Source organism: Pseudoalteromonas sp. MM1, from assembly GCF_030296835.1.
GTDB lineage: Bacteria > Pseudomonadota > Gammaproteobacteria > Enterobacterales > Alteromonadaceae > Pseudoalteromonas.
Window position 1 is genome coordinate 3,287,277 of the sequence record NZ_AP027922.1, and the last position, 115,343, is coordinate 3,402,619.

The 115,343-nt window shown below is 41.5% G+C and carries 101 protein-coding genes, 3 tRNA genes, 8 rRNA genes and 2 pseudogenes (2 of these 114 cut by a window edge); 42 read left to right on the plus strand and 72 right to left on the minus strand.

Annotation, left to right across the window (positions count from 1 at the left end; all coding sequences use genetic code 11):
• The 6 genes and pseudogenes from QUE46_RS14800 to QUE46_RS20300 all read right to left on the minus strand — a co-directional run.
• On the minus strand, positions 1-105 hold the 5' end (the start) of the coding sequence (locus QUE46_RS14800; protein ID WP_286245428.1) for an efflux RND transporter permease subunit. 3,018 nt of this gene lie to the left of the window's left edge; 105 of the gene's 3,123 nt are visible here — the first part of the coding sequence; its start codon is at positions 103-105; its stop codon lies off the left edge, out of view.
• Entirely contained in the window at positions 102-1,637 is a 1,536-nt protein-coding gene (locus QUE46_RS14805; RefSeq protein WP_286245429.1) for an efflux RND transporter periplasmic adaptor subunit, read from the minus strand. Before QUE46_RS14805 ends, QUE46_RS14800 begins: the two co-directional genes overlap by 4 nt.
• Positions 1,638-1,641: 4 nt before the next feature.
• The gene (locus QUE46_RS14810; protein WP_286245430.1) at positions 1,642-2,964 is read right to left on the minus strand and encodes a TolC family protein; all 1,323 of its coding nucleotides are present in this window, start codon (positions 2,962-2,964) and stop codon (positions 1,642-1,644) included.
• 263 nt (positions 2,965-3,227) lie between these two features.
• A complete protein-coding gene (locus tag QUE46_RS14815; protein ID WP_286245431.1) occupies positions 3,228-3,593 on the minus strand; it encodes a hypothetical protein in 366 nt (121 codons plus the stop codon).
• 63 nt (positions 3,594-3,656) lie between these two features.
• On the minus strand, positions 3,657-4,265 hold the full coding sequence (locus tag QUE46_RS14820; RefSeq protein WP_286245432.1) for a paraquat-inducible protein A: 609 nt from the start codon (positions 4,263-4,265) through the stop codon (positions 3,657-3,659).
• 2 nt (positions 4,266-4,267) lie between these two features.
• Positions 4,268-5,533, minus strand: a pseudogene (locus QUE46_RS20300) (EAL and HDOD domain-containing protein).
• Between the two features lie 145 nt (positions 5,534-5,678).
• On the opposite strand from QUE46_RS20300, the gene QUE46_RS14835 reads away from it, so the two are divergent.
• The 3 genes from QUE46_RS14835 (at position 5,679) to QUE46_RS14845 (ending at position 8,005) form a co-directional block, all read left to right on the plus strand.
• Positions 5,679-6,437 carry an ABC transporter substrate-binding protein gene (locus tag QUE46_RS14835; RefSeq protein ID WP_286245435.1) on the plus strand — a complete coding sequence of 253 codons (759 nt, stop codon included), beginning with the start codon at positions 5,679-5,681 and terminating at the stop codon, positions 6,435-6,437.
• Positions 6,438-6,506: 69 nt separating this feature from the next.
• Positions 6,507-7,073: an alkylphosphonate utilization protein gene (locus tag QUE46_RS14840; protein WP_286245436.1), complete on the plus strand. Its 567-nt coding sequence runs from the start codon at positions 6,507-6,509 to the stop codon at positions 7,071-7,073.
• Between the two features lie 116 nt (positions 7,074-7,189).
• Positions 7,190-8,005, plus strand: coding sequence for an META domain-containing protein (locus QUE46_RS14845; protein WP_286245437.1), 816 nt, complete (start codon positions 7,190-7,192; stop codon positions 8,003-8,005).
• Between the two features lie 43 nt (positions 8,006-8,048).
• Here QUE46_RS14845 and QUE46_RS14850 read toward each other — a convergent pair whose 3' ends face one another.
• A complete protein-coding gene (locus tag QUE46_RS14850) occupies positions 8,049-8,888 on the minus strand; it encodes a 23S rRNA (adenine(2030)-N(6))-methyltransferase RlmJ (protein ID WP_286245438.1) in 840 nt (279 codons plus the stop codon).
• Positions 8,889-9,126: 238 nt separating this feature from the next.
• On the opposite strand from QUE46_RS14850, the gene zapB reads away from it, so the two are divergent.
• From zapB to QUE46_RS14890, 8 genes are all read left to right on the plus strand, one after another.
• Entirely contained in the window at positions 9,127-9,357 is a 231-nt protein-coding gene (gene zapB, locus QUE46_RS14855; protein ID WP_024031454.1) for a cell division protein ZapB, read from the plus strand.
• On the plus strand, positions 9,357-9,659 hold the full coding sequence (locus tag QUE46_RS14860) for a cell division protein ZapA (RefSeq protein ID WP_004587640.1): 303 nt from the start codon (positions 9,357-9,359) through the stop codon (positions 9,657-9,659). Before zapB ends, QUE46_RS14860 begins: the two co-directional genes overlap by 1 nt.
• A 62-nt stretch (positions 9,660-9,721) precedes the next feature.
• Positions 9,722-10,744, plus strand: coding sequence for an MBL fold metallo-hydrolase (locus QUE46_RS14865; protein ID WP_286245439.1), 1,023 nt, complete (start codon positions 9,722-9,724; stop codon positions 10,742-10,744).
• Between the two features lie 36 nt (positions 10,745-10,780).
• Entirely contained in the window at positions 10,781-12,259 is a 1,479-nt protein-coding gene (locus tag QUE46_RS14870; protein WP_286247784.1) for a LysM peptidoglycan-binding domain-containing protein, read from the plus strand.
• Positions 12,260-12,327: 68 nt separating this feature from the next.
• Complete coding sequence (locus tag QUE46_RS14875; RefSeq protein ID WP_024031457.1) at positions 12,328-12,816, plus strand: peptidylprolyl isomerase; 489 nt, start codon at positions 12,328-12,330, stop codon at positions 12,814-12,816.
• A 26-nt stretch (positions 12,817-12,842) separates the two neighbouring features.
• On the plus strand, positions 12,843-13,571 hold the full coding sequence (locus QUE46_RS14880) for an SDR family NAD(P)-dependent oxidoreductase (protein ID WP_286245440.1): 729 nt from the start codon (positions 12,843-12,845) through the stop codon (positions 13,569-13,571).
• A 10-nt stretch (positions 13,572-13,581) separates the two neighbouring features.
• Positions 13,582-14,421, plus strand: a complete 840-nt coding sequence (locus QUE46_RS14885; protein WP_286245441.1) for an amidohydrolase — start codon at positions 13,582-13,584, stop codon at positions 14,419-14,421.
• 52 nt (positions 14,422-14,473) lie between these two features.
• Positions 14,474-14,845, plus strand: coding sequence for a hypothetical protein (locus QUE46_RS14890; RefSeq protein WP_286245442.1), 372 nt, complete (start codon positions 14,474-14,476; stop codon positions 14,843-14,845).
• Positions 14,846-14,972: 127 nt separating this feature from the next.
• On the opposite strand, the gene QUE46_RS14895 is transcribed toward QUE46_RS14890, so the two are convergent.
• The 4 genes from QUE46_RS14895 to QUE46_RS14910 form a co-directional block, all read right to left on the minus strand.
• Positions 14,973-16,148 (minus strand): mandelate racemase/muconate lactonizing enzyme family protein, encoded by a 1,176-nt coding sequence (locus tag QUE46_RS14895; RefSeq protein ID WP_004587647.1) that lies wholly within the window; start codon positions 16,146-16,148, stop codon positions 14,973-14,975.
• 25 nt (positions 16,149-16,173) lie between these two features.
• Positions 16,174-16,941 (minus strand): class II aldolase/adducin family protein, encoded by a 768-nt coding sequence (locus tag QUE46_RS14900; RefSeq protein ID WP_055014674.1) that lies wholly within the window; start codon positions 16,939-16,941, stop codon positions 16,174-16,176.
• Between the two features lie 165 nt (positions 16,942-17,106).
• Positions 17,107-17,430: a c-type cytochrome gene (locus QUE46_RS14905; protein ID WP_286245443.1), complete on the minus strand. Its 324-nt coding sequence runs from the start codon at positions 17,428-17,430 to the stop codon at positions 17,107-17,109.
• Between the two features lie 160 nt (positions 17,431-17,590).
• Positions 17,591-18,130, minus strand: coding sequence for a DUF2058 domain-containing protein (locus QUE46_RS14910; RefSeq protein WP_004587650.1), 540 nt, complete (start codon positions 18,128-18,130; stop codon positions 17,591-17,593).
• 199 nt (positions 18,131-18,329) lie between these two features.
• Between QUE46_RS14910 and QUE46_RS14915 the strand changes: the two genes are divergently transcribed.
• Positions 18,330-19,475, plus strand: coding sequence for an MFS transporter (locus tag QUE46_RS14915; RefSeq protein ID WP_286245444.1), 1,146 nt, complete (start codon positions 18,330-18,332; stop codon positions 19,473-19,475).
• On the opposite strand, the gene QUE46_RS14920 is transcribed toward QUE46_RS14915, so the two are convergent.
• Positions 19,442-19,942: a prolyl-tRNA synthetase associated domain-containing protein gene (locus tag QUE46_RS14920; RefSeq protein ID WP_286245445.1), complete on the minus strand. Its 501-nt coding sequence runs from the start codon at positions 19,940-19,942 to the stop codon at positions 19,442-19,444. The genes QUE46_RS14915 and QUE46_RS14920 overlap by 34 nt on opposite strands.
• Before the next feature lies 1 nt (position 19,943).
• Positions 19,944-20,345, minus strand: a complete 402-nt coding sequence (locus tag QUE46_RS14925; protein ID WP_024031465.1) for a hypothetical protein — start codon at positions 20,343-20,345, stop codon at positions 19,944-19,946.
• Positions 20,346-20,509: 164 nt separating this feature from the next.
• On the opposite strand from QUE46_RS14925, the gene QUE46_RS14930 reads away from it, so the two are divergent.
• From QUE46_RS14930 to QUE46_RS14945, 4 genes are all read left to right on the plus strand, one after another.
• Positions 20,510-20,585: transfer RNA gene (locus QUE46_RS14930), tRNA-Ala, on the plus strand.
• Between the two features lie 154 nt (positions 20,586-20,739).
• Positions 20,740-22,002: a PotD/PotF family extracellular solute-binding protein gene (locus QUE46_RS14935; RefSeq protein ID WP_286245446.1), complete on the plus strand. Its 1,263-nt coding sequence runs from the start codon at positions 20,740-20,742 to the stop codon at positions 22,000-22,002.
• Positions 22,002-25,220, plus strand: coding sequence for an ATP-binding protein (locus QUE46_RS14940; RefSeq protein ID WP_286245447.1), 3,219 nt, complete (start codon positions 22,002-22,004; stop codon positions 25,218-25,220). The genes QUE46_RS14935 and QUE46_RS14940 overlap by 1 nt, the downstream gene beginning before the upstream one ends.
• Positions 25,221-25,277: 57 nt before the next feature.
• Complete coding sequence (locus QUE46_RS14945) at positions 25,278-27,503, plus strand: EAL domain-containing protein (RefSeq protein WP_286245448.1); 2,226 nt, start codon at positions 25,278-25,280, stop codon at positions 27,501-27,503.
• 46 nt (positions 27,504-27,549) lie between these two features.
• Here the strand turns inward: QUE46_RS14945 and QUE46_RS14950 are convergent, their stop codons facing one another.
• Entirely contained in the window at positions 27,550-28,797 is a 1,248-nt protein-coding gene (locus QUE46_RS14950; protein WP_286245449.1) for a glutamate-5-semialdehyde dehydrogenase, read from the minus strand.
• The gene (proB, locus tag QUE46_RS14955; RefSeq protein WP_286245450.1) at positions 28,794-29,900 is read right to left on the minus strand and encodes a glutamate 5-kinase; all 1,107 of its coding nucleotides are present in this window, start codon (positions 29,898-29,900) and stop codon (positions 28,794-28,796) included. The genes QUE46_RS14950 and proB overlap by 4 nt, the downstream gene beginning before the upstream one ends.
• A gap of 850 nt (positions 29,901-30,750) precedes the next feature.
• Between proB and QUE46_RS14960 the strand changes: the two genes are divergently transcribed.
• Complete coding sequence (locus QUE46_RS14960; protein ID WP_286245451.1) at positions 30,751-32,601, plus strand: sodium:proton antiporter; 1,851 nt, start codon at positions 30,751-30,753, stop codon at positions 32,599-32,601.
• Positions 32,602-32,683: 82 nt separating this feature from the next.
• On the opposite strand, the gene QUE46_RS14965 is transcribed toward QUE46_RS14960, so the two are convergent.
• The 15 genes from QUE46_RS14965 to cutA all read right to left on the minus strand — a co-directional run bounded on the left by QUE46_RS14965 (position 32,684) and on the right by cutA (position 48,276).
• Positions 32,684-33,322 (minus strand): tetratricopeptide repeat protein, encoded by a 639-nt coding sequence (locus tag QUE46_RS14965; RefSeq protein ID WP_286245452.1) that lies wholly within the window; start codon positions 33,320-33,322, stop codon positions 32,684-32,686.
• A 110-nt stretch (positions 33,323-33,432) separates the two neighbouring features.
• Complete coding sequence (locus QUE46_RS14970) at positions 33,433-34,746, minus strand: adenylosuccinate synthase (RefSeq protein ID WP_004587661.1); 1,314 nt, start codon at positions 34,744-34,746, stop codon at positions 33,433-33,435.
• Positions 34,747-34,962: 216 nt separating this feature from the next.
• Positions 34,963-35,841 (minus strand): protease modulator HflC, encoded by an 879-nt coding sequence (gene hflC / locus QUE46_RS14975; protein WP_286245453.1) that lies wholly within the window; start codon positions 35,839-35,841, stop codon positions 34,963-34,965.
• A 5-nt stretch (positions 35,842-35,846) separates the two neighbouring features.
• Complete coding sequence (hflK, locus tag QUE46_RS14980; RefSeq protein WP_286245454.1) at positions 35,847-37,019, minus strand: FtsH protease activity modulator HflK; 1,173 nt, start codon at positions 37,017-37,019, stop codon at positions 35,847-35,849.
• Positions 37,020-37,119: 100 nt separating this feature from the next.
• Complete coding sequence (gene hflX, locus QUE46_RS14985; protein ID WP_138612174.1) at positions 37,120-38,409, minus strand: ribosome rescue GTPase HflX; 1,290 nt, start codon at positions 38,407-38,409, stop codon at positions 37,120-37,122.
• Between the two features lie 15 nt (positions 38,410-38,424).
• On the minus strand, positions 38,425-38,688 hold the full coding sequence (gene hfq / locus QUE46_RS14990; RefSeq protein ID WP_004587665.1) for an RNA chaperone Hfq: 264 nt from the start codon (positions 38,686-38,688) through the stop codon (positions 38,425-38,427).
• Between the two features lie 82 nt (positions 38,689-38,770).
• A complete protein-coding gene (miaA, locus tag QUE46_RS14995) occupies positions 38,771-39,688 on the minus strand; it encodes a tRNA (adenosine(37)-N6)-dimethylallyltransferase MiaA (RefSeq protein ID WP_286245455.1) in 918 nt (305 codons plus the stop codon).
• Between the two features lie 10 nt (positions 39,689-39,698).
• Positions 39,699-41,555 carry a DNA mismatch repair endonuclease MutL gene (gene mutL, locus QUE46_RS15000; protein ID WP_286245456.1) on the minus strand — a complete coding sequence of 619 codons (1,857 nt, stop codon included), beginning with the start codon at positions 41,553-41,555 and terminating at the stop codon, positions 39,699-39,701.
• A 34-nt stretch (positions 41,556-41,589) separates the two neighbouring features.
• Complete coding sequence (locus tag QUE46_RS15005) at positions 41,590-42,933, minus strand: N-acetylmuramoyl-L-alanine amidase (protein WP_286245457.1); 1,344 nt, start codon at positions 42,931-42,933, stop codon at positions 41,590-41,592.
• A 66-nt stretch (positions 42,934-42,999) separates the two neighbouring features.
• Positions 43,000-43,476: a tRNA (adenosine(37)-N6)-threonylcarbamoyltransferase complex ATPase subunit type 1 TsaE gene (tsaE, locus tag QUE46_RS15010; RefSeq protein ID WP_286247787.1), complete on the minus strand. Its 477-nt coding sequence runs from the start codon at positions 43,474-43,476 to the stop codon at positions 43,000-43,002.
• A gap of 124 nt (positions 43,477-43,600) precedes the next feature.
• A complete protein-coding gene (accC, locus tag QUE46_RS15015) occupies positions 43,601-44,941 on the minus strand; it encodes an acetyl-CoA carboxylase biotin carboxylase subunit (protein WP_024031477.1) in 1,341 nt (446 codons plus the stop codon).
• Between the two features lie 25 nt (positions 44,942-44,966).
• Positions 44,967-45,428: an acetyl-CoA carboxylase biotin carboxyl carrier protein gene (gene accB, locus QUE46_RS15020; protein ID WP_286245458.1), complete on the minus strand. Its 462-nt coding sequence runs from the start codon at positions 45,426-45,428 to the stop codon at positions 44,967-44,969.
• A gap of 32 nt (positions 45,429-45,460) precedes the next feature.
• Positions 45,461-45,913 carry a type II 3-dehydroquinate dehydratase gene (gene aroQ, locus QUE46_RS15025; RefSeq protein WP_286245459.1) on the minus strand — a complete coding sequence of 151 codons (453 nt, stop codon included), beginning with the start codon at positions 45,911-45,913 and terminating at the stop codon, positions 45,461-45,463.
• A gap of 228 nt (positions 45,914-46,141) precedes the next feature.
• The gene (locus QUE46_RS15030) at positions 46,142-47,956 is read right to left on the minus strand and encodes a protein-disulfide reductase DsbD (protein ID WP_286245460.1); all 1,815 of its coding nucleotides are present in this window, start codon (positions 47,954-47,956) and stop codon (positions 46,142-46,144) included.
• Positions 47,956-48,276 (minus strand): divalent-cation tolerance protein CutA, encoded by a 321-nt coding sequence (gene cutA / locus QUE46_RS15035; protein ID WP_286245461.1) that lies wholly within the window; start codon positions 48,274-48,276, stop codon positions 47,956-47,958. Before cutA ends, QUE46_RS15030 begins: the two co-directional genes overlap by 1 nt.
• A 188-nt stretch (positions 48,277-48,464) precedes the next feature.
• Between cutA and QUE46_RS15040 the strand changes: the two genes are divergently transcribed.
• The 5 genes from QUE46_RS15040 (at position 48,465) to QUE46_RS15060 (ending at position 52,043) form a co-directional block, all read left to right on the plus strand.
• Entirely contained in the window at positions 48,465-48,941 is a 477-nt protein-coding gene (locus QUE46_RS15040; RefSeq protein ID WP_286245462.1) for an FxsA family protein, read from the plus strand.
• A gap of 109 nt (positions 48,942-49,050) precedes the next feature.
• Positions 49,051-49,338, plus strand: a complete 288-nt coding sequence (locus QUE46_RS15045; RefSeq protein WP_004587676.1) for a co-chaperone GroES — start codon at positions 49,051-49,053, stop codon at positions 49,336-49,338.
• A gap of 48 nt (positions 49,339-49,386) precedes the next feature.
• Entirely contained in the window at positions 49,387-51,036 is a 1,650-nt protein-coding gene (groL, locus tag QUE46_RS15050) for a chaperonin GroEL (protein WP_286245463.1), read from the plus strand.
• A gap of 137 nt (positions 51,037-51,173) precedes the next feature.
• Positions 51,174-51,440: a hypothetical protein gene (locus QUE46_RS15055; protein WP_374761384.1), complete on the plus strand. Its 267-nt coding sequence runs from the start codon at positions 51,174-51,176 to the stop codon at positions 51,438-51,440.
• Positions 51,441-51,650: 210 nt separating this feature from the next.
• Complete coding sequence (locus QUE46_RS15060; protein WP_286245464.1) at positions 51,651-52,043, plus strand: VOC family protein; 393 nt, start codon at positions 51,651-51,653, stop codon at positions 52,041-52,043.
• A gap of 4 nt (positions 52,044-52,047) precedes the next feature.
• On the opposite strand, the gene QUE46_RS15065 is transcribed toward QUE46_RS15060, so the two are convergent.
• Positions 52,048-53,520: an NAD(P)H-hydrate dehydratase gene (locus tag QUE46_RS15065; protein ID WP_286245465.1), complete on the minus strand. Its 1,473-nt coding sequence runs from the start codon at positions 53,518-53,520 to the stop codon at positions 52,048-52,050.
• Positions 53,521-53,678: 158 nt separating this feature from the next.
• Here QUE46_RS15065 and QUE46_RS15070 point away from each other — a divergent pair, with 158 nt between their 5' ends.
• Positions 53,679-53,969, plus strand: coding sequence for a hypothetical protein (locus QUE46_RS15070; RefSeq protein WP_286245466.1), 291 nt, complete (start codon positions 53,679-53,681; stop codon positions 53,967-53,969).
• 94 nt (positions 53,970-54,063) lie between these two features.
• Here QUE46_RS15070 and rrf (QUE46_RS15075) read toward each other — a convergent pair.
• The 5 genes from rrf (QUE46_RS15075) to QUE46_RS15095 all read right to left on the minus strand — a co-directional run bounded on the left by rrf (QUE46_RS15075) (position 54,064) and on the right by QUE46_RS15095 (position 59,566).
• Positions 54,064-54,178 (minus strand): 5S ribosomal RNA (gene rrf / locus QUE46_RS15075).
• 206 nt (positions 54,179-54,384) lie between these two features.
• Positions 54,385-57,269 (minus strand): 23S ribosomal RNA (locus tag QUE46_RS15080).
• A 423-nt stretch (positions 57,270-57,692) separates the two neighbouring features.
• Positions 57,693-57,768 (minus strand) — tRNA-Ala (locus QUE46_RS15085).
• A gap of 111 nt (positions 57,769-57,879) precedes the next feature.
• Positions 57,880-57,956, minus strand: a tRNA-Ile gene (locus tag QUE46_RS15090).
• A 76-nt stretch (positions 57,957-58,032) separates the two neighbouring features.
• Positions 58,033-59,566, minus strand: a 16S ribosomal RNA gene (locus tag QUE46_RS15095).
• The 16S, 23S and 5S rRNA genes sit together here with 2 tRNA genes alongside, the layout of an rRNA operon.
• Positions 59,567-60,193: 627 nt before the next feature.
• On the opposite strand from QUE46_RS15095, the gene QUE46_RS15100 reads away from it, so the two are divergent.
• The gene (locus QUE46_RS15100; RefSeq protein ID WP_286245467.1) at positions 60,194-60,673 is read left to right on the plus strand and encodes an RNA-binding protein; all 480 of its coding nucleotides are present in this window, start codon (positions 60,194-60,196) and stop codon (positions 60,671-60,673) included.
• Here the strand turns inward: QUE46_RS15100 and murI are convergent.
• Positions 60,636-61,433, minus strand: coding sequence for a glutamate racemase (gene murI, locus QUE46_RS15105; protein WP_286245468.1), 798 nt, complete (start codon positions 61,431-61,433; stop codon positions 60,636-60,638). The genes QUE46_RS15100 and murI overlap by 38 nt on opposite strands.
• Positions 61,434-61,498: 65 nt before the next feature.
• Positions 61,499-62,638, minus strand: a complete 1,140-nt coding sequence (locus tag QUE46_RS15110; protein ID WP_286245469.1) for a DUF5610 domain-containing protein — start codon at positions 62,636-62,638, stop codon at positions 61,499-61,501.
• A gap of 165 nt (positions 62,639-62,803) precedes the next feature.
• On the opposite strand from QUE46_RS15110, the gene trmA reads away from it, so the two are divergent.
• On the plus strand, positions 62,804-63,901 hold the full coding sequence (gene trmA, locus QUE46_RS15115; RefSeq protein WP_286245470.1) for a tRNA (uridine(54)-C5)-methyltransferase TrmA: 1,098 nt from the start codon (positions 62,804-62,806) through the stop codon (positions 63,899-63,901).
• Positions 63,902-63,967: 66 nt separating this feature from the next.
• On the opposite strand, the gene QUE46_RS15120 is transcribed toward trmA, so the two are convergent.
• From QUE46_RS15120 to ccoG, 4 genes are read right to left on the minus strand one after another with little or no spacing between them, the layout of a single operon-like run.
• Positions 63,968-64,606: a thiol:disulfide interchange protein DsbA/DsbL gene (locus QUE46_RS15120; protein ID WP_286245471.1), complete on the minus strand. Its 639-nt coding sequence runs from the start codon at positions 64,604-64,606 to the stop codon at positions 63,968-63,970.
• 18 nt (positions 64,607-64,624) lie between these two features.
• Entirely contained in the window at positions 64,625-65,248 is a 624-nt protein-coding gene (locus QUE46_RS15125; RefSeq protein ID WP_286245472.1) for a thiol:disulfide interchange protein DsbA/DsbL, read from the minus strand.
• A 30-nt stretch (positions 65,249-65,278) separates the two neighbouring features.
• Positions 65,279-66,253: a serine/threonine protein kinase gene (locus QUE46_RS15130; protein WP_286245473.1), complete on the minus strand. Its 975-nt coding sequence runs from the start codon at positions 66,251-66,253 to the stop codon at positions 65,279-65,281.
• 46 nt (positions 66,254-66,299) lie between these two features.
• Positions 66,300-67,730 carry a cytochrome c oxidase accessory protein CcoG gene (gene ccoG, locus QUE46_RS15135; protein ID WP_286245474.1) on the minus strand — a complete coding sequence of 477 codons (1,431 nt, stop codon included), beginning with the start codon at positions 67,728-67,730 and terminating at the stop codon, positions 66,300-66,302.
• Positions 67,731-68,018: 288 nt separating this feature from the next.
• Here ccoG and QUE46_RS15140 point away from each other — a divergent pair, with 288 nt between their 5' ends.
• On the plus strand, positions 68,019-68,378 hold the full coding sequence (locus QUE46_RS15140; protein ID WP_286245475.1) for a hypothetical protein: 360 nt from the start codon (positions 68,019-68,021) through the stop codon (positions 68,376-68,378).
• Positions 68,378-68,584 carry a hypothetical protein gene (locus QUE46_RS15145; RefSeq protein WP_286245476.1) on the plus strand — a complete coding sequence of 69 codons (207 nt, stop codon included), beginning with the start codon at positions 68,378-68,380 and terminating at the stop codon, positions 68,582-68,584. Before QUE46_RS15140 ends, QUE46_RS15145 begins: the two co-directional genes overlap by 1 nt.
• A gap of 32 nt (positions 68,585-68,616) precedes the next feature.
• Here the strand turns inward: QUE46_RS15145 and QUE46_RS15150 are convergent, their stop codons facing one another.
• From QUE46_RS15150 to gspC, 13 genes are all read right to left on the minus strand, one after another.
• The gene (locus QUE46_RS15150; protein WP_286245477.1) at positions 68,617-69,204 is read right to left on the minus strand and encodes a UPF0149 family protein; all 588 of its coding nucleotides are present in this window, start codon (positions 69,202-69,204) and stop codon (positions 68,617-68,619) included.
• Positions 69,205-69,222: 18 nt separating this feature from the next.
• Positions 69,223-69,981 (minus strand): type II secretion system protein N, encoded by a 759-nt coding sequence (locus QUE46_RS15155; protein WP_286245478.1) that lies wholly within the window; start codon positions 69,979-69,981, stop codon positions 69,223-69,225.
• A 3-nt stretch (positions 69,982-69,984) separates the two neighbouring features.
• Positions 69,985-70,458 (minus strand): type II secretion system protein GspM, encoded by a 474-nt coding sequence (gene gspM / locus QUE46_RS15160; protein WP_138542494.1) that lies wholly within the window; start codon positions 70,456-70,458, stop codon positions 69,985-69,987.
• Positions 70,455-71,663 carry a type II secretion system protein GspL gene (gene gspL / locus QUE46_RS15165; RefSeq protein ID WP_286245479.1) on the minus strand — a complete coding sequence of 403 codons (1,209 nt, stop codon included), beginning with the start codon at positions 71,661-71,663 and terminating at the stop codon, positions 70,455-70,457. Before gspL ends, gspM begins: the two co-directional genes overlap by 4 nt.
• Positions 71,660-72,646 carry a type II secretion system minor pseudopilin GspK gene (gene gspK / locus QUE46_RS15170; RefSeq protein WP_286245480.1) on the minus strand — a complete coding sequence of 329 codons (987 nt, stop codon included), beginning with the start codon at positions 72,644-72,646 and terminating at the stop codon, positions 71,660-71,662. Before gspK ends, gspL begins: the two co-directional genes overlap by 4 nt.
• Positions 72,646-73,266 (minus strand): type II secretion system minor pseudopilin GspJ, encoded by a 621-nt coding sequence (gene gspJ, locus QUE46_RS15175; protein WP_004588444.1) that lies wholly within the window; start codon positions 73,264-73,266, stop codon positions 72,646-72,648. Before gspJ ends, gspK begins: the two co-directional genes overlap by 1 nt.
• A gap of 3 nt (positions 73,267-73,269) precedes the next feature.
• On the minus strand, positions 73,270-73,641 hold the full coding sequence (gspI, locus tag QUE46_RS15180) for a type II secretion system minor pseudopilin GspI (protein WP_286245481.1): 372 nt from the start codon (positions 73,639-73,641) through the stop codon (positions 73,270-73,272).
• A 2-nt stretch (positions 73,642-73,643) separates the two neighbouring features.
• Positions 73,644-74,228, minus strand: coding sequence for a type II secretion system minor pseudopilin GspH (gene gspH, locus QUE46_RS15185; RefSeq protein ID WP_004588446.1), 585 nt, complete (start codon positions 74,226-74,228; stop codon positions 73,644-73,646).
• A gap of 50 nt (positions 74,229-74,278) precedes the next feature.
• The gene (gspG, locus tag QUE46_RS15190) at positions 74,279-74,701 is read right to left on the minus strand and encodes a type II secretion system major pseudopilin GspG (RefSeq protein ID WP_004588447.1); all 423 of its coding nucleotides are present in this window, start codon (positions 74,699-74,701) and stop codon (positions 74,279-74,281) included.
• A gap of 79 nt (positions 74,702-74,780) precedes the next feature.
• Complete coding sequence (gene gspF / locus QUE46_RS15195; RefSeq protein WP_004588448.1) at positions 74,781-76,016, minus strand: type II secretion system inner membrane protein GspF; 1,236 nt, start codon at positions 76,014-76,016, stop codon at positions 74,781-74,783.
• Between the two features lie 2 nt (positions 76,017-76,018).
• The gene (gspE, locus tag QUE46_RS15200) at positions 76,019-77,587 is read right to left on the minus strand and encodes a type II secretion system ATPase GspE (RefSeq protein ID WP_286245482.1); all 1,569 of its coding nucleotides are present in this window, start codon (positions 77,585-77,587) and stop codon (positions 76,019-76,021) included.
• Positions 77,580-79,649, minus strand: a complete 2,070-nt coding sequence (gene gspD / locus QUE46_RS15205) for a type II secretion system secretin GspD (protein WP_055016762.1) — start codon at positions 79,647-79,649, stop codon at positions 77,580-77,582. The genes gspE and gspD overlap by 8 nt, the downstream gene beginning before the upstream one ends.
• 23 nt (positions 79,650-79,672) lie before the next feature.
• Positions 79,673-80,614: a type II secretion system protein GspC gene (gspC, locus tag QUE46_RS15210; RefSeq protein WP_286245483.1), complete on the minus strand. Its 942-nt coding sequence runs from the start codon at positions 80,612-80,614 to the stop codon at positions 79,673-79,675.
• A 213-nt stretch (positions 80,615-80,827) separates the two neighbouring features.
• Between gspC and hslR the strand changes: the two genes are divergently transcribed.
• From hslR to QUE46_RS15230, 4 genes are all read left to right on the plus strand, one after another.
• On the plus strand, positions 80,828-81,250 hold the full coding sequence (hslR, locus tag QUE46_RS15215) for a ribosome-associated heat shock protein Hsp15 (protein ID WP_286245484.1): 423 nt from the start codon (positions 80,828-80,830) through the stop codon (positions 81,248-81,250).
• A 12-nt stretch (positions 81,251-81,262) separates the two neighbouring features.
• Positions 81,263-82,108 carry an Hsp33 family molecular chaperone HslO gene (gene hslO / locus QUE46_RS15220; RefSeq protein WP_286245485.1) on the plus strand — a complete coding sequence of 282 codons (846 nt, stop codon included), beginning with the start codon at positions 81,263-81,265 and terminating at the stop codon, positions 82,106-82,108.
• A 261-nt stretch (positions 82,109-82,369) separates the two neighbouring features.
• On the plus strand, positions 82,370-83,908 hold the full coding sequence (locus QUE46_RS15225) for a phosphoenolpyruvate carboxykinase (protein ID WP_004588454.1): 1,539 nt from the start codon (positions 82,370-82,372) through the stop codon (positions 83,906-83,908).
• Between the two features lie 158 nt (positions 83,909-84,066).
• A complete protein-coding gene (locus QUE46_RS15230; protein WP_286245486.1) occupies positions 84,067-85,179 on the plus strand; it encodes a PepSY domain-containing protein in 1,113 nt (370 codons plus the stop codon).
• Positions 85,180-85,253: 74 nt separating this feature from the next.
• Here the strand turns inward: QUE46_RS15230 and QUE46_RS15235 are convergent.
• The 7 genes and pseudogenes from QUE46_RS15235 to rph form a co-directional block, all read right to left on the minus strand.
• Positions 85,254-86,113: pseudogene (locus QUE46_RS15235) on the minus strand (IS982 family transposase).
• 699 nt (positions 86,114-86,812) lie between these two features.
• Positions 86,813-86,927: ribosomal RNA gene (gene rrf, locus QUE46_RS15240) — 5S ribosomal RNA — on the minus strand.
• A gap of 145 nt (positions 86,928-87,072) precedes the next feature.
• A 23S ribosomal RNA gene (locus QUE46_RS15245) occupies positions 87,073-89,957 on the minus strand.
• 269 nt (positions 89,958-90,226) lie between these two features.
• Positions 90,227-91,760: ribosomal RNA gene (locus QUE46_RS15250) — 16S ribosomal RNA — on the minus strand.
• A 560-nt stretch (positions 91,761-92,320) separates the two neighbouring features.
• Entirely contained in the window at positions 92,321-92,704 is a 384-nt protein-coding gene (locus QUE46_RS15255) for a diacylglycerol kinase (RefSeq protein ID WP_286245487.1), read from the minus strand.
• 56 nt (positions 92,705-92,760) lie between these two features.
• Positions 92,761-93,405, minus strand: a complete 645-nt coding sequence (gene pyrE / locus QUE46_RS15260; protein WP_286245488.1) for an orotate phosphoribosyltransferase — start codon at positions 93,403-93,405, stop codon at positions 92,761-92,763.
• Between the two features lie 12 nt (positions 93,406-93,417).
• On the minus strand, positions 93,418-94,131 hold the full coding sequence (gene rph / locus QUE46_RS15265; protein ID WP_004588248.1) for a ribonuclease PH: 714 nt from the start codon (positions 94,129-94,131) through the stop codon (positions 93,418-93,420).
• A 163-nt stretch (positions 94,132-94,294) separates the two neighbouring features.
• On the opposite strand from rph, the gene QUE46_RS15270 reads away from it, so the two are divergent.
• Entirely contained in the window at positions 94,295-95,155 is an 861-nt protein-coding gene (locus QUE46_RS15270; RefSeq protein WP_286245489.1) for a YicC/YloC family endoribonuclease, read from the plus strand.
• Positions 95,156-95,288: 133 nt separating this feature from the next.
• Here QUE46_RS15270 and QUE46_RS15275 read toward each other — a convergent pair.
• From QUE46_RS15275 to QUE46_RS15290, 4 genes are all read right to left on the minus strand, one after another.
• Positions 95,289-96,444 (minus strand): IS3 family transposase gene (locus QUE46_RS15275; RefSeq protein ID WP_286245490.1). Its coding sequence is split into 2 segments (ribosomal slippage): positions 95,289-96,189 and positions 96,188-96,444, totalling 1,158 coding nucleotides; the frame shifts between segments, so codons are not numbered across the junction.
• A gap of 360 nt (positions 96,445-96,804) precedes the next feature.
• Positions 96,805-97,392 carry a hypothetical protein gene (locus QUE46_RS15280; RefSeq protein WP_286245491.1) on the minus strand — a complete coding sequence of 196 codons (588 nt, stop codon included), beginning with the start codon at positions 97,390-97,392 and terminating at the stop codon, positions 96,805-96,807.
• Positions 97,392-98,096 (minus strand): AHH domain-containing protein, encoded by a 705-nt coding sequence (locus QUE46_RS15285; RefSeq protein ID WP_286245492.1) that lies wholly within the window; start codon positions 98,094-98,096, stop codon positions 97,392-97,394. Before QUE46_RS15285 ends, QUE46_RS15280 begins: the two co-directional genes overlap by 1 nt.
• A 965-nt stretch (positions 98,097-99,061) precedes the next feature.
• Positions 99,062-99,970: a haloalkane dehalogenase gene (locus QUE46_RS15290; RefSeq protein ID WP_286245493.1), complete on the minus strand. Its 909-nt coding sequence runs from the start codon at positions 99,968-99,970 to the stop codon at positions 99,062-99,064.
• Between the two features lie 198 nt (positions 99,971-100,168).
• Here QUE46_RS15290 and QUE46_RS15295 point away from each other — a divergent pair, with 198 nt between their 5' ends.
• Positions 100,169-100,771, plus strand: coding sequence for a TetR/AcrR family transcriptional regulator (locus QUE46_RS15295; RefSeq protein ID WP_286245494.1), 603 nt, complete (start codon positions 100,169-100,171; stop codon positions 100,769-100,771).
• Between the two features lie 113 nt (positions 100,772-100,884).
• Here QUE46_RS15295 and QUE46_RS15300 read toward each other — a convergent pair whose 3' ends face one another.
• Genes QUE46_RS15300 through QUE46_RS15310 form a run of 3 tightly spaced genes read right to left on the minus strand, consistent with a single transcriptional unit; the run spans position 100,885 to position 102,962 of the window.
• Positions 100,885-101,268, minus strand: a complete 384-nt coding sequence (locus tag QUE46_RS15300) for a hypothetical protein (protein ID WP_286245495.1) — start codon at positions 101,266-101,268, stop codon at positions 100,885-100,887.
• A 46-nt stretch (positions 101,269-101,314) separates the two neighbouring features.
• The gene (locus QUE46_RS15305) at positions 101,315-102,052 is read right to left on the minus strand and encodes an SDR family oxidoreductase (protein ID WP_286245496.1); all 738 of its coding nucleotides are present in this window, start codon (positions 102,050-102,052) and stop codon (positions 101,315-101,317) included.
• Between the two features lie 40 nt (positions 102,053-102,092).
• Complete coding sequence (locus QUE46_RS15310; protein ID WP_286245497.1) at positions 102,093-102,962, minus strand: SDR family oxidoreductase; 870 nt, start codon at positions 102,960-102,962, stop codon at positions 102,093-102,095.
• A gap of 510 nt (positions 102,963-103,472) precedes the next feature.
• Here QUE46_RS15310 and QUE46_RS15315 point away from each other — a divergent pair.
• From QUE46_RS15315 to QUE46_RS15340, 6 genes are all read left to right on the plus strand, one after another.
• Positions 103,473-103,742: a hypothetical protein gene (locus QUE46_RS15315; protein WP_286245498.1), complete on the plus strand. Its 270-nt coding sequence runs from the start codon at positions 103,473-103,475 to the stop codon at positions 103,740-103,742.
• Positions 103,743-103,925: 183 nt separating this feature from the next.
• On the plus strand, positions 103,926-104,546 hold the full coding sequence (gene gmk / locus QUE46_RS15320) for a guanylate kinase (protein ID WP_064384893.1): 621 nt from the start codon (positions 103,926-103,928) through the stop codon (positions 104,544-104,546).
• A 114-nt stretch (positions 104,547-104,660) separates the two neighbouring features.
• Entirely contained in the window at positions 104,661-104,936 is a 276-nt protein-coding gene (gene rpoZ / locus QUE46_RS15325; RefSeq protein ID WP_004588253.1) for a DNA-directed RNA polymerase subunit omega, read from the plus strand.
• A 127-nt stretch (positions 104,937-105,063) separates the two neighbouring features.
• Positions 105,064-107,169 (plus strand): bifunctional GTP diphosphokinase/guanosine-3',5'-bis pyrophosphate 3'-pyrophosphohydrolase, encoded by a 2,106-nt coding sequence (gene spoT / locus QUE46_RS15330; RefSeq protein ID WP_004588254.1) that lies wholly within the window; start codon positions 105,064-105,066, stop codon positions 107,167-107,169.
• Positions 107,170-107,181: 12 nt separating this feature from the next.
• A complete protein-coding gene (locus tag QUE46_RS15335; RefSeq protein WP_004588255.1) occupies positions 107,182-107,574 on the plus strand; it encodes a RidA family protein in 393 nt (130 codons plus the stop codon).
• Between the two features lie 151 nt (positions 107,575-107,725).
• The gene (locus QUE46_RS15340; protein WP_286245499.1) at positions 107,726-109,333 is read left to right on the plus strand and encodes a DUF342 domain-containing protein; all 1,608 of its coding nucleotides are present in this window, start codon (positions 107,726-107,728) and stop codon (positions 109,331-109,333) included.
• A 24-nt stretch (positions 109,334-109,357) separates the two neighbouring features.
• Here the strand turns inward: QUE46_RS15340 and asnA are convergent, their stop codons facing one another.
• Positions 109,358-110,353: an aspartate--ammonia ligase gene (gene asnA / locus QUE46_RS15345; protein ID WP_286245500.1), complete on the minus strand. Its 996-nt coding sequence runs from the start codon at positions 110,351-110,353 to the stop codon at positions 109,358-109,360.
• A 196-nt stretch (positions 110,354-110,549) separates the two neighbouring features.
• On the opposite strand from asnA, the gene asnC reads away from it, so the two are divergent.
• From asnC to recG, 3 genes are read left to right on the plus strand one after another with little or no spacing between them, the layout of a single operon-like run.
• Positions 110,550-111,008 (plus strand): transcriptional regulator AsnC, encoded by a 459-nt coding sequence (gene asnC / locus QUE46_RS15350; RefSeq protein WP_004588258.1) that lies wholly within the window; start codon positions 110,550-110,552, stop codon positions 111,006-111,008.
• 40 nt (positions 111,009-111,048) lie between these two features.
• Positions 111,049-111,735, plus strand: a complete 687-nt coding sequence (trmH, locus tag QUE46_RS15355; protein WP_286245501.1) for a tRNA (guanosine(18)-2'-O)-methyltransferase TrmH — start codon at positions 111,049-111,051, stop codon at positions 111,733-111,735.
• 60 nt (positions 111,736-111,795) lie between these two features.
• Positions 111,796-113,877, plus strand: a complete 2,082-nt coding sequence (gene recG, locus QUE46_RS15360; RefSeq protein WP_286245502.1) for an ATP-dependent DNA helicase RecG — start codon at positions 111,796-111,798, stop codon at positions 113,875-113,877.
• 457 nt (positions 113,878-114,334) lie between these two features.
• Here the strand turns inward: recG and rrf (QUE46_RS15365) are convergent.
• Both rrf (QUE46_RS15365) and QUE46_RS15370 read right to left on the minus strand, forming a co-directional pair.
• A 5S ribosomal RNA gene (gene rrf / locus QUE46_RS15365) occupies positions 114,335-114,449 on the minus strand.
• 145 nt (positions 114,450-114,594) lie between these two features.
• Positions 114,595-115,343, minus strand: a 23S ribosomal RNA gene (locus tag QUE46_RS15370) (it continues 2,138 nt past the right edge of the window).

The window sequence follows — 115,343 nt, forward strand, 5'->3', positions numbered from 1 at the left end:
GGGAGTCTGCTTAACACTGAAAATACCTGCGCCAAATACAATAATACTCAGCAACAATACAAGAAAGCGATTAACGACCGACCATCGAATAATAGCAGCTATCATAATGACTCCCCATGCATTGAATGATGAGGTGCGTCTTTATCAGTAAGGTGCTCAGCAATTTTGTTTATTACAAATTCACCGTCAAGAATGCTAAACGTAAAATGAACCTGCTGATGGGGGGAAAGCGCACTAATATCAAGCTCTTTAGCAAGTATAAAGTCCATAGTAGCAGGGCCTCTGTTCCATTTAGCAATAGCCTCTCTGCTAATATTAATAACTCGCTGCGCTGCGTTTATGTTATTTATGGTTCCCATTACTGTAGCTGTTTGAACCGCTTCAGCCTTGTCCATTTCCATGTCAGGCATGTCGCTCATGGCGTGAGTGCTTGGTGCGCTCATACGCTTAAAGTCTGAGTCTTTACTCGACTCAGAGTCTATTAAAAACTGCGCAGCGGTCACAACACGGTCTTCTTTGGTAATGCCCGATAGAATAGCCACCTCATGTTGGCTAATTTGCCCTACTTTTACCGCCACCGATTTAAAACGGCCATTGCCTAAGGCTAGTACTACTCGGTTTTGTGCGCCTGTACGAATGAGTGCTTGCTTAGGTATTACTAGTTGCGGTGAATCACTGTGTGTGTGAATACTTACCTGGGCAAACATATTAGGTTTAAGTAACTCCGCGGTATTTTCAAAACGCAGCCTTACACGTAGAGTACGGTTTTGAGCATTCAGCGCTGGATAAATGTAATCTACTACGCCCTGCCACTGCTTACCTTGAATGTAATCAAGTGTCATTGTAACGGGGAGCCCTTTGCTCACTAAAGCTGCTTGGCGCTCAAATACTTCTGTCTCTACCCATACTTGATCTAATTGAGCGATGCTCATCATTGAGGTGCCAGGCTTAACATAAAAACCCTCACGTATATTAAGCTCATCAAGCACACCGCTTTGGCGCGCGTAAAACGTAATGCTTTGCATCACTTTTTTATTTTTTTCTAAGCGTTCTATAAAGCCATCAGACACATTTAGCGATTCTAAACGCGCTTTGGCAGCCCGGATCAATACGCTGTTTTTTCTATTTACTGCGAGTAAGAATTCTTCTTGCGCGTTCACAAGTTGAGGAGAATAAAGCGTGTAAAGAGGCTCACCAGCACTCACGGGCTCCCCTTGCGCTTTTACAAATAAGGTTTCTATCCAGCCCTCTACGCGGGGGTGAATATGGGTTAACTGATCTTGGTTGTATTGCACATAACCTATTGTATTAATATCGCTTTGTAGTGTTTTAACTTGCACTTTACTGGTTTTAACGCCTAGGTTATTAACCACTTCAGGCGATATTTTTATAGTACCTGGGCTGTCGGTTTCAGCGTTTGCGTACACAGGTACCAGCTCCATCCCCATTGGCGATAACCCTGGTTCATCGCGCCTATAATTACTGTCCATTGGCGCAACCCAATACAGCGGCTTCGCTTTTTTATTATCAGCGGCCGTGGCTAAGTGCTCAGTGTCATCAATCAACCAGCGATTAGCAATAAACATTAATGCAGCGCCAATAAGCAGCGCTACAAGGTATTTTAGGTTAGTTTTCATTGTTTTATCCTTGTAACTCAGCCATTACTAGCGAGTCTAAGCTGGCTGCGTAATAATTTAAGCGAGCAATTGTAATGTGCTTATCTATTTGAATATTAAGGGCGTCTATTTTGGCGTTTAGCTCACTAATACGCGCGCGCATAACATCAGAAAAGTCGCCATCGTCACGGGTGTACGCGTTTAAAGTAGCTTGAGCTTGTTGCGACATTTGCGGTAATAACGTGTTTTGGTAAAGCGTATTGCGTTGCTCAATTCGCTCAAGCTGGCTAACCTCTTTAAAGTACTGTCCTTTTAGGTTTTGTAGCGCCACGCGTTTGTCGGTTTTAATGGCCTCAGCATTAGCAATAGCCGCATTAACTTGCTGATCTTGTCTGTTGTCGGTAAATAAAGGTAAATCAATACTCACCCCCACCGAAAGCAAATCAGCACGCGATTCACCGGCTTGGTTATCAGCACGGTAGCCATAACCCATATTTACGCCAAGTTGTGGTTTATAACTTTGTTTAGCAAGGCTCACTTGTGTGCGTTTAGCGGCTATACGTTGATCTATTGCCACCATAGAGGGATGCGCCATAAGTAACTTAATGAGCTCATCAAGGTCTAAGCTATTAAATTGTGCAAGCGGAGCTGGCGCTGCAAAAGCCTGGCTTAATGGTTGGCTTAATATGTTCTGTGGTAACCACTGGGCTAACCCTTGTTTAGCGGCGTCTAGCTGCTGCGCTAATATAATCAGTTTATCTTCAAGGCGCGTCAGCTCCAATTGTGCGCGAATAATATCTTGTTGGCGGGTTTTGCCTAAACTACTGGAGTAACTGGCTTCGGTAACTTCAATTAGCTGGGTAAACAATGCTTTATCTTGTTCAATTAACGCAATACTTTGCTGCGCTCTGTAGGCATTTAACCACAGTTCCATCACCCTCGCTTTTACTTGCGCCTTTCGCTGCGCCCTCAGCCACGGCTGCTCAAGTGCCTCTTCTTTTATTGCTTGTTGGCTAAGTGCCAGGCTATTACCACGGCTAAAGCTTTGGCTTATACCCAGTTTTAACTGCGTCATATTTTCTTGATCAAATGCAAAACCATCTACGGGTACGCTTTGCAAACCTATGCTTAATACGGGGTCTGGCAGAGTACCTGCAGCAATACTTTGCGCTGTGGCGGCGGCTTGCTTTTGCTCACTGGCGCTCAGCCACGGCTCGTTATTGAGCGCTAAGTTTATGGCATCCGTTAAATTAAGGGTGGGTACTTTTGCTATGGCATCACTATTAAGTACAGCACCAAATAAGGTGGCGCTCAGTAATACAGCTTTAAAAATTACAGTGCGAGTCATTGCCTGCTCCATCTAAAATTAAAAATAAAAATCTTAAATTAACAAGCAGAACAGGCGCTTTAAGCGAATATAGCTAAATTGCACTCATACCAATGGTGTTGAGTTATTAATTATTTATAGCGACAGTTAAATACAGCGATCACAAGGCATAAATATCGGCATGTAGGTATTCTACATGAGAGGTTTATAACGCTGTTAACGCTTTATTTGCCACGCTAAATGACTAAATAATCAAGTCGATTGGTATCACACCTATCCTGCGTTTAAGCAAACATAGGAGGGCGATATAAGGTATTACTAGGTGGGGAGGATATACCGCTATTGAGCTGGGTAACTTTTTCACTCAATAACGAAAAAGCATTAAATAAGCCCGGGGACGTTAAAATAGAGCTGCTTCCACAGCCATTTATTGGGCAATGACAATCATTTTGAATATCTGCTTCATCACTGCAGCAATCCATTTCCATCATACCTGTATGCAATTTACTCTCGCTCATTACATGTGTGGCATGCTTTGCTGATAGGCTCATATGTGGCATTTCGCACTGCTGATTTACAGACGCAACGGCTTGCCCCACAAACGTAAGTAGTATCACAACAACGAGTAAATTTGAGTAAAAACGCTGCAAAACAAAGCCTATTAAGTAAATTACCTAGTAATAATATTTGAGTTATTGAGCTAACTCAAATAATTAATTTTCTTTTTTAGGCGGGGTAATTAAGCTACTCGCTAAAATAGCAAAAATACAATAAGCACTAAAATACCAAAACCCCTCGCCAAACGTGCTATGCATAATTAGTAAATCGCTACTTTGGCCATGTGCATTGCCTGCCAAATAAGTCACTATTAACGCAATAACAAACACATCCACCATGCTCCACTTGCTCAGTGCGCAAATAACCACACCTAACTTATTTTTAAATCCGCTGGCCGACAAACAGCAATACAGTAGTTGCAGCAATAACTTTAAGCTTGGGATCACAATAGAGAATAACCCAACTAACGCCGCTACAAATAAATTATTATTATTAGCTAGCTCGTTTACGGTTCCCCAAATACTTTGTGTTTTGCTATACGCGTTTATTTCACCCTCTAATTTATCAAGCCCTAACATGCTAGAGAACATCATTAACATACTGCGGGTACGGCCATCGCCTTCCTCAGCCAGCATTTCGATACCTGCTTTGGCGAGTTGCGATTTATCAATGTTGCCCTCAATCGATAATACAGGTTTGGTAACACCAGGAAATAACAGCCCTAATGCAACCACAACACTTAAAATAGATATCCAATTACGCATATTTACTCTGCAATAGCCTCAATAATTTCATCACTATACAACAGTGCATCAAGAACATAATTAAAAATATGCCCTATATGCAAATCACTGTTTATTGCTGGCATTAGTATCGCTATTTTATCCATTTCATCTAGTTCAAACGCCCTAATAAGCGCAAGGCTTTGCCCTAAAATGCCATCATTGTTTAATAATGCCTGGGCAATACTTTTATCCAGCGAAAATTCTTTAACAATAGCTTCAAGGTCTGTATCTAAAATTGCATCCATTACCGAAAACAGCCCAACCAAATAGCCTTGACCAACCAGTGCCGCATGGTTTTGCCCTAACAATAGCGCAATAAACTGCGCTCTGGTTAAGGCAAGTTTTGTGAGTTCTGTGGGTTTATCGGCGCCTAATTCGCTCAGCGCTAAAACGCGAACTAGCTGCCTGATGCTATCCTCTCCTAAATACACAACCGCTTGCGATATAGAGGTAATGGTTAATTTAGTACTGCCCGAACGGGCGTTCGCTAATTTCAATACTCGCGCTGTAATAGCCACATCTTTGGCTACTTGCTTTTGTATTTCATCAAAGCATAAAGATTCTTTTGCCGTAAAGCGCAGTAAATCAAACACAATCACCTTACCCGGCTCCACATCTTTGTAAGTAATCATCTCTGGTCGAGCAAAAAAGTAACCCTGAAATAAATCGCAACCGGCTTGTTTTAACGAATGAAATTCGTGCATGAGTTTCTATGCGCTCAACAATAATTTTTGCATGCGGATTAGCGCGTTTAATTTTTTTATGCGCATATTGGTTTTAATGATTACATCGTCCATTTCAATTTTGATGTAATCAACATGTGCAAGTAATGGCGCCCACTTATCGTCCCCATCGTAATCATCTAAAGCAAACTTGTATCCCTGTTGCTTGAGCGCTTTCACGCGCTGAGTTACCTCAGCTATTTTGTTCGTACGCTCAACGATTTCTAACACGCAATTTTGCGGCACTAATAATTTAGGAAAGTTTTCTAAAATAGTGGCTGAGGAGAGGTTAATAAACGCTAAATGATGTGCTGTAAGTTTATCTGGCCCTAGCATCATCAGTGTATTAAAAAATAAACGACTGGTTGCTTGCTCATCAGATGTTCCCACTGGAAATGCGTTATGTGCTGAATCGCGATAAAGTAGCTCATAGGCAAACACATTCTGTTGTGCATCAAAAATAGGTTGCCTTGCAACAAACTGCGTTAGCTTTTGCCCGTTCTGAAAAATATTTGTGGGATTCACTTAATAAAAACCTATCTTATTTGATGTTGTTTATTACAATTAGGTTATACACTGTAATTCAACTGCTATGAAGATTCTAGAATCATTGCAAACGCGGCAACATTACATAACTCTCAAAATTAAAAGCTTAGTAAAGGTTAGCTATTTGTATTTATTAAAGTTGTTTTTACTTACATTCGCCTTGCTGCTGACAGGCTTTTCTGATGTCGCGCACAGCCAACCCGTATTGAAATATAATATTACTGCATCGGGCAGTCATTACCCCTATTCAACTAATAACCCTAAGCTGCCTGGCATCTTACCTGAAGTTATTGAGCAGGTTTTAAAAACAGCGCACATTAATGCTGAACATGTCGACTTACCCGCTAAGCGAATTACTAAATATTTAAGCGATGGGTTAATAGATTTTGATGTAATCTCTCTCAGCTGGCTCCCTGAAAGTGAGCGAAAAAACTCGCATTATGTTTTTTCCAACCCATTATTATCAGTATCCGAATCTATTATATCGTCAGCCCAAAATACTCAACAATGGCAAACTGTAGCAAGCCTTCAAAATAAAAATGTCGGCACCGTTTTGGGTTATTATTATCACAATGATAAAGAGTTTAACCGTGTAGACTTTCCCTCTGAAAAAGAGTTGATCACCGCTTTAAATCTCAACCGTGTAGATGTTGCGATTGCTGGAGACTTACCGGCCTTATATTGGGCAAATAAGCTAGGTATTGAAATTGCTTTTGGAGCTCAACATTCATACGGCTTAATGCGGATCAGGCTTATTAGTAAGCATGCTGATTTACTCCCAGCAATAAATATCGCAATTGACACTCTAAATAAAGAAGGCTTTATCAAGCAAGTAGAAGATAAATATATGCAAAGTATTCCCACACAAAATTTAAGGGATTAGTATCCTCCCTTGGCTTAGCTAGGGTATAATACGGCCAAATGTAAACCCCTTCCTATATAAGAACGCCTTATGAGTATTGAAAAAGCCTTAATCGAGCGCAGTAATAACCAGTGTGAATTATGCAGCGCAACCGAACACTTATCTGTTTACGAAGTGCCTCCTGTTACCGAAACCCACTCTGACAAATGCATTTACACCTGCCAAACCTGTAAAGATCAAATAGAAAACAATAGCGAGCTTATCCCAACACATTGGCATTGTTTAAACGACAGCATGTGGAGCCAAACACCTGCCGTACAAGTGGTGGCTTACAGAATGTTAACGCGTTTAGCTATTGATAATGGCTGGGCACAAGATGCGCTAGATATGATTTACCTAGAAGAAGATACCCTAGCGTGGGCCAAAAAAGCGCTTGCTGTAGAAGACGATATAAAACACGTAGACAGTAACGGCGTAGTGCTGCAAGCTGGCGATACCGTTACTTTAATTAAAGACTTAGACGTTAAAGGCAGTAGCTTAACCGCCAAACGCGGCACAGCAGTACGCAATATAGGTTTAACAAATAACCCTGAACACATTGAAGGGCGAGTAGACGGCCAACGTATTGTAATTTTAACAAAGTTTGTAAAAAAATAGCGTTAAAGCATTATATTAAGGCGCAATAGCGCCTTTTTTGTGCCTTAAAAAATTAAGCCATTATTAAGCTCCTCCCCCCTACACTTACCCACAATATAGGAATAAGGAGCACAAGTATGGCAAAGCAGCAATTTAAGTGTCAAAAAAGCACATTTACAGGCTTAAGTTTATTAGCTCTAAGCGCACTAGCATTAGCAGGCTGTGAAAAACCAACGAATGAATCACAACCCACAGCACAACAAAAAAGCGTTATGGGCTTAACCACCCAAGTGAGCTATAAAGATCGCAGTATGCCGCGCCCTGGCTCACAACTGATTGTAACGCTCTCAGATGTGTCAAAAGCAGATGTAAAAGCTGAAATAATTACTCAACAAGTGGTTGATATAAATAAAGCGCCACCCTATACCGTGGAGCTTGCTTATGATAACAACAACATTGTTGATAAACACCGCTATAACCTAACAGCGAGAATCATTAATAAAGACAAAGTTCTTTATACCAGCGCAAGACAATATAACCCTTTTAAAAATGCCGAATCAGGTTTTCTTCACGAAATTGAGCTTGAAAAAGTTACCGCCCCTAAGAATGATGTAACGCTTACCAACACATACTGGAAAGCCGTAACAATTAATGCGCAAACAGTCAGTGTAAGAACAAAAGAGCCATTTATACAATTTGATAAAGATAACCGCGTTAACGGCTTTTTAGGGTGTAATAACGTCAATGGCAGCTATAGCACAGAGCAACATTCAATTTCGTTTAGCCAATTGGCAAGTACAAAAAAAATGTGCTCACAAAGCATGGAGCTAGAAGCCGCTATGTTAAATATGCTCAATAACACGCAAAAGTGGGCTATAGAAGGCGAGTCTTTAGCGTTAAAAGATAGCAGTGGCAACACGCTTGCCACCTTTAATGCGGTTTATTTTAATTAAGTAAAAGCCCAACAGGGCTTTTACTTTACATAATGGCAAGCAGTTACTCGTCGACTAACTGCTCGCTTCTATAAAAGCCGCTAGAGTCACTTAAAAGCTCAACTAGCTCAGGTAATACGCTGTCCATGGTTTGTTTTAATTTCCATGGCGGGTTAATAACAATCATACCTGATGCCGTCATACCGTGTACGTCAGTATCCGCTTGTGTGGCTAACTCAAATAATTGAATATTACGCATACCTGAGTCAATGAGCCCTTGCTCCATATTATTGATGCGCGCTCTATCAACAACGGGATACCAAATCATATATGTGCCAGTAGCAAAACGCTGATGCGCCTTAACTAATGTGCTAATTACAGTATCGTAATCGTCTTTTATCTCATAAGGCGGGTCAATAAGCACACATGCACGGCGTGAAGCTGGCGGGAGTAATCCTATTAAACCGGCAAAACCGTTTTCGCCACGAACGCGAATCGAGCGCTTGCCTTGCATGTTTTGCTCAAGTAACTGCAAATCGCGCGGGTGTAATTCAAAAAACCAGCCTTTATCTTGGCGGCGTAAGTAATGCTCGGCAATTTTTGGCGAACCAGGGTAAAACGCCAGTTCGTCCCCACCATTAAACGATTTAATTAATGCAATATAATCGTTTAGCGCCTCGTGCTCACTGCTATGCTGCCAAAGCTTAGCTATGCCCTCTTTGTATTCTTGTGTTTTTTGGGCATCAGATGAACTTAACTCAAAAAACCCCGCACCTGAGTGAGTATCAATGTAATCGAGGGGTTTATCTTTAATGGTTTGGTATTGAAGTACCTGTGCAAGTACCAAATGTTTAAGCACATCGGCGGGATTACCTGCATGAAAAGAGTGTCTGTAACTAAGCATTGTTAATTTTCGCTATACGCAATTTAATATCGGCAGTGAACCACAAGCTCCGTATTTTGGCAACCTATACACCGCTTAACGAGTAGTTAAGTGAACCATTTATGAACAAAAAAGCCACTACCCTGAATTATCACTTAATAAACAATAAAATTGTGCTAAAACCACCGTAAATGCTGGCAAAACAACACACTTTGCTTTACATTTGCATGACATTAATTACAGTTATATGAGCGCCTTTATGAACAACACAACTCTTCAACAACTCGAACAACTGATCGACTCACTTATCGAACGCAACAACCAATTACAAACAGATGTTGCTAGCTTAAAAGAGCAAAATGCAAAATTAAGTGACGAAAACGAAATTTTACAACTAGAAGCCCTTGAAAACGAAGAAAAGCAAAAAGATGCTAGCTCTACGTTAACTGGCTTACTTGATAAACTACAAAGCGCACAACAGGCAAGCTAATGTCTGAGCTGCAAAACCAGCGGGTCACAGTTGAGTTGCTAGGTAAAGAGCAGCAGTTTGCATGCCCTGTTGGGCAAGAAGATGCATTAATAGCAGCAGCACAAAATTTAAATGACTTGGTTGAGCAAACAAAGCAACGCTCATCAGTTCGCAACGAACAACAAGCGATACTTTTAGCAGCACTTACACTCAGCCACGAGTTGCTAGAAGCTAAAACGCATGCCAGTGTAGAGCAACAGCAGCAAGATCAACTCATTGATAAACTCAGCCAATGCTTGGCGAGTGACCCAATAAAAAAATAAAAAGCGCCCCGTGCGCTTTTTGTTTATTATGAGGGTAAATAAATGCTGCGCAGAGACACACAATGATATTAAAGCCCCGTTTAGTAACTATAATCATCGCCCTTTTTATCCCCCTTAGCCTATTTTCTTACTCTAGTCAGGCAGCGGTTACTTGGCAGCAAATAAACGAGAATGTGCAATTTTTAAAACAACAAGATAAGCTACGTTTTTACGACTCTAACCAAGTGCTCATAGAGGGCGAACAATGTGCGCTAATGGTTGATGCAAGCGGAAACTTTGCAGCTGTTGAAGCACTGGCAAAACAATTAAAAAAGCACCTTAAAACCCCATTATGTTATTTGGTTGCGACCCATTTTCATGACGACCATTTACTCGGCATGGCCGTATTACAAAACGCCTTCCCAAAAGCGCAGCTAATAGTGCATAAACAAGTCGCAGATGACTTTGCAATTTACCAAAAAGCCTACCAAGACAAACTCGCTGGGTATGAAAAAAGCATTGAACTGAGCTATCAACGATTAGCCACACTGCCGGCGCAAGAGCAAACACAATGGCGAGAAAAGCTTAGCCTTGCAAAACAACGCTTTCTACGCTGGAAAACATTTAGCTTAAATAAACCACTCACAGCTATTAGCCAACAAAAAACCATAGATTTAGGCAACTTTAAGGTTCAAATAGACCCAGAGCTGGCGCACACTAATGGGGACTTAACCCTAACTACAAACAACGGAAGCGTACTGATTGGTGGCGATATTGTTGATTGGTTACCATACCCAGGCCATGGCGAACTGCAAAATTGGCAAGCCTTACTTGAGCGCTATATTAATCAGCCTAATTTGCGTACAATACTTCCCGGCCACGGCGGGGCGCTTGAAAAAGAGCAACTTGAGCAGCCTTTATTGTTTTTAACAAATTTAATAACGCACGTTAAAAACAATAAAAAACAAACGCTTGAGAAACTTACTGCGAGTTTTCCTGCGGATATTTTAGCGCCATATAAACAAGAGGCGCTCAATACAAAATCGAGCCAGTTATTTTTACAAGCAGGGCTTAAGCGCGCCCAATTAACTCAGCACACGGAATAGTGTTAACAAATAAAGGTATTTTTAAAAGAGATGATAATTCGCGGATTGTGTTTAATTTGTGTGTGTATTTTAATGTTTGGTTGTCGCTCTACAGAAAATGCAGAGCCTGTTGAAGCACCACAGATTTTCACGCACTTTGAGCCAAGCTACGAAAAACAAATTGAATTTGAGCCTGTAGAGCCAAAACAATTTCAGCAAGCCAACCCTGCGCCGCCACTAAAAGCAAAAAAAACAATCTTAAAAAAACGCCCCGCGAAAGCTGAAAACCTATGGATGCATATTGCCAACAACCTACACTTTACGGTGTATCAAAATCGCGCCTTAAAAAAGCGCATTAACTGGTATTTAAAACAACCCAACTATTTACCCACTGTAAATAAACGCGCCGCGCCTTATTTGTATCATATAGTAAAAAAAATTGAGCAAAAGCGCCTACCTATGGAGCTGGCTTTATTGCCTTTTGTAGAAAGTGATTTTAGACCCACCATTGCCTCATCGCAGCAAGCTGTAGGCGTTTGGCAGCTAGTGGCGGCCACAGCACACCATTTTGGGGTTAAATCCGATCAGTGGTATGACGGTCGACAAGATGTACTTGCCTCAACCGATGCCGCACTTGAATACCTCAGCTATTTACACAAACGCTTTGATGGCGATTGGCTACATGCGCTAGCGGCTTATAACAGTGGTGAAGGCCGAGTGAAACGAGCCATTGAGCGAAATAAAAAACGCGGTAAAAGTACCGATTACTTTTCTTTAAAGCTACCAAAAGAAACCGCCGACTACGTACCTAAACTATTAGCGCTAAGCTACTTAGTTAAACACCCACAAAAAGGCTTTAAGCGTCCTAAACTGGCTAATAAACCAATAACAACGCAAATGAATGTTGGCCAACAGTTTGATTTTTCGGTCATAGCGAAACTCTCTGGGGTTGGCTCAAAACAGTTGCACGCGCTTAACCAGGGTTATTTAAAAAATCAAAGCTCGCCTAATGGCCCCCACTCATTGCTTTTACCTATTGGCCAAGAGGCTCTGTTAAAAAGCCAATTTTTTAAGTCGAATTTTGCAGGTGAATACATCGTTAAAAAAAATGATACGCTGTACAGCATTGCACGGCGCTTTAGCATGTCGGTAAACGCGTTAAAGCAGCTCAATGGCAAACAAAATAATATGATAGGCATAGGTGAAAAGCTGCTGGTTGGACAGCCTAAAACGCTCCCAAAATCGCTTACTATAGATTATCAAATTAGTCCTTATTTAGAGCCACAAGAAGTTGTGATCCCCACTCTAGAAATAGACTATGAAGTAAAACAAGGCGATAGTTTGTGGAGCATTAGTCAGCTTTACGAAGTACCACACAGTGATTTAGCTAAATGGAACAATTTAAGTGCATCAAGCATTTTAAAGCCAGGCACGCAATTAACGCTATTTATTCCCCAAGCAGAAAAACCCAAACAGTCGCAGCCAAAACAAGATTTACTGCAAGATCTACAAAAATCACTTATTCAACCACGCTGAGTTTATAAAGCTCGGCAATTCGCGTAAAATCGCCCTTTAACATACTCAAAAACGTAAAAGAGACAAGCATGCAAATTAGCAAAAATTCAGCAGTTGAATTTCATTACACATTAAGCGAAGCGGGCGAGCAACTAGAAAGCAGTGTAAACCACGCACCGCTTAGCTATATTCATGGCAGCGAAGGCATGCTTCCTGGCTTAGAAAAAGCCCTTGAAGGCAAAGCTGCTGGCGATAAGTTTAGCGTAACACTTGAGCCTAGCGAGTCATACGGTGAGCGCGTTGACGATTTAATTCAGCGTATTCCGCTTAAGCACCTACAAGGCGATGTAAAAGTGTGGAAACCAGGTATGACTGCAATGGTGCACTCAAACCAAGGACAACACCAGGTAACATTAGTTAAAGTAGGCCGCTTTAATGCAGATTGCGATTTAAACCACCCATTTGCAGGCAAAACGCTAACGTTTGATTTAGAAGTGGTATCTGTTCGTGAAGCAACCAGTGAAGAGATTTCGCATGGCCATGTTCACGCTGAAGGCGGCTGCGGTCACTCTCACTAATCACACACCTTAAATTAGGAGCAAGTATGTCTAAGGTTGCTATTGTTACAGGCGGTACAAAAGGCATTGGATTAGCAGTTGTAAAACGCTTTATTGAAAATGGCTACACGGTGCACAATTTGGATATTGAGTACAGCGAGCTGGGGGTTTTTCACCAATGCGATGTGAGTAATGTTAGTGCTGTAAAAGCATGTATTACGGCCATTTGTAAACAAAGCCCACGCATAGATGTACTTGTATCTAATGCCGGTAAACATTTAAGTGCAAATATAGAGCACACCGATGAGGAAACTCTCGATGCACTTTTTGCACTTAACGTTAAAGGCGCATACGCGGCAGTACAAAGTGTACTGCCAAGTATGAAAGCACAAAACAGCGGTGCTATTATTTTAGTTGCCTCAGATCAAGCAATTATAGGTAAGCAAAATTCGTTTGCTTATAACCTTACTAAGCATGCTCTTGCTTCTATGGCAAAAACCACAGCGCTTGACTACGCCCAATTTAATATTCGTGCTAATGCGGTATGCCCAGGGACAATAGAAACCCCTCTATTTCATAACGCGATAGATGCTTATTGTAAAAAAAGCGGCGCTAATAAGGCCGATATAGTGGCAGAAGAAGCAAGCCTTCAACCACTAAACCGCTTAGGCCAAGCTGATGAAGTTGCCGCGTTAGTTAGCTTTTTAGCAAGTGACGATGCCAGTTTTATAACCGGTAGTCTACAAAGTATTGATGGCGGCTATACCACACAATGAGCATATGCCGATGAGCCTTAAAATTATTGACCCCCATGTTCATTTTTTTAACCTTGCCGAGGGGCAATATACGTGGCTGCAAGGCGAAAACCCACCAGCATGGCCAAATTTAGAGTTAATAAAACAACCTATTAGTGAAAAAAAGCTACTAGAGAGCAGTGACTTTACCCTCGCCGGCATAGTACATATAGAGGCAGGTTTTGATAACAACGCCCCCATTAACGAACTTAATTGGCTAACGGCGCATTTAAAAAAGCTCCCCTTTAAAGCCATTAGTTACGCACAGTTAGATTGCGCACCTGTGCAATTTGCAAAAGCAATAAACGCCCTTGCCCACCCCCATTTAATCGGCATACGGGATATAACCGAAGGCGCAGGTGCACAGCGATTATTAAACCCCGCTTGCTTTAATAATTTGCAATCCCTTTGCCAGCAAGGGCTGCATTATGAAGCCCAGTTTGAGCTTGAAAATACCGCAATAGCTGCTCAGCTTGCTAGTTACGCTAAGGCGCTGCCTCAGCTAAAAATAATAATAAACCATGGCGGCTTACCTAATAATATTAATAACTGGCAGCAAAGCATTCGTATGCTAAGTGCTCACAATAATATAGCGATTAAGTTTTCGGGTTTTGAGCTTTTAGCGTTAAATTTACAACAGCAACAATACTGCTTTGAAACTATGTTCTCGTACTTTGGCGAGCAGCGAATTATGTTTGCGAGTAACTTTCCGGTTTGCCAAATTAACGCAAGCTATAATGATGTTTGGCATAGCCATCAAGCTTTGTGTAAAACAAATACAATATGGCATAACCTTAGCTACGCAAATGCTAAGTATTTTTATAATATGTAGGGCGTGTTGAGCTATATTAAATTTAACCACTTACGTAAATGCGGCAATGACTATGACATTACATTCGCGATTATCAGCCCTTGGCATTTTAACTATTTTAAGTGGTTGCGCATCTAACACACAGCCGACCCCTAAGCTGCACCATGCCTTACTCAGCGAGCCAAATAGCCAAGCGGTAGAGCGTGTTATAGAGCGCCTAATGCATATAAAAAATGTCAGGCTTGCTGACAATGTGTTTATTCACACCAGTACCTTTACTCTTAAAAACACAAACCGTAGCGATATAAGAGCCAATCAACAGCTTAACTTTCCCGATCAATTCGAGTTAATGATAAACAATCGTCGCTGCTATATACGCCACCTTGATAGTAAAGCCACCGCTGAGATAAAAGGCGTTACGTGTACAAGTAATCTTGCCAATTAATCCCATAAAAATATTTAAATATTATTGCTCATATTGGTGATGGTAATACAGCTATAAAAAAGCCGGTAAGTGAGCTATCACTTACCGGCTTTTACTTTTAGACAATAGTATTTAAATAACGCTTAGGCTATTTAATTTCTACACGCTGCGAGCGCATTACAATCTCATCATTCAATTCAATGCCTAAGCCTGGCTCTTCTGATACTTCAAAAAAGCCATTTTTTGGCTGTGGATCTTGTAAACACAGCTCTCGGTTCCACTTTTTAATGGCATATGTATGATGCTCATGAATCAAAAAGTTAGGAATAGCGGTCTCTAAATGTAACGATGCGGCAGTAGCAACAGGCCCACCACATACATGCGCTTGAATACGCACATCAAAAATATCGGCGTAGTCACATACTTTTTTAGTTTCAGTAAAACCACCACATAAACCAATATCGGGTTGAAGTACATCAATGCTTTGATCTTCTAAATAGGGGCGCACACCCCAGCGATTGTATAAACGCTCACCACCAGCAATCGGCACTGCCACTTTATCGGCTACTTTTGCATGTAAAGAATGGTTTAAGTAGTTAACGGGTTCCTCGTAGTACATACAATCAAACTCTTCGGCTATTTCACCAATTTGTATAGCAGAGGTCGCGCCAGGTAAGCTGTGGCATTCAAAAATAATATCCACTTCATCACCCACCGCTTCACGTATAGCTTGCATACGGGCACGGTACAACTTCATTTCACCACGAGAAATAATTTTAGTACGGTCGTAATATGTATTGCCGTCTTTATCGTATTGGATAGGGTCAACTTTTACTGCATCATAACCTTCGCCAATCGCTTTTAAGGCTGCTTCTGCGTATTCTTGCGGCTGTACTAACGCTTTAAATTCGCTATCCCAGTCAAACTGTAGCTGCGATGCGTAAGTACGTAGCTTATCGTTTACTTTACCGCCCAGTAATTGATATACCGGTAAGCCAAGTGCTTTACCTTTTATATCCCAAAGTGCTGTATCTATGGCGCTCATTGCTGCATAAACAACAGGGCCGCCACCTAAACCCCAAAAGCTTTCGCGTAACATACGCGACCATAACTTTTCGGTTTGAAATGGGTCGTGCCCAATTAAAAAAGCATCAGCCATTTCTTTGATCATTGCCGCTGCTGCACTGTGGCCTAAATCGTAAGCTAACCCAGCCTCACCTACACCACTGATACCTTCATCGGTATGAATACGTACGAAAACCGGCGTCCAGGCTGGACGCTCTGGGCAATGAATATCAAAAACTTCTACGCGATTTACTTTCATTAAAATTCCTTATTAGCCACACAGGCTATTGTGCAAAACTGGGATCAAGTCGGTACGCTTTTCGCAGCATGGCAGGCCACGCTAGTTGCCCACCTGTGCTACCGCTATGTACCACATTAGCTTGGTTATAAATATTGTCGATAATCGGCTGCGGCACGGGAATAACCTCTTGTGAGCTGGCTTGTAATGCCAGCTGAATTTCGCAGGCGCGTTGCAAGTCATAAAAACGCATAAAGGCATCGCCTACGGTTGGACCTACGGTTAAGCCCCCATGATTTACCAATAGCATATGATTGGTACTGCCTAAATCATCTTGTAATACCTTACGCTCGTCATCATTTACAGCCAGCCCTTCATAGCCATGGTACGACAGTGAAGGGAGCGAAAACATAGAGTATTGGCTTAGTGGCAATAAACCATTTTTTTGTGTAGCAACGGCAATGGTTTCTTTGGTATGTAAGTGAATAACGCAATGAGCATCTTCACGTACTTCATGAATGGCGCTATGAATAGTAAAACCCGCTGGGTTAATACTAAATGGAGTATCGTCAATAATATTGCCGTGCAAATCAACCTTCACCAGATTTGATGCAGTTACTTCGTCAAATGTTAAGCCAAATGCATTTACAAGGTAGTGATCAGTGCCAGGTAAACGTGCCGATAAATGCGTGTATATTAAATCCCCCCAACGAAAATGCTCTACTAATCGGTAGCAAGCTGCTAAATCTACGCGCAATTGCCACTCTTGCTCCGACACTTTATTTTTTAAATCTAGTTGGGGTAAATCGATCATAATCAGCCTTTTAAAATACGTACAACAACACAAGTACGAATAGATGTTTAGAAGTCTAAAGCAGTATTAATTTTATAGCAAACACAAACAAAACAGCCACACAATTGTGTGGCTGTTTACGCTGCGCTTTAATTTAAAACGATAGTACGTTTTAAACGCGGTGCTTTATTTTACCTTTGAAAGGTAGTCTGCAATGGCTTCAAACTCTTCATCCGTTACCGTTGCAATCATTGCTTTCATTGCAGCAGTCATACCATTGCTACGCGCGCCCGATTTAATATCTTTCATTTGGGCAACTAAATAGTCTTTATTTTGACCATTAATTTTAGGGTATGCGCCCATAATAGGTGCTTTACCTTCTGCACCGTGGCATGTTTGACACATTTTTTGGGTGTAAAGGGCTTCGCCATCAGCAGCGGCGGCGTTAAACGAAAAACTTGCGGCTAAACTAATACCCGCGCCTACTATTAGTGCTTTCATCTTGCTCATTATATTCACTCTTCTTTTTGACGGTTAGAAAATAGTCTATTGATTGTAGTAAACAATCTAGTAAAAAGCATACGTATCAATTTACGTTAGGCGATCAAACAAACATGACTACGTTTTCAGCCATTGTTGTTAACTTTAGCAAACAATACTGAACAGACACTTACCATACTAAATCATCTGGTACTTCAAAGTCTGCATATGGGTCGTCTTCATCTTTTGGTTTGTTTTCAGGTTCCACATGAAAAACAATGTACTTTTCATCAACTTCTGCGACTTTACGCGCCGGCTCATCATCGAGTACGTAAAATTGCCCTTCCAGTACACAAATAGCTAAACGGCCACCCGATAACGCTTTTTGGGTTTTCTCGTTTACGTCTATCCCTTTTACTTTGTTATCGTAAGTAAAATTAAAGGTACGCTCACCGCGGATAGAGTCTTGGTTATGGTGCTCAAGTATTTGCTTAACACGAGCAACTTGCTCACGTTGCTTAAGCTCTTCTTGGCGCGACTGGTTAAGTTCCTCAGCCTTTTTTTGCTGCTCTAATTTAGTTTGCTGTATGTGCTTTTGCAGATCGCTTGGGTTACTGGTAGCCCCTTTTTTTTGCTTTTTTTGTTGCTTACGTTTTTCTGACTTAGCAACTTTAGCTTTGTGCGATGTTGTTAACCCTGCTTGCAGCAATTGGTCTTGTAATGAACCCATGGCTTTGTTCCACTAAAAACTTATATTAGGTTTATTTTAATCACCAACGAGTACAAATAACAGTGCTATTAGCATTAATCTAGCAAAGGGCTGAATATACATTTTGATTTAGCGCAATTGTTGATGATTTAAGCTATGAAATATAAGCCATTTTTCATATACTTTGGCTAACTTATCAGCTTATATTTTAAGCCTTAAAATGCGCTTTGCTCACTTACTTATTTGCTCGGTGTTTATATTTTTTGTACTGTACGCACCTCAACCTTTATTGAGCTTATTTGCTAGCGAATTTAACGTGTCTCCTGCGCTCGCCGGCAGTTTAATGAGTGTAACCATGTTGCCTTTAGCAATAGCTCCTTTTATTTATGGGCTATTTTTAGCCAAGCAAAACCCACTTATTATTTTACGTATCGCTATGTTTATTTTAGGTGTGAGCTGCATACTGTTTACAGTGGCACCAAGTTTTGAGCTATTACTTTTAGTACGCTTTATACAAGGCTTAACCTTACCCGCCGCACTTACCGCGATGACAAGCTACATTGGTATACGTTATAGCGCAGATACCTTACAAAAAAATATGACCTTATACATAGGCAGTACCATAGCTGGGGGTTACTTTGGCCGAGTATTAGCTGCTTTATTTAGTGATGTATGGTATTGGCAAAGTTTTTATTATGTTATATCCATTGTGCTTATTGGCCTAGCTATCAGTATAAAGCCCACGCGCTTTGTGGTATCTAATCAATCAGCACTTACACCGCTAACGTATATTAAACAGCTAAAAGATGCGGCAGTACTAAAATTGTATGGTGCCGTTTTTTGTATGTTTTTTTGCTTTGCGGCCTTATTAAATTACCTACCCTTTATTTTGCAAAACACCTTTTTAATTACAAATACCCGCGATATAGGTTTAGTGTACAGCGGTTATTTAATTGGTGCTTTAGCCTCTATTGCAACACCTTGGCTTGCTAAAAAAGCGCCTTCGCCTTGGTATTTACTTGCTGCGGTTTTTATCGTGTATAACTTAAGCATTGTGTTACTTATAAGCCAGCAACTGAGTGTGTTTTTAATCGCATTTACGATATTTTGTGCTGCTATGTTTGTTATTCACTCAAGTGCAGCTCCGCTCGTTAACAAGATTAGCAAAGCACCTGCAAGTGTAACGAATGGCGGGTATGTATCGTTTTATTATAGTGGCGGGGCGCTGGGCTCGTTATTACCAGGTATTGTTTATCAACACTCAGGGCAAACTGCATTTATGCTTTGCTTACTGAGTGTGTGTTTTATTGGTTTAGTCTTAGTCACCCTAGGCTATCGAGAAGGTAAAAACATGACCCGAGGCTGATGCCCTGTATGCTCAAAAAATGTGTTTAAATCATTTTTTGTAAGTAACCAAGTTTGGGTGTTTTCAAACGGGTGGCAATGAAACAGCTCATTAAACCAAATATCTTGATCAAGCCACAAAGTAACGTTACTTTGTTTATCGTTTGCTAGGGCAAGCATAGACACGCAGCCGGGCACTACTTTTAAATAACGTGCTAACCGCTCGCTAGAAGCAAACCCCAACCGAGAAAGCCCCTGTTGCTTAGATAGGGCTTTTAAATCAAGCTGTTTATCGTGTGCGGTAATTACTAAAAAGTGCTTTTTGCCTTCGTTATCACGCAAAAACAAATTTTTAAGTCGTGTACCTGGGCGCTCCACCATCAATGCATCGGCATCTAAACTGGTGTGTAACGCAGGGTGCTCTATGACATCGTAATTTATACCTAATTGCGCTAACAACTGTGCAAGCTTTGCTTTATCGGCCAACATACTACAAACAACGCCCTCTTAGCTGCACACTTAAGTCACGCCATAGCACTTGTGTAATTTCGTGTTTATTTTCACAATAGTTATTTTCACTGAGAGTTTCGTTTAAAAACCTGACAGCTTCATCCTCAAGCTTAAGTTTTAACACACTAGAGTCTTCGAAGTGTTCTTGTTCTATGTAACGCTTTACATCAGAGCGGCTCGGTCTTTTTTCGCCTCGCCCGCCGTTATTTAAGTTTATGTTACTGCGATGCTCAGCCTTCACCGATACAACATAAGCAAATATTTTGTTACCTTGCTCATCCACGTTCTCATAAAACTGCTTGTTATTTATTTCATAAGGAGGCGCTTCATTACTTGCACAGCCAGCAAGTAGCAAAGCAAGTATACAGATACTTTTTTTCATTGTTTTTGTCGTTTCGCGAGGTATTTTGCATGAGTCTATCAAAAATAAACGATAACAGTTAAATATTGCTAAAAAATACTTGACCAATTTTATAAAAATATTTAAAGTTCACCCCGCTTGGAACTCAGCAGCCAAGCAATTACAACTATGTAATTTAGGAATGTGGGGCTATAGCTCAGCTGGGAGAGCGCCTGCCTTGCACGCAGGAGGTCAGCAGTTCGATCCTGCTTAGCTCCACCACTTTCCTACTCTTCTATTACTTCCTACTTTTCATCGTTTTATTATTCTTTTATCTTCTACACAATAACTTTTATATTTGCTCATTCCTTGTTTGTTTAGTTTTTGTTGACTATAAATTACCTCATCTGTAGTAATCATACTTTTGGCTTAAACAATGGATTCCCCTAAACGCACCACGTTAAAAAAGCTCGCTATTATTGGTTTAACCACGGGCGTTGTTACCCATATTCCTTATGTGTTTGCCCGAAAAAAAGTAACCCTAAGAGTCTTAGGAACCCATGTCACGCTACAAGAAGCCATTCGTAAACAAGCAATGCTTGATTTAGGCATAAATATAGAATTCTCCCCTGCCGGTAGTGCTGCCGTATTGCAAAAAGCCTCCATGGAACCAGATTCATTCGACTTATACGAGCAATGGTCAAACAGTATTAATGTACTTTGGAGAGCAGGGTCTATTCAGCCCATAGAAAAAAAGCGACTCACCTATTTTAATGAAATAAATCCTCTTACTAAAACGGGTAAACTCACTCCTGATGCAAAGTTTGGTGCTGGCGACGCCCCTTATAAATTACTCAATGTACAGGAGGACGGTACACTAAGCGCAAACGAAAGCGATCACATTAGCTTTTTACCTTATGTGCATAATGTGGATTCTTTTGGTTATAACACAGCTAAGATCAAGCCCGGTATTGCCTACGAAACTGAAAGCTGGGGCTGGTTACTTGACGATGCCCACCAAGGTAAAGTGGGTATTGTAAATGCACCTACCATTGGCTTATTCGACCTTGCTTTGGCAGCACAAAGCAAAGGTTTAATCACATTTAAAGATATTGGTTCAATTACTCGCTCCGAGCTTGACCGTTTATTTAGCATTTTAATTGACTATAAACGCCAAGGACATTTTGCAGGTTATTGGAACTCCGTGCCTGAGTCAGTTGAATTTATGAAAAGCCAACGCGTACACATAGAAAGTATGTTTTCCCCTGCTGTGGCCGCTCTCAATAGTCAAAATGTTAACGTGAGGTTTGCTGCCCCAAAAGAGGGCTACCGAGGCTGGCATGGGGTAATGTGTTTATCATCGCAGGTTAATAATAACCAAAAAGATGCCGCCTACGATTATATGAACTGGTGGCTCTCGGGGTGGGCGGGTGCATTTATTGCTCGTCAAGGGTATTACATTAGTAACCCACAGCGCTCAAAAGCAATGCTTTCACCAAGCGAGTGGGATTACTGGTACTTAGGAAAGCCCACTAAGGTTGACTTACTAAATACCCAAAAACAGGTCGCAGTAAAAACCGGTGAACAGCGCAATGGCGGAAGCTATTTAAAACGTTTAAGCAATGTTGCAGTTTGGAATAGCGTAATGCCGACTTACGACTACAGTTTGCAAAAATGGTATGAGTTAATAAGTAGATAATGATAACCCATTCAATAAAATCAAAAATTATAATTGCCTTATGCGCATTAATTACCTTATTAATTTTGCAAAGCTACTTATTTAATTATTCGCAAAAAGTCCTTTTTGAGCTACAAAATGCGCAGCATAAAGCATTATTACAAAGCGAGTCTGTTATCCGTTTAGAAAATGATGTGATCTCCTTACAAAGCCAGGCCATTGCTTATCTAGATCATGCCAATAGCAATACCATTGATAAACTTAATATGCACTTATATGCTGCAAAAATGGATTTAGACACGCTAAGTACACATCTCAATGATCATGATGAAAGCTATCAAAACAAAATAAAGCGGCTTAATGATTACTTAAAAAATTATCACGATACATTTAATCGCGTAGTCATTAATAGAACCAAACGAGAGCAGCTGTATGTTTCGCAGTTCAAACAGCCTATTGAAGCGTTAAAAGCACAACTTAATGAACTTAAAAAAAACACGCTGACCAGCCAGCAAAATAAAATAGTGAATACCCTTTTAACTATTAGCAATATAGAACAAGCAGCAAGCAATTACTTACACAAGCCAAATTATGATGAAGCACAAAATGTGCAAGATAACCTAGCACACTTAAATACCCTACTTGCAAGTATTGAAGCCACTAATATTAACCTAGTTAATAATACTGACGAGCTTGAGCAAGCGTATAGCCAATTAGTTATTTTAACGCGCAGTTATACGTTTTCGATAAATGTAGTTTTAACGGGAATAGAAAACGAGCTACTTTATCTAGCCAAAAAAATCAGAGATATAGAGAAGCAAAAGCTCACTCAGACTGAGCAGCAACTACGAGAACACGTGCTAAAAAGCACAGAAATGGCAAACATTTTTGCAGCTTTAATTACTATAATTATCACGTTAATCACCTTTTTTATTTTTAACTCTGTTATTAAGCCTATAGCGCAATTAACCAAACTGCTCAAAGACATGAGCAATGAAAAACAAGTTACACTTACTAGTAATAAGCACCATCAAAATGAAATTAATTCAGTTATTACTGCAGCCAATGCACTGTATTTAAAAAATAAACAAACAAAAGCATTGTTAGCTGAAACTCAAGCACTTAATACTAAAATGGAATTAATGAACAAGGAACTGACTGTTGCCATGACTCAAGCGAAAAATGCTAACCAAGCAAAAGGCGACTTTGTTGCTAATATGAGCCATGAGCTACGCACGCCAATGAATGGTATTTTAGGAATGCTACAGTTATTGCAGAGCAGCGCCCTCCCAGCAAAGCAAAAACACTATGCAGATAAAGCCTTTTCAAGCGCTCAAAACTTACTGCAAATTCTTAATAACGTGCTCGATTTTTCAAAGCTTGAGTCTGACAAAGTAAAGCTTGAATCAATTCCTTTTACTTTGCATACCGTGGTTTCTAATGTTAAAAACTTATTCTCGGTCAACGCTAAACAAAAAGGGTTACATCTTAATTTTGTACTGCATGTTGATGCAGGGCTCGAATTGCTTGGCGATCCGCTTTATTTAAGCCAAATCATCAATAATTGTGTGGGTAATGCTATTAAATTCACAGAGCGCGGTGAAGTAACAATCACTATTGAGGCCATCACACAAGATAAGCAAAATATACAGTTACGTTTTGGTATAAAAGACACAGGCATAGGCATGACGCCAGAGCAAACCGAATCCATTTTTGACTCGTTTTACCAAGGCGACTCGAGCACAACCCGTAAATATGGCGGCACTGGATTAGGTTTAACTATTTGTAAACAGCTTACTAAGTTACTAGGCGGGGAAATACAAGTAAGAAGCACACCAAACCAAGGGAGCGAATTTTATTTTACACTCCCGTTTAAAATGACGAGTCAAGAAGCACTTAAAAAACATGCATTACTTATAAGTCCTGATAAAAATCAGATAAAGTCGCTAACTAAATTGTTAAGTAACGCCGATATTACTGCAGAAAGTACCCAAGAACCGCTTCGTGCAATTGCAAAAATGTCTCAACCTAGCAGTCCTTTTAATATTGTGCTTATTGCTTTGCCGCATGAAGAGTTAAAAGATAATTTTATTTTACAGCAGCTTTATTTACAAAAACAAAGAAACAAACACAAACTCCTACTTATTCTTTTAATTAGTGACCAAGAGCAGCCACCAGCACTGCCTGATAGCGAGTATATTGATATTATTACCATAGGTAATAGGCATACTGAATCACAATTAATGCGCTTGCTGCTAGCCAGCACTAGTAATTTACCTCCTGGTGATAGCTATCCGCAATATACTGGCTACACTGCCTTAGTAGCAGATGACAACCCTATTAACCTAGAAATTATAGAAGCCCTTCTTAGTAAAATGAATATGACCGTTATCTCTGCGAATGATGGCAAAGAAGCATTAGAGTGCGTAGGTAAGTATGATGTGGATATAATATTTATGGATATTCAAATGCCCGTAATGGATGGTTTAGAGGCAACACGAATACTTCGTCAGCGAGGTTATATAACGCCCATTATAGCTGTTACCGCTGCAGCATTTTCCAGTGATAAAAAAGCCGCTATTAGAGCTGGAATGGACGACTACTTAGTAAAGCCACTGTTATTTGACGCACTTCACCAGTCGATAGAAAAGCATATAAAGAAAATTCACACACTAAGCACTTTAAATTTAGCACTGGCAATGGATAACCTTGATAACAATAGCGAGTTAATTAATACCGTATTTTCCAAGTTTAATGATGACTATAGTAACTTTATAGATGTTGTAGACTCTTGCCTTACTAATAATGAATTTAAAAGCCTATCTAGGGCAATGCATAGCTTAAAAGGGCTGGCTGGTACATTAGGTTTAGAACTACTAGAGCAAAGTGCCCAAAAAGCCGAACTCGCGCTAGCAAATAAAACTGCTGTTGATTTAACTGAGTTTAACGATCAGCTTACACTCGCATTGTATGCTGCACGGCAGTTTCTTGTTACACACACCTTTTCACACCCCCTTGATAGTGCAACAAGCTGCGCCCCGCAAAGTACATTCATAGATGATATTTATACTTTAGCCTTATCTGCTCGCCCTATTTCTAGCGAATTAATTAGAGAAGTTGAACTTAAACAATTTCCCCACCAGCACCCATTATTTGAGCTCAAAGAAGCAATAGATAACTTTAATTACACCTTGGTGATTAAACTGATTGATAAATACAAAAATAGCTATAAAAACTAGACAATTATGGCAACTATAAACTAACTTTAAGAGGTAATTAAAGAATAAGGACTTAGTGTGCATTCAACCTTTCTCGCTAACAAAAATGAACCTGTAGTAAATCATCCGCGAAAGCCTTTGATTCTCATAGTTGACGACGAACCAAGTAACCTTCATGTATTAGTTGAAGGCCTGCTTGCAGACTACGATGTGCGCATCTCAACAAGTGGTGAACAAGCGCTTATATTTGTTGAATCCACTCGCCCTGATTTAATTTTGCTCGATATCATGATGCCCGGTATGGATGGCTACGAAGTTTGTAAAATTTTAAAAGCTAAACAAAATACTAAAGGGATCCCCATAGTTTTTGTTACCGCACTTACAGAAGAGGAGTCTGAAGAAAAGGGCTTTGCAATGGGTGCCATTGATTATATTCATAAACCTTATAAATTAGCTTTAGTTAGAGCCCGTGTGCGCACACACATTACTGCGCAAGGTATGCTAGACAGGCTTATTGAAAAAAACTTTGACTTACATGACAAATTATTAGAAATAGAGGCTCTTGCAAAAGAATTAAGCCAACGCGAGGAAGAGTTAAAGCAACTATCATCTAAGCAAAAGTTATTTTACCAAGCACTTACCAGCACAGCTGATGGTGTTGTTATTACTAATAGCGACGGAAAAATTATCGCTGTTAATCCATCATTTTGTAGAATTACAGGCTATTGTGAAGCCGAATCGCTGGAAATGGATTTAAAAGAAATTAAACAAAATAATCACCCTAGTATTAGCTTTGATGAAGTGTGGAAACACGCAAACGAAGCCGGTTACTGGAGCGGCGAGCTTATCACTAGACGAAAAAATGGCGAGCTATATCCAGAGCTTTTAACACTTAGCATGGTTAAAAGCGAACAAGATACCAACATTCACTATATTGGCGTGTTTAGTGATATTTCGAGCGTAAAAGTAACACAAGAACGAATAGATTACTTAACGTGGCATGATGAGTTAACTAAGTTACCTAACCGAAATGGCTTTTTAAAACAATTAGAACAACAACTACAAGATTGTAGTAGCGATAAAACCTACGCTTATATCTATATTATCGACATTGACAGCTTTCACTCAATTAATGATGGCCTAGGGCTATTAGCGGGGGATAATATTTTAAAGGAATTGGCTCAACGTATTCGTGCCAATGTAGATAAAAAAGATATTATTGCACGCTTAGGCAGTGATGAATTTGCGGCTTTGTGTAGCCTAGATAAAGGAGTTGGGCGTGCACGGGCGCAATCAATCGCTGAAAACAAAGCACAAGAACTTTTAAACGCAGTTAATCACCCTTTTGAAGTTGATGGGCAAGAAGTTAGCTTAACAATTAGCATTGGTACTTATATCTTCCCGCGTGAAGATGTATGGGAAAGTGCAATCGAAACTATTAGAAATTGTGAGGCGGCCTGTTATAAGGCTAAGGAAAAAGGCGGTAATAGAGTAACTTTTTTTGACACTTCTTTTGGCGAGCAGGCTAAGCGGCGCTTTGAAATAGAGCAAGACTTAAGAAAAGCCATTCCCCACAACGAGCTATCGATATTTTTGCAGTCGCAATTTGATAGTAATCAAACATTAAATGGCGCAGAAATGCTGCTGCGCTGGGAGCATCCTCAAAAAGGGTTTATAAGCCCCTGCGAGTTTATTTCAATAGCTGAAGAATCTGATGTTATTTTTGAGTTAGATTGCTGGGTTACTATTAATGCACTTAATTTACTTACAAAGCTTAAATACAGCCACCCTAATTTAAATATTTCGGTAAATATAAGCGGTCGGCATTTTCATGAGCCACGATTTTTAAACTTTATAAGCGAGCAAATTAAAAGTGCTGGTATTAATCCTCAGCAACTCACTATAGAAATAATAGAGGGTACACTACTTAATCACATGGAAGCCGCCATTGAAGCCGTACACTACCTAAAAAAATTGGGCGTGCGTGTATCTATTGATGACTTTGGCACGGGCTACTCAAGTTTAACCTACTTAAAACAGTTACCTATTCATGAGCTAAAAATAGATCGCTCATTTGTACTTGAAGCCCCCACTGATAACAACGATAAATTAATTATTGATATGATTGTGAGCCTTGGCAGGTTGTTTCAATTAGAAGTAGTAGCGGAGGGAGTGGAAAATCAATCGCACTTTGACTTATTACAAGAGTACCCTGAGGTTATCCTACAAGGGTACCATTTGCACCGGCCAGAGCCATTAGAAAGCTGGTTAGAAAAACTAGACCATACTTTGCAAAATGCATAAAAAAAACGCCGATTAAATAATCGGCGTTTTTTATATGTAAAGTGTATTACTTACGTACTTGGCCTTCGCCATTAACTAAATACTTTTCAGTTGTAAGAGACTCAAGACCCATAGGACCATAAGCATGTAGCTTAGTTGTAGCTATACCAATTTCGGCACCTAAACCTAATTGCGAGCCATCTGAAAAACGCGATGAAGCATTTACCATCACTACCGATGCATCCACACTGCGTTGAAAAAGCTCAGCCGCGGTATCGTTTTTAGTACAAATAACCTCAGTGTGGTTTGAACCAAATTGAGCAATATGATCCACAGCGGCACTAAAGCTTGGTACCACACGAATAGCAATTTCTAAATCTAAGTATTCTTCACCAAATTCGGTATCTGCAAGTACTGTTGCGTTATCGAAGTATTTTGCAGCCTGCTCATCTGCATTAATTTTCACACCTTCTTGACGCAATACAACGGCACATAAATTTAAAAATTCATCAGCAATGTCTTGGTGAACCACCAGCCCCTCAAGAGCATTACATACACCTGTACGCTGTGTTTTACCATTTAATAGTAAATTAAGTGCAACCTCTAAGTCGGCATCTTTATCTACATATAAATGACACACACCTTTAAAGTGCTGAATAACAGGAATAGTACTGTTTTCTGTAACAAAGTTAATTAACCCTTCGCCGCCACGTGGGATGATTAAATCTATACTTTCACGTTGCTGCATTAGCTCCATAAGCAAAGCACGGTCTGGATCAGGAATAACTGAGATCAGCGCTTTAGGTAAGTTATGTTTTTCAAGTACACCGTGCATGACACTCGCAATGGCTTGCGAGCTTTTAAGAGCTTCTTTACCGCCGCGTAAAATAACACCATTGCCCGATTTAAAACACAATGCCCCTGCATCCGCAGTTACGTTAGGACGCGCTTCATAAATCATACATACAACACCTAATGGCACACGCATTTTACGTATTTTAATGCCATTTGGGCGCTCTGTAATATCGCGTAGTTGACCGACTGGGTCATCTAAACTTACGATAACTTCAATACCCTCTGCCATTGCTTCAATGCGCTCTTCATTAAGCGTTAGGCGGTCGATCATCGAAGCGGCTAAGTTGTTATCGCGTGCTGCGCTTAAATCACTTTCGTTTTCTTTAATTATAAATGCTTTTTCTGCGCGTAATGCTGCCGCCATTTCGGTTAACACTTGGTTTTTGGTCTCGGTGTCGAGTAAAGCAAGTGTGTTTGCAGCTTTTGCTGCCTGGCGTGAAATATCCGTAATCAAACTCATGACTTCTCCAATAATGCGATATCTTTTTCTGAAATTACAGGACCAATAGAATCCTGCATTTTTTCACTAAATTCACTTTGCTCGTTATCTGCAATAAAGCTTAACAAGCAACTACTATAATTTGCGGTGGCTTTTGCTAAACGTGTGCCATCCTCGCTTCTAACTAAAATGGTATCACCGATGGCAAACTCACCATGAACTTCCATTATTTCGTCGCCACGTATGCAACCGTTTTCACCCTCAAGCGACTCATCAAACGAGCCATCGACCACTACTTCACCTTGCTCATTGGCTGTATGAGTCATCCAGTGCACAGCTTCTTGCATTGGTTTTTCGTAAGGAAGAAAAACACTACCAGGGTTTTCACCGGCTAGTAATCTATTAAAGGTTTCTTCTTTAAAGCCATTAATAATATAAGTGGCAATACCATGAGACGTTGCTTTTTCAGCCGCTTCAATTTTGGTTTTCATACCACCAGTACCAACAGCACTCGTAGCACATCCTGCCATAGCATAAATAGACTCATCAATTGATTTTATTTCAGGCAGTAAAACTGCATCATCATGAAGGTTTGGGTTTTTATCATATAGCCCATCTACATCAGAAAAAATCATCAATGCGTCGGCATCAGCGGCCGCCGCTACCATGGCTGATAAATTATCGTTGTCACCGACTTTTAAATCATCGGTTGTGACAGCATCATTTTCGTTAATGATAGGTAATACACCATGCTCTAACAAAGTAAAAATTGTTTCGCGAATACTTTCATAGCGCTCACGGTCACGTAAATCGCCATGGGTTAATAATAATTGCGCTGAAGGAAAATCGAAAAAGCGATCCCACATGGCCATCATTTCAGTTTGACCTGCTGCTGCCATCGCTTTTTTCATCACAACTGAACGTGGAATATCAGATGGGAATAAGTGTGAGCCTGCAGCTACTGAGCCAGAAGATACTAAAATAACTTCAATACCACGAGCACGACAGCGAACAATAAATTGCGCAATGGTTAATAAGTAGCGTGAACGGCACCCATCCTGATCAGGAGCAATTAAAGCACTACCTACTTTTAAAACAATACGACGCCAATTTAACTTTTGCATAAAATCTCAACTTTCCATTTTATCTGCATTCACATAGTGTGAACTAAAACTAGGTAATTGCGTAAAAACACGCAATTTCGAATAGGTTATTTGTTTATACACTTTTTAAACGCACGCAAGTACACGACCTAAAATTGCTTTTAGATTTGTAAAGACATGAAACAGCACCAACCAAATTAAATGGAGGTCTATTAAATATAAAAATAAAAAGTGTTGTTTATGTATCGCTGTAAAAAGCTGTGTGCGGCCTTTTTGTTAACAACATACATAGAGCCTCTAAAGTCAGATACACCAACAGATAGGGTGATGACTTAAGGACCGAGATTTAGCCGCCACGATGGGAGCTAAACATTGAAAGTAATAGTTCAACTCAAACATTTATTTACTTAATTGTTTAAATAAACTTGTTTGAAAAAACCATACCAAGATGTTCAATAATAAGATAGCTACTAATAAATGGTAATAATAGCGTACAGGTCTATTATTACAGGGCAAATATGACGCTAGTATTAATACATAGCGCTATCTTACAAAATTATATTTAGATGACTAATTATTTGAACTCTAAATATAATACGACATTTCAATGGGTAAGATCAAGGCTAAAAATCACGCTAATGTTTAACCCTCCCTTTCAAGATGACAATTAAGCTATACAAATCAATTAGTTAATTTTATTTTTCTTTTTAAACTCAATTTATATAAATAAATCAATATGTTTAACCTACAATTTTTGTATTAAGCGCTAATATTTTATTAGCAAATTGAACATTTCACGTGTATACCCCTGTATTAATATTTAACAAAAGTTATACTTTTTACATTGTGATAAATAAGGAATTCTTAATTTATGTCAGCAATTTATATAGCCGGTATCGCACTTTGTTCGGTACTTGCCCAATGGGTAGCATGGGCGTTTAAAGTTCCCGCTATCTTGTTCTTATTGCTTACCGGTTTATTGCTTGGGCCGTTTAGTGGTGTATTAGACCCAGATGCTTTACTCGGGGATTTATTATTTCCTGTTGTATCACTAAGTGTTGCAGTCATTCTGTTTGAAGGCTCCCTCACTTTGCACTTTAGAGAGTTAAAAGGCATAAGTAAGGTCGTGCGTAACCTGTGTTCTATTGGCATGATCACCACCTGTGTGGTTATAAGTTTAAGTGCCTATTGGCTACTTGAGCTTAACTGGCGGGTTGCAGCTGTGTTAGGTGCTGTGCTTGTTGTAACAGGCCCCACAGTAATTGCCCCTTTACTTAACTCGATGCGTCCAACCCAAGACATTGACCGAATATTAAGATGGGAAGGCATTGTAATTGACCCAATCGGTGCTCTTTTTGCAGTACTGGTGTTTGAGGCGGTGATGCTGGTAGGCCAAGGTGAAGTGCTTAGTCATACTATTATTGCACTTGTGAAAACAGTGGGGGTTGGCCTTTCTATCGGCGTTGTAGCTGGGTGGATCACCACACAACTTATGCGACGCGAGTGGCTTCCATTTGAGTTACATAAATTTGGCATACTTGCCTTGGTACTTATTAGTTTTTCGGTCTCTAATCATTTAAGCCACGAGTCAGGACTATTGGCAGTTACCGTTTTTGGCATTTGGCTTGCCAATCAAAACGATTTAGAAATAGATTCTGTATTAGAGTTTAAAGAAGACTTATCGATGATTTTAATATCATCATTGTTTATATTGCTTGCTGCACGCCTTCAGCTTTCTGACTTGATGATGTTAGACAGCGACGTATTTATATTCCTCGCAGTGGTGTTATTTATAGCGCGCCCATTATGTATTGCTATATCTACCTTTGGCACAGACCTGCCTATGAAATCTCGATTGGTACTTTCTTGGATAGCCCCTAGAGGTATTGTTGCAGCCGCTGTTGGGTCGGTGTTTGCGCTAAGTATGATGGAAGCTGGCGTAGCTGATGCAGAAAAAATGGTGCCGTTAATATTTACCGTTATTATCATCACAGTGGTATTGCAAAGCTTAACTGCTATTCCTGTTGCTAAACTATTAGGCGTGCGCCAACCATCTCCAAATACCATACTTATTATTGGAGCAAACCATGTATCGCGTGCAATAGGTAAAGGTTTACAGGAGCAAAGTATTCCGGTTCATCTATCAGACCCGGCATGGGAAAACTGTAAAATGGCCCGCATGGATGGCCTTGCTTGCTATTATGGTAATCCACAATCAGAGCATGCAGAGCGCTACTTACCGCTAACAACAATACGAACTGTATTAGCGCTTTCACCAAACCGCCACCACAATGCGCTTGGTGTGCAATATTTTTCACATTTATTGAATGAAAAAAATGTATTTTCACTGCGCTCATCAACCTCGCATGCAAAAGCAAACAAAGACAGTGCAACATTTCTATCTAGACAAATTTTGTTTGGTGAAGATGGTTCTTACGCTCGCTTAAGCAGCATTATTGCTAAGGGGGGCAAAGTAAGTGCAACGCGTATTTCAGAAGAATTTGATTGGGAAAAATACCAAGAGATGAACCCTGAGGCGATCCCGTTGTTTATTTTAAAAGGCGACAAAGACAACGACGAAGATACGCCAGTTAAGCTTCGTCCATTTACCAGTAATATGGAAAAACCACCACAGGAGGGCGAACGGGTATTTGCACTTCAACCACCAAAAATGTCGGTGTTAAAAGACCCAGTCAAATCAAAAACTAAAGAAGAAGACTAACCTCTTTTAGATATTGGAAAAAAGCTCTAAGTAAACTTTAGGGCTTTTTTATTTTTATAAAATAATACACATTATTTTGAACTTAGATTGGTAATCGGGCGCGGGCCACAACACTATCTGGCATTTTTTGGGCTAGTAAGTTAAGCGCACGCTCAATTTTTTTATGGGTAGCTTTATCTGCCACCATGGCATTAAATAACCAGCGGTACGCATCTTCAAAGTCACGCGGGCTTCCATAGCCTGCATTAAAAAGCTTAACCAGCCTTAGCTGCGCTTTTAGGTTTCCTTGAGCTGAAGCCTCCCGTAAATAGGTAATGGCCATAGCTTTATCTTGCTGTACTAAGCGGCCAGTGTCGTAATAACGTCCAAGCTGCTCTAACGCAGCCGCTAGGCCTTGCTCAGCCGCTTTACGCATGTAGTACACACCTAACTCTACATTTCGCTCAACACACACGTTATAAGCCAGCATATCGCCATATAAAAATTGGTAAGATGGCAGTGCCATTTTATTGGCCCTTGCCTCTATATCTTGTACTAACTGGCAATCATCTGCCTTTACACGCTGTAAATGTGTATTTTTGTTTATTAGTGCGATCAGCTCAGGCTCGGTATAAAGCGGCACCGCAGCGGGTGTTTCTTCAGCTAATACATTGCTACTTATAGATAAAAGTAACGGAGTGAGCAAAGTCGCTAATAAAGTATTGCAAGTAGATAGGCGCATGTTTACCACGTATAAAATAAAACTTATCAAATAATATACAAAGATCGTTCCAAGGTGAATTTTAGACATAAAAAAAGCTGCAAAAGCAGCTTTTTTTAAACTAATGGTGATTAAGCAAACGGGTTGCGAAGTACCATAGTTTCTACACGATCTGGGCCGGTAGAAATAATATCAACAGGTACACCTGTGATTTCTTCAATACGCTTGATGTAGTCAATCGCAGCTTTTGGTAAGCCTTCAAGGCTAGTTACACCAACTGTGTTTTCAGACCAACCTGGCATTTCTTCATATACTGGTGTTACTTTCTCGTAACCTTCAGCAGCTAATGGCGTTACATTAGTCACTGTGCCATCTTCAAGCTGGTAACCAGTACAAATTTTAAGTGTTTCTAAGCCATCTAAAACGTCAAGCTTAGTTAAACAAAAACCTGAAATGCTGTTGATTTGTACTGCACGGCGCATTGCCACAGCATCTAACCAACCGGTACGGCGTAAACGACCTGTTGTTGCGCCAAATTCATGACCTTTATCGCCTAAATGCTTACCTACTGGGTCTTGTTTTTCAAGGCCATCGTAAAGCTCTGTAGGGAAAGGACCAGAACCAACACGTGTAGTGTACGCTTTAATAATACCTAACACGTAATCAAGGTTTAATGGGCCAAAACCAGCACCAGTCGCAACGCCACCAGCAGTGGTGTTTGAAGATGTTACATAAGGATAAGTACCGTGATCGATATCAAGTAATGTACCTTGAGCACCTTCAAATAAAATGTGTTCGCCCGCTAAACGTGTTTGATCTAAAAGCTCAGTTACATCAACAACCATTGCTTTTAAGATGTCTGCAACAGCCATTGCATCATCAAACGTTTTTTGGAAATCAACAGCATCTACTTTGTAGTAGTTAACTAAAGTGAAGTTATGGTATTCAAGTACTTCTTTTAGCTTAGCTGCGAATAATTCTGGATTGAATAAGTCACCTACACGTAAACCGCGACGGGCTACTTTATCTTCGTACGCAGGACCGATACCACGGCCTGTTGTACCAATTGGCTTGTCGCCGCGAGCAGTTTCGCGAGCTACATCTAATGCAACATGGAAAGGCAGAATTAACGGACATGCTTCACTAATTAGAAGACGCTCACGTACAGGTACGCCACGCTCTTCTAACATGCCAATTTCTTTCATTAGCGCTTCTGGTGATAAAACCACACCATTACCAATCACACATTTAACATTGTCACGTAATACACCCGATGGAATAAGGTGTAGAACTGTCTTTTCACCGTCAATAACTAAAGTATGACCCGCATTGTGGCCACCTTGGTATCGAACTACTAAAGATGCTTTGTCTGTAAGGAGATCAACAACCTTACCCTTACCTTCGTCACCCCATTGGGTGCCTAATACAACAACGTTTTTACCCATTGTAAATTCACTTCGAGAAAATTAGGACGAGATTTTACCAGAAAACTAAAGTAAAGATCACCCCTGTTCAGCTTATTTTTTCTGCGCGTATTTTTTAGACCATCGCACTTTTTAAATAATCACATATATAACAGCAATTTAAACTTTTAAATTATACTTAACAAAAAGCCCCGCATAAGCGGGGCTTTATAGCTTTTTAAATGATTAAGGCATTGCTTATTGCGCTGCAGCACCTTTCATATATTTAAAGAAGTCGCTGTCTGGTGAAAGCACCATAACATCTTGCTTATCTTTAAAGGTTTTTTTATACGCCTCTAAAGAACGAACAAAACCAAAGAACTCTGGATCTTTGTTATATGCTTTAGCATAAATAGCAGCAGCTTCTGCATCACCTTGACCACGTACTGAGCGCGCATTACGCTCTGCATCAGCAAGCATTACTGTTACTCTGCGGTCAACATTAGCACGAATAGTTTCCGCTTTTTCTTGACCTTCCGAGCGGTGCTCTTTTGCAACAGCAGTACGCTCAGCGCGCATACGTTGGTAAATAGAGCTACTCACTTCTTGTGGTAAGTTAATTTGCTTAACACGCACGTCAAGTACTTCAATACCTAACTCGCGCGCACTTTCAGAAGCTTGTACTAACGCCTCTTCCATTAACTCACTACGCTCACCCGACACAATTTCACGAATAGTACGCGTACCAAAGTTAGTACGAAGACCATTATTTACCTTTTGCTTTAGTAGTGTTTCAGCGTATTGCTTATCACCACGAGCACGTAAGTAAAATGCACTAAAATCGTTTACGCGCCATTTAACAAACGAATCAACAATTAAGTCTTTTTTCTCGCTTGTTACAAAGCGGTCAGGCGTGCCATCTAGCGTTTGAATACGTGCATCAATACGACGCACTTGGCTAAAAAATGGTACTTTTAAATGAAGACCAGGGCTGTATACAACCGCTTTGTCTTCACTGTCTTTTTCAACTTTGCTAAACAGCAACACGATTGCTTTTTGCCCTTCAGGTACTACAAATACCGCTGAGAAAGACATAACAATGGCAACTAATAATATAATTAAACTAAAGTTTTTCATTATGCTTATCTCCCGTTATTGTTAAAGCGATCGCTGTTAAAACGGTCATTACCGCTGTTCACAGTGCTGTTACGTGATGTATTTACTTTGTTACGTAAATCTTGAATATCACTTGAGCTTGGTAAAGCTACACGTGTTGCAGTGCCTTGCTTTTCCATAATTTTATCAAGTGGTAAGTACATCATGTTATTACCGCCTTTAACATCAACAATCACTTTAGAGCTACTACCTAGTACTTCTTCCATTGCATCAATGTATAAACGTTCGCGCGTTACTTCTTTAGCTGCTTGATATTCAGGTAATAGCTTTTCAAAACGAGCCACCTCACCTTGCGCTTCAAGTGTAATGCGTTCTTGATAACCTTCTGCTTCTTGCGTCATACGAGTTACTTGACCACGCGCGCGCGGTTCAATTTCACGTGCGTAAGCTTCGGCTTCACGGATGAAACGCTCTTCATCTTCTTGTGCGGCAATAGCGTCATCAAATGCATCTTTTACTTCAGTCGGCGGACGCGAGTCTTTAAAGTTCACATCGGTCACAATTAAACCTAAGTTATACGGTTCGATGATTTTATTAAGCTCATCCCACGTATTTTGACGAACGACTTCACGGCCATTAGTCAGTACTTGGTCCATTTTTGCATGGCCAACAACGTAACGTAGTGCACTATCAAGCGCCTCTTCTAAGCTATTATCAGCATTAGTTACACTGAACTTGTAAAGGTACGGGTCAATAACACGGTATTGCACTTCAAACTCAACGCTTACTACGTTTTCATCTTCCGTTAGCATAAACCCAGATGCAGATAATGAACGTACAGCTTCAATATCTACCGGAATAACCGTTTCAATAAAGGTCATTTTCCAGCGTAAGCCTGGCTCTGCAATACGGTCATACTTACCAAATTGCAATACCACACCACGTTCGGCTTCTTTAACCGTATAAATACCACTTAACGCCCACACAATTGCGGCGATAATGAGGATAAATGAAATACCGGCTCCGCCAAGTCCACCGCCACTATTATTGCCGGATTTTTTACCGCCAAATATGCCGCCTAACTTGTTGCTAAACTTACGGAACACCTCGTCTAAATCAGGTGGGCCTTGATCACGTCCGCCTTTATTGTTCCACGGATCTTTGTCATTGCCATTATTACCCGGTTCATTCCAGGCCATAGCTATACTCCATTGTTATCTAAATAAATTAGGAAATTGTGTTAAATCTATCAAATCTCCCGCGTTTCTCATACAAAAACCGACATTTATATGCCAATTTTTAATCGCGATTGATAAAACCCTCAATTTCAGGACCAAACTCTTTAATTAATCGGTTCCATTCAACCATAGGTAAACGTACATCTAACAACCAGTTACCCTGCTCATCAAAGCGCTCTTCATGGACTGCACTTAAGCTAAATAAAGACGCTCTTAACCTGCCATATTGAGGAGCAAGTAATAACGTATCACTAAACATTTTCTTAGCAAGCAGGTCACTTATTGCTTCGCTAAGTAGCTCACACCCTTCACCAGTTTGTGCAGATAACCATACTCTTATAGGCTGCCCTTGGTCATCCCGATCAATTCGTGGGCTTACATCATCAAGTGCATCAATTTTGTTATAAACTAATAATTGCGGTACTTCATCGGCTTCAATCTCTTTTAAAACCGACTGTACTTCCTCTATGTTTTCGCGCCTGCGTGGGTCTGCCACATCAATTACATGTAATTGTAAGTCGGCTTCACGCGTTTCTGTTAGTGTGGCTTTAAAGGCTGCTACTAAGTCGTGCGGTAAATGGCGAATAAATCCAACGGTGTCGGCCAAAATAACCGAACCAACATCACCTATATCAAGTTTACGTAGTGTTGGGTCAAGCGTGGCAAAAAGCTGATCCGCTGCGTATACATCTGAGTCTGTAATACGATTAAACAGGGTTGATTTACCCGCATTGGTATACCCTACAAGCGACACGGTAGGAATTTCGTTACGCGTACGCGCACGTCTACCCTGCTCACGTTGTACGGCCACTTTGGCTAATCGGGCACGAATATTTTTAATACGTGCACGTAATAAACGTCTATCGGTTTCAAGCTGTGTTTCGCCTGGGCCTCGTAAACCTATTCCCCCTTTTTGGCGCTCAAGGTGAGTCCATCCTCGGATTAACCGAGTAGACATATGCCTAAGCTGAGCAAGCTCTACTTGTAGCTTACCTTCGTGGGTACGGGCTCTTTGGGCAAAAATATCAAGAATAAGTGTTGTTCTATCAAGTACACGACATTGGCAAACGCGCTCTAAATTACGTTCTTGAGACGGACTTAATTGATGATTAAAGATGACAACATCTGCATTGTGGATTTTGACAATCTCAGCTATTTCTTCTGCTTTACCGGTACCGACGAATAGTTTCGGATGTGGTGCTTGGCGGCTGCCTTGCACAACCGCCAAACTACTAACACCAGCAGAAGATACCAACAACTCTAATTCATGAAGATCTTCACGATCGCCATCTTTAGGTAAGTCGATATGAACTAAGACTGCCTGTTCGCCGGATTCATAGCGGTCAAACAAGCATTACGCTCCTAATTAAATATTTCCTGGTTCTTGCTCTTCAGTGTCATCGCTCCCTTGAACACCTTGGAAGTTGACTGCACGAGCAGGTACAACTGTTGAAATTGCGTGTTTATACACCATTTGGTTTACAGTGTTTTCAAGTAAAATAACAAATTGGTCAAATGACTGAATTTTACCTTGTAATTTTATGCCATTTACCAAAAAGATTGATACTGGAATGCGCTCACGACGTAGTGCATTCAAAAATGGGTCTTGTAACGATTGGCCTTTTGCCATGTTATTGTTCCTTCGTTCTAGGTGTTATTATAATTTAAGTAGCTGAACTTATTTAATTAAACTAAATAATATTCAACTACTACTAGCTTAGCGAACTTACTACGCGTTGCAAGTTTTCTTCATCGTCTGTTGTTAACCAAGTAACATCAGGCCAACTCCGTAACCACGTTAGCTGACGTTTTGCCAGTTGGCGCGTTGCAGCAATGCCGCGAAAAACCATCTCATCATGGCCTACTTCACCCGCAAGGTAATCCCACATTTGTCTATAACCTACACAACGAATAGAAGGCATATTGGGGTGTAAATCCTTACGTAGATATAGGGTCGAAACTTCTTTTTCAAACCCCTGTTCTATCATTATTTTAAACCTTTTTTCAATTCGCTGATGTAATTCACTGCGATCATCAGGCGCAATCGCAAATTGATAAAAAGTATAAGGTAACGTTGGCTGCTTTTGCTTTTGCAATTCAGTCATTGTTTTACCACTAATACGGTAAACTTCCAAAGCTCGATTTATTCTTTGTGAATCATTTTCACTTATTTTGTCGGCCGCTTGCGGATCTACTTTAGCGAGCTCTTGATGTAAATGTGGCCAGCCAAATTGTTTTGCTTGCGCTTCAAGCTCTGCTCTTACTACTGGGCAGGCTTCAGGCAGTGGCGATAATCCATCAATTAAAGATTTAAAGTACATCATGGTGCCACCCACTAATATTGGTACTTTACCTTGTTGATGAAATTCATCAATTTTTTTTATCGCATCACGTCTAAAATCGGCAACCGAGTAGGTTTCGCTCGGATCGAGTAAATCAATTAAATGATGCGGAGCACGAGCAAGCTCTTGCGCATCGGGCTTTGCCGTACCTATGTCCATACCTTTATACACTAACGCTGAATCAACGCTGATTATTTCTGTATTTAAGTGCTCACACAGTGAAATTGCCAACGCCGTTTTACCAGCTGCGGTTGGGCCCATTAAAAATATGACCGGTAAATTGCTCAACACGGGTACCTTAATTTAATTGCGTTAAATAGTGTTCTAGGTCTATTTTAACTGCTTTTTCTTTTAAACGTTCAATTGTTTGCGGATTATTTTGTAAGCTAATTTGTAATTCAATAAATGCATTACTTTCATAAAAGCGCTCTGGTACACAACTAAGCTGCCATGTAAGCCAAGTTTGTAACTCGTTGAGCTGTGTTTTACATGCACCTAGTAAGCTTTCAACCGCAGCTGAGGCTTCAAGTAAATATAAACACGTGGGCAGCTTTTTAACCATCACAAACTGTTTTTCAATAACTAGCTCAAAGCCTAATAAAGTAAACCACGATTGCTGCTGAGCTATTAGTTCGCAGTCAGCTTTTTCAAGGTTAACCCTTACCGGTAGTAGCAAGGCTTTACCCTCTAAATTACCCAGCTCTTTTATTTGTGCATGCCAGTAATCAACAAGTGCATATTTATAGTGTGAGCAAAATAATTGCTGCTGCTGAGTAAATACACACACACCTTTATTTACATTTAATAGCTGCACACTTTTTAATGCGTGTGCAGCGCTCTCATCAGTAACGGGCTGCGCTGATACACTATGGGCAAAATGAGCGGCTTGTTGCTCACTCACCCCTTGATAAAATGCATTTACATCGTGATGATTTGCACCATATTTTTGAGACGGTGAAGAATACCCCGCAGCGCCACCACCTGACCCTGCGCGATTAGAGGGGGCACGACTAGTAAAACCACCGTTTTGTGAATCTATTGGCTGTAGCTGTGATTTAGGGTAATCATACTGCACTGACTGGTTATTAACCGCGTGACTTGGCTGCTCAATAAACGTTGAGGATTGGTAATCGTCAGTAGGCGCTTGATTAGTTGCAAATTCACCTTGTAGCGGCACAACGACTTGCTTAATCGCCTGCAATATAAAGTCGTGCACTAACCGGCCTTGATGAAAACGCACCTCGTGCTTAGCGGGGTGAACATTTACATCCACTTGTCTTGGGTCAATATCAATATAAATAACAAAACCAGGCAGCTCTTGTGCGCCACTTACTTCTTCAAACGCCTGGCGAATAGCGTGTAAAATTAGCTTATCACGCATCATGCGATTATTTACATAGGTATATTGCGTGGTATTGGCTGACCCCACTGGCAATACCCAACCATGTAACTGTAAACCACTTTCGCCAGATTGAATATGCAACCCTTGCTCAGCAAAGGCTTTACCTGCAACTTGCGCAACCCGAGTAATCGCTTGATTAGGATCGGTTTTAGCACGGTACTGTCTAACCACCTTTTGGTTATGTGTAAGTGTAATCGACACGTCAAAACGACTCAGTGCAATGCGTTTTATAAGCTCATCAATATGGCTAAATTCGGTTTTTTCGGTGCGTAAAAACTTGCGCCTTGCGGGGGTGTTAAAAAATAAATCTTTAACTTCTATCGTTGTGCCATCTGGGTGAGCAACCGGCTTTATTTGCACCTCCATATCGCGGCCCTGTGCAAACGCTTGCCACGCGGCATCTTGTGCTTTAGGCTTTGAGCTTAGCGTTAAACGCGATACCGAACTAATAGATGCAAGTGCTTCACCTCTAAAACCTAACGAGCAAATATTTTCTAAATCATCGAGCGATTTAAGTTTACTGGTTGCATGGCGCGAAAGCGCTAAAGTTAACTCATTTTTACCAATACCGGAGCCATTGTCACGAATACGAATAAGCTTGTGGCCGCCGCGTTCTATATCTATTTGCACGCGCGTAGCGCCCGCATCTAAGCTATTTTCTACCAGTTCTTTAACCACCGAAGCTGGGCGTTCGACCACTTCACCTGCCGCTATTTGGTTAGCTAATCGTGCAGGTAATATTTCAATACTCATGGGGCCCCTAATACTTGTACAGGTTTAAAAAACATCAACTCTGCGGTATGTCCAACTCTTGACCTATAAACAAGGTGTTTGAGCGAAGTTGATTAACTTGCTTTAACTTGGCTATCGATACGCCATAGCGGTTTGCTAATAAGCTTAGCGATTCACCTGGGCGAACTTTATGCTTAGTTGGGTACTGCGATTTAAGCTTGGCAAATAACGAATCATCCGGTGGGTTTTTTAAGTAATAATTTTTTATAGACGTAAACATCGCTTTAGCTAAGCGCTCTTGATGATTAGCGCTTTTTAACATGCGCTCTTCACGTGGGTTTGAAATAAAGCCTGTTTCAACCAAAATTGAAGGTATATCTGGCGACTTTAATACGGCAAGGCTTGCATGTTGTGGATCTTTTTTATGTAATTTAGCGACCTTTTTTAGCTCTTTAACTACTTCTTCAGCCACGCTAAGCCCTGTTTTCATTGAGTGGTCCATCGACATATCAAGCAGCGCTTGCGCGAGATATTTTTCGTTTGCAGCATCTTTAATTACATCAGCTGCACCGCCTAAAAGCTCCGAGTGTTTTTCTTTATCTTCTATCCATTTACCAATCTCAGAATTAGCGCGACCAAGGGATAACACCCACACCGACGCCCCATTTGGTCCTGGGCTGGTAAATGCATCAGCATGAATTGACACTAAAAAGTCAGCTTTTTTTTCTCGTGCTCTATTAGTACGAGTGTTAAGTTTAACAAAATAGTCACCACTTCTTACCATGCGCGAAATCATGCCGCGTTCACCGTCAATCATGCGCTCTAAACGTTTAGCGATTTGCAGTGTAATGGTTTTTTCATACGTACCAGAAGGCCCAATAGAACCTGGATCTTCTCCGCCGTGGCCCGCATCAATTGCAATAACAATATCTCGCTCTTGGTTTAACTGGCGTTTTTTAGCAGCTTTTTGGGCAGGAGTTGTACTTACTGCGGGTTCACTTTTATTATATAAATCCACAACCAGTCTGTTTTTGTAAGGGCCTGTAGGTGCCAGCGCAAAAATAACCGGCTTAATTGGCGCGGTGAGCTCAAATACAAAACGTACACTTTGTTTATTTTTAGGCTTTGAGTAGCGCAGCTTACTAACAATTTTATGTTTAGAAGGAATACTTGGTAATACTTTTAAGCCTTTCGTATTTTCAAGATCGACCACCAAGCGACTTGGGTTTTTAAGCATAAAATAGCTAAAATCAGGCTTGTCATCTAAATCAAATACCACCCGAGTGCTATCTGGCGAGGGCCATACCCGTACACTATTTATGGTGTTTTGTGCCCACAACGGTAAGCTCACAGCGAAAACTATGAAACAAATAAAAAGTTTAACTACACCTCGATTCATTATAACTACCATTGCCTTAACTATTTATTATTATGAAAGTGGATACATTGATCCGCTATTAGTTTATTAACCAAGGTTTAGGTTATTGAGTTTTTCAACAATTGCTACTCCACGTTCACTAGCACTGTTTACTGCAATTTTACGCTCATCCCCAACGTAACTTAAGGTAATGTCTAAATCGGGAACGGGTATAAACTCGCCGCCTTTTTCTGGCCACTCAACAATACAAATAGCCTGCTCAGAAAAGTAATCTCTTATGCCCATGTACTCAAGTTCTTCAGGATCGCCTAACCGGTACAGGTCAAAATGATATACATTAGCACGTGCCAGCTCGTATGGCTCTACCAACGTGTAGGTTGGGCTTTTTACCTTACCTTTGTGGCCACAGCCCTGCACTACACCACGCGTAAATGTTGTTTTACCTGCACCTAAATCACCATGTAAATAAATTACTGCACCTTGCTCTATAATAGCAGCCACTTTGCTACCCATTGCTACTGTGGCTATTTCATCATTTAGGTGAGCTTCAAAACTACGCGTCATTGTTACCTCAAAATTTACTAAAAGCGCATCTTTGCTAATCATACCAGAATATTTCTTGAAGGCGATAAATTGGCGTTTTAGGCATAAAAAAACCGGCCTAAGCCGGTTTTAATTAACTGGAGCTTTATAGCCCTAGTTTTTTCTCAAGGTAGTGGATATTTGTGCCACCACTTTGGAAGTTTTCGTCTGCAAGAATTTTTTTATGTAATGGCGTGTTTGTTTTGATGCCATCAATAACCAATTCGTTCAACGCATTACGAGCACGGGCAATAGCCACATCACGGTTTTCACCGTAAGTAATAAGCTTACCAATCATCGAATCGTAATGTGGAGGTACTGTATAGTCAGCATAAATATGACTATCCCAACGAATACCTAAACCACCTGCAGGGTGGAAACGTGTAATTTTACCCGGCGATGGGATAAACGTTTCAGGATCTTCTGCATTAATACGACATTCAATTGCATGGCCGCGGATAACCACGTCATCTTGCGTGAAAGATAGCGGTTGCCCAGCAGCAATTTTTAGCTGCTCTTTAATTAAATCAACACCGCTAACCATTTCAGTCACTGGATGTTCAACTTGAATACGGGTGTTCATTTCGATGAAGTAAAATTCGCCGTTTTCGTATAAAAACTCAAACGTACCTGCACCACGGTAACCAATTTCAATACATGCACGTGTACAGCGCTCACCAATAAATTTACGCACTTCTGCCGTTATACCCGGTGCAGGTGCTTCTTCAACTACTTTTTGGTGACGACGTTGCATAGAGCAGTCACGCTCGCCCAAATGAACAGCATTACCTTGTCCATCAGCAAGTACCTGAATTTCAATATGCCGAGGGTTTTCAAGGAATTTTTCCATGTAAACCATGCTATTGCCAAAAAACTGTTTCGCTTCTTGTTGAGTAAGTGCGATTGAATCAATTAATTCGGCTTCGCTACGTACTACACGCATACCACGGCCACCACCGCCACCAGCGGCTTTAATAATTACTGGGTAACCAATACGCTTTGCAATTTGCATGTTGCGTTCTTTGTCATCCGATACAGGACCGTCAGAGCCAGGTACACAGGGTACACCGGCTTTGCGCATTGCATTGATTGCCGATACTTTATCACCCATAAGACGAATAGTGTCGCCTTTTGGACCAATAAATACAAAGCCGCTTTGCTCAACTTGGTCAGCAAAATCTGCATTTTCTGAAAGAAAACCATATCCTGGGTGAATCGCTACAGCGTCTGTCACTTCAGCAGCCGCAATAATACGCGGAATATCTAAGTAACTTTCGGTGGCTGGAGGTCTACCGATACAAATGGTTTCATCTGCAAGTAATACGTGCTTAAGATCGCGATCCGCCGTTGAATGCACAGCAACCGTTTTGATCCCAAGCTCTTTGCAGGCGCGCAATACGCGAAGTGCTATTTCACCTCGGTTTGCAATGACTACTTTATCTAACATAAGAGTTGGCCTTTAGGTTACTAAATTATTCAATGATGAATAGAGGTTGATCAAATTCTACTGGTTCGCCATTTTCAACTAAAATAGCTGTAACTGTACCCGCTTTATCTGACTCAATTTGGTTCATCATTTTCATTGCTTCAACGATACATAATGTATCACCTACTTTAACTTGAGAACCTACTTCTACGTATGCTGGCGCTTCTGGAGACGCTGCTGAATAAAATGAACCAACCATAGGTGATTTAACTTGATGACCGGCAGGCGCTGCTGGTGCCGCTTCGGCTTCAACAGCTGGTGCTGCTTGTGCTGGTGCCGCAGGCGCTGGAGCAACAAATTGCTGTGGTGCGTACTGAGCGTAAGCAGGACCCGCGCTCATGTTGTTACGGTTAATACGTACTGATTCTTCACCTTCGGTGATTTCTAGCTCAGCAATACCTGATTCTTCTACTAATTCGATTAGCTTTTTGATCTTGCGAATATCCATGAACGACCCGCCTATAAGTTTGTTAGTTTAAATTAATTCGAGTTTTGCAACCGGCTCACGGCAGCGTTTAAAGCTGCGTGGTAACCCATTGCACCTAATCCACATATCACACCTTGCGCCACATCAGAAAAATATGAATGATGACGAAATGCTTCACGTGCATGCACATTACTTAAGTGCACCTCAAAAAAAGGAATATCAACGCTTAACAATGCATCACGTAAAGCGACGCTAGTATGCGTAAATGCAGCAGGATTAATAATTATGTAATCAACTGCCTGCCAAGCATCGTGTATTCTTTCAATAAGGGCTTGCTCACTATTACTTTGAAAATGCGTAAGCTGAACATCTAGACCCTCTGCCGCGGTCGTTAGTTCGCTCATAATTTCACCAAGAGTGTGCAAACCGTACTTTTCTGGCTCACGCTTTCCTAGCATGTTTAAATTTGGACCATTTATAACTAAAAGTTTAAATTTTGCAGCCATAATACGCGATATATCCTCTAAGTAATGAGTTAAGCCGTTGCGAGCTAATTTTGTACACTAAAGTAAGTATAAAAAACAAAAATTGCAACAAATTCTCACGTTAGCCAACTATTATAGTCAGTTCGATGTAAATAGCAGCAAAATACTGGTCTAATCTCTGGAGGTGTAATAAATATGACGTAATTGGAGGCTAGCCACTTGGTAAGCCCAAGCGGCTAAATTGCACTATTATTGTGCGCTGGCGCGCACTCTAGCTAGGTGGGTGGCAAAATCATCAGCGTTTAAAAATCCTGTAACGCGCTCAGAACTTAGCTCCTGCCCTTGTGTGTTAAAAAACAAAATGCTGGGTAAACCAAACACAGTGAACTCTTCCATTAGCTCAATGGTGGTATCATCACTTTGAGTTAAATCGATTTGAATTAACTGATAGTGACTAAATTCACTCTGTACTTTGGCATCAGGAAATGTGTAATGCTCAAACTCTTTACATGCCACACACCAATCGGCGTATAAATCAACCATTACTAGTTTGCCTTGCTGATTTGCCTCAGCAACGGCCTTTTTTAGCTCGGTTAAATTAGCAACCTGCTTAAACTCATTACTTTGCTGACTCACCAGCTCAACTTGTTGAGGCGGCCAAATTACGTTTTTAGCTAATGTAAAACCAGTTAGCACTAAAAATGTAGCGCTCAACCAAAGTCCTGTTTTAAGTTTGCTTTGTGGCTGTGCACTTTGCCAGTGGTGTAAATACAATGCTGTTGCAAGCGCTAAAACACTCGCCATAAGCAAAATAATGTCGGCATCAACAATACGCTCTAATAAAATAAGTGGCACTACAAGCATAATAAAACCAAATAATGTTTTAACTTGCTCCATCCAGCCGCCGGCTTTAGGCAGCAATTTACCACCAGACGTACCAAGTAATAAAAGGGGGAGGCCCATGCCTAAACTTAATACATACAGGGTTAAACCACCGACTAGGTAGTCACCACTTTGCGCCACAAATAATAGCGCAGCAGATAACGGTGCTGTGGTACAAGGTGATGCAATTAACCCCGACAACACCCCCATTAAAAACACACCTAAGTAATTGCCGCCTTTTTGGTTATTACTAACTTGCGTTAGCTTGCTCATCATACCGCTCGGTAACTTAATTTCGTACCAGCCAAACATCGACATTGCGAGCAATACAAACAGTAAGCTAAAACTAATAAGTACATAAGGGTGTTGTAAATACCCCTGCACTTGCCCGCCTAAGGCCGCCACTACTAACCCTAATGCAGCATAAGTAAGTGCCATACCTTGTATATATACAAACGACAACGCAAACGCTTTTTTAGTTGAAAGGTTTTGCTGCCCTGCAATTAAACTCGATAAAATAGGAAACATAGGGAACACGCACGGTGTAAACGCAAGCCCCACTCCAACCGCAAAAAATATGAGTAAATTAGTTACTAAACTTTGACTTGCTAATCGCTCTGTAAAACTTAAATCTTGAGTGGGTGTATTACTTTGGCTACGTGTTGTATCAATAGAGGGAGTTAATGCGTTTAATGTATCAGCAGCATTAGCTGATGAGTTATTACCTTGCGCTTGCTCTGAGGCAATAACGCTTAAAGGAATACTAATAACCTCTGGCGGATAACACAGCCCTGCTTTGGCACAGCCCTGGTAGCGCACCTTAACAATAGCACCCTCGGTAACATTACTGAGCTTGCTTATAACACTTACACTATTGAAAAAAACTTCGGTTTTGCCAAAAAACTCGTCTTCAATTATTTCGCCAGTACCGGCATCGCCTACCTTTATGTTGGCGCCTTTGGCGATAATTTCTATTTTCTTTTTGTAAAGGTAATAGTCAGGGGCTATATCCCACCCCACAAATAAAGTGCTACCTTGCTGATCAAAATCAAATACAAACGCTTGGTCTACAGGTAGAAAGGTTTGCTGTGGCGGGGCAAGTAAATCACCTAGCACATTATTGGTGTTTGCCTTTACCGGAAGCGCCAGCAAGCTAACCAATAATAAAAAGAAAAACCGCATTAATTTAATACCTCATCCATCCAATGAAAATAAGCCAAATTACCAGTGGCCACATCAACCACTTGAATTTCGGGTACTTCGTAACTGTGTAAACTTTTGATGGTTTCAAAAACATCATTCATTTTTTCTGATTTTGTTTTAATCAGTAGCTTTGCTTCTACCTCTTCGGCCACATTGCCTTCCCACATATAAATTGAGGTCATATTTGGTAAAATATTTACACACGCCGCTAATTTTTGCGCTACAAGTGCCTTAGCTAGAGTGCGTGCTTCAGCCTCATTTTTACACGTGGTAAATATCAATTTAAATTGCGTAGTCATAATTAACCTTTACTAATTTATAGGGAACTAATGCAATAGTATCTGATAGCTAGTGTAATGTGTAGGCGATGAATAATTGTAGATATTAAGCAATTATTAATCACTTTAAGCTCAACCTTGAAATTAGACCCTTTCACCCTCACTTATATTTCATCCACTCTTTTGAGTGCCATTATTTAGAGAGCCCTATGTTTAGATTTTTATTTGTGTTGTTTATTATCATTCCTATTATCGAAATTGCGCTACTAATACAGGTTAGTGATGTAATTGGTGGATTTGCGACTATAGCCCTAGTGATTGTTACGGCTATTTTGGGCGCCAGAATGGTTAAACAACAAGGAATGGGGGCATTACAAAATGCACAAAGCCAAATGGCCCAAGGGCAAATGCCAGCGAAAGAATTATTTACCGGTATTTGCGTGATCATTGCAGGGGTTTTATTGCTAACCCCTGGCATTATGACCGATGTATTTGGCCTACTATTATTAACCCCCTCAATACGCAACAAACTTGCTGCAGGCCTTGCAAGTCAAGCAACGGTTCGCATGAGCACAGGTGCACAGCAAGGCTCTTCAGCCTTTACACAACACTCACACTCGCAGCAAGAACAACAGCATGTAAATAAACCAACTACCATTGATGGCGAATATGAGAGAAAAGATTAAAAATTTATCGATTTTTCTCTTGGAATTTTACACTCTACCCCCATTAATGAATGCAAATTAGAAAAGCTTTTTTCTGTACTGTTCAGAAACTGTTAGGAGAACTAAAAAAATGAACATTCGTCCTTTACAAGATCGCGTAATCGTTAAGCGTCTAGAAGAAGAAACCAAGTCTGCTGGCGGTATTGTATTAACTGGCTCTGCAGCTGAAAAATCAACTCGCGGAGAAGTTATTGCTGTTGGCAATGGTCGCGTTCTAGATAACGGTGACGTTAGAGCTTTAGAAGTAAAAGCCGGTGACACTGTGTTATTTGGCTCATATGTTGAAAAAACTGAAAAGATCGAAGGTCAAGAGTACCTGATCATGCGTGAAGACAACATTTTAGGCATTGTAGGCTAACCCTACTTTTCGTTTAACAAACATTTAAGAATTTAGAGGAAATTAAAGATGGCAGCAAAAGAAGTACTTTTTGCAGGTGACGCACGCGCTAAAATGCTAACAGGCGTAAATATCCTAGCAAACGCAGTAAAAGTGACCTTAGGTCCTAAAGGCCGTAACGTAGTACTAGATAAATCATTTGGCTCTCCAGTGATCACTAAAGATGGTGTATCTGTAGCAAAAGAAATCGAACTTGAAGACAAGTTTGAAAACATGGGTGCACAAATGGTGAAAGAAGTTGCATCTAAAGCAAATGATGCGGCGGGTGACGGTACGACTACCGCAACTGTACTTGCACAATCTATTGTAAACGAAGGTCTTAAAGCAGTTGCTGCGGGCATGAACCCAATGGATCTTAAGCGCGGTATTGATAAAGCAATTATCGCTGCAGTAGAAGAGCTTAAAGCGCTATCTGTACCATGTGCTGATACTAAAGCTATTGCACAAGTAGGTACTATTTCAGCTAACTCTGATAAAGAAATTGGCGAAATCATTGCTAACGCAATGGAAAAAGTAGGCCGTAACACAGGTGTTATTACTGTAGAAGAAGGTCAATCACTAGAGAACGAACTAGATGTTGTAGAAGGCATGCAGTTTGACCGTGGTTACCTATCGCCTTACTTTATCAACAACGCTGAAAAAGGCGCTGTTGAGCTAGACAACCCGTTCATTCTACTTGTAGATAAAAAAGTATCTAACATCCGTGAACTACTACCTACATTAGAAGCCGTTGCTAAAGCAAGCAAGCCACTATTAATCATTGCTGAGGACCTAGAAGGCGAAGCACTTGCAACGCTTGTAGTTAACAACATGCGCGGTATTGTTAAAGTATCAGCTGTTAAAGCCCCTGGTTTTGGCGACCGTCGTAAAGCAATGCTACAAGATATCGCCGTATTAACTGGCGGTACTGTTATCTCTGAAGAAATTGGTTTAGAGCTTGAAAAAGCAACAATTGAAGACTTAGGTACTGCTAAGCGTGTAGTAATCACTAAAGATGATACAACTATCATTGATGGTGCGGGTGAAGAAGATGGCATTAACGGCCGTGTTGCTCAAATTAAAGCACAGATTGAAGAAGCAACGTCTGACTACGATAAAGAAAAACTACAAGAGCGCATGGCTAAACTTGCCGGCGGTGTTGCAGTAATTAAAGTAGGCGCAGCAACTGAAATTGAAATGAAAGAGAAAAAAGACCGTGTTGAAGATGCATTACATGCAACTCGTGCAGCGGTTGAAGAAGGCGTAGTACCCGGTGGTGGTGTTGCTCTAGTACGTGCTGCTAGCAAGCTAGTTGAGCTACTTGGCGACAACGAAGACCAAAACCACGGTATTAAAGTTGCACTTCGTGCGATGGAAGCACCACTTCGTCAAATCGTAACTAACGCAGGTGATGAAGCATCTGTTGTTATTAACGCAGTTAAAGGTGGTGAAGGTAACTATGGTTACAACGCAGCCACTGGCGAATACAACGACATGCTTGAAATGGGTATCCTAGATCCAACTAAAGTAACGCGCTCTGCACTACAATTTGCAGGTTCGATTGCGGGTCTAATGATCACCACCGAAGCAATGGTTGCTGAAATCCCTAAAGAAGAAGCTGCTGGTGCCCCTGATATGGGTGGCATGGGCGGAATGGGTGGTATGGGCGGCATGATGTGATCATCCTCCTTTAAGCACCTTGCTTATATAAAAACCCAGCTTCGGCTGGGTTTTTGCTTTTTAATACAAGCCTATTGTTATTGCTCAATTTATCTTCATATCTATAGCATGAGTTGTTGGATTAAAGGTAAAAGCATTTGCTTAATAATAATGAAATAATCACCTTCTTTATTTTGGTATCACTTATAACAGGGTTAGTGGTATTTATTGCCTGGGTTATGCTTAAGCTCGTTATATGGGGTAAGAGCATGTCTAAAGGAGCGTATTTATTTTTAGCGTTTTTTCCACTAATTTCACTTATGCCTATTCCACCCCCTACTTATGAAAATGTTCAAAAGGCCAAGCAAGAACAGCGTAAACGCAAAGAAGACTCAGGTGATGACCCTACGAATGAAGATGAGTAAGCCAGTTTAGCTACTAAATTAAAACACTTTTTAAGGACGCTTTAAGGTTTTAAATAGAGTGAATTCTTTAGGCTAGTACTATATACGGAGCCAATGGATAACGTACAGCCCCCCTTTAGATAAACTTTAATAACCATTTACCTATACTATTCAACCCTGTATTGATATGTGAAAATACACCGACATAAAACAACTTTAGGTTTTTAAGTTATGCCAAAGCAGCATATAGGTAGTATTGCTCTTGTTGTAAAAGACTATGACGAAGCAATTGCATTTTATACAAAAAAATTAAGCTTTGAATTAGTTGAAGATACGGATTTAGGTGATGGAAAACGCTGGGTGTTAATAACCCCACCCAACTCAAACGGCACACACATATTACTTGCACAAGCCACAGAACCAGAGCAGTTTAGCGCTGTTGGCAACCAAGCAGGTGGCCGTGTATGGCTATTTTTAAACACTGACAACTTTTGGCGTGACTACGAAAGCATGCTAGAAAATGGCGTAGTATTTCATGAGCAGCCTCGTAATGAGCCTTATGGTACGGTGGCCGTATTTGAAGATCTCTATGGCAACAAATGGGATCTTATTCAACAGAGCTAACTACTTAGTTAATTAACGACCTAACTATTTGAAATAAATCCGAGGGTAGCATACCACGCTGCCCTTGCTCTTCAGCCGCAACCTCACCAGCTCTAGCATGAAGAGTTACTCCGTATCGCGCAGCTTCATCGATACTAAGCCCTTGAGCAAGCAATGCACCAATAATACCTGTAAGTACGTCGCCACTCCCTCCCACGGCAAGAGCTGCGTTGCCATTTTCACACACCCAAGTGCTTTTACCGTTATCAATTAAAGAGCCAGCGCCTTTTAGTATGCAAGTAACATTATACCGTTTTGCGCATAATCGTACGCTAGCAAACCTATTTGACTCTATTTCAGAGGTATTTTTGCTAATGAGCCGAGCCGCTTCACTAGGATGCGGAGTAAGCACACATTGGTCCAATGTATAAGCACTGGCATTTTCAGCCAATAAATTAAGTGCATCAGCATCAAGTACAAGCGGCGTATTGCGCTCTTGGCAATAGTGCATAACTGTGCAAAACGTTTTTTTAGCCCATTCATCCTGTCCAAGTCCAGGGCCAAGTACAACACAACTTGCCCACTCTAAAGCTTGCTCAAGGTTTTCACTCATGACCATTAATTCTGCCCTACCTATGCTTATTGGCATAATAGAGCTTTGGTGCGTATAAACCTTCACCATCCCCGCGCCTGCTCGTAGCGCAGCCTCACTACTGAGCCTGATTGCTCCCGCAGTACCTTGGTTACCTCCTATACATAATAACTTGCCATGGTTGCCCTTATGGCTATTTAAAGCCCGAGAGCCAAGGCGTTTAAAGCTGTCTATATTTATCAAGTGAGCACAAGGTGAAGCGAGTTGACTAAAAGTATCTTCAATTGCTAATTCATCGAGAATCAATTCACCGGCATGCTGTTTACCTGTCCCTGTAGAAAGGCCTTGTTTAATCGCAATAAAAGTAAGCGTTTTTGTTGCCTGAATAGCTGCGCCTAATACTTCACCTGTATTTGCATCAATCCCTGAGGGAACATCGATACTTAAAACAGGCTTTTCGCTTTGGTTGATTGCGGTAATAATCTCACAATAATTTTCGCGAACAGGTGAGTTAAGCCCAGTTCCTAGTAACCCATCAATCACACAGTCGCAGCAATTTAAATCACTCTTATCAAACTCGTTAACTATGCCACCATTATCAAGCCATAGCTGTTTCGCTTTAGCCGCGTCACCACTGAGTGTTTTAGCAGGGTCTATAGCACAAACTTTTACCTCTGCACCAGAGTCCTTAATTAAACGCGCGGCGATGTAAGCATCACCCGCATTATTGCCATTACCTGCAATAATTAAAGTAAGCTTAGCGTTAAAAGACTGCCAGTGCTTGTATACGGACTCTCCCGCTCGCTTCATTAAAGTAAATAAACCTATTCCACATTGCTTAGCCGCCTCTTTCTCATAGGAGCGAACCTGCTCTTTTGTATAAATAAGCCTTTGTTCATTTAACATAGAAACTCGCCATAATAAGTGTGTAGATGCTCTATAACTATAGCTTGGGATAAAAGAGCACTTTTCAATAGCTGATTTAGCTTGCGAAACAGCTATTAAAATTGAAGACTTTACTACAAAGAGTGTAAGTTCTGTGGCGAGCCTTATCCGCGGGTTTCGTGATACTCAACCCACGCTACGAAGTACAGATTGACGCTGTGCAGCTGATAGCTAATATTTTTACTTTCTTACAGACAGCAAAAAACCATTACATTGCTGTAACGGGTTTCCCGTATTTTGAGTCGGTGCGCTACGCAGTAGAATGTCGTGGTGCCCACAGCGGTAGTGAGCCACATAGCAAAGTACTCTTAATGTTTTTTAATGGGATTCACTGGGCACTGAGGTGGTCGTCGCGTTCTTTTACCCGTGGGTTTCGTGATACTCAACCCACGCTACGAAGTACAGCTTGACGCTGTGCAGCTGACGGCTGATAGTTAATATTTTCACTTTCTTACAGACGCAAAAAAGCCGCCTCATCTCTGAAGCGGCTTTCTTTTATTTGGAGCCTGGCAATGTCCTACTTTCACATAGCAAATGCTACACTATCATCGGCGCTGTTTCGTTTCACTACTGAGTTCGGCATGGGGTCAGGTGGGTCCAAAACGCTATGGTTACCAAGCAAATATGGTGCAAAGAATTAATGACAAGCACGTAGTGCTACGATTTTCTTTGCGCAAGGTGCCTCAATGTTAACGCTACGCGCTAAGAGTCACCTCATAAATCTGGAAAATATCTGATAATATTTTTTAAATCTTTCTAAGTAATATCTACTTTAGTTATATTAACTTCTGTCTAAACTGTCGCATAAAACGCGTTTGGCGTTGTATGGTTAAGCCTCACGGGTAATTAGTACAGGTTAGCTTAATGGCTCACACCACTTCCACATCCTGCCTATCAACGTTGTAGTCTTCAACGGCCCTTCAGAGACTTTAAAAGTCTAGTGAGAAATCATCTCGAGGCCTGCTTCGCGCTTAGATGCTTTCAGCGCTTATCAGTTCCGAACGTAGCTACCGGGCAATGCCATTGGCATGACAACCCGAACACCAGCGGTTCGTTCACTCCGGTCCTCTCGTACTAGGAGCAACCCCTCTCAATTCTCAAACGCCCACGGCAGATAGGGACCGAACTGTCTCACGACGTTCTAAACCCAGCTCGCGTACCACTTTAAATGGCGAACAGCCATACCCTTGGGACCGACTTCAGCCCCAGGATGTGATGAGCCGACATCGAGGTGCCAAACACCGCCGTCGATATGAACTCTTGGGCGGTATCAGCCTGTTATCCCCGGAGTACCTTTTATCCGTTGAGCGATGGCCCTTCCATTCAGAACCACCGGATCACTATGACCTACTTTCGTACCTGCTCGACGTGTCTGTCTCGCAGTTAAGCTGGCTTCTACCATTACACTAACCGTACGATGTCCGACCGTACTTAGCCAACCTTCGTGCTCCTCCGTTACTCTTTGGGAGGAGACCGCCCCAGTCAAACTACCCACCAGGCACTGTCCGTAACCCCGATTCAGGGGCCAACGTTAGAACATCAAAACTACAAGGGTGGTATTTCAAGGACGACTCCACAAAAACTAGCGTCTCTGCTTCTAAGTCTCCCACCTATCCTACACATGTAGGTTCAATGTTCAGTGCCAAGCTGTAGTAAAGGTTCACGGGGTCTTTCCGTCTAGCCGCGGGTACACAGCATCTTCACTGCGATTTCAATTTCACTGAGTCTCGGGTGGAGACAGCGTGGCCATGGTTACACCATTCGTGCAGGTCGGAACTTACCCGACAAGGAATTTCGCTACCTTAGGACCGTTATAGTTACGGCCGCCGTTTACCGGGGCTTCGATCAAGAGCTTCGTCCGAAAACTAACCCCATCAATTAACCTTCCGGCACCGGGCAGGTGTCACACCGTATACGTCATCTTGCGATTTTGCACAGTGCTGTGTTTTTAATAAACAGTCCCAGCCACCTGGTCACTGCGGCTCCCGTCCGCTTAGAGAGCAAGTCTCATCACAGATAGGAGCGTACCTTCTCCCGAAGTTACGGTACGATTTTGCCTAGTTCCTTCACCCGAGTTCTCTCAAGCGCCTTAGTATTCTCTACCTGACCACCTGTGTCGGTTTGGGGTACGATTCGGTATAATCTGAAGCTTAGAGGCTTTTCCTGGAAGTATGGCATCAGCAACTTCATCACCTTGGTGACTCGTCTCGTGTCTCAGCCTAACAGCAACCCGGATTTACCTAAGTCGCTAGCCTACTCACTTTCACATGGACAACCATCGCCATGCTTGCTTAGCCTTCTCCGTCCCCCCATCGCAATTATACCAAGTACGGAAATATTAATCCGTTTCCCATCGACTACGCCTTTCGGCCTCGCCTTAGGGGTCGACTTACCCTACCCTGATTAACATGGGATAGGAACCCTTGGTCTTCCGGCGTGCGGGTTTTTCACCCGCATTATCGTTACTCATGTCAGCATTCGCACTTCTGATACCTCCAGCAACCCTCCCGGGTCACCTTCAACGGCTTACAGAACGCTCCCCTACCACTCATCCTAAGATGAATCCGCAGCTTCGGTGCATAGTTTAGCCCCGTTACATCTTCCGCGCAGACCGACTCGACCAGTGAGCTATTACGCTTTCTTTAAAGGATGGCTGCTTCTAAGCCAACCTCCTGGCTGTCTGGGCCTTTCCACATCGTTTCCCACTTAACTATGACTTTGGGACCTTAGCTGGCGGTCTGGGTTGTTTCCCTCTTCACGACGGACGTTAGCACCCGCCGTGTGTCTCCCGGATAGTACTTTACGGTATTCGGAGTTTGCAAAGGGTTGGTAAGTCGGGATGACCCCCTAGCCTTAACAGTGCTCTACCCCCGTAAGTATTCGTCCGAGGCTCTACCTAAATAGATTTCGGGGAGAACCAGCTATCTCCCGGTTTGATTAGCCTTTCACTCCTAGCCACAGGTCATCCCCTAACTTTTCAACGTTAGTGGGTTCGGTCCTCCAGTTGATGTTACTCAACCTTCAACCTGCCCATGGCTAGATCACCGGGTTTCGGGTCTATACCTTGCAACTATTCGCCCAGTTAAGACTCGGTTTCCCTACGGCTACCCTAATCGGTTAACCTCGCTACAAAATATAAGTCGCTGACCCATTATACAAAAGGTACGCAGTCACCCTCGAAGGGCTCCTACTGCTTGTACGTACACGGTTTCAGGTTCTATTTCACTCCCCTCACAGGGGTTCTTTTCGCCTTTCCCTCACGGTACTGGTTCACTATCGGTCAGTTGGGAGTATTTAGCCTTAGATGATGGTCCACCTATATTCAGTCAAAGTTTCACGTGCTCCGACCTACTCGATTTCACTCAAAATGCGTTTTCATGTACGGGACTATCACCCTGTATCGTGGCACTTTCCAGAGCCTTCCATTAACACATAATCAGCTTAAGGGCTGTTCCGATTTCGCTCGCCGCTACTATCGGAATCTCGGTTGATTTCTTTTCCTACGGGTACTTAGATGTTTCAGTTCTCCGCGTTCGCCTCGTTAACCTATGTATTCAGTTAACGATACCTGCAAGCAGGTGGGTTTCCCCATTCGGAAATCCTAGTCTCAAGCGCTTTTTACTAGCTTGACTAGGCTTATCGCAAGTTAATACGTCCTTCATCGCCTCCAACTGCCAAGGCATCCACCGTGTACGCTTAGTCACTTAACCATACAACCCAAACGGGTCTTGCTTGGTCTTTTTTACTTATGCTGCCTTGCTTTCTATTTTTGCTTGGTTACATAACACGTTATGCGTCCAGCGACAAAAATATCAGCGGCGTTGCCTAAGTATCAAATCCACGTCGCAATATTAAGTTTTTACACTTAATTGTATTTATAGTGACAGTTTAACTTCGCCAGAAGTTAATATTGAATACTAAAGTAGATACCAATTAATTATTCGATTGAATAATCAATGGCATTTTTTACTTTTGAAAACTCTTGATAAATACAATGTATTTATCAGAATTTTATTATCAGCTTTTCCAAATTTTTAAAGAGCAGAGAATCAAAAACTTCTCAAAATTAAACACACTCTATTCTCAGGTGATGTTGCTACCCGATAAAGAATATTTATTTTTAAGAAGTAAAGTGGTGGAGCTAAGCAGGATCGAACTGCTGACCTCCTGCGTGCAAGGCAGGCGCTCTCCCAGCTGAGCTATAGCCCCACATATGCTGGTCTTACTGTTTGTTATCCGACTTTGATCCAGACTAGGCATGACACGACAAATGTTTAGTTCACTAAACGAGGAGTGTCATAACAACGTATGGTAGCAAAGTGGTGGGTCTGGGTGGATTTGAACCACCGACCTCACCCTTATCAGGGGTGCGCTCTAACCAACTGAGCTACAGACCCAAACAATAAGTGTTGTTCTCTTTACAATTAACAATCATCTGTGTGGACACTACGAACAAATAAGTTCTAAATCGTATAAGGAGGTGATCCAGCCCCAGGTTCCCCTAGGGCTACCTTGTTACGACTTCACCCCAGTCATGAATCACTCCGTGGTAAACGTCCTCCCGAGGGTTAGACTATCTACTTCTGGAGCAACCCACTCCCATGGTGTGACGGGCGGTGTGTACAAGGCCCGGGAACGTATTCACCGCGTCATTCTGATACGCGATTACTAGCGATTCCGACTTCATGGAGTCGAGTTGCAGACTCCAATCCGGACTACGACGCACTTTAAGTGATTCGCTTACTCTCGCGAGTTCGCAGCACTCTGTATGCGCCATTGTAGCACGTGTGTAGCCCTACACGTAAGGGCCATGATGACTTGACGTCGTCCCCACCTTCCTCCGGTTTATCACCGGCAGTCTCCTTAGAGTTCTCAGCATTACCTGCTAGCAACTAAGGATAGGGGTTGCGCTCGTTGCGGGACTTAACCCAACATCTCACAACACGAGCTGACGACAGCCATGCAGCACCTGTATCAGAGTTCCCGAAGGCACCAAACCATCTCTGGTAAGTTCTCTGTATGTCAAGTGTAGGTAAGGTTCTTCGCGTTGCATCGAATTAAACCACATGCTCCACCGCTTGTGCGGGCCCCCGTCAATTCATTTGAGTTTTAACCTTGCGGCCGTACTCCCCAGGCGGTCTACTTAATGCGTTAGCTTTGAAAAACAGAACCGAGGTTCCGAGCTTCTAGTAGACATCGTTTACGGCGTGGACTACCAGGGTATCTAATCCTGTTTGCTCCCCACGCTTTCGTACATGAGCGTCAGTGTTGACCCAGGTGGCTGCCTTCGCCATCGGTATTCCTTCAGATCTCTACGCATTTCACCGCTACACCTGAAATTCTACCACCCTCTATCACACTCTAGTTTGCCAGTTCGAAATGCAGTTCCCAGGTTGAGCCCGGGGCTTTCACATCTCGCTTAACAAACCGCCTGCGTACGCTTTACGCCCAGTAATTCCGATTAACGCTCGCACCCTCCGTATTACCGCGGCTGCTGGCACGGAGTTAGCCGGTGCTTCTTCTGTCAGTAACGTCACAGCTAGCAGGTATTAACTACTAACCTTTCCTCCTGACTGAAAGTGCTTTACAACCCGAAGGCCTTCTTCACACACGCGGCATGGCTGCATCAGGCTTTCGCCCATTGTGCAATATTCCCCACTGCTGCCTCCCGTAGGAGTCTGGGCCGTGTCTCAGTCCCAGTGTGGCTGATCATCCTCTCAAACCAGCTAGGGATCGTCGCCTTGGTGAGCCATTACCTCACCAACTAGCTAATCCCACTTGGGCCAATCTAAAGGCGAGAGCCGAAGCCCCCTTTGGTCCGTAGACATTATGCGGTATTAGCAGTCGTTTCCAACTGTTGTCCCCCACCTCAAGGCATGTTCCCAAGCATTACTCACCCGTCCGCCGCTCGTCATCTTCTAGCAAGCTAGAAATGTTACCGCTCGACTTGCATGTGTTAGGCCTGCCGCCAGCGTTCAATCTGAGCCATGATCAAACTCTTCAATTAAAAAGTTTTTTGTCTTTCGACAGCTCAATGAATTCTGAATTTATTTAATATCTTTCGATATTGAATTGACTGTGCTGCAATTCCTACCGGAGTAGTTATTGCTGTTGGTCACTCAGTTTCAATTGAGACTCTAAATTTGTTTGCCTCACTTAGTAAACTAAGCTTGGCTGTTAGAACTCAATCTGTACGAGTGCCCACACAGATGATTGCTTTATATTGTTAAAGAACGTTGCGACGTTGTCGCTAGGGATGCGTATAATACATCCTTTATTTTTCGAGTCAATACTTAATTTTAAACTTTCTTTTTAGAATATTTAAAACCGAAGTTTTACTTAACTCTCTGAGCAGCTCCTGCCTCGCTATGCGTTGGCGTTCCCCGTCTCAGTGGGGTCGCATTATAGGGAGATCCGAAAACAGATCAACCCTTTTTTTAGATCTTTTTACTGTTCGAACAAAAATAGAGCAAAACAGCGTAAAACTAGCTAAATAACTGGCTAAGATGATGCTTTTTTATACTGGTTTTTATTATTTAATATAAATTTCATTGCTATGTTCGTTTAAGACGTTAAGATAGCAAGTTCACAATGTTAAATTAATGTTTATTTCCTGTTTATTGGTAGATCTAAAATGAAATTACCCGATCAAAAATCTTTTATCTTCTCTGTTATTCTTGCTGTAGTTGGTTTTGTTATTGTTGAGTTTGCTTTAGGCAGCTTAGCTTTAAGCCCAGCATTGCTATTTGGTGCTGGTTTATTAATTGGTGGGGTTGCTATTGCTGCAATGTCATCGGAAGGTGGTGAAGAAGCTGAAGTAAAAACAAAAACACTTTATGTTGGTAATCTTCCTTATCGTGCAAATGAAGGCGTAGTTCGTGCTTTGTTTGAAGAACAAGGTAAAGTTTTCAACGTGCGCCTATTAAAGGATAAAAATACTGGCAAACGTCGTGGCTTTGGTTTTGTTGAAATGGCACAAGCAGATGCAGACAATGCAATTGCTAAGTTAAACGATAGTGAGTTCCAACAGCGTACTTTAAAAGTACGTGAGGCAAAACAAAAACAAGAAGATGATTCTAGCTCTTTACGCACTGGGACGGATCAATCAGTGTAACGTGCTTTATAGCTAGCTTATTACTCAAAACATCAGCCGTTGCATAATATTGCAGCGGCTTTTTTTGGTCTGTAAATTTATTTCCAAAGTTATGCTGCTCTAGTAGGTAGCTTACTCTGCTGGCAATGGCCGCGCCTGAATCGAGTAATTGCACTGAATTATTAAAGTACGCTTGTATGGCATTGCTAAGAATTGGAAAATGTGTGCAACCTAGTACAAGTACATCTATATCTGAGTTTATGCCCAAACGTGTTAGCTCTTTGTGCAGTTTGAGTGTATCTAGCTGCTGAGTGAAAAATAACTGCTCAGCCAATGCCACCAGTTCAACACTGCTATATAAACTCACTGTTACGTTGCTGGCATGCTCTTTTATTAATGTATGAGTATAGGGACTTGCAACTGTGGCCGGGGTTGCCAATAAGCCGATGTGCTTTGTGCGAGTTACCTCAGCAGCAGGCTTTATTGCAGGCACCACGCCGACAATAGGTATTGATGTAATTTTGCGTACTTCACTTAAGGCTGATGTAGAGGCTGTATTGCAGGCTATAACAATAAGATCGACTTTAAGCGCGTTTTGCTCAATAAAATAAATGAGTGAGCACAAACGGCCTATAATAGTTTGCTGGGTTTGCGCGCCATAAGGGAGTAACGCATTATCCATAAAGTAGCTGTACTGTGCATCTGGAATACGCTTTTGAATATGCTCAAGCACGGTGGTGCCACCTATACCTGAATCAAATACCATTATGTGGGCTGACAAACTTTGGTTCCTACTGTTTATTAAGAACGGCAGTTTGCCATGAGGTATTTATAAAAGAAAGCAGTTTAGCTTTGCTCAGACTTTAGCGCGGCGAGTGCATCGCCCGCTGAATTTAATTGATTTAGGTTTTCGAACATTGCCTGGGTATAATCAACTAGCTGATCGACCGCTGCTTGATCTTGGTTTAGCCACTCTATAATACCGGCAAGCTGATCTTGTAGGCCTAGTTGCGATGCTTTATCGAATGCATTTTTTAGGTCGTCATTAAAAGGCGCGATCGCATCGGCTACCTCTTTTGTTGGGTTTGGTTGATATTGCTCATAACTTTTAACGGTAGCGACTGTTTTCGTTTGGCGAAGATCCATTGAAAATGCCACTAGTTGCTCACTGCCTAAGCTCAGCTCTTGTGCTTTTTCAAATGCTTCATCCAAATCACCACTAAAAAATGTTTTACTTACTCCTTGTAGCTCTTCCATCATGGCATTAATAGCATCTTGCTCTTGTTCATTTAAATCACCATTAACCGACATTGAGAAAGACAGCTCTCGAGATTGCGACGATGAGCTGGCAAATGATTCGCTGTTATTACTTTGTTGATACCCGCTCGCTGTTTGCGACTCATATGCATCAGCAAAGCTAATACTGACTTCATCACCTTCGGCTGTTGTAAACTTATATTCAGCATTACTACTCATACTTACATATTGTGCTTGGCTTACGCTTACACTGGCCGGTTGTGGGTTAAATAGGGTTTGCTCAAACTCATCAAGCCCCTCAAAAATGCCTTCTTTTGACTTGTCGATGCCCTCTTGCATTTCTTCGTTAAATACACCGGTGCCTTTTAGTTCATCAACCGCTTCGTCTATACCGGTTTGAACCCCAGTGCGCGCATCGTCTAACATGTTTTTTAATTTATCGTCATCAGCACCATTGGCTTTAGCTTTATTAACTGCGCCAGATACAAAGTCGAGTACATTTTTTACTATTTCATCAAAATCGAATAAAGGTTTATCGGCTTGTTTTTGCTCAACAGGTAAACCTAGTTGCTCTGCCATTTTGTCGCCAAGCACTTTTGCAGCAAGTTCTCTGCCTCGCTGTAATGAAGTTTCTTGCGGAGATTGGATTGTTGGCTGCTGTAGCGCCTCTTTATTATTAAATTTGTTTACGTTGTTGTTTGGCGTATAGCCATAATTACCGATTTTCATGATCCACCTCCGTTACGTACTTAGCTTATTATCGGCTAATAGTGACAAAACTAAAGTGCATGTTTAAAAAAACAGCAACTTTATTATCAGCAAAACTAGACAAATACTGCTCGCTCCCTACAATAGCGCCGATAAATAGATCTCATAGATAAGGTAGTAGCATTAATGGCAGTGATTAAAATAGATACCACACAGTACGATACGCAGCTAAATGAAAAAGAGCAGCGTATTACGTCGCAATTTAAGCGATTTGGTGTGCAACAATTAGAGGTATTTAGCTCAGAGCCAATTAACTACCGCCAACGTGCTGAATTTAGAGTATGGCACGATGGGGATGATCTATTTCATATTATGTTTGATCAAGCAACAAAAGAAAAAATTCGCGTTGACACTTTTGACCCTGCTGCGCCATTAGTTGGTGAAGTGATGCAGGTGATGATTGATAATTTAAAGTCGTGTGAAGTATTACGTCGTAAGCTGTTTCAAATTGACTATTTATCGTCATTAAGCGGTGAGATTTTAGTAAGCTTGCTTTATCACAAGCCACTTGATGATCAGTGGCTAACTGAAATTAAAGCCCTTAAAGAAAAACTAAGCAGTAAATACAAAATTGATTTTATTGGCCGAGCGCGCAAGCAAAAAGAAGTGCTAGGCGATGACTTTGTCACAGAGCGTTTAACAGTAAATGGCCAAGAGCTTATTTACCAACAAGTTGAAAATAGCTTTACTCAGCCAAATGCGAAAGTAAATATTAAAATGCTTGAGTGGGCGCAAGACCTATGCAAACCACTTAATAACGATTTACTAGAGCTTTACTGTGGTAATGGTAATTTCTCTATTGCATTGGCGGGTTCATTTAATCGCGTATTAGCTACTGAAATATCTAAGTCTTCTGTGCATTCAGCGCAATACAACATTGCTAAAAATAAAGTAGATAACTTAGATATAATTCGCATGTCGAGTGAAGAGTTTACCCAGGCAATGAATGGTGAACGTACCTTTTCGCGCTTAGAGGGGATAGATTTAAAAAGTTACGATTGCCAAACTATTTTGGTCGACCCACCGCGCGCAGGTATGGATACCCTTACGTGTGACTTAGTGGCTAACTACGAGAACATTATTTATATATCGTGCAACCCAAACACGCTTGAGCGCGATTTAGATCATTTGACGCGCACCCATAACGTTAAGCGTTTTGCGATATTTGATCAGTTCCCATATACGCATCACATTGAATCGGGTGTTTTCTTACAAAGAAAATAGTGAGTTAAATTTAAATCACTTCCATAAAAAAAGCTCCCTCAGGAGCTTTTTTTGTTTTAACAAATCTTACTTGTTCGCTAAATAGTTAATTAATTTACTAATATCTTCTGGCGCGGTAATACCCGACTCTCGGCCTAGGTTTAATTTGTATTTACCATTTACGATAAAGGTTGGTACGCCACGTAGCGCGCCTTTTTCTTTAAAGTAATTTTGGTCACGTTTCATTTTAGAGCTTAATGTACGTACCGAGAAGCTTTTGTATAGTTTATCAAACTTATCGCCATCAACACCCTGCGCTACAAATACATCTTTTACATCTGCAAGCTCGTTAAATTTAGCGCGCTTTGTGTGAATGTGGTTAAAAATAGCCGCAACAATTTTATCTTTTTGTGGAAGCACTTCCGCGGTTGCTAACGCTTGGCTCATCATTTGTTGGTTTTCTGGATCGCGAACACCGACAAAATCAACATGGCTCTTTTTAAATTTAACGTCTTTGTCTAGCTTTGGCTTAAACTCACCAATTAATGCTTCCATGTTATTACAAGCTGGGCAATAAAATGAGAAAAACTCTTTAACTTCTGGCTTTTTAGTCGCGCGTTCTGCCACTACATCGTAATGCACGCCTTCTTCATACGTTGCTGCAAAACTAGTTGCTGCCATTGGTAGTAGTAATGCAAGTAAACCTGCTTTAACTAATTTGATCATTGTTATTGTTCTCCGAGATTAAAGTGTTAGTAAAAAAGCAACTAACTCATTCAGTTCTTGCTGGTTATTAATAGTATTCATGTTTATTTTATATTTATCATTTACGATAAAGGTAGGTACACCAGTTAGCGCACCTAATTTTGAATATTTGTTTTGTTTATCTTGCATTGCACGCTCAGCAGAAATAATTGGCATGCTGGCAATGTCTTGATCAAACGTTGCACTATCAATACCGTTAACTTCAAGTAACTTTTTTACGTCTTTGATTTGCGTTAAAGGTGCGCGCTGTACATGAATACTTTTAAAGATTTGATCGCTGATACTTTGTGCTTGACCGTGCTTTTTACCGATTAAGTAGGCGTAGCTTAAGTTGCTTTGCGCCTGTGGTGATACGCCACCTAAAAAGTTAACGTGATTTTTTATAAATTCAGTACCCTCGGGCAGGCTTTTTTCAATTGCTTTTGCAACAGGCTCAAATTTAAAACAATGCGGACAGTAAAATGAGAAAAACTCGGTTACTTGTGGCTCTGCGCTTTTTTCTACATCAATAACAGTGTACTGGTTATCGGCTTCAAACTGTGCAGCAAGGGCTGCAAATGGTAAACATAAAAGTAGTAGGCTCAGTTTCAATTTTTTAAGCATTGGTATCTCGTGTACTTTTTAAATAAAATTTTATGGCAATAACTTCAGCGGGGCTTCTTGCAGTGCAGCAAGTTGCTCTTTAAGTGCTAAAATCTGTTGCTCCCAGTATTTGTCTTCAGCAAACCATGAAAAGTTCCGTACGAACGCCGGATCGCTCCATCGCTTGGCTACCCAACCCATATAATGAATAATACGCATTGCACGAAGCGGTTCAATTAATTTGAGTTGAGTGTGGTCAAAATCACAAAACTCTTCATACGCATTTACAAGGGTGTCTAACTGTAACAGCTGTGTTTGACGATCGCCACTGAGCATCATCCATAAATCTTGAATGGCCGGCCCTTGGCGAGCATCATCTAAATCAACAAACATAAGTGCTTCGCCTGCCCACAAAATGTTACCAGCGTGGCAATCACCATGTAAGCGTATCGTTTGCACATTTTTATACTGTGCTTGCGTTTGCTCAATAACCAAGTCCAATATGGTATAAAAAGCAGTGCTGATCCCCATAGGTACCAAATTACTTTTTTGCAGATGAACTTTAGCTGTATGCAAATATTCTTCGCAGCTAAACGTAGGCCTGTGCTCAAATGCTTTGCTTTTAGCTACCTGATGCATACGGCCAATTAAACGCCCCATTACATCAAGCTGATCTAGGTTATCCACTTCAAATAACCGTCCACCCACACTAGGAAACAACACAAAAACGTAGCCCTGGTGTTCAAATAAGCTTTGTCCGTTGTGCTTAATGGGTGCAACAACGGGTACTTCAGCTTCGGCAAGCTCGAAAGCAAAGTCATGCTCTTCTTGTATTTGCGCTTTGCTCCAGCGCTCTGGTCGGTAAAACTTAACAACGTAGCGCAGGCCATCTTCCGCCTTAAATTGGTAGACTCTGTTTTCGTAGCTATTAAGTGCTAATAAACCTGACTCTGCATATATACCAACGCTTTCTATTGCATCGAGAATTAAGTCGGGCGTTAAATCTTCAAAACTAAATTTACTCATGGGCTTCTTAATGTAAAAAGCGGGTTACCCCGCTTTTGTTAGTATTTTATCGCGCTTTAAAAAAGTTACTCGGTTGCGATATGTTTTCATCGGGGTCATTAACCGGTGAAAGTACAAAGTTAAACTCCGTCATTGGCGCTTTTAAATCATACGGGTCCATCACAAGTGACAATGGCACATTATGCGATTGCCCAGCTTGTACTGTAAATGTTTGCTTGCCAATGTACTTAAAGTTTTCAAGGCCTTGAACATCAATATTAAAGGTTTGCTCGTACTGCGCCTTGTTGATTACTTTTAATGTATAGGTGTTTTCTACCAAGCCATTAAAGTCAACACGATACAATTGGTTACGGTCTCGTATTATGTCAAAGTCCATAGGCTTTCTAAATGCAATGTTAGCCACCAGCGCACTGGTAAGCACCACCAGTATGACCGTGTAACCTATGATTTTAGCTCGCAGTGGGTTGGTTTTATTTTCAGGTGTTTCGAGATTACGCTCTGTAGTATAAGAAATAAGACCTCGCGGGTAATCCATTTTATCCATTACACCATCGCAGGCATCAATACATGCGCCACAATTTATACACTCAGCTTGCAAACCATTGCGAATATCTATTCCTGTAGGGCAAACCTGCACACACAAGTTACAGTCTATACAATCGCCCATTTCTAAATCTTCGTGGGCAATTTTACGCGAACGTGGGCCTCGGCTTTCGCCGCGTTTTTCATCGTACGTTACGGTGTAAGTGTCTTTATCAAACATAGCTGATTGAAAACGTGAATAGGGACAAATGTGTAAACACATAATTTCACGCATCCACCCTGCGTTAGCGTAAGTACACGCTGCAAAGAAAATAATACTTACCAGCGCGTAACCACCTACATTAAAAGTAACAAAGTCAGGGAGTAATTCACGGATAGGCGTAAAGTATCCAACAAACGAAATCGCCGTATATAAGGCAAATAAAACCCAACTAGTGTGCTTTGCTGTTTTTCGCCAAAACTTATCTAAGTCCATCGGGCGTTGATCTAGCTTTTTACGCTGATTAGCTGTGCCTTCAAACTTTTCTTCAAACCAAATAAATATAAAGGTCCATACAGTTTGCGGGCAGGTATAGCCACACCATACTCGGCCATAAAAGGTAGTGACCAAAAATAGTGCAAACGCTGCCAACATAAATATAAAGGCTAATATAGTGAAATCTTGCGGCCACAGCGTTAGCCCAAAAATATTGTACTTTTGGCCAACTAAGTCAAATAACACAGCTTGCTGGCCATTAAAATTTATCCAAGGCAAAAGCATAAAAGCAAGCATGCCTAAAAAGCCTATACGTTGTCTAAGTAACTGATGAAGCCCTTTTACTGCACGAACATATATTCGGTTACGTGGATTAAACCTATCGTCTTGACGGCTTAAATCCGGTTGTTGGATTTTAACCTCTGCAGGTATATTTTTTACTTTAATTTGCTTGTCCATCGAAGTTCCTCAACGCCGCTTGGAAATAAAAACGTAGCAATGTGTGCGTATTCTATACTGTAACTGTAGTTCGTTAATGGTAAGTGTGATTAGTTTATATAATCAGCTATTTGAATACTTTCAGATATTTCAGAAATATCTAACTGCTGCTGGCCATTATAACAATACAGACTAAAATTACAGGTATAGATTGCTAATAATTTATTCATCTCAGTTACTTGCTTTTAAAATGCAGTTTATTACACTGCTTGCTAAAATTACCTCATTAAGATCAAGGTTTACGCATTCATGAAAAAATTTATTATATTGGTCATTTTGATCCTTGCGTTTTTTACTATTGATCACCCGTTAGTTAAAGAGCCCCGCGAAAAGCTATTAGGTGAAGGTGTGGGTTTTTTAAGTGATGCGAGCAAAATAAACCGTAGCCCTGCGGCCAACATGGCTAAAAACCGTATCAGCAGTGCGTTAAAGCTCTCTGAGTCTGAGCAAGAATATATTGAAAAAACCTTTACCACTGATGATTCAGTGCAGTTATTTCATTTACGTTATTGCCGCGAGCGCGACCTAAATTTATATTTTTACGAGCAACGTTTAAATACAGTGTGTAAAATTGTATCGGATGCATTAGAACAAAAGAGAGCTAAGTAGTGGATTTTTCGCAATTAAACAAAAAATCGAGTGACTCTTTTCATAAACAGCGCACAATACTTAAAAAGCTATCGCAAGGTAAAACCTTGCATTGTGAGCAGTGCGGCGAGGTGTTAACACTCGATTTAGCCACCAGCGAGCCGGGCAAAGGCGCTGTTAAGTGTAAAAAAGGCTGCACTGATATTATTTTAGAACTGGGCGCTTAATTACCCTAAGCGCCGTTTAATACATCTAAAGGCTACTCTTCCCACCCTTCATCGGTAATCAGCCCACTGTTTATAGCTACCACCTCAATTAGCTCGGCAAAACCTAATGCAAAGTCGCCCATTGATTCGTACTGATACTGATATAAAGCTTCGAGTGTCATGCTGTTTTGCTGCGCAATTTGCACTCTTGTTTGCTCATCAACAGCAAAAAAGCTAAGCGTACTTAGCGCACTCTCTAGTGCTTCTTTGTACTGAGGCTCTAACGCGGGAGCTGTTAATAAGGGTTGTGCGTATTCTTGAGTAGCACGTAAAAAACCTTCACTCCACGCTTGGCTATAGTCTAGGTCAAAATTGGCAGGTAACTTGTAGCCGGTTTCAAATACTTGCTCACTAATTTGATGGTACAACGCCATAAATAAAAACAGTATTTCTTCGTCTAAATCGTTAGCCGTATTAGGCACAATCTGCGCTAACCACTGGTGAACTTCTAATGGGTTTGGCGAGCAAATAACCCCAAATAGATAGCCTTGGCTTTGTGTTAATGACATAGCCTGAGGTTGAGTACTTAAAAATGTACTTAATTGATGTGCGTGTTGTTCGTTAAACTGTGGTAATTGCATTAAATCTCTTTTGTTACATTAAAAATTTAGTGGGTAGCGGCCCTGCGCATCGGGGCGGCCTAAAAACTTAACCGCGTCGTGTACATCTTTTGGTAAGCTGGCGTCAGGTTTAACATAGCCTGCCACTTTAAAGTCAAAGTTAGCTTTAAGTGTTGCGTCGGCTTCAAGGCCTAACGTGTTATCTGGGTCTACTAAAATGGCTATATCGCCCGACTTACAGCTTAACATGCCACTCAGTGGCCCTATATTAAACCAGCCATTAAAGCCTTTAACATCTATATTGGGGCTGGCAATTTCGCCTTTTAATGACTCACAATAAGGCAGACCTGAGGTATACTCATTAACCTCTAAAATGACACGGCCTTTTGCAGTAGCTGGTATAGGTAATGCAATACGTTGCATAGCACGCTCTACGGTCGAGCGAATTATACCATCGGTAACTTTAACCACATTATTAAATAATCCGTAATTCACATCAGCATAGCCCGAAATATCGCTACGCTCACGAGGATTACCAAATTTTAAGTTAGCATTTAAATTACCCGTAAATAACTGCCAGCCAGCAATATCCCAGCGAACATTATTTAATTGCTCGTCTTGATAGCGCACTTGCATCATTTGGCCTTGCCACACACTCCCTACGGTTTGGCCTATTTCAAGCTGCTTTGGTAAGTACGGCTTAGCTAGATCTAATGCAATCGCCGCTGGTAATTTCATAATGCAAAACACAACAAAACTAATAAAAAATACCACTGATAATATTATTATTTTTTTCATTAATTACTTCTCTAGTACTAAGCGGCTTACACGTACAAACCCTGATTTATCATCTTTGCTTAAATCCAGGTTTTCTACTCTTAAGCCATGCTGATTAACCAGTTCGTCTAACCATTCTATTAATTGATTAAACTCCACCGAATCAAGCGTTAAACGTAACGAGTTATCGTTAGGCTGCATTTTACTAATAGTAATACGGTAACGACTACGCGTTGAATTAACCACTTGGCTAATATTTTGATTGCTAATTGCCTGCGTGTTACCCGCCGCTTTTAACTTTACTATGCTTTGATCAACCCATACGAGCAGCTCTTGCTGAGTGACGTACGACTTTTTAGCTTTATCTATGGCGTTATTTAAAGGTCTAAAAATTCCCATTACTAAAACAAAAACAACAAATATACCACCAGCAACCATAATCAATTGCTGCTCTTGCTCTTTTAAAGAACGCCAGTATTGCATTATTTGCTTTTTCATACTGCACCTCGCAGTTTTATTTCGCCCACTACAAAATCGCCATCGTTATTTAACGAGCCTTGTTCAACCGTTAATCCTTGTTGCTCAAGTATACTTTTTACTTTACCAAACGTTTGAAAGTCTTTTGCGCGTGCGCGTATTCGCAGCTCATTGCGACGTTTATCGTAACGTAGGGTTTCTGGCGTAAATTCGCTTACTTGCGAAAACACGCCAACCAATTGGCTGGTCAAATCTAAAAAACCGGCTTCACTTTCGCCATTAATAGTTTTAAGCGCGCCCCTGATTTGGCTTTTAATTAAGTTAGGGCGCACTTTAGTTCCGGGGAATGCTTTTTGGTATCTATCCACTACCTGAGCTTTAGCAAGCTCAACACGCGAGTTAAGTTGATTAAGTTCAATCAGCTTTATGGCAATGGTAGCAAATAAAGCAACACCGGTAATAATGGCTGCGCCTTTCCAATAACCCCACCACAGTGCACTTTTCTTTTTAAGCTGGTACATACCTTGGCGTAAATTAAATTTAACGCTGGTAAGTTGTTTAGCGAATAAGGCCAGTGGTAAATCGTAGTCGCTTGCTTGTGAAATTAGGTTAATACTTTCAGGAAACTGATTAGCTGGGCTATAGTGCTTTACGCTTGGCTCGCCAAGTGCACTTAAGTACTCCCTTAGCCAGCTATTTTCAACGGCACTAATATGCCAATCGCCTCTTTTAAATAACCACTGATTATTAAGCTCTATGGCGGTTAATGTATCATCATCGGCTGTAGGCAGTAGCAGCGCATCAGGTAAAACGGTGTATACCGCCAAGTTATGCTCTGAAAATAAAGCAAGCCAAGCTTCAAACCACTCGCGGTCAGTTAAGGCAACTTTAATTGCATGCTGCTCATCAATCATAGTGGGTTCGCCAATTGCGACAAATAGCTCGTCTATATCGCACGCAATATCTTCTTCAAGCATGTATGGCAACGCTTGCTCTAACTTACGATTCCACTTAGTCGGCAACGCCACTGTTTTAAGCTGCACCTGATCGCTAGGCAGTAATACCACTACCTCGCGGGTTTGCGCTTTTTCACTTAGCTCACTTAAACGGCTTGCGTCGGTTAATTCCCCACTGGCAATTATTTCTTGTTCTTGTGGTGAATAAATTAACCAATTTAATTTATCTTGCTCTGTTTGACCCGTGCGGATCAGCAGTATTTCTGTCACTGTACGCCTCCAAATTTTCGCGCCAGTATCGTTACTTCGCCATTTTTGGCATGAAGTAATGTGGTCATCGAAAAACGCAAATCGACAAACGTCGCCTGCGTTTGTAATTTAAAATATTCGCTGTTAATACTAAATAACTCTTTAACCGAATCTAAATTTGTACCGCCTTGCTGCTGTACCTCGGAAAAAAATTCATCCACGCTATCAAAGCCGGTTTCAGGACGAGCTGCTATAACCGCCTCTGCGCTCGATAACGATAATTCGTCAATCATGGCACTTAAAATAAGTGCCTGTTCAGGAAGTAACGTATTGACGTTAATCGATAATAAGGGAGACCCCGGAATAACACACACAAAAGGTAATACCTTTTCCATTACTAGCGGGTTAAAACCTTTTACCAAGCGCAGCTCAGAAGGTGATGCAAATAAACTATTTGCGCTCATATAAGGGTAATCACGGGATAAATACTCGTCTTCTTCAGCGCCTGAACGATAGGTAATGCTGTTTTCATCAAGCCAGTCAAATACACTATCTGCCATTGCTTCTTCGCTTTCCTCGGCAGGTAAATCTTCAATATTTTCTAATAATGCAAACAGTGCTTTATGGGCAGGGTTGGTTTTGCTGGTAGAGTTTAGATCTGGCGCTTCCCCTAATGCATTTAAATTTAAACACGCTTGTAGGTCAGTAATTTTACCGCTTAGAGTACCGTTATCTACAGGGTATTGGGTGTCGCCTTGCGTAGCCCAAACCTGATCTAACGAGGTTTTGTCAGGATCATCGTCTTTACTTAACTTTAGTGCCTTTATTGCCAGCTCTTCAGCGCCGTAGGCATACCACTTTGCTTGCTGGTGACCTTGCAAGTTAGTACTTTTTTGAACCTGCACCATTAAATTAGCACTCATTTCTACGGCTAATATCGCCGCCAGTGCAACAATAAACAGCACAATAACTAATGCGGCACCGCGTGATTCGCGCTTATTCATTAATTACTCTCCCCGCTGTTTTTACCCTGCCCGGGTACTAAAAAAACACGACGAATAGGCTCTGCCTCAATTTGCTGCAAAGTAACCGCAACCGCTTTAGGTAACGCTTTTATTTGCCATTGCTCTTGCCATTCGTTGTTGGCATCTAAAAATTCAAATTTAAGCTCTTCAATACCTTTTAAAACAACTTGTACCCGCGGCTCCATATTATCAAGCTGATCTACATACACTCTGTATACACGCTCTAAATTGTCATCAAGCACTCTATACCCTACGGCTTGTAACTCAGAGCGAGGCAGCAAATTAATTGGGTTTACCCAGCCATCGCGTACAAACGCAATACCATCGTATTGGCTTTCTAATATATAACGCCCTGCTAGTAAGTATTGCTCTTGCGCATCTCCGGCTTCGTTACGTACAGTGCGCTGAGTCATTTGGCTAAAGTCTTGGTCCATTAACCTAAATGCGGTTTGCAGGCCGTTAAGCTCCGCTATTTTTTCATCAGACGCTTCTTTTGCTTTGGTGGTTGAGTCTAAAATTTGGTGAGTCGCCATAATCACCACCGCTAAAATAGCCATGGCAACTAATACTTCGATTAATGTAAATCCACGTTGCTTCACTTATTAGCTGCCTTTATTTAAATAAGTTGAAAGCTCGTACACCGATTGTTCATATTTTTCGTCGCTAAAAACATTTATAGTCACTTTGACAAAGCTTTTGTCTGCAGTTTTTGCTATTTCTTGTTTCCAAAACCACTCAACGCCCGCCATTACTTCGCTACCGCGCGCGCCATTTTTAGCCTGCCAGTCTTTACCTTTAGTACGCTGCATAACAAGCACATTTTCTGCCACCCACGATGCATACGTTTGCTCTTCAAGTGTTGTTAAATGATTTATATGCTCGCCGGTTGCTTGCATAGCTGCAATCCCAGCCATAGCACAAATACTTAACGCTACAAGCACTTCGAGTAAGGTAAAGCCTTTATTCAGCCTCATTGTTATGGCTCTTTTCGCAAATTAACTGGGGCTGTAAATTCCCCTTCAATGTAATACACAGGCTCACTTTGCTCTTTTAATTCAACAATAAGCTGAAAGGCGCTGACCTCGCCAGATGATAAAATAAGGACTTGCGGTATTTTTAACTTTTCAAGCTCTAGTAAGCTATCGTCGTCGCCGCCGCTCATTAGCTCACGCCAATTTGCTTGTTCAAGTAAGTTCTCTTGTGACCAAGCTAAATCTTCTAAATTGAGCGTGAGTTTTAGCCGTTCATCAAGCTCAATAGGCTTGTAAAGGTCTTCGCGGTCAAAGGTAATCCATTTTTCGCCATCAAATACTAAAAACTCAAGGGTATTTTCTTCAACCATTAAGCCAAGTTCTATTTGATTTAAAATAGCAAACTCAGAGGCCATGTTAATGGTGGTATGCAGCCTAAGCGCTTGTGTATCAAGCTCATCTTCGGCGCCGCCTTCTAAGCTGTATACCACCATTTTGGTCGCAAATGCGATAATAGTAAGTACCACTAAAATTTCTATTAAGCTAAACCCACGGTGGTGGGCGCGCATACGATTAAGGCTTACTTGCATAGTAAGCCTCGTGCAATCGTATTTAACCATACTGCTAGGTTAAGTCGCATTTATTGCTCGTCTTCGTTCCAGTTGCCAATATCATCATCGGTACCGGCTTCGCCATCTGGCCCCATAGAAAAAATATCAAATTTACCAATTTCTCCTGGGCTAATTAGCTGGTATGGGTTGCCCCATGGATCTTCTGGTAATTCATTTACAAAGCCACCATCAGGGAAACGCTTAGGAATTGGCTCAATGCTGGTTTTATTGACCAGTGCTTCTAGGCCTTGCTCCGTGCTTGGGTAGCTTTTATTTTTAAGCTTGTATAAGCTCATTGCATCTTCAAGCTGTTGAATATCTAGATGTGCTTTATCGATAGCAGCTTCTTCTTGTTGGCCCATAATATTAGGCGCTACAATTGACATAATCATCCCGATAATAACCAATACCACCATTACTTCGAGTAAAGAAAAACCTGATTGTTTATTCACGTAAATACCTCATTTTCCAAAAACATAATTTAATTTGGCGTCATCTAAGTAAATACTAACTTAGCTAACCCCTTAAAGCTTAAAGTCCTACCGCTTTATTCATTGCCATTATTGGCTGTAAAATAGCCATTACTATAAACAAAACAATCACCGCCATAGAGGCAATCATTGCTGGCTCTAATAATTTTAATGATACGTTTACCATGCTTTCAAACTCACGGTCTTGGTTATTAGCCGCGCGCTCTAACATTTGTTCTAGCTCACCTGATTTTTCACCGCTGGCGATCATGTGCAGCATCATAGGTGGAAACAGCTTAGTTTGCTGTAAAGCCGCTCTCAGGCTTGCACCTTCACTGACTCTATCGGCAGCATCTGCTACCGATTTTTTCATTTTTTTATTCGCTAATACACCACCCGATATGCGCATTCCTTCAAGTAGTGGTACTGAGCTTGACGATAAAATACTGAGCGTACGAGCAAAACGCGCTGTATTAATACCCCGCGCTACTTTACCAAAACCAGGCATATGCAGAACGCGATCGTCCCACCAAAAGCGAATTTTAGGTTGTTTAAGTGCATGTTTAATGCCGACTGCCAGCGCAGTAATGACTAACAAACTTATAAACCAATAATTTTGTACAAAGTGACTACCCGCCATAACCCATTCGGTCGTCCAAGGCAATACTTGCTTGGTTTTTTCGAAAGTTTTTAAAATTTTAGGCACGACGGTGCCTAATAAAACCGAAACAATACCAATAGCAAAAATAACCAAAATGGTTGGATAAACCATGGCTTGTGTAATTTGGCTGCGCATGTGTTGGCGCTGTTCGGTGTAATCGGCAAGGCGATTTAATACTTGGTCAAGGTGCCCTGATTTTTCACCTGCGGCTACCATTGCTCGGTATAAATCGTCAAATACATGTGGAAATTCACTCATGCCATCAGCCAAAGTATAGCCCTCTACCACCTTTGAACGTACCGACATAAGCATACGTTTTAAGCGGGGCTTTTCACATTGCTCTGCCACCGCCATAACAGCTCCTTCAACTGGCAATGCCGATTGAATAAGCGTAGCAAGCTGGCGCGTAATAAGGGCTAAATCGGAGGTTGATACGCTGGGTTTGAAAAAACGACTTAATAACGGCGTTTTTGCACCACTAACTTGTTTTTCCCCTTCTGCTGCAGGGACAACTTCAAGCGGCGTAAGTTTTTTTTCGCGCAGCGCTTGGCGAATTTGCTTAGCTGTATCGGCTTCTAAAATGCCTTTTTGTTCTTTCCCTCGGCCATCAAGGGCACGGTATTCAAACGCCGCCATGGTTAGGCTTCCTCACGGGTAACGCGTAGAATTTCTTCAAGGGTTGTTTTGCCTGCCAGTACGCGGCTACAGCCATCTTGGCGTATGCTTGGGCTTTTTTGGCGAATGTATTTTTCAACACTTTGCTCGCCTTTACCGCTGTGGATCATTTCGCGTATTTCTTCATCAACCACCAGTAATTCATGAATACCGGTACGGCCGCGGTAACCATTAAAGTTACACTCTTCACACCCTACTGCACGGTAAATTGTAGGTGCGCTATCAAACGGTACACCTAGCAGCTCACACTCACGTTCATCGGCCGTGTGACCTTCTTTACAGCTATTACATAAAGTACGTACTAAGCGCTGCGACAGCACGCCTAACAATGACGATGAAAGTAAGAATGGCTCTACACCCATGTCTTCCATACGGGTAATTGCGCCCGAGGCGGTATTGGTATGTAGCGTAGACATCACTAAGTGACCTGTAAGCGATGCTTGCACGCCAATTTGCGCGGTTTCAAGGTCACGTATTTCACCGACCATGACTACATCAGGATCTTGACGTAATATTGCGCGAAGCCCGCGGGCAAAGGTCATGTCTACTTTGGTATTTACTTGTGTTTGGCCAATCCCCGGAATTTCGTACTCTATTGGGTCTTCTACGGTTAAAATATTACGATCGCGAGAGTTTATTTGGCTCATACCGGCGTACAAGGTGGTACTTTTACCAGAGCCCGTTGGGCCAGTAACCAAAATAATACCGTGTGGTTTGCTAATTAAATCAGCAAACAACTCTCGGTTTTGCGGTGTCATGCCTAAATCTTCTAGGTTTAAGCGGGCATTGTTTTTATCAAGTAAACGCAGTACTACACGCTCACCAAAGCTAGATGGCATGGTAGATACACGCACATCTACTGCACGCCCTGCAATACGCAGGCTGATACGACCATCTTGTGGAATACGTTTTTCTGCTATATCTAGTTTCGCCATTACCTTAATACGCGAAACCAACAACGAGGCTAGCTTACGATTAGGCTTAAGCACTTCTTTTAATACGCCATCAACCCTAAAGCGAATCACAAGCTCTTGCTCAAAGGTTTCGATATGTATATCGGATGCACCTTCTTTAATAGCTTCGCTTAACATGGCGTTGATTAGTTTGATGATAGGCGCATCATCATCGCCGGCTAATAAATCTTCGGTTTGTGGGAGCTCATCGGCAAGGGAGAATAAATCAACCTCGTTACCAATATCTTCCATCATTTGTTGTGTTTCAGAGCTATCGCGCTGATACGCAGCCTCTAATAATAACTCAAATTTATCGTCAGCTAATTGCTCGAGGGTAAAGCCTTTACCTGCAATGCGACGCACTTCTAGCAATACTTCAACATCTAGCTCGCCGCGATAATACACAACTTGCTGTTCATTATTTTTACTAAGCAGTACACCCGCTCTGCGCGCATACGAAAAAGGTAAACGCTTTGGAGGCAACTCAACTAAATCGTTACTTGTAAGTAACTCCTCAGTTCGTGGTTCATCACTACGATGAACCACGTCTTCGTTTATTTGTTCTATTGCGCTAGTCATCTTCACGCTCTGCACGTTCTTTAGAGCTTAATGCTTTTAAGTGCTCTTCATAAGTTGGTGGCAGAATAAGCTCATCATCCCAAGATGGAAGTAAAGGAACATCTGAATTTGGCATAAGTTCTATACCATCTTCTTTTTCTTTCATTTGCTCGCCACGGATAAAGTTATACTTATTAAAGCTTAACTTATTCATATTAACGCCATCTCGGATAATCGTCGGGCGAATAAATACAATAAGATTACGTTTTCGTTTGGTCGTATTAGTTGACTTAAATAAGTGACCTAAAATTGGTATATCACCTAAAATTGGTACCTTAGACACACTTTCTTGTACGTCTTCATCAATTAAGCCGCCTAACACAACCATACCGCCATCATCAGCCATAACGGTTGTGGTAATTGCGCGTTTATTAACAGAAATATCAACAGCTGTTGCACCGCTAACACTCGATACCTCTTGTTCAATTAATAATTGTACTGCTGAGCCATCGTTAATTTGTGGGGTTACTTTTAATTTTACACCCACTTCTTGGCGTTCTATGGTCTGAAATGGGTTATCGTTATTACTACCTGTTTGAGAACCAGTAATAATAGGCACTTCTTGACCCACTATCATCGACGCTTCTTCGTTATCCATGGTCGTAATAGAAGGCGTAGCCAAAATATTTGAGTTGGTGTCGGTTGAAACAGCTTGAATAATGGCACCCCAGTCGTTTTTAACTAAACCGAACGCCAAGCCATTTACACCACTTAGCAATGAAGCAAGTGCAGTGTAGTCACCTTCGGTCGTTTCATCATAGCTGGTAACATTACCGGTTTCTGTACCTATTATGGTTTGTGTGGTTGTGGTGTCTTGCGCTTGAATTCCGGCAACCGCTAATGAGCCTACCGGTACAGTTGAGCCATTATTAAACTGCAGCATACCGCCATCTTCTGAAATCCATTGGGTACCTAAGTTAACGCCATCTGATTCCATTACTTCAACAATTATGGCCTCTACAAGTACTTGTGCACGGCGAATATCGAGCCTATCAATTACGGTCTCTAATGAGCGCATGGTATCGGGCTGGGCGGTAATAACTAACGAGTTTGAATCTGGATGAGCTTCAATACTGGCATCGTTTTTATTGTTTGTACGAGTTTTACTTGTACCTTGGCCATCTTCTGCAAGCGTTTTACTTACCCCTTGTAGTACTTTTACTAAATCTTCTGCTTTGGCGTAGTTTAAGTAAAATACTTTGGTATTGCCTTGGCTTTCAAGTTCGCCATCGAGGCGCTTAATGAGCTCTATAGCACGGGTACGGGCTTGCCCTTCACCGCTTACAATTACGCTATTTGTACGGCCATCAGCAACCACCTTAGGAATTAAAAATTCTGGTACGCTGCCTTTGCCGCTGTCTTTGTAAATATTCTCAACTACCGATACAACGTCATCTGCCGTAGCATATTTAAGCTTAACAATATCTACACGCTTATCACCGGCTTGATCTACCGAGCGAATAATTTCAACTAAGCGGTTAACCGACGCTGCATGCCCTGTAAGCATCATGACGTTAGCCGCATTAAAGTTAGCTACATGGCCACCGTCTTTTTGATCGCTAAACTGGCGCACTAATGGACCAAGTTCTTGAACACTTACATTTTTAACCCGTACCACACGGGTGATCATCATATCGCCCGATGCAGCGCTGTTTTCGGTAATTAGCGGTACATTTGATTTTTTAGCGTCAGAGCTTTTTTCAATCTTAATAATACCGTTGTCCATTTCTACTGCTGAGTAGCCATACACTTCAAGTACATTTAAGAAAAATTGGTAGTACAGCGCTTCATCCATTAACTCATAACTGCGTACGTTTACTTTTCCGCGCACATTTGGGTCAATGATCACTGTTTTATTAAGGTTTTTACCAACAATGTTTATAAACTCGTTGATATCTGTGCCTTTAAAGTTTGCAGCATATTCAACAGCTGAAACCGACAACGAAATACTGGCTGCTAAAAAAAGCGCTGCGTACTTAGCTAACCCTTTTTTAATTTTTTTGAGGTGTAGCACCTGAACCATTATGTTAAAACTCCAAAGCTAAGTTATTGCAGGCTAAATTGCACATCGATTTGCTCACCATCACGTTCTATCGTGATTGTGGCATCGCTGGTGTTACGCAGCTCATTAATTGCTGCCATTGCCTGTTGTAAATCTGTTAATTGGTAACCGTTTATAGCCACGGCTAAATCATTATTCTGTAGGCCCATTTGTTTAAATAGAGCAGGCTCTTTACCTGGGCTTAAACGATAGCCAATTAGTTCACCATCGCTCATTGCTTGTGAAACACGAATGTAATCAAATAACTTACCTGGCTCGTTAAGTAGCTCTTCTCGTGTTTCTATTATTGCTTCTTTTACATCAGGATCAGCGGTTGCGTTAATCTGAAGCTCGCTTTGCTCTATTTTTTGCGGCCCCATATCTTGTTCTTCACGGGCAGCTAACACAGGCATAGACACTTTTTTAGTAAAGTCGAGACCATCTAGCATGAGCGTTTCATATCGGCCGTTTACACTTAAAATAACGCGATCGGGGAGTATTTGTGCAACCTCTGCACGAGTCCCTTGTACAACCTCCTCAACTAAGTAACTTACTTGTCGCCCTTGTGACTCAATAATAGCAATGCCTGCTTGGTCGTCGTTACTTACAGCAACAATACCCGTTAAGTTAATACTCAAGCGAGTTTCTGGCGCATTATTAATGACTTCGTTTTGCTGCGCAGTATTAGTTTTATTTGTTACAGTTTTTTTACCAAATAAAAACTGCTCTATAATATTTTGCACTGAGGTAGTACTAGTAGCCTTTGATCCGGCTGAATAGTGAGATGGAGTAAGCGGTGTAGAGAGCGGCTGCGGCCACACCAGCCACACTAACTTTGAAAGTAAATAAGCAAGATAAACAACAACTAACAGCGTAACTACTGCGCTTAATTTAGCATGGGGTAGCCGTGTTAAAAATTGTTTAAGCTGTTGAATTTGCTGTTCCATAATAATGTTCTTATTTTAATTTACTGCATAAGCGCGTACCCATAGTACCCTTTCATTTTTCATTCAACAAGCACACTAATATTAAACTTTGTAAACAGATTAATATAACAATGTAATGTTGATTAAAAAAACAGCATGCGCCGTAATACCTTCATCCTACGATGATTTCATGATAAATTTTGCGATATATAAATAGTCGATTGAAGAAGCCTAATGAGTAAAAAAAATAACACTAATGCCGATTCAGACCACAGTAGTGAGCCAAAAGTTCGATTAGATAAATGGTTATGGGCCGCGCGCTTTTACAAAACCCGTGCACTGGCACGCGAAATGGTGCAAGGCGGCAAAGTGCATTATAATGGACAACGTACTAAAGCGAGTAAAATTGTGGAGGTTGGCGCAACCATAAAGCTTGCTCAAGGTGTTGATGAAAAACTTATCAACGTGCTTAAAGTGCTTGAAAAACGCCAAAGCGCCCCCATAGCACAGACCTTGTATCAAGAAACTGATGCAAGTATTGCAAAACGCGAAGAAAACGCCATCGCACGCAAAAATAACAGCTTCTTTGCTCCTCATCCGGATAAAAAGCCCGATAAAAAGCAAAGGCGCGAACTTTTAAAAATGAAATCAAGTTAGGTATAGCCGCTCATGCAACAAGATTTACTTCACCGTTATTTATTCGACAAACTCGATGTTCGTGGCGAACTCGTTCAAATTGAACACGCCTACAACGAGATGATAGCTAATCACAATTACCCTGAGCCAGTTAAAGCACTATTAGGTGAATTACTCGTTGCAACATGTTTATTAACTGCAACCTTGAAATTTGAAGGTGAAATAGCCGTTCAGCTACAAGGCGATGGCCCTGTTAAGTACGCTGTAATTAACGGTGATGATAAGCAAAACATGCGTGGTATTGCCCGCATGCAAAGCGAGGTTAGCGGCTCAACAGTTAAAGAGCTTGTAGGCAAAGGCTACATGGTAATTACTATTACCCCAACTAAAGGGGAGCGTTACCAAGGCATAGTACCTCTTGAGCACAATACATTAAGTCAGTGTATCGAAAGCTACTTTGAGCAATCAGAACAGTTAAAAACACGCCTTTGGTTTGCAACTGATACAACAGAAGGTAATGCAAAAGCCAGTGGGTTGTTTTTACAAGTACTGCCTGTGGATAAACAAAAATCAATAGATGACTTTACTCATTTAGAAGCGCTAAGCGATACAATTAAACGCGAAGAGCTATTAGAGCTTGATGCTAATACTGTATTAACGCGCTTATATCACGAAGATAACCCGCGCGTATTTGACCCACAAGCTATTACATTTAAATGTGGCTGTAGCCGAGACAAAACTATCGCCGCGTTAGTAAATGTAGGTCAGCAAGAGTTACTTGACGACGTTGCAGAAAATGGCACAGTGAATATTAGCTGTCACTATTGCTTAAAAGAATATGTTTTTGATGAGCAAGATATTAAAAATATTTTTAATTAACCTCCCACCTCATAATCAAATATAAAGCCGCAAAATATGCGGTTTTATATTATAAAATGATGATACCGGTGTCATTAATTTTGCTAATTTACTGACACCGGTATCATTGAAATTATTCATGTTTTTTAGCAAATATATGTGTTTTTAGGGCCTTTACAGGCTCGAATATCTCAAATCCTTCTGTTACTATAATTTCAGCTTAAGGGAACTAAGAACCCAGAGCTATCCCGTTCAAACTCTCACACATAGTTAGGTATAAACATGACTACAAGCGCAACACGTTTTGTCGATTTAACCGCAGCTGAACTTGTCGAGCACGCGATTCGTCGTGGCGAAGGGACACTAGCCGCAAATGGAGCCTTTGTTGCAATTACAGGCAAGCGCACTGGGCGCTCTCCTAAAGATCGCTTCATTGTAAAAGAAGCAACAACGCAAGATGATATCCAATGGGGTAATGTAAACCGCCCATTCGATGCTGACAAATTTGACGCTTTATGGGCTCGCGTAGAAGCACATGTGCAAAGTAATGACCACTTCACCTCTCACCTAGAAGTTGGCGCAGACCCTGAGCACTACCTACCTGTAGTTGTTACTACAGAAACAGCGTGGCACCATATTTTTGCTAAAAACATGTTTATTGAGCCTAAAAACTATAATGCATCTGATTTACCCCAATGGCAGGTAATGAATGTGCCCTCGTTTGTTTGTGACCCACAGCGTGATGGCACCAACAGCGACGGCACGGTTATTATTAACTTTGCTCAACGCAAAGTGTTACTTGCAGGTATGCGTTATGCCGGTGAAATGAAAAAATCGATGTTCTCCGTTCAAAACTTTCTTCTTCCAGCAAAAGGTGTATTACCAATGCACTGCTCTGCTAACGTAGGAGAAGCGGGTGATACAGCACTATTCTTTGGATTATCGGGTACAGGTAAAACAACGTTATCGGCCGATCCAACACGCTTTTTGATTGGTGACGACGAACACGGTTGGGCACCAGGAAGCGTATTTAATATCGAAGGCGGCTGTTACGCAAAGTGTATCGACCTCTCACAAAAAAATGAGCCAGTAATTTGGAATGCAATTCGCTTTGGTACAATTTTAGAAAACGTTGTACTTGATGAAACACGCACACCAGACTTTAACGATACAAGCTTAACGCAAAATAGCCGTGCAGCTTACCCGCTAGAGCACGTAGAAAAGCGCAAAGTTGAAAACCGCGCTGGCGAGCCAAAAGCTGTTGTATTTTTAACCTGTGATGTAAGCGGTGTTTTACCGCCGGTTTCAGTACTTAGTGAAGAAGCCGCTGCTTTTCACTTTTTAAGTGGTTACACAGCTAAAGTAGGCTCTACAGAGATTGGCTCAACTAGCGATATAGAATCTACATTCTCAACGTGTTTTGGCGCCCCGTTCTTCCCTCGTCCTGCAGGTGTTTACGCTGAGCTGCTTATGAAGCGTGTACGCGAATTTGGCGCAAAGGTTTACCTTGTTAATACAGGCTGGACAGGCGGCCCATACGGTACTGGTGAGCGTTTTGATATTCCAACTACCCGCGCTGTAATAGATGCAATCGTATCTGGTAAGTTAGCCAATGTAGAAACTCAGCATATCGATGTATTAAACCTGGACGTACCAGTTGAAGTCCCAGGTGTGGATAGCAAGCTACTTAACCCAATTAATACATGGGAAGATAAAGCTAAATATAATGAATATGCAGCAAAACTTGCCGCTGACTTCACTGAAAACTTTGCTAAATACGATGTATCTGATGATATAAAAAACGCAGGCCCAAAAGCATAATTAATTACCGAGCCTGATTTAAACGCCAGCCTATAAAGCTGGCGTTTTTGTTTGCCAAGCTAATTTTATTGCTGCGACATTTTGTCGCAGTTCTTTTCTATTAAACAAAGATACAATACGCCCTCCTTACACTGCATATTTTTAATGGTCACTCTTTTATGCGTTTTAATGCTTCATGGCGAAAAATAGCAAGACGTGTACATTTATACCTAGGCTTATCAATTGGAGGTGTACTCGCACTCATCGCTCTAACAGGTTCTATACTCGTTTATTACCCCGAACTAGATGAAAATATAAATAATTTAAGTACAGAAACTGCGAAGTCTTTAAGCTGGGATACCGCATATCAAACGTTAAAAACTCACTACCCAGATAAACAAGGCTCGTGGCGTTTAGAAAGCACCAAAGATAAAAATTATATTCCGGCAAGATATTACAACCAAAACGAAACAGTGAATCACACTTTTGCACCACTCATGGTTTGGCTAACCCCTGATGGCAGTCATATATTACGTGAGGATGTGTGGGGTAACTACTTTGTTACCTGGGTTTATAACGTACACTTTTCGTTACTTGCAGGTAGCACTGGTACAATCGTTATAGGCTATGTAGGAATAGGTAGCCTTATACTCCTCATATCAGGCCTATACGCTTGGTGGCCTAAAAAAGGGCAATGGACTAAGTCATTAAAGTTTAAAGCGCGCAGCTCTTTACTGGGCTTGTTATACGACTGGCACAAGTTGCTTGGTTTAATTTTTGCTCTGCCTTTAATCCTATTAACAGCAACCGGTATAATGCTGGCAATACCAAAGCAAACCGATCCTTTAATAACAGCCCTACTTGGAAATATAGATAAACCTGACAGCGCAATAGTAAAACCCCAGCGCAGTATTTCTTTATCAGCAGCACTTAGTACAGCACAAAAGGCTATGCCATATACACGCTTAGCATGGGTAGAAACACCGTCAAATTACAATGCGGTATATCGCTTTAGGTTCAAAACCAAAAGCGATCCCTCTTATCGCTTTCCTCACAGTTATGTGCAAGTAAATGCAAACACAGGAGAGCTCATAAGCGTTTTTAATATAGATAAGATGAGCGTTGCCAGTAAATTTAAAAACTGGTTGCATCCGCTACACAATGGCAGCATTGGCGATCAGCCATTACGAATTCTGTGGGTTTTATCAGGTGTAGCCACAGCTTTATTATTTGCCTTGGGCCTTTTTAGGTGGCTCATTAAAACGAAACGATTTAAGTACACTATGAGCTAATGACAAATAATATATCAATGAGCTTTTAACAATCTAAACCTGCTTGTATAACTAACCTCAGATCTGCATAAGAATTAAAGCCGAGTCACTTTTATACTCGGCTTTTTAGTCTGAAAAGTATAGGCAATTAATCCAGCCATTAAATTAACCATAAATGAGATGCAGCTTCGGTACCTTGTGTGGTCTATTTGAGCCATATTTTTCAGCTGGTCGAAAACTGTTTCAATGATGAAACGCTTTGGTAACATCGCTCTATCCCAAGATGATATTGGCTGACGCTTCATATTACTTCGTTGATCTGCAATAAAATCAATGCCTTGCTCAGCAAGTTCCGCTTCTAAGTATGCAGATACATAACCTTTATCAGCGTATAAACTACCTGTAACATTATCGACCATATCTAATACCGGCTGTCTATCATCAACATTCCCAGCTGTCACTTTTACAGCTAATAAACCACCTTCATCATTCATGATGAGGTGAAGTTTAAAGCCATAAAACCAGCCCATTGTTCCTTTGCCTCGTTTGGCTTCTCCCGCAAAAACTTGGTGGCGAGGAATACGCATGTTGTGACAGACCTTGAGAGAAGTGGAATCGATAAATGCAATGCCTGTTTGTTTATCAAAGCGCTGCTTCAGATAGCTACACAGAGCAGGTACGTGGCCTGAAGTAACTTCAACATACGTGTATAACTGACTAAATCAGGAAAATAATGTCGCCAATACTGACAAACAAATTTGGTGTAGTAAGTTTTAAAATCGCGATAACCTGATTGATGAAAAGCAATTAATATAGTCATCACTTCGCTAGAGGATAGTCGAGATGGCTTAATGCGTTGCTTTTCACCTGATTCTATTAGGTGTTTAAGCCATTGAGGCTCAAACAATAAACAAAAATCATCGACATCTACGTAAATTGCATCTAAGTTATTCATACCATTGCCTCGGTAATCTTATGTTTCTTGGTCGAAAGATCTGATCAGCGCAAGGGCATTTAGTTCCATTTATTATGTGCAGCTCAGGTTAACTAGCTACAACCTAAGTTACGAGCTGTACACACAGCGTAACTCAAAACAAAATATATATAGATAGTCAAACCGTCTTATAACAAACTCAAGGCGCTACGCTTGAGAATAAGCTAAGCCCTCAGCAAACTAAAGCAAAACCAATAATACCAATTCACATAATTAAGTGATCTAGTTTGAGGATGGATAAACGTGTATCCGGTTGTGTTATATAACAAAAATACGGTCACAATGAGGCGCTTCGCTTAGGAGACGCTACGCTTTTGAGAAGAAAATGCTGAATATTACTTTCCTTGACACGCAAAAAAGCCCGGCTCTTTCGAATCGGGCTTTCTCTTATTTAGAGCCTGCGATGTCGTGGTGCCCACAGCGGTGGAGAGTCACATAGCTAAATACTCTTAATGCTTTTTTAATGGGATTCACTGGGCACTGAGGTGGGCGTCGCGTTCTTTTACCCGCGGGTTTCGTGATACTCAACCCACGCTACGAAGTACAGGTTGACGCTGCGCAGCTGATAACTGATGGCTGATAGCTAATAGCTAATATTTTCACTTTCCTTCAGACGCAAAAAAGCCGCTTCATTTCTGAAGCGGCTTTCTCGTATTTGGAGCCTGGCAATGTCCTACTTTCACATAGCAAATGCTACACTATCATCGGCGCTGTTTCGTTTCACTACTGAGTTCGGCATGGGGTCAGGTGGGTCCAAAACGCTATGGTTACCAAGCAAATTTGGGCGTTAATACGTATTTCTGCGCACTAACTGAATTTGGAAAATATCTGATAATATTTTTTAAGTCTTTCTAAGTAATATCTACTTTAGTTATATTAACTTCTGTCTAAACTGTCGCATAAAACGCGTTTGGCGTTGTATGGTTAAGCCTCACGGGTAATTAGTACAGGTTAGCTTAATGGCTCACACCACTTCCACATCCTGCCTATCAACGTTGTAGTCTTCAACGGCCCTTCAGAGACTTTAAAAGTCTAGTGAGAAATCATCTCGAGGCCTGCTTCGCGCTTAGATGCTTTCAGCGCTTATCAGTTCCGAACGTAGCTACCGGGCAATGCCATTGGCATGACAACCCGAACACCAGCGGTTCGTTCACTCCGGTCCTCTCGTACTAGGAGCAACCCCTCTCAATTCTCAAACGCCCACGGCAGATAGGGACCGAACTGTCTCACGACGTTCTAAACCCAGCTCGCGTACCACTTTAAATGGCGAACAGCCATACCCTTGGGACCGACTTCAGCCCCAGGATGTGATGAGCCGACATCGAGGTGCCAAACACCGCCGTCGATATGAACTCTTGGGCGGTATCAGCCTGTTATCCCCGGAGTACCTTTTATCCGTTGAGCGATGGCCCTTCCATTCAGAACCACCGGATCACTATGACCTACTTTCGTACCTGCTCGACGTGTCTGTCTCGCAGTTAAGCTGGCTTCTACCATTACACTAACCGTACGATGTCCGACCGTACTTAGCCAACCTTCGTGCTCCTCCGTTACTCTTTGGGAGGAGACCGCCCCAGTCAAACTACCCACCAGGCACTGTCCGTAACCCCGATTCAGGGGCCAACGTTAGAACATCAAAACTACAAGGGTGGTATTTCAAGGACGACTCCACAAAAACTAGCGTCTCTGCTTCTAAGTCTCCCACCTATCCTACACATGTAGGTTCAATGTTCAGTGCCAAGCTGTAGTAAAGGTTCACGGGGTCTTTCCGTCTAGCCGCGGGTACACAGCATCTTCACTGCGATTTCAATTTCACTGAGTCTCGGGTGGAGACAGCGTGGCCATGGTTACACCATTCGTGCAGGTCGGAACTTACCCGACAAGGAATTTCGCTACCTTAGGACCGTTATAGTTACGGCCGCCGTTTACCGGGGCTTCGATCAAGAGCTTCGTCCGAAAACTAACCCCATCAATTAACCTTCCGGCACCGGGCAGGTGTCACACCGTATACGTCATCTTGCGATTTTGCACAGTGCTGTGTTTTTAATAAACAGTCCCAGCCACCTGGTCACTGCGGCTCCCGTCCGCTTAGAGAGCAAGTCTCATCACAGATAGGAGCGTACCTTCTCCCGAAGTTACGGTACGATTTTGCCTAGTTCCTTCACCCGAGTTCTCTCAAGCGCCTTAGTATTCTCTACCTGACCACCTGTGTCGGTTTGGGGTACGATTCGGTATAATCTGAAGCTTAGAGGCTTTTCCTGGAAGTATGGCATCAGCAACTTCATCACCTTGGTGACTCGTCTCGTGTCTCAGCCTAACAGCAACCCGGATTTACCTAAGTCGCTAGCCTACTCACTTTCACATGGACAACCATCGCCATGCTTGCTTAGCCTTCTCCGTCCCCCCATCGCAATTATACCAAGTACGGAAATATTAATCCGTTTCCCATCGACTACGCCTTTCGGCCTCGCCTTAGGGGTCGACTTACCCTACCCTGATTAACATGGGATAGGAACCCTTGGTCTTCCGGCGTGCGGGTTTTTCACCCGCATTATCGTTACTCATGTCAGCATTCGCACTTCTGATACCTCCAGCAACCCTCCCGGGTCACCTTCAACGGCTTACAGAACGCTCCCCTACCACTCATCCTAAGATGAATCCGCAGCTTCGGTGCATAGTTTAGCCCCGTTACATCTTCCGCGCAGACCGACTCGACCAGTGAGCTATTACGCTTTCTTTAAAGGATGGCTGCTTCTAAGCCAACCTCCTGGCTGTCTGGGCCTTTCCACATCGTTTCCCACTTAACTATGACTTTGGGACCTTAGCTGGCGGTCTGGGTTGTTTCCCTCTTCACGACGGACGTTAGCACCCGCCGTGTGTCTCCCGGATAGTACTTTACGGTATTCGGAGTTTGCAAAGGGTTGGTAAGTCGGGATGACCCCCTAGCCTTAACAGTGCTCTACCCCCGTAAGTATTCGTCCGAGGCTCTACCTAAATAGATTTCGGGGAGAACCAGCTATCTCCCGGTTTGATTAGCCTTTCACTCCTAGCCACAGGTCATCCCCTAACTTTTCAACGTTAGTGGGTTCGGTCCTCCAGTTGATGTTACTCAACCTTCAACCTGCCCATGGCTAGATCACCGGGTTTCGGGTCTATACCTTGCAACTATTCGCCCAGTTAAGACTCGGTTTCCCTACGGCTACCCTAATCGGTTAACCTCGCTACAAAATATAAGTCGCTGACCCATTATACAAAAGGTACGCAGTCACCCTCGAAGGGCTCCTACTGCTTGTACGTACACGGTTTCAGGTTCTATTTCACTCCCCTCACAGGGGTTCTTTTCGCCTTTCCCTCACGGTACTGGTTCACTATCGGTCAGTTGGGAGTATTTAGCCTTAGATGATGGTCCACCTATATTCAGTCAAAGTTTCACGTGCTCCGACCTACTCGATTTCACTCAAAATGCGTTTTCATGTACGGGACTATCACCCTGTATCGTGGCACTTTCCAGAGCCTTCCATTAACACATAATCAGCTTAAGGGCTGTTCCGATTTCGCTCGCCGCTACTATCGGAATCTCGGTTGATTTCTTTTCCTACGGGTACTTAGATGTTTCAGTTCTCCGCGTTCGCCTCGTTAACCTATGTATTCAGTTAACGATACCTGCAAGCAGGTGGGTTTCCCCATTCGGAAATCCTAGTCTCAAGCGCTTTTTACTAGCTTGACTAGGCTTATCGCAAGTTAATACGTCCTTCATCGCCTCCAACTGCCAAGGCATCCACCGTGTACGCTTAGTCACTTAACCATACAACCCAAACGGGTCTTTGTTATGTGACAGTTTAACTTCGCCAGAAGTTAATATTGAATACTAAAGTAGATACCAATTAATCATTCGATTGAATAATCAATGGCATTTTTTACTTTTGAAAACTCTTGATAAATATAAATATTTATCAGAATTTTATTATCAGCTTTTCCAAATTTTTAAAGAGCATATTAATTAGTTAAGCCAGTGGCTTAGCTAACTAACAATCATCTGTGTGGACACTACGAACAAATAAGTTCTAAATCGTATAAGGAGGTGATCCAGCCCCAGGTTCCCCTAGGGCTACCTTGTTACGACTTCACCCCAGTCATGAATCACTCCGTGGTAAACGTCCTCCCGAGGGTTAGACTATCTACTTCTGGAGCAACCCACTCCCATGGTGTGACGGGCGGTGTGTACAAGGCCCGGGAACGTATTCACCGCGTCATTCTGATACGCGATTACTAGCGATTCCGACTTCATGGAGTCGAGTTGCAGACTCCAATCCGGACTACGACGCACTTTAAGTGATTCGCTTACTCTCGCGAGTTCGCAGCACTCTGTATGCGCCATTGTAGCACGTGTGTAGCCCTACACGTAAGGGCCATGATGACTTGACGTCGTCCCCACCTTCCTCCGGTTTATCACCGGCAGTCTCCTTAGAGTTCTCAGCATTACCTGCTAGCAACTAAGGATAGGGGTTGCGCTCGTTGCGGGACTTAACCCAACATCTCACAACACGAGCTGACGACAGCCATGCAGCACCTGTATCAGAGTTCCCGAAGGCACCAAACCATCTCTGGTAAGTTCTCTGTATGTCAAGTGTAGGTAAGGTTCTTCGCGTTGCATCGAATTAAACCACATGCTCCACCGCTTGTGCGGGCCCCCGTCAATTCATTTGAGTTTTAACCTTGCGGCCGTACTCCCCAGGCGGTCTACTTAATGCGTTAGCTTTGAAAAACAGAACCGAGGTTCCGAGCTTCTAGTAGACATCGTTTACGGCGTGGACTACCAGGGTATCTAATCCTGTTTGCTCCCCACGCTTTCGTACATGAGCGTCAGTGTTGACCCAGGTGGCTGCCTTCGCCATCGGTATTCCTTCAGATCTCTACGCATTTCACCGCTACACCTGAAATTCTACCACCCTCTATCACACTCTAGTTTGCCAGTTCGAAATGCAGTTCCCAGGTTGAGCCCGGGGCTTTCACATCTCGCTTAACAAACCGCCTGCGTACGCTTTACGCCCAGTAATTCCGATTAACGCTCGCACCCTCCGTATTACCGCGGCTGCTGGCACGGAGTTAGCCGGTGCTTCTTCTGTCAGTAACGTCACAGCTAGCAGGTATTAACTACTAACCTTTCCTCCTGACTGAAAGTGCTTTACAACCCGAAGGCCTTCTTCACACACGCGGCATGGCTGCATCAGGCTTGCGCCCATTGTGCAATATTCCCCACTGCTGCCTCCCGTAGGAGTCTGGGCCGTGTCTCAGTCCCAGTGTGGCTGATCATCCTCTCAAACCAGCTAGGGATCGTCGCCTTGGTGAGCCATTACCTCACCAACTAGCTAATCCCACTTGGGCCAATCTAAAGGCGAGAGCCGAAGCCCCCTTTGGTCCGTAGACATTATGCGGTATTAGCAGTCGTTTCCAACTGTTGTCCCCCACCTCAAGGCATGTTCCCAAGCATTACTCACCCGTCCGCCGCTCGTCATCTTCTAGCAAGCTAGAAATGTTACCGCTCGACTTGCATGTGTTAGGCCTGCCGCCAGCGTTCAATCTGAGCCATGATCAAACTCTTCAATTAAAAAGTTTTTTGTCTTTCGACAGCTCAATGAATTCTGAATTTATTTAATATCTTTCGATATTGAATTGACTGTGCTGCAATTCCTACCGGAGTAGTTATTGCTGTTGGTCACTCAGTTTCAATTGAGACTCTAAATTTGTTTGCCTCACTTAGTAAACTAAGCTTGGCTGTTAGAACTCAATCTGTACGAGTGCCCACACAGATGATTGCTTTATATTGTTAAAGAACGTTGCGATTAAAGTGTTAAACTTTATCTCGCTAGGGCTGCGCATCTTACGCTTTCCTATTTTTTTGTCAACACTTAATTTTGTTAAACTTGAAAGTTTTTAAAACTAAGTTTTACTCGACTCACGGATTGACTCTTGCCTCGCTAAGCGTTGCTGTCTGCCTTCTCAGTGGGGTCGCATTATAGGGAGATCCGAAAACAGATCAACCCTTTTTTGAAGAAAACTTGAAATAAATGACTGTTCGCTGAGTATTTGAGCTAAACATGCTAAAAACACAACATAACTAGCACTTTATTAACATTTTAGGGGTGTAAATTGGTTTATATAGAGGGTTTACTGAAATAACTTTATATACAAACTGGCACCCCACACGATCGTTAGGATCATTAATGAGAGTGTTACCGCTGCAGATCCCATATCTTTTGCCCGCCCTGAAAGTACATGGCGTTCAGTACTTACGCGATCAGTGAGCGTTTCTATTGCTGAATTAAGTAGCTCTACAATCAATATGATCAGTAATGTACTTACTAACAATGCCCAATGTAATACCGATGAAGCTAACCAAAAAGAAATGGGTAGTAAAATAATGCTAAGTAACAACTCTTGTCTGAAAGCCGCTTCTTCTATAAAGGCTGCTTTAAAGCCGAGGTATGAACAATACGTTGCTTTGAATATACGCTTTATACCAAGGCCATTAGGTTTAAATACATCTTTCATTATTAACTCTATAAACTGTGGTCAAAATAAAGCCCCGCAATTGCGAGGCTTTTTAGTTAGGCAATACCGTATTGATCTCGGTATGCTTTAACTGATGTTAAATGCTCGTCCATTGTACCTTGGCTCTCAAGGTAGCTAATAAGATCAGCTAATTTTACAATAGAGATCACTTTGGTATTAAAGTCGCGCTCAACCTCTTGAATAGCTGAAAGCTCAGCTTTGCCTTTTTCTTGGCGATCAAGTGCTATTAGTACACCACTTAAGTCTGCACCGTTATCGGCAATGATTTCCATTGATTCACGAATTGCAGTGCCTGCGGTGATCACATCATCCACCAGCATAATTTTGCCCGTTAATGCAGAACCTACTAATGTACCACCCTCACCATGTGCTTTTTTCTCTTTACGGTTAAAGCAATAAGGCACGTCTTTATTATGATGATCAGCTAAGGCAACTGCAGTTGTAGTCGCAATAGGGATTCCTTTATAGGCTGGGCCAAATAAAACATCGTATTCTATTGCGGCGTCTTCAAGGGCTGATGCATAAAAACGACCCAAACGTGCTAAATCACGTCCTGTATTAAAAAGGCCTGCATTAAAAAAGTATGGGCTTGTACGGCCTGATTTAAGGGTAAACTCGCCAAATTTTAAAACCTGCTTTTCTAAAGCAAATTCAATAAACTCTTTTTGATAATCTTTCATTGGGGTTCTCGCTTATGCTAACGCTTGTTTTTGAACGTCAATAATTTCACGGATTGAATGTTTAGCCAGTGTAAGTAGCTCATCTAATTCGTCGAACGAGAATGGTTCGCCCTCTGCAGTACCTTGCACCTCAATAATTTTACCTGTTTCAGTTAAAATTACGTTCATATCGGTTTCGGCTTCAGAATCTTCAAGGTACTCTAAATCACTAATTGGTTGGCCTTTATAAATACCTACCGAGATAGCAGCAATCATGTGCTTAAGTGGGTTTGAGTTGATCATTCCTTTAGCGCGCATGTGAGTAAGTGCATCAACTAAAGCAACGCATGCACCACTAATAGATGCAGTACGTGTTCCGCCATCAGCTTGAATCACATCACAATCAATTGTAATGGTGTTTTCGCCAAGCGCTTTTAAATCTACAGCAGCTCTTAATGCGCGAGCAATTAAGCGTTGAATTTCCATAGTACGACCGCCTTGCTTGCCACGTGCTGCTTCACGTGCGTTACGCGTATGCGTTGAGCGCGGTAGCATACCGTATTCAGCGTTGATCCAACCTTTACCTTGGCCTTTCATAAAACGTGGTACACCTGCTTCAACCGTAGCAGTACAAAGTACTTTGGTATTACCAAACTCAACAAGTACTGAGCCTTCAGCGTGTAATGTGTAATTACGTGTAAATGATACCGGTCTAATTTGGTTAGGTGTTCTTTCGCTTGGACGCATTGACGATCCCCTTAATTCTGAATTTGCGACATTATAAGTGCATGTGCAGGTAGATGCCATGCTGATTGTAAAATATTCAGCGTAATAAATTTTCTCTAGAGGTTATGCAGTGTTACGGTATAATCATCGCAATATTGTATTAATAAATTTTAGGAACTTATCCATGATCCACAGTATGACTGCTTATGCGCGTCGCGAAATTAAAGGCGATTGGGGCACTGGCACCTGGGAAATTCGTTCAGTAAACCAGCGCTACCTTGAAACGTTTATTCGCGCACCAGAGCAATTTCGTGGCATGGAGCCGGTAATTCGTGAGCGTTTACGTAAAAATTTGCAACGCGGTAAAGTTGAAGTATTTTTAAAGTTTGTTGCAAATCCAGCACACGTGGGTGAGCTTTCTATTAACGAGTCATTGGCAGAGCAACTAATAAATAGTGCTAAATGGGTTCAGCAACAAAGCAATGGCGACATTAACCCTGTTGATATACTACGCTGGCCTGGCGTAATGGAAGCCCAGGAGCTTGATTTAGATACTGTAAATAAAGCACTTATAGCGGGCTTTGACCAAGTAGTTGAAGATTTTAAATCAGCCCGTGGCGATGAAGGCGCAAATTTAGAAGAAATGATTGCCACTCGCCTTGATGCCATACTTGAGCAAGTTACAGTAGTCGAATCTCACTTACCAGAAATAGCAAAGTGGCAGCGTGAAAAGCTTAATCAAAAGCTTGAAGACTTAAAAACCGACGTTGACGAATCTCGCCTTGAACAAGAGCTTATTTACCTTGCGCAAAAGCAAGATGTTGCCGAAGAACTCGACCGCTTAAAATCGCACGTAAAAGAAACTAAAAAAATCCTTAAAAAAGGTGGCGCATGTGGGCGCCGTTTAGATTTTATGATGCAAGAGTTTAACCGCGAAGCAAACACCCTCGCCTCAAAGTCAATTAACAGCGACATCACCAATGCAGCAGTAGAGCTCAAAGTGCTCATTGAGCAGATGAGAGAGCAGATCCAAAACATAGAATAGTGTTTTAGCCTGTTTCAACTTGTTTATAACCACTTAAAAAGCCTAGATTTTTCTAGGCTTTTTGTTTTCTAGCGTTCATACTAGTCCGCTATTGTACGTGTCCAAGTGGTTACCATAGTGGTTACTGTTCTGGTCAACTCCAGCCGGACACTTTTCTTAAAGAGTTTTCATACCTTACTGGTGACTGATCATTATTAGCTGAGTGCAGCCTTTCCAGATTGTAATATTTCATATATTCAGTAACATCATTTTTCATGTGTTTACGAGTTGGCTGAGCCACTTTTAACAACCAATCATGTTTCAAGCTGCCAAAGAACCTTTCAACAACAGCGTTATCCCAACAAGCCCCCACATCACCCATGCTTGCTCGCATACCAAACTGCTTTAATAGGTTGCGATATCGCTTACTCGTATACTGAGACCCTCTATCAGAATGAAATACCAAGCCTTTGGTTGGTTTTCTTAGGTTATAAGCCCTAATCATGGCTTTCATTACTAAACCAGTCGTCATACGTTTATCAATATGCCAGCCAACAATTCGACGAGAATATAAATCCATTACAACAGCAAGGTACATCCAGCCTTCGCCAGTTTTCAGGTATGTCACATCGCCAGCCCAAATCTGATTGGGTGCTACCGGATTAAAGTTTTGGTTAAGCAAATTATCTGCAACTGCATCAGAGTGTTTACGCTTAGTTGTTACTTTATAAGCTACTCGCTGTTTAACCACTAAATTGAGCTTCTCCATTAACTTTCGAGTTTTGTAGCGCGTTATTTTAAAACCTTCTTTGCGTAAGTTCTTACATAGCTCACGGTAGCCTAAGCTTTCTCTGCTGCGTCTAAACAGCACTTTGGCTCTACGATAAAGATGCAGCTCTTTGGCCGTTATAAGCTTTGCTGGACGCGCCAGCCATGCGTAATAACTTGAGCGACTCACCTTCATAGCTGAGCATAGCTTTATAACGCGAAAAGCTTGGCTATTTTCTTTGATGAACTGATACTTTACTTCATTTCTCTCGCAAAGAAGGCGCTGGCTTTTTTAAGATCTCTTTCTCCATTTTGAGATCTTTGTTTTCTTTTCTCAGGCGTTTTAACTCTGCGCGCTCATCTTCATTGAGCGAATTACCAGTTTGTTGCTCTTCGAATTTAGCTTTCCAATTATAAATAAGTTTGGTGGTAACCCCTAAAGAGGCTGCGGCCTCTGAAACTGAGTAGCCTTGTTCTGTTACCAGAGCGACTGCTTCTTGCTTAAATTCAGTTGTATAAGATTTATTTTTACGTCTTGTCATTTAACACCTCAATATTAGGACATTGTCCATTATTAAAGTGTCCGGCTCAATTAAACCAGTTCATAATTGATATGACTAAGATAAAAGGCAGCTGATTCCTTATTATTAATTACTAGACCACGCTTTTCTAGAAGCTTGACTTGCTTTTCAAACGTTATGGGGGCTTTTGAGAACTGCATGAAGGTTAAATCCTTTTATCATGCTATAGAAATAATTAACCCCTCGCAGGGCGCTGAGCTTACGGGTAGCGGGAGGGGTGTTGTTACGCGTAATTATAGAGCTTAAAAGTATAATTTCAAGATATTTGTATATATCTAAGAAGTATAATTGAGTGATAAATACACTTTAATAAGTATAAAATCAAACAAACGGATCTAATAAGTCTTCGTCAAATACTAAACCTTTGAGGTTGTTACTTTGGATAATATTTTTAAACTCATCAGTACAATAAACTTTTTGAGCGCCTTCCAGCTTAGACTTAAATAATAACTTATTTTGTATATCATCTTGCTCAAAGTTAAGTAACTCTAAACCGTCTTCAAAGCCATCTTCGTATTTGGTTAAACACATGTCTTTTTGCTCTTGTCCGAAGGTAAGCAAATTGAATAACATCATACTATTGCCTTCAGCTTTAACAGGCAGAAATTCTCCAAAATTTGCTAAGCGCTCTTTTAATAACTCATATACTGGCATCTTCATTATTAAAAATTTACCTAAGCGCGATATGTCATAGTTTTGCTTTTTAGCTTTACCAAAATAATCAAAGTTTAACCCTTCGGGCCATAGATGACTAAATTCGATATTATTCAGTGAGGATGACATAAACAACCTTAATACAGTATCTGTATCAAGGTCGTTATTTTTTGAAATTGTTTCTGAGATCTCAACAATATCAAGGTCGATCACGTCGTATGTGTAAGCTTCGTTTTTAATTTGATATACAGTCACTATAAAGCCTTCCAGTTTTCATCTTTTGGTGCAAGTAAGCCTGCAGGCACAGTACCTGTTTTTATTTTAACTTTAACCGTTTTCAGCCTATTCAAAAATAAAGCTTTAGGCGTAGCCGCATTACCAAAGTTAGTATTAATCCATGTCTCATAGTTATATCTGTGTAGCTTTCGATGAGGCGGCGAGGCTGGGCTATCCCAGTTCTGGTCTGTATTTTTTTCAAAGTTAATTAACCATACACCGTTAATGGGATCGTTAATACCAACTCCATGCAGGTGAAGGTTAAGCCTTGTTTGTAACATATTCGCTGACTGGTATCGCCCTGTACCACAAATAATATGGTGTGCCTCGTGTAGCTTAGTTGGTTTAGGCTCCCCTATTGCAGCCAAATGACGAGCAAGCTTTTGTGTTGGATGATGCTTTTCTTGTTTTAATTGCGTGACTGTAGAGCTTGCACTTAGCTCTCGGTATTCTTTTAAATCTGTTTGTAAGCGAGCGTGAGCAGTAATTCTCTCTTTCTCTTTTTGCAAATGATTAAAATCACGAGCCATCTTATTTTTAAGATCTTCACTCGCCTTCCCTTTTTGAGCTATTCGCTTGTTATGGAACTCTTTAGCTTTTAACTCATAGTTATAAATAGCCATTTCTAAGGGTGAAGGACTTTGAGGTCTCTCGGGATGAGGGTATGCGTGCATAGGTTTCATAAAACACTCTTCCTTGATTATTTGATTATGTTTGGGTGTATAATACAAAAACTAAACAGTTTATCAATTTTTATGTATGTTATTCGGTACTGATTTAAGCTTATTTCCTCTTTAGTAAAATAAACTCTATTTACCAGAAACCAACTCCAAGTGGTTACCACAGCGGTTACCAAATACAGAAAAAACACCCCAAACACCAGCTAAAACACTGATAAACATAGAATTTACAAAGTTATTCTACATTCAAATTCAGAATATTGAGTAAAGTATTAGGCAAAAGTCGACCTCCTCAAAGTGTCTAAGAAGCTCTGTATTACCTTTTAGGTACATTAAAAATACAGAGCTTTCATTTTACCTGAATACCAATAATCTAAGCAGTGCCACAATTACGAGCATTTTTATATAAGTTTAATGGTGTTCACTACTCTTTTTGAAAATTTCAAAGTATCAAATCGTTTTTGTGAGAACACACTAAAACACTTATTATGGGCAATTAAAATCTATTTTAGCCAGTACTTTGATTGAGATATATACTTTTATCTATCTAGGGGCTTTCTATGAAAGTAAGACAAATTTACACGTAAATAATTAGCCTATTGTCAGTGAGTTCATCACAGATAGCGCTGAAAATAGCCACTTGAGATAGATTTATTATTCAAGTTTTCTACCAGTATATTGAGGTGTTATACCAATCTGCTTAATTGAGCGATCAATTTTGAGGCTAGAAAAATGTGTTGATAGCTAGGCAAAAAATTAGCTATTTAGTTGTTCTAGGCAATTGCTCCTGCATTGCTCTACCTTCTGCATCCATGCAGTCGTAAATGAGAATTTTTTAACGCAGTTAGCGACACGTTTAGCCCCTCAAAATAGTTAACTATTATTGCAGATTGGTATTACTACTTTAATCATGGCACATAGGTACCGTAAAGAGAGAGGCCATTACATCAGGGTAATCTAATGCATTACTAATTATTCAGACCAAAATGAGCGAGAGCTTGCTCTGCCACTTCAACGCCGTATTCCTGAACAAAGTGGCCGGATTCGGCTATTTTCATTGGCTCAGGACAGCCTTTAATCACATTTTTTAGGGCCATCATCGCGGGTTCGCCAAGTACCACATCCTTCATGCCTATTGCCATGAAGCTATCACCCTCCCAGGTGTTCGACCAGTACTCAATAGCCCGTAGACCATACCTAACGGCATCATTGTTTGCATCGGTAGGGATCATTTTAGGAAACTTCCTTACACCTGCTTTATAGCTGTTGTCTGGGAAAGGTGCGTCATAAGCTACAATATCCATAGGGTTTACAGCAGCCCCCGCATCACTAGCAAACAAACCACCGACCGGGATTTCTGGCACAGTGGTGCAAAAGCCAATCCACTGTTTTGCGGCTTCGGTTAGCGGCTCACCAGTTCCTATACCCGTATTCATAACGATAAGTTTTTTGAACCTGTCTTGCATATCCATAGGTAGGGTCAGCCCTAGAAAACCACCCCAATCCTGGCACACCAATACCACATTCTTGAGATCTAAATGCTCAATCAATTTAATTAGGCTGTTTCTGTGAAACTCAAAATTGTAAACAGATTCATCAACAGGCTTGTCTGAACGGCCAAACCCAAACAGATCTGGTGCAATGACGCGGTGCCCTGCTTCAGTGAAAACAGGGATCATCTTACGATAGAGGTAACTCCAGGACGGCTCGCCATGCAAACAAAGAAATGTGTACTCAGCCGACTTGTCTCCCTCGTCAATATACGCCATGCGTAGAGAATCATACCCTTCCAGATCATCCACATACTGCGGCTGGTAAGGAAACGCGGGTAATACTGAAAAACGTTCTTCTGGCGTTCTTAGTGCTTTAATCGTCATTGTTTTGTTCCTATAAATTGGTTTGCTATTCATAAAGACGTATGTAAGATCACTTATATTGTGTATCGATCGTTACTTATTTAATGCGCAATTTTGTATCGATCGCTAAATAAAGTCAACAACGAAATTGACATTTTTTAGTGAGTACTACAAAATATGCATCAATAAAGATATTTATAGGTAGGAGTACCATCGGTAATGGCCGGAAGAAAAAGATCGTTTGATAGAGATATCGCCCTTGATAAGGCAATGCGTTTATTTTGGAACAACGGCTTTGCAGCGACATCTGTTTCGAATCTAACATCAGAGTTAGGCATTAATACACCCAGCTTATATGCCGCTTTTGGTAATAAAGAGCAGCTATTCAAAGAAGTGATCGCGCATTACATCGCAAAACACACTGAACCGTGTTATCGGCATATCACTGAACCTTCTGACCTCCCTTTTGTAGAAAAGCTACGAGCGTGTTTCTATGAGTTGATTCAAGAGTTTTCAGATGCTGATACCCCGCTAGGATGCTTATTAGTAAAAAGCGTGAATGAATCTGACAGCGTAGCCTTTCCTGAAGAAGCAACGGCATACATCAAACAATTTGGGTTTAAAACCCTACACATGATCACTACCTTGATTGAGTCTGAGGGGGTAATAACCGAGTCTGCAACGGCAGAACTGCAGGCAAAATACCTATTGTCGGTTCTTTATGGCCTTTCTACTCAGGTTCGGGCGGGAGAGTCACGACAGGTTGCAGAATCGATCATGGACTATGCACTCAATACGCTACAGGCCAATGACGCAAGCTAGCTAATATGGGCTAATAAAGGTCAATGATATCGACAAATACAGTGAGGGGTACCCCTCACTGTATTAGCTACAGCTATTTTACGGGAGATCACCACGATGCATAGGGGATACTGTTAAGAATTAGACTTGCCAATAATTAGAGAAAATATGGGGATACCTGTTCCTTTGGCACTTCCTAGTATATAGATGGCAGCGATAATTAAGTCCATAACTGCTATTGGGATAAACAATGACGGTGCCATACCTGACGATGCTGCGTAGGTGACAACAACAAAACCAAAAAGTCGTACAAGACCGTTCCAGACAATAATCGGAGCTCGTCTGGGTAAATCCGAAACAGCCCAAAGAAGTGCTGCACCGATACAAATCAGGAAAGATGCAAGTACAAGCGTGATAATGAATGAGCTAGCCTTAGGAGAAAGAAGCTCAGGAATCATGATCCCAAATGCGATCGGGAAATTAAACAGTGCTGTAATTTGAACAAATTTCTTAAACATTTCTATACCTAAATTCAAAGACGTGGTTTATGACGTGCTTTTGTTGTTATCCTGCAAAGTCTTGCATGATGACGTTGTCAGCGTAAGATTGAAAACCTACTTCTATCTGTTTTGCAACGGCATCCGGGAATACGTGAAATTCGCCCGCATCCAACGCTGCAAGAATACCAACAGGCACAACTTGTGGCGATGATGCAATATCACTAAAACCTGTAATATCTGCCATATCTGTTGCAACTACACCAGGATGAACACTCACCACACTCACATTATGTGGCTTAAAATGATAGCGCAAACCCTGCGTAAGAGAGTAAGATGCCGCTTTTGATGTGCAGTATGTTGACATATCCAAATAATTTTTCAGTGAAGCGACCGAGTTTAATTGCACCAGTGCACCTTGCTTTGCAATTAAAGTTGCTTCAAATGCTTTAGCAACACGCATTAGCCCATAGACATTCACTTCTATCTCTTCTTTCAAAGTATCAAGCGCATTGCCTGCCAGAGGCGGCACTGTCGAAATAATCCCTGCGTTATTAATAACAACATCAACATCCGTTGCTTTTTTAGCGGCTGCTAAAATAGATGCTTCATCGGTAATATCAACTTGAATTGTCTCTACTTTATCACCATATTGCTCTTCTAGTGCCTTGGTTGAATTTGGGTTTCGAACCGCTAAGTACACTTTCTTCGCGCCTTGTTCAATAAAGTGCTCAGTAATACTTTTCCCAATACCTCGGTTAGCACCAGTGATGAAGACGACCTTGTTTACTATGTTGAATGACATACGCTTATACCTTTTTATTTACGTTGAGAGGCAAGTGGTGTTAACCGTTCACTTTTGTTTCTAACATGAAATCCAGTTGGAAATCGCTGATCACTTGGTCTTGAAGTGGCTGGAAGAAATCGTTGATTTTATCCACATTGTTCACCAGGCCAATGACTGTACGTGTTGGGCGAGTGCCGTGCTCCATATCCACCAGTTTCAAGTATGCATCAACCACGTGTTGTGGATCGGTTTTAGGGTCTTGCAAAACTTGATCGAAAGAGCCAATCATGTTGTCGATGATCGCTTTTAGCTGTGGGTTTTCTGCAACCACTTGCGCGTGAGCTTCTGGTTTAAATGAGCCGGCTAAATTAGTACCTGATGGGCCTGGTTCAACAATCACTACCTCAACACCACTTGGCGCTAGTTCAAATTTCAGGCTCTGAGAGTACGCTTCTACTGCCGCTTTACTCGCGCTATAAGTACCCGTAAACGGCCATGATACGCGACCAACAACAGACGTGGTATTGATGATGAGGCCTTTGCCTGCTTTACGCATATGTGGTGCAACAGCTTGTACAGTGCGGATAACGCCGTAGAAATTGGTGTCCATCAATTGCTGTGCCTGCTCAACACTAAATGCTTCTGTTACGCCCATGTGCATAATACCCGCATTGTTGAGAAGCACATCAATCGCTTGTTCTTTTTGCATGATTTGTGCAATTGCTGCATTGACTGAGTCTTCACTTGACACATCCATATCAACCACAACGATATTTTCTGAGTAAGATTGCAGCTCACTCTTTACTTCTAGGTTTTTACTGTCTGCATTGCGCATTGCTGCGTAAACTTTGTGCCCTTTATCAGCAAACTGCTTTGCGGACATTTTACCAAAACCACTGCTACTACCTGTAATTACTACTGTTTTCATGTTGTTACCTTTATAAGTTGCTGTTTAGTGAGTCATCGTTCTTTATTACTCATTTTGCAGAGCTGAATAGACATCGAGTGAATGACTCAATTCTATATCGATCGATACAAATTTCATGGATGGATTTTGTATCGATCAATACACAATGTAAATACTCAAATCAAATTTTTTAGTGATTGATAAAGTTGATAGGTTTATATTTTTTAGTTATCGCTAAGAATTAAGTTGAAAAAATGCACCGATCGTTACGGAATTAAATTTAACAGCTTCATGTATTTGAACTATTTTTACTAAGATAAGAAGGTATCTAAGAGGTTTGTACAGATTACTGCCATTTTCAATTTTCCTATTGCTATAGGCATCATGATTCCTGAGCTTATTTCTCCCAACCCCAGTTCATTTATTATCACACTTGTGCTCGCTTCATTCTTAATGTGTATCAGGGCTACATTACTTTGGGCAGTATCAGACTTACCTATACGTGCTCCCATTATTGTTTGAAATGGTCTTGTGAGATTTTTTGGCTTCTTTGTTGCTACCTATGCCGCAATGCTGGGCATGGCTCCTACCGCATTTATCTGGATTTCATTGATGGGCTTAGCTGTCGTTTTCATCTATATGTTAGGAAGCTCAAAAAAGACAGGAATACCAATTAAGGCATTAATTTTAGGGAAGTCTGCCGTTAAGGCCTCTAAACGACTTTTTAAAATTATAAAGTTTGAAAAAACCGCTGTTATTTTAACTTTGGTTGCTCTCAACTTATTTAAAAGTAAGCTTTAAATCGAGGTGTATAAGCAAAACTTATATTACTCCATGTCTCTACTATTTAAATTTGCAACATTGAGTAACCGTACTTGTGTGCTTATTACTTGAGCGCAATTAGTTAAATAAAGTACAATAGCGTAATTAAAGGCTTGGATTATTGATTTAGTCCAAGCCTGTTTATTTTAAGTAGAGAAAAACATGGCTCAAACTCGCGGAAACTTATTTATTTTATCGGCGCCTTCAGGCGCGGGTAAATCTAGCTTAATCACGGCGTTACTAAAAAAACATGCAGATATGAAAGTATCGGTCTCGCATACCACCCGAAGCCCTCGCCCTGGTGAAGAAAATGCGGTGCATTATCACTTTGTAAGCGCCGATGAATTTAAAGCATTAATTGCAAAAGATGATTTTTTTGAATGGGCGCAAGTATTTGATAATTACTACGGTACTTCAAAGCAGGCTATTGAGTCGCAGCTGAATGCCGGTATTGATGTATTTTTAGATATTGACTGGCAAGGTGCGCAGCAAGTGCGCGAAATTATGCCAAGCGTGCAAACAATTTTTATTTTGCCTCCTTCTAAAGCAGAGCTTGAGCAGCGCTTAAATAACCGGGGCCAAGATTCTGCCGAAGTAATCGCTGGTCGTATGGCCAAAGCGCAATCAGAAACATCGCACTACAATGAATATGATTATGTTGTGGTTAACGATGATTTTGAAACCGCGCTTAGCAATATTGAAACTATCGTATTAGCGCAGCGCTTAACCTTAAAGGCACAAGCTAGTCGTCATCACGATTTAATTACAAACTTACTTAAATAAGCCATTTATGCCCTTTAGAGGGAAAACTGGTAAAAATTAACCACTGGCTATTGGCGAAACAAGCTGCTTGCAGTAAACTACGCCTTTGCTTTTAAATTATTTTGGAGTGCTGAGATGGCTCGCGTAACAGTTGAAGATGCAGTAGATGCAATTGGTAATCGTTTTGACTTAATTTTAGTTGCGGCTCGTCGTGCCCGCCAAATTGCTGTTGGTGGTAAAGACCCACTAGTAGACGCTGAAAATGACAAACCAACCGTTATCGCTCTACGTGAAATCGAAAAAGGTTTAGTTGATAGTTCATCAATGGACGTTATTGACCGTGAAGAACAACAACACCAAGAAGCAGCTGAATTAGCTGCAGTTGCTGCTATTGTTGGCGGTAATCAATAATCAACCGCCCGGTTTGATTTAGTCAACGGCTCAGTATTTCTACTCTAGCCGTTGGCAATCCCCTCTTTTCATCGTATATTCTATTACTTACCCTTACTTATTGCTTCACGAGAACATTGGAGTGTGAATGTATCTTTTTGAAGGTCTTAAAAAGAAAATATCAGAATACTTGCCTGCTGCTGAAGTAGAGCTAGTGCAAAAAGCCTACGTGGTAGCCCGAGAGGCTCACGAGGGGCAAACTCGCTCAAGTGGCGAGCCGTACATTACTCACCCTGTTGAAGTAACCCAAATTCTTGCTGGCATGCACCTTGACCATGAAACACTGATGGCCGCGCTAATGCATGACGTTATTGAAGATACCGACTTTAGCCAACAGGACTTAGCCGAAATATTTGGCGATACGGTTGCCGAACTTGTTGAAGGGGTAAGTAAACTCGATAAACTCAGCTTTAAAGACAAAAAAGAATTCCAAGCTGAGAACTACCGAAAAATGATCATGGCGATGACCCAAGATATTCGGGTTATTTTAATTAAACTGGCCGATCGTACTCACAATATGCGTACATTAGGCGCCCTGCGCCCTGATAAACGACGCCGCATTGCCCGTGAAACACTTGAAATATACGCACCTATTGCAAACCGTTTAGGTATTCACGATATTAAAAATGAGCTAGAAGATTTAGGTTTTCAGGCTTTATATCCTATGCGTCATCGTGCACTTAAATCTGAAGTGGCAAAAGCACGAGGTAATCGCAAAGAAGTTATTTCTAATATTCAAACCGAAATAGAAGCACGCCTTGAAGAGTCTGGTATTAAGGCTACGGTTTCTGGGCGCGAAAAACACCTTTATAGCATTTATAAAAAAATGTTGAATAAAGAGCTGCTTTTTAATGAGGTAATGGATATTTACGCCTTTAGAATAAACGTAGATGCAATGGATACCTGTTATCGCGTATTAGGTGTTGCACATAACCTGTATAAGCCTATCGAAACGCGTTTTAAAGATTATATTGCTGTACCTAAAACAAATGGCTATCAGTCTTTGCATACGTCATTAGTGGGCCCACACGGTATTCCGGTAGAGATCCAAGTACGTACCCACGACATGGATCATATGGCCGATAAAGGGGTTGCTGCGCACTGGATGTATAAAAAAGCTGGTGATGGCGCGGGTAACACAGCTCAACAGCGCGCGCGTCAATGGATGCAAAGCTTACTGGAGCTTCAACAAAGTGCGGGTTCATCATTCGAATTTGTTGAGAACGTAAAAACTGAGTTATTCCCTGAAGAAATATACGTATTTACCCCCGATGGCCGCATTGTAGAGTTGCCAATGGGCGCTACAGCGGTTGATTTTGCTTACGCGGTACATACTGATGTAGGTAATACTTGTGTAGGTGCAAGAGTAAACCGAAAACCTTACCCGCTAAGCAAAGCCTTAGATACTGGGCAAAGTGTTGAAATTATTACTAGCTCGGGTGCACATCCTAATGCAACGTGGTTAAACTTTATAGTTACAGGTAAAGCCCGTTTAGGGATAAGAAACTACCTTAAGAGCCAACACCAAGAAGAAGCATTATTATTAGGCCGCCGCTTACTCGATTCTGCCTTGGGTGAAAATAAGCTCGACAGCATTGCTGATGAAAACATAGCCCGCGTACTCGAAGAGCACGAACTATCTACAGTATTAGAATTACTAGTAGAAATAGGCGCAGGTAACTTAATGAGCGTGTTAATCGCTAAACGCTTATTGCAAGAAGAAAGCGACGACTTGTCAGATATTAGCAAACAAGCCAAGGCAACCATTATTGGTACCGAAGGCATGTTGGTTAATTATTCTAAGTGTTGCCGACCTGTACCAGGGGATGCCATTACTGCGCATATTAGCCAAGGTAAAGGGCTTACGGTTCATCGCCAAGAATGTAAAAATATACGCGGCTGGGAAAATGAACGTTCAAAATACTTAGTTGTAAAATGGGATGACAATCCAGAAAAAGAGTATATAGCTGCGCTACGAGTGGAAATAATTAACCACCAAGGGGCTTTGGCTAAACTCACAAATGTTGTTGCTACAACCCAAGCCAACATTGTTGAGATCACTACCGACGAAAAAGAAAGTAATTTATATGTGATAGACTTGGGCGTTACCGTTAAAAACCGCGTCCATGTTGCTAATATTATGCGCCGCATTCGCGTGATGCCTGATGTGCAAAGAGTCTATCGTAAAAAGTAAAATAGGAAACTCATGAATAAAGCATTTATTTCTACCGAAAAAGCACCTGCTGCTATCGGCACTTATAGCCAAGCGGTTAAAGTAGGTACTGCCGTTTATTTATCTGGACAAATTCCACTTGTACCAGAAACAATGGAAATGGTTTCAGAAGACTTTAGCGAGCAAACACATCAAGTATTTAAAAACATTACAGCGGTGTGCGAAGAAGCAGGCGGCAAAATCCAAGATCTTGTTAAAATTAATATCTACCTAACAGACTTATCAAACTTTGCCACTGTGAATGAAGTAATGAGCCAATATTTCAAGCAGCCTTATCCTGCACGTGCAGCATTAGGTGTACGTGCTCTACCAAAAGGCGCACAAGTTGAAATTGACGGCATTATGGAGCTTCCTTCAACTAATTAATAAATACAGAGCTATAAACCCCCTTTATAGCTCTATTTTTCACTGCTAGCCTTTGTTTATCTCCCTTTCTTGACTCACATGTAAATATCTAGCACTCTGTAATCATGCAATAAAATCAATCTTAACTTTAGTAGTAGAAAAGGATTAACTAGTGTTTAAGCTTGCCAATAATGGGAACGTATTACTTGATGTAAGTAAGCACGCTCCACCTAGCGCCGCTTTTATAATTGATGCACTTGAGAAGTCGACGTTTTGCGAATGCAAAATTGACCACGAGGCTATTGATAATTTTTTTAAAGCGCAAAATAATGAGCCAACTTTGGTTGTAGCAAGTAAGCACGATGCATCGCTTGTGGTAACGTTAAGTGAAGATAAAATGCAAGCCATAGGTGAGCTTACCTTAGCTTATGGTGGTAAAGTACTTTCGTTAGAAGAGGGTAAAAAACAACTCGTAAAAGCAGGTGTTGTACGTGGTTACAAACAAGCTTTTTTAGAGCAGCTTTTAGATAAACAATTTAACTTACCTCCAGGTACAGTGGCAAAAGGAATTCTAGCCAAAGGCCGGCTACCAGCCGAAGGCACAGCAACAAAATTTGTAGCTATGGTAGAAACCCTCAAAGACCGCCTAAAAGCACCAAAAATGAAGGAAGATGGCAGTGTTGATATGCGCGACTTTGGTAAACTGGCAAGCGTAGAGCCTGGCACTGTTCTGATTCGCCAGCAACCTGCTACCCCAGGTAAAGAAGGATTCACTGTAGTAGGTGACATACTACCCGCCAAACCTGGTGAAAATAAAAAGTTAGTGGCAGGCGAAGGCGCCGAAATATCAAAAACAAATCCACTCGAGCTTGTTTCTACAACAGCGGGGGTCCCAGTAGAAATACCTAACGGTATGCGAGTTGATGATATTTTTACCATTTCTGATGTAGATGTTAAAAGTGGCCATATTGATTTCGAAGGCAGTGTAATAGTGACTAAAAACATTGACCCAGGCATGCGAGTCACCGCAAAAGGCGACATTACTGTTTTTGGCACAGTTGAATCTGGCGAATTATCAGCCGGCGGAAACATCACTGTAAAACAAGGAATTATTGGCCATCAAAAGAGCGAAGATAAAACACTATCGTGCTCTATAAAAAGTGAAGGTGATGTTCATGTATCCCATGCACAGTATTGTTATATTCAAGGTAAAAACATTTTTATAGACCGCCAAGCCAGCCATTGTGCCATTAAAGCAAAACACTTATTACAAGTTGGTCAAACAGAGTTACCGAAAGGAAAAATTTTTGGTGGAGAGATTCTCGATGCAACTGTATTAATTGCTGGCGAAATAGGCAATGAATCAGGCGCTAAAATGGCTATCAATTTAGCCGCATCCGGCGCTGAAATAACCGCCGACACGGATAACTGCTTTAAAGACTTAGCAAAAACCGATGAACAGCTTGATACCCTTCAAGCAGCACTAGAAAAAGCAGATAAAGTAAAAGATATAGAAAAGAAGAATCTGCTCATTAAAAAAATTGGCGCAACACAGCAGCATTACTGCCAACAAGCAGAGCAGCTAGAAAAAAAGTTGTCTAGCCTAGATCATGAACTACACGACCTACTTAGCGATGCAAACCTTGTTGTTAATACATCATTACACTCAGGGGTAGAGATCCATATTTTTGATAAAGTATTAAAAACTACCCGCAACTACCCGCCTTGCAATATAAACTTACAAAACAATAAAGTAGAAATACACTTTAAAACACATTAGGGCGCATTTAGCGCCCTTTATAATTTACAGTAAGCCACTTACCGTATCGTGCGTTTGCTTTGGCCATACACCTACTTGCACTTGTCCAATATGCTGCTTTTGCAGTAATAACATTGCTAAGCGCGATTGCCCTATTCCGCCGCCAATTGTTTGTGGAAATGCCTCTTCTAATAACGTTTTATGCCAATCGAATGCTAAGCGTTCTTCATCTCCTGTGATGCTCAATTGCGCTTTTAATACATCAGGGCTTACACGAATACCCATAGATGATATTTCAAAGGCATCTTCTAACACGGGGTTCCACACTAAAATATCGCCATTTAATCCTGTGTATCCGTCAACCGTTTGGGTAGACCAATCATCGTAATCTGGAGCGCGTACATCATGGATTTTGCCATCACCTAGCGCACCACCAATACCAATTAAAAATACCGCGCCGTACTCTTGTGCAATGGCTTTTTCGCGTTGCTTTGCGCTAAAGTCGGGGTACATTTTACGTAACTGCTCACTGTGAATAAAGGTAATTTCACTGGGTAAAAATGGGGCTATACCAAAGCTTTCACTTACAAACTGCTCTGTTTGCTTAATGCCAGAGTAAATGGCTTTAACTGTATTTTGTAATGTAGAGAGCGTACGTTCAGTACGTTGACAAATTACCTTCTCCCAATCCCATTGATCAACATAAACAGAGTGTATTGGGCTTAAAGAGTCTTCATCTGGGCGTAACGCTTTCATTTGCGTATAAATACCTTCACCTACAGAAAAGTCGTAAGTCGCGAGCGTTTTACGTTTCCATTTAGCAAGCGAATGAACAACTTCATAGCTGCTATCGGTAATTGCTTTTACATTAACAGCAACTGCATTTTCGTGGCCGCTCAGGTTATCTTGTGTGCCATCACCCACTTTAGCCAAAATAGGTGCCTGAACTTCAACTAATCCTAATTGCTGCTCTAATTGCTGTGAAAAAAAATGCTTAACTTTACTTATTTGCTGCTGTTGCTGCACATAGTGTGAACTCATAATAATTGGCCTCATTCCCAGTTATTGTTACTTGCTTATTAATGAAAAAACACCCTGCGGGCGTCTTTAATGAGGTTACTGTAACGATTTAAACTTTTAATTCAATAACCCACAATAAAAATAGCTTTAATATGCAAAATAGATTAATTTACAGGGTATAAAAATGTAGATTCAATAATTTAAGTAAGAAAAAATAATGGAAAATTATCAAATCGATAATCTCGATAAACAGATACTTCACGCTCTAATGGCCAACGCCCGTACAGCCTACGCAGAATTAGCTAAACGGTTTGCTGTAAGTGCCGGCACAATTCACGTACGCGTAGAAAAAATGAAACAAGCAGGCATCATTACCGGTACCCAATTAAGCATTAGCACAAAGCAACTTGGTTACGATGTATGCTGCTTTATTGGTATAAACTTAAATAACGCACGCGACTACCCAGAAACACTGATTAAGCTAGAAGCTTTAGAAGAAGTGGTTGAAGCTTATTACACCACGGGTAACTACAGCATTTTTATAAAGGTAATGGCCAAGTCTATCGACCATTTGCAAGACGTGCTCATTAATAAAATACAAGCTATAGAGGCGATTCAATCAACAGAGACCCTAATCTCTTTGCAAAACCCAATTAGCCGCACAGTAATGCCTTAGTAGATAAAATTACGTATAATTATCAAAAAAGAGGATCACCATGCAGCAAAATCGCTACCAACGAATAAAAGACGTACTATCTCGTCGCCAAACAGACTTAACGGTCTGCCTAGAAGACGTACATAAACATCATAATCTCTCAGCTATTGTAAGAAGTGCTGATGCAGTAGGTTGCCATCATGTGCATGCTGTATGGCCAGAAAATCAAAAATGGCTGACCAATAATACCTCTGGCGGCAGTAAAAACTGGCTAGAAACACACCTGCATAAAAATATTGATGATGCTGCTGCAATGATGCGAAAGCACAATCCCGATGTACAAATATTAGCAACACACTTGAGCGAAGATGCTGTAGATTTTAGAGAAATAGATTACACAAAACCCACCGCTATCATCGTTGGCCAAGAAAAAACGGGAATTTCTGAACACGCACTAAAGCACGCCGATCAAAATATTATTATTCCTATGCAAGGCATGGTGCAATCACTTAATGTATCAGTAGCTGCTGCACTTATTTTATTTGAAGCACAGCATCAACGAGAAAAAGCAGGGCTATATAAGCGCGATATGCTAAGTGAGGAAATAAAACACCCTATGTATTTTGAAGGGTATCACTCAGTTATTGCGAAACAATGTAGATTAAAAAACCTACCTTACCCACCACTCGATGAAGAAGGTGAAATAGTCGCTAATGAGCAGTTTTGGCACGCTTTAAAACATGCTTGATGCTTAGCAAACCTGTGAGTACACTTAACTCATTCACAAATAAACAAATTTGAGTCTACATTGTCTAAACCTAGCTTAAGCCAATACCCTATTACAGAACTGAAAGGGGTAGGTCCCAAAATGGCCGAGCGCCTACAAAAGTTAGGTATAGCTACCGTGCAAGATATGCTCTTTCATTTGCCTTTACGCTATGAAGATCGCACCCGTATTTATGCTATTAATGATGTTACTTTACACAGCCACTGCACTGTTGAGGCGACAATAGAAACAAGCCAAGTGACCTTTGGTAAACGTCGTATGCTCGTTGTGCAAATAAACGATGGTACAGGTAGACTTACTTTACGGTTTTTTAATTTTACTGCTGCGCAAAAAAATGCGTTTAGTAGTGGGAAGGTAATTCGCTGTTTTGGCGAAATTAGGCGTGGCCGTGTTGGCTTTGAAATGAGCCATCCAGAATATAGTATTAGCGACACACCCAATGAGCAGCCAACAGCAACAACACTCACACCTGTTTATTCAACAACCGAAGGGCTAAAGCAATTATCAATTAGAGGCTTAAGCGAGCAAGCAATAAACTTACTGCACAAATATTCAGTAGAAGAGCTTATTCCTGAAAAGTGGCAACCTTCACATATGCAACTTTCTGACGCTTTACTGTTACTTCATCGCCCACCTAATGACGTAGATGTAATTTCACTTGAGCAAGGTACTCACCCTGCGCAGCAGCGCTTAGTGTTTGAAGAACTACTTGCACAAAACCTAAGCTTATTAAAGGTACGCGAGCAAGGACAACAAGTAAGTGCAGTTTCCCTAAGCCCTACAAATACATTAGAGAGCGAATTTTTAGCACAACTCCCTTTTGCGCCAACCAATGCACAAAATAGAGTGGTAGCCGAAATAAAAGGGGACTTACAACATACCTATCCCATGATGCGATTAGTGCAAGGTGATGTAGGCTCAGGTAAAACACTTGTAGCAGCATTAAGCGCGTTAACAGCAATAGCACAAGGTTTTCAAGCTGCCCTAATGGCACCTACAGAAATCCTCTCTGAGCAACATGGTATTAATTTCAAACATTGGTTTGAAGCACTAGGGATTAATGTAGCCTGGCTTGGTGGTAAAACAAAAGGTAAAGAGCGCATTACTACGCTTGAAAAAATAGCCTCAGGAGAGGCGCAAATGATAGTAGGTACACACGCTTTATTTCAAGATGAAGTAAAGTTCAATAACCTTGTGCTTATCATCATTGATGAACAACACCGTTTTGGTGTTCATCAACGGCTCTCACTGCGTGAAAAAGGGAAATTTGGTCAGTGCTACCCTCATCAGCTAGTTATGACTGCAACCCCCATTCCGCGCACATTAGCTATGACGGCTTATGCCGATTTAGAAACCTCAGTGATAGATGAGTTACCACCTGGGCGCACACCTATAACCACTGTGGCCATTCCTGATACACGCCGAGACGATATAATAAACCGCGTTAAACTTGCCTGTAATGAACAAGGCAGGCAAGTTTATTGGGTATGTACCCTCATTGACGAATCAGAGGCCTTACAATGCCAAGCAGCAGAAGACAGCGCATTACAATTAAAAGAGGCATTACCAGATCTTAATGTCGGATTAGTTCATGGCCGCATGAAAGCCGCTGAGAAACAAGCAATCATGAGCGACTTTAAAGCAGGCAATATTCACGTACTTGTTGCAACAACAGTAATAGAGGTAGGTGTAGACGTACCCAATGCCAGTTTAATTATCATAGAGAACCCTGAGCGCTTAGGCTTAGCACAATTACATCAATTACGCGGGCGCGTAGGACGAGGAGCAACCGCTTCGCATTGCGTACTGTTATATCACGCCCCTCTTTCTCACACCGCTCAAAAACGTTTAGGTGTATTAAGAGACAGTAATGATGGCTTTGTCATCGCAGAGCGTGATTTAGAAATACGTGGTCCAGGTGAAGTGCTCGGCACTAAACAAACTGGCTTAGCAGAATTTAAAATAGCGGATCTTACTCGAGATAAACACACACTAAATCAAGTCAGACCTATTGCACAGCAAATGCTAAAACAAAACCCCGACCTTATAGACCCTTTAATTCATCGCTGGTTAGGTAATAAATCTAATTACGCTCAGGCGTAATTATTCTAAATACTTACGATTTGTCTTTAGCTTGTTCTACTAATGTTAAAAGATTCCCTAAATACCTGCGAAATAGCTATCTGAATGCCTTACTCTATCCGCGTGTTTAGATTGACGTGTATTGTGTGTGCGCATTTCATTTTTCTGCAGAGGTAACAAACCGACTATTTCTAATCGGGCTTTCTCTTATTTGGAGCCTGCGATGTCGTGGTGCCCACAGAGGTGGAGAGTTACATAGCAAAGTACTCTTAATGTTTTTAATGGGATTCACTGGGCACTGAGGTGGTCGTCGCGTTCTTTTACCCGCAGGTTTCGTGATACTCAACCCACGCTACGAAGTACAGGTTGACGCTGCGCAGCTGATAACTGATGGCTGATAGCTAATAGCTAATATTTTCACTTTCCTTAAGACGCAAAAAAGCCGCTTCATTTCTGAAGCGGCTTTCTTTTATTTGGAGCCTGGCAATGTCCTACTTTCACATAGCAAATGCTACACTATCATCGGCGCTGTTTCGTTTCACTACTGAGTTCGGCATGGGGTCAGGTGGGTCCAAAACGCTATGGTTACCAAGCAAATTTGGGCGTTAATACGTATTTCTACGTACTAACTAAATCTGGAAAATATCTGATAATATTTTTTAAGTCTTTCTAAGTAATATCTACTTTAGTTATATTAACTTCTGTCTAAACTGTCGCATAAAACGCGTTTGGCGTTGTATGGTTAAGCCTCACGGGTAATTAGTACAGGTTAGCTTAATGGCTCACACCACTTCCACATCCTGCCTATCAACGTTGTAGTCTTCAACGGCCCTTCAGAGACTTTAAAAGTCTAGTGAGAAATCATCTCGAGGCCTGCTTCGCGCTTAGATGCTTTCAGCGCTTATCAGTTCCGAACGTAGCTACCGGGCAATGCCATTGGCATGACAACCCGAACACCAGCGGTTCGTTCACTCCGGTCCTCTCGTACTAGGAGCAACCCCTCTCAATTCTCAAACGCCCACGGCAGATAGGGACCGAACTGTCTCACGACGTTCTAAACCCAGCTCGCGTACCACTTTAAATGGCGAACAGCCATACCCTTGGGACCGACTTCAGCCCCAGGATGTGATGAGCCGACATCGAGGTGCCAAACACCGCCGTCGATATGAACTCTTGGGCGGTATCAGCCTGTTATCCCCGGAGTACCTTTTATCCGTTGAGCGATGGCCCTTCCATTCAGAACCACCGGATCACTATGACCTACTTTCGTACCTGCTCGACGTGTCTGTCTCGCAGTTAAGCTGGCTTCTACCATTACACTAACCGTACGATGTCCGACCGTACTTAGCCAACCTTCGTGCTCCTCCGTTACTCTTTGGGAGGAGACCGCCCCAGTCAAACTACCCACCAGGCACTGTCCGTAACCCCGATTCAGGGGCCAACGTTAGAACATCAAAACTACAAGGGTGGTATTTCAAGGACGACTC

Excerpts from the sequence above, each read along its gene's own strand:
- QUE46_RS14805 (WP_286245429.1), bottom strand. The coding sequence starts at position 1,637 with ATGAAAACTAACCTAAAATACCTTGTAGCGCTGCTTATTGGCGCTGCA.
- QUE46_RS14810 (WP_286245430.1), bottom strand. The coding sequence starts at position 2,964 with ATGACTCGCACTGTAATTTTTAAAGCTGTATTACTGAGCGCCACCTTA.
- QUE46_RS14820 (WP_286245432.1), bottom strand. The coding sequence starts at position 4,265 with ATGCGTAATTGGATATCTATTTTAAGTGTTGTGGTTGCATTAGGGCTG.
- QUE46_RS14840 (WP_286245436.1), top strand. The coding sequence starts at position 6,507 with ATGAGTATTGAAAAAGCCTTAATCGAGCGCAGTAATAACCAGTGTGAA.
- QUE46_RS14845 (WP_286245437.1), top strand. The coding sequence starts at position 7,190 with ATGGCAAAGCAGCAATTTAAGTGTCAAAAAAGCACATTTACAGGCTTA.
- QUE46_RS14850 (WP_286245438.1), bottom strand. The coding sequence starts at position 8,888 with ATGCTTAGTTACAGACACTCTTTTCATGCAGGTAATCCCGCCGATGTG.
- zapB (WP_024031454.1), top strand. The coding sequence starts at position 9,127 with ATGAACAACACAACTCTTCAACAACTCGAACAACTGATCGACTCACTT.
- QUE46_RS14860 (WP_004587640.1), top strand. The coding sequence starts at position 9,357 with ATGTCTGAGCTGCAAAACCAGCGGGTCACAGTTGAGTTGCTAGGTAAA.
- QUE46_RS14865 (WP_286245439.1), top strand. The coding sequence starts at position 9,722 with ATGATATTAAAGCCCCGTTTAGTAACTATAATCATCGCCCTTTTTATC.
- QUE46_RS14875 (WP_024031457.1), top strand. The coding sequence starts at position 12,328 with ATGCAAATTAGCAAAAATTCAGCAGTTGAATTTCATTACACATTAAGC.
- QUE46_RS14880 (WP_286245440.1), top strand. The coding sequence starts at position 12,843 with ATGTCTAAGGTTGCTATTGTTACAGGCGGTACAAAAGGCATTGGATTA.
- QUE46_RS14885 (WP_286245441.1), top strand. The coding sequence starts at position 13,582 with ATGAGCCTTAAAATTATTGACCCCCATGTTCATTTTTTTAACCTTGCC.
- QUE46_RS14890 (WP_286245442.1), top strand. The coding sequence starts at position 14,474 with ATGACATTACATTCGCGATTATCAGCCCTTGGCATTTTAACTATTTTA.
- QUE46_RS14895 (WP_004587647.1), bottom strand. The coding sequence starts at position 16,148 with ATGAAAGTAAATCGCGTAGAAGTTTTTGATATTCATTGCCCAGAGCGT.
- QUE46_RS14900 (WP_055014674.1), bottom strand. The coding sequence starts at position 16,941 with ATGATCGATTTACCCCAACTAGATTTAAAAAATAAAGTGTCGGAGCAA.
- QUE46_RS14905 (WP_286245443.1), bottom strand. The coding sequence starts at position 17,430 with ATGAGCAAGATGAAAGCACTAATAGTAGGCGCGGGTATTAGTTTAGCC.
- QUE46_RS14910 (WP_004587650.1), bottom strand. The coding sequence starts at position 18,130 with ATGGGTTCATTACAAGACCAATTGCTGCAAGCAGGGTTAACAACATCG.
- QUE46_RS14915 (WP_286245444.1), top strand. The coding sequence starts at position 18,330 with ATGCGCTTTGCTCACTTACTTATTTGCTCGGTGTTTATATTTTTTGTA.
- QUE46_RS14920 (WP_286245445.1), bottom strand. The coding sequence starts at position 19,942 with ATGTTGGCCGATAAAGCAAAGCTTGCACAGTTGTTAGCGCAATTAGGT.
- QUE46_RS14925 (WP_024031465.1), bottom strand. The coding sequence starts at position 20,345 with ATGAAAAAAAGTATCTGTATACTTGCTTTGCTACTTGCTGGCTGTGCA.
- QUE46_RS14935 (WP_286245446.1), top strand. The coding sequence starts at position 20,740 with ATGGATTCCCCTAAACGCACCACGTTAAAAAAGCTCGCTATTATTGGT.
- QUE46_RS14940 (WP_286245447.1), top strand. The coding sequence starts at position 22,002 with ATGATAACCCATTCAATAAAATCAAAAATTATAATTGCCTTATGCGCA.
- QUE46_RS14950 (WP_286245449.1), bottom strand. The coding sequence starts at position 28,797 with ATGAGTTTGATTACGGATATTTCACGCCAGGCAGCAAAAGCTGCAAAC.
- proB (WP_286245450.1), bottom strand. The coding sequence starts at position 29,900 with ATGCAAAAGTTAAATTGGCGTCGTATTGTTTTAAAAGTAGGTAGTGCT.
- QUE46_RS14960 (WP_286245451.1), top strand. The coding sequence starts at position 30,751 with ATGTCAGCAATTTATATAGCCGGTATCGCACTTTGTTCGGTACTTGCC.
- QUE46_RS14965 (WP_286245452.1), bottom strand. The coding sequence starts at position 33,322 with ATGCGCCTATCTACTTGCAATACTTTATTAGCGACTTTGCTCACTCCG.
- QUE46_RS14970 (WP_004587661.1), bottom strand. The coding sequence starts at position 34,746 with ATGGGTAAAAACGTTGTTGTATTAGGCACCCAATGGGGTGACGAAGGT.
- hflC (WP_286245453.1), bottom strand. The coding sequence starts at position 35,841 with ATGAAAAACTTTAGTTTAATTATATTATTAGTTGCCATTGTTATGTCT.
- hflK (WP_286245454.1), bottom strand. The coding sequence starts at position 37,019 with ATGGCCTGGAATGAACCGGGTAATAATGGCAATGACAAAGATCCGTGG.
- hfq (WP_004587665.1), bottom strand. The coding sequence starts at position 38,688 with ATGGCAAAAGGCCAATCGTTACAAGACCCATTTTTGAATGCACTACGT.
- mutL (WP_286245456.1), bottom strand. The coding sequence starts at position 41,555 with ATGAGTATTGAAATATTACCTGCACGATTAGCTAACCAAATAGCGGCA.
- QUE46_RS15005 (WP_286245457.1), bottom strand. The coding sequence starts at position 42,933 with ATGAATCGAGGTGTAGTTAAACTTTTTATTTGTTTCATAGTTTTCGCT.
- tsaE (WP_286247787.1), bottom strand. The coding sequence starts at position 43,476 with ATGACGCGTAGTTTTGAAGCTCACCTAAATGATGAAATAGCCACAGTA.
- accC (WP_024031477.1), bottom strand. The coding sequence starts at position 44,941 with ATGTTAGATAAAGTAGTCATTGCAAACCGAGGTGAAATAGCACTTCGC.
- accB (WP_286245458.1), bottom strand. The coding sequence starts at position 45,428 with ATGGATATTCGCAAGATCAAAAAGCTAATCGAATTAGTAGAAGAATCA.
- aroQ (WP_286245459.1), bottom strand. The coding sequence starts at position 45,913 with ATGGCTGCAAAATTTAAACTTTTAGTTATAAATGGTCCAAATTTAAAC.
- QUE46_RS15030 (WP_286245460.1), bottom strand. The coding sequence starts at position 47,956 with ATGCGGTTTTTCTTTTTATTATTGGTTAGCTTGCTGGCGCTTCCGGTA.
- cutA (WP_286245461.1), bottom strand. The coding sequence starts at position 48,276 with ATGACTACGCAATTTAAATTGATATTTACCACGTGTAAAAATGAGGCT.
- QUE46_RS15040 (WP_286245462.1), top strand. The coding sequence starts at position 48,465 with ATGTTTAGATTTTTATTTGTGTTGTTTATTATCATTCCTATTATCGAA.
- QUE46_RS15045 (WP_004587676.1), top strand. The coding sequence starts at position 49,051 with ATGAACATTCGTCCTTTACAAGATCGCGTAATCGTTAAGCGTCTAGAA.
- groL (WP_286245463.1), top strand. The coding sequence starts at position 49,387 with ATGGCAGCAAAAGAAGTACTTTTTGCAGGTGACGCACGCGCTAAAATG.
- QUE46_RS15060 (WP_286245464.1), top strand. The coding sequence starts at position 51,651 with ATGCCAAAGCAGCATATAGGTAGTATTGCTCTTGTTGTAAAAGACTAT.
- QUE46_RS15065 (WP_286245465.1), bottom strand. The coding sequence starts at position 53,520 with ATGTTAAATGAACAAAGGCTTATTTATACAAAAGAGCAGGTTCGCTCC.
- QUE46_RS15100 (WP_286245467.1), top strand. The coding sequence starts at position 60,194 with ATGAAATTACCCGATCAAAAATCTTTTATCTTCTCTGTTATTCTTGCT.
- QUE46_RS15110 (WP_286245469.1), bottom strand. The coding sequence starts at position 62,638 with ATGAAAATCGGTAATTATGGCTATACGCCAAACAACAACGTAAACAAA.
- trmA (WP_286245470.1), top strand. The coding sequence starts at position 62,804 with ATGGCAGTGATTAAAATAGATACCACACAGTACGATACGCAGCTAAAT.
- QUE46_RS15120 (WP_286245471.1), bottom strand. The coding sequence starts at position 64,606 with ATGATCAAATTAGTTAAAGCAGGTTTACTTGCATTACTACTACCAATG.
- QUE46_RS15125 (WP_286245472.1), bottom strand. The coding sequence starts at position 65,248 with ATGCTTAAAAAATTGAAACTGAGCCTACTACTTTTATGTTTACCATTT.
- QUE46_RS15130 (WP_286245473.1), bottom strand. The coding sequence starts at position 66,253 with ATGAGTAAATTTAGTTTTGAAGATTTAACGCCCGACTTAATTCTCGAT.
- ccoG (WP_286245474.1), bottom strand. The coding sequence starts at position 67,730 with ATGGACAAGCAAATTAAAGTAAAAAATATACCTGCAGAGGTTAAAATC.
- QUE46_RS15140 (WP_286245475.1), top strand. The coding sequence starts at position 68,019 with ATGAAAAAATTTATTATATTGGTCATTTTGATCCTTGCGTTTTTTACT.
- QUE46_RS15150 (WP_286245477.1), bottom strand. The coding sequence starts at position 69,204 with ATGCAATTACCACAGTTTAACGAACAACACGCACATCAATTAAGTACA.
- QUE46_RS15155 (WP_286245478.1), bottom strand. The coding sequence starts at position 69,981 with ATGAAAAAAATAATAATATTATCAGTGGTATTTTTTATTAGTTTTGTT.
- gspM (WP_138542494.1), bottom strand. The coding sequence starts at position 70,458 with ATGAAAAAGCAAATAATGCAATACTGGCGTTCTTTAAAAGAGCAAGAG.
- gspK (WP_286245480.1), bottom strand. The coding sequence starts at position 72,646 with ATGAATAAGCGCGAATCACGCGGTGCCGCATTAGTTATTGTGCTGTTT.
- gspI (WP_286245481.1), bottom strand. The coding sequence starts at position 73,641 with ATGAGGCTGAATAAAGGCTTTACCTTACTCGAAGTGCTTGTAGCGTTA.
- gspH (WP_004588446.1), bottom strand. The coding sequence starts at position 74,228 with ATGCAAGTAAGCCTTAATCGTATGCGCGCCCACCACCGTGGGTTTAGC.
- gspF (WP_004588448.1), bottom strand. The coding sequence starts at position 76,016 with ATGGCGGCGTTTGAATACCGTGCCCTTGATGGCCGAGGGAAAGAACAA.
- gspE (WP_286245482.1), bottom strand. The coding sequence starts at position 77,587 with ATGACTAGCGCAATAGAACAAATAAACGAAGACGTGGTTCATCGTAGT.
- gspD (WP_055016762.1), bottom strand. The coding sequence starts at position 79,649 with ATGGTTCAGGTGCTACACCTCAAAAAAATTAAAAAAGGGTTAGCTAAG.
- gspC (WP_286245483.1), bottom strand. The coding sequence starts at position 80,614 with ATGGAACAGCAAATTCAACAGCTTAAACAATTTTTAACACGGCTACCC.
- hslR (WP_286245484.1), top strand. The coding sequence starts at position 80,828 with ATGAGTAAAAAAAATAACACTAATGCCGATTCAGACCACAGTAGTGAG.
- hslO (WP_286245485.1), top strand. The coding sequence starts at position 81,263 with ATGCAACAAGATTTACTTCACCGTTATTTATTCGACAAACTCGATGTT.
- QUE46_RS15225 (WP_004588454.1), top strand. The coding sequence starts at position 82,370 with ATGACTACAAGCGCAACACGTTTTGTCGATTTAACCGCAGCTGAACTT.
- QUE46_RS15230 (WP_286245486.1), top strand. The coding sequence starts at position 84,067 with ATGCGTTTTAATGCTTCATGGCGAAAAATAGCAAGACGTGTACATTTA.
- QUE46_RS15255 (WP_286245487.1), bottom strand. The coding sequence starts at position 92,704 with ATGAAAGATGTATTTAAACCTAATGGCCTTGGTATAAAGCGTATATTC.
- pyrE (WP_286245488.1), bottom strand. The coding sequence starts at position 93,405 with ATGAAAGATTATCAAAAAGAGTTTATTGAATTTGCTTTAGAAAAGCAG.
- rph (WP_004588248.1), bottom strand. The coding sequence starts at position 94,131 with ATGCGTCCAAGCGAAAGAACACCTAACCAAATTAGACCGGTATCATTT.
- QUE46_RS15270 (WP_286245489.1), top strand. The coding sequence starts at position 94,295 with ATGATCCACAGTATGACTGCTTATGCGCGTCGCGAAATTAAAGGCGAT.
- QUE46_RS15285 (WP_286245492.1), bottom strand. The coding sequence starts at position 98,096 with ATGAAACCTATGCACGCATACCCTCATCCCGAGAGACCTCAAAGTCCT.
- QUE46_RS15290 (WP_286245493.1), bottom strand. The coding sequence starts at position 99,970 with ATGACGATTAAAGCACTAAGAACGCCAGAAGAACGTTTTTCAGTATTA.
- QUE46_RS15295 (WP_286245494.1), top strand. The coding sequence starts at position 100,169 with ATGGCCGGAAGAAAAAGATCGTTTGATAGAGATATCGCCCTTGATAAG.
- QUE46_RS15300 (WP_286245495.1), bottom strand. The coding sequence starts at position 101,268 with ATGTTTAAGAAATTTGTTCAAATTACAGCACTGTTTAATTTCCCGATC.
- QUE46_RS15305 (WP_286245496.1), bottom strand. The coding sequence starts at position 102,052 with ATGTCATTCAACATAGTAAACAAGGTCGTCTTCATCACTGGTGCTAAC.
- QUE46_RS15310 (WP_286245497.1), bottom strand. The coding sequence starts at position 102,962 with ATGAAAACAGTAGTAATTACAGGTAGTAGCAGTGGTTTTGGTAAAATG.
- gmk (WP_064384893.1), top strand. The coding sequence starts at position 103,926 with ATGGCTCAAACTCGCGGAAACTTATTTATTTTATCGGCGCCTTCAGGC.
- rpoZ (WP_004588253.1), top strand. The coding sequence starts at position 104,661 with ATGGCTCGCGTAACAGTTGAAGATGCAGTAGATGCAATTGGTAATCGT.
- spoT (WP_004588254.1), top strand. The coding sequence starts at position 105,064 with ATGTATCTTTTTGAAGGTCTTAAAAAGAAAATATCAGAATACTTGCCT.
- QUE46_RS15335 (WP_004588255.1), top strand. The coding sequence starts at position 107,182 with ATGAATAAAGCATTTATTTCTACCGAAAAAGCACCTGCTGCTATCGGC.
- asnA (WP_286245500.1), bottom strand. The coding sequence starts at position 110,353 with ATGAGTTCACACTATGTGCAGCAACAGCAGCAAATAAGTAAAGTTAAG.
- asnC (WP_004588258.1), top strand. The coding sequence starts at position 110,550 with ATGGAAAATTATCAAATCGATAATCTCGATAAACAGATACTTCACGCT.
- trmH (WP_286245501.1), top strand. The coding sequence starts at position 111,049 with ATGCAGCAAAATCGCTACCAACGAATAAAAGACGTACTATCTCGTCGC.